99 protein-coding genes, 1 pseudogene and 1 riboswitch (1 of these 101 running past the window's edge) are annotated in these 115343 nt (G+C 43.9%); of the genes and pseudogenes, 46 read left to right on the top strand and 54 right to left on the bottom strand.

What is annotated here, in order from left to right; all coding sequences use genetic code 11:
- The 5 genes from OCV11_RS17135 to OCV11_RS17115 all read left to right on the top strand — a co-directional run.
- Positions 1 to 506 carry the 3' portion of a 2'-5' RNA ligase family protein gene (locus OCV11_RS17135; RefSeq protein ID WP_261897242.1) on the top strand. It extends 208 nt beyond the left edge of the window, so the window shows 506 of its 714 coding nt (coding positions 209-714); its start codon lies beyond the left edge, outside the window; its stop codon occupies positions 504 to 506.
- Positions 507 to 609: 103 nt separating this feature from the next.
- Positions 610 to 1197, top strand: coding sequence for a TetR/AcrR family transcriptional regulator (locus OCV11_RS17130; RefSeq protein ID WP_261897241.1), 588 nt, complete (start codon positions 610 to 612; stop codon positions 1195 to 1197).
- 73 nt (positions 1198 to 1270) lie between these two features.
- Positions 1271 to 2308: an NADP-dependent oxidoreductase gene (locus tag OCV11_RS17125; RefSeq protein WP_261897240.1), complete on the top strand. Its 1038-nt coding sequence runs from the start codon at positions 1271 to 1273 to the stop codon at positions 2306 to 2308.
- A gap of 3 nt (positions 2309 to 2311) precedes the next feature.
- Positions 2312 to 2941: a glutathione S-transferase family protein gene (locus OCV11_RS17120; RefSeq protein WP_261897239.1), complete on the top strand. Its 630-nt coding sequence runs from the start codon at positions 2312 to 2314 to the stop codon at positions 2939 to 2941.
- Between the two features lie 109 nt (positions 2942 to 3050).
- Positions 3051 to 3722, top strand: coding sequence for an HAD family hydrolase (locus OCV11_RS17115; RefSeq protein ID WP_261897238.1), 672 nt, complete (start codon positions 3051 to 3053; stop codon positions 3720 to 3722).
- Here OCV11_RS17115 and OCV11_RS17110 read toward each other — a convergent pair whose 3' ends face one another.
- A complete protein-coding gene (locus OCV11_RS17110; RefSeq protein ID WP_373332838.1) occupies positions 3723 to 4445 on the bottom strand; it encodes a UTRA domain-containing protein in 723 nt (240 codons plus the stop codon).
- A 218-nt stretch (positions 4446 to 4663) separates the two neighbouring features.
- On the opposite strand from OCV11_RS17110, the gene OCV11_RS17105 reads away from it, so the two are divergent.
- From OCV11_RS17105 to OCV11_RS17080, 6 genes are read left to right on the top strand one after another with little or no spacing between them, the layout of a single operon-like run.
- Positions 4664 to 5713, top strand: a complete 1050-nt coding sequence (locus tag OCV11_RS17105; RefSeq protein ID WP_261897236.1) for an ABC transporter substrate-binding protein — start codon at positions 4664 to 4666, stop codon at positions 5711 to 5713.
- A 10-nt stretch (positions 5714 to 5723) separates the two neighbouring features.
- Positions 5724 to 6527: an alkaline phosphatase family protein gene (locus tag OCV11_RS17100; RefSeq protein WP_261897235.1), complete on the top strand. Its 804-nt coding sequence runs from the start codon at positions 5724 to 5726 to the stop codon at positions 6525 to 6527.
- Positions 6527 to 7423 carry an ABC transporter permease gene (locus OCV11_RS17095; protein ID WP_373332841.1) on the top strand — a complete coding sequence of 299 codons (897 nt, stop codon included), beginning with the start codon at positions 6527 to 6529 and terminating at the stop codon, positions 7421 to 7423. Before OCV11_RS17100 ends, OCV11_RS17095 begins: the two co-directional genes overlap by 1 nt.
- Positions 7410 to 8192, top strand: a complete 783-nt coding sequence (locus tag OCV11_RS17090; protein ID WP_261897233.1) for an ABC transporter permease — start codon at positions 7410 to 7412, stop codon at positions 8190 to 8192. Before OCV11_RS17095 ends, OCV11_RS17090 begins: the two co-directional genes overlap by 14 nt.
- Entirely contained in the window at positions 8189 to 9208 is a 1020-nt protein-coding gene (locus tag OCV11_RS17085) for an ABC transporter ATP-binding protein (RefSeq protein WP_261897232.1), read from the top strand. Before OCV11_RS17090 ends, OCV11_RS17085 begins: the two co-directional genes overlap by 4 nt.
- Before the next feature lie 5 nt (positions 9209 to 9213).
- Positions 9214 to 9891, top strand: coding sequence for an HAD family hydrolase (locus OCV11_RS17080; protein ID WP_261897231.1), 678 nt, complete (start codon positions 9214 to 9216; stop codon positions 9889 to 9891).
- A gap of 47 nt (positions 9892 to 9938) precedes the next feature.
- Here OCV11_RS17080 and OCV11_RS17075 read toward each other — a convergent pair whose 3' ends face one another.
- A complete protein-coding gene (locus OCV11_RS17075) occupies positions 9939 to 11096 on the bottom strand; it encodes an amidohydrolase (RefSeq protein WP_261897230.1) in 1158 nt (385 codons plus the stop codon).
- 302 nt (positions 11097 to 11398) lie between these two features.
- Here OCV11_RS17075 and OCV11_RS25000 point away from each other — a divergent pair, with 302 nt between their 5' ends.
- Positions 11399 to 12487 carry a methyl-accepting chemotaxis protein gene (locus OCV11_RS25000; RefSeq protein WP_315972759.1) on the top strand — a complete coding sequence of 363 codons (1089 nt, stop codon included), beginning with the start codon at positions 11399 to 11401 and terminating at the stop codon, positions 12485 to 12487.
- 73 nt (positions 12488 to 12560) lie between these two features.
- Here the strand turns inward: OCV11_RS25000 and pncB are convergent, their stop codons facing one another.
- The gene (pncB, locus tag OCV11_RS17060) at positions 12561 to 13868 is read right to left on the bottom strand and encodes a nicotinate phosphoribosyltransferase (protein WP_261897229.1); all 1308 of its coding nucleotides are present in this window, start codon (positions 13866 to 13868) and stop codon (positions 12561 to 12563) included.
- Between the two features lie 294 nt (positions 13869 to 14162).
- Here pncB and OCV11_RS17055 point away from each other — a divergent pair, with 294 nt between their 5' ends.
- Positions 14163 to 14879 carry an NUDIX hydrolase gene (locus OCV11_RS17055; RefSeq protein WP_261897228.1) on the top strand — a complete coding sequence of 239 codons (717 nt, stop codon included), beginning with the start codon at positions 14163 to 14165 and terminating at the stop codon, positions 14877 to 14879.
- Between the two features lie 131 nt (positions 14880 to 15010).
- On the top strand, positions 15011 to 16297 hold the full coding sequence (locus OCV11_RS17050; protein ID WP_261897227.1) for a hypothetical protein: 1287 nt from the start codon (positions 15011 to 15013) through the stop codon (positions 16295 to 16297).
- Positions 16298 to 16349: 52 nt separating this feature from the next.
- Here the strand turns inward: OCV11_RS17050 and fecE are convergent, their stop codons facing one another.
- The 6 genes from fecE to OCV11_RS17020 form a co-directional block, all read right to left on the bottom strand.
- Positions 16350 to 17117 carry a Fe(3+) dicitrate ABC transporter ATP-binding protein FecE gene (gene fecE / locus OCV11_RS17045; protein WP_261897226.1) on the bottom strand — a complete coding sequence of 256 codons (768 nt, stop codon included), beginning with the start codon at positions 17115 to 17117 and terminating at the stop codon, positions 16350 to 16352.
- 3 nt (positions 17118 to 17120) lie between these two features.
- Positions 17121 to 18083, bottom strand: a complete 963-nt coding sequence (gene fecD / locus OCV11_RS17040; RefSeq protein WP_261897225.1) for a Fe(3+) dicitrate ABC transporter permease subunit FecD — start codon at positions 18081 to 18083, stop codon at positions 17121 to 17123.
- Positions 18080 to 19084: an iron chelate uptake ABC transporter family permease subunit gene (locus tag OCV11_RS17035; RefSeq protein ID WP_261897224.1), complete on the bottom strand. Its 1005-nt coding sequence runs from the start codon at positions 19082 to 19084 to the stop codon at positions 18080 to 18082. Before OCV11_RS17035 ends, fecD begins: the two co-directional genes overlap by 4 nt.
- Positions 19084 to 19992 carry a Fe(3+) dicitrate ABC transporter substrate-binding protein gene (locus OCV11_RS17030; protein ID WP_261897223.1) on the bottom strand — a complete coding sequence of 303 codons (909 nt, stop codon included), beginning with the start codon at positions 19990 to 19992 and terminating at the stop codon, positions 19084 to 19086. The genes OCV11_RS17035 and OCV11_RS17030 overlap by 1 nt, the downstream gene beginning before the upstream one ends.
- 76 nt (positions 19993 to 20068) lie before the next feature.
- Entirely contained in the window at positions 20069 to 20971 is a 903-nt protein-coding gene (locus tag OCV11_RS17025; protein ID WP_261897222.1) for a Fe(3+) dicitrate ABC transporter substrate-binding protein, read from the bottom strand.
- Positions 20972 to 21568: 597 nt separating this feature from the next.
- Entirely contained in the window at positions 21569 to 21694 is a 126-nt protein-coding gene (locus tag OCV11_RS17020) for a hypothetical protein (RefSeq protein ID WP_261897221.1), read from the bottom strand.
- A gap of 566 nt (positions 21695 to 22260) precedes the next feature.
- Between OCV11_RS17020 and OCV11_RS17015 the strand changes: the two genes are divergently transcribed.
- From OCV11_RS17015 to OCV11_RS17005, 3 genes are all read left to right on the top strand, one after another.
- On the top strand, positions 22261 to 22590 hold the full coding sequence (locus OCV11_RS17015) for a hypothetical protein (protein ID WP_261897220.1): 330 nt from the start codon (positions 22261 to 22263) through the stop codon (positions 22588 to 22590).
- 64 nt (positions 22591 to 22654) lie between these two features.
- Positions 22655 to 22984 (top strand): DUF4198 domain-containing protein, encoded by a 330-nt coding sequence (locus tag OCV11_RS17010; protein ID WP_261897219.1) that lies wholly within the window; start codon positions 22655 to 22657, stop codon positions 22982 to 22984.
- Between the two features lie 39 nt (positions 22985 to 23023).
- The gene (locus OCV11_RS17005) at positions 23024 to 23353 is read left to right on the top strand and encodes a DUF4198 domain-containing protein (RefSeq protein ID WP_261897218.1); all 330 of its coding nucleotides are present in this window, start codon (positions 23024 to 23026) and stop codon (positions 23351 to 23353) included.
- 86 nt (positions 23354 to 23439) lie between these two features.
- On the opposite strand, the gene OCV11_RS17000 is transcribed toward OCV11_RS17005, so the two are convergent.
- The 5 genes from OCV11_RS17000 to OCV11_RS16980 form a co-directional block, all read right to left on the bottom strand.
- Positions 23440 to 24762, bottom strand: a complete 1323-nt coding sequence (locus OCV11_RS17000; protein WP_261897217.1) for an alpha/beta hydrolase — start codon at positions 24760 to 24762, stop codon at positions 23440 to 23442.
- A gap of 226 nt (positions 24763 to 24988) precedes the next feature.
- Complete coding sequence (locus OCV11_RS16995) at positions 24989 to 25831, bottom strand: sugar phosphate isomerase/epimerase family protein (RefSeq protein ID WP_261897216.1); 843 nt, start codon at positions 25829 to 25831, stop codon at positions 24989 to 24991.
- Between the two features lie 11 nt (positions 25832 to 25842).
- Positions 25843 to 26898: a sugar phosphate isomerase/epimerase family protein gene (locus OCV11_RS16990; protein WP_261897215.1), complete on the bottom strand. Its 1056-nt coding sequence runs from the start codon at positions 26896 to 26898 to the stop codon at positions 25843 to 25845.
- Between the two features lie 57 nt (positions 26899 to 26955).
- The gene (locus OCV11_RS16985) at positions 26956 to 28200 is read right to left on the bottom strand and encodes an MFS transporter (RefSeq protein ID WP_261897214.1); all 1245 of its coding nucleotides are present in this window, start codon (positions 28198 to 28200) and stop codon (positions 26956 to 26958) included.
- Positions 28201 to 28257: 57 nt separating this feature from the next.
- Positions 28258 to 29394, bottom strand: a complete 1137-nt coding sequence (locus OCV11_RS16980) for a Gfo/Idh/MocA family protein (RefSeq protein ID WP_261897213.1) — start codon at positions 29392 to 29394, stop codon at positions 28258 to 28260.
- Positions 29395 to 29638: 244 nt separating this feature from the next.
- Here OCV11_RS16980 and OCV11_RS16975 point away from each other — a divergent pair, with 244 nt between their 5' ends.
- Both OCV11_RS16975 and glk read left to right on the top strand, forming a co-directional pair.
- Positions 29639 to 30628, top strand: a complete 990-nt coding sequence (locus tag OCV11_RS16975; protein ID WP_261897212.1) for a LacI family DNA-binding transcriptional regulator — start codon at positions 29639 to 29641, stop codon at positions 30626 to 30628.
- A 121-nt stretch (positions 30629 to 30749) separates the two neighbouring features.
- A complete protein-coding gene (gene glk, locus OCV11_RS16970; protein WP_261897211.1) occupies positions 30750 to 31724 on the top strand; it encodes a glucokinase in 975 nt (324 codons plus the stop codon).
- Between the two features lie 119 nt (positions 31725 to 31843).
- Here glk and OCV11_RS16965 read toward each other — a convergent pair whose 3' ends face one another.
- From OCV11_RS16965 to poxB, 6 genes are all read right to left on the bottom strand, one after another.
- Positions 31844 to 32878: a DUF2955 domain-containing protein gene (locus OCV11_RS16965; protein WP_261897210.1), complete on the bottom strand. Its 1035-nt coding sequence runs from the start codon at positions 32876 to 32878 to the stop codon at positions 31844 to 31846.
- 12 nt (positions 32879 to 32890) lie between these two features.
- Positions 32891 to 33952, bottom strand: a complete 1062-nt coding sequence (locus OCV11_RS16960; protein ID WP_261897209.1) for an HlyD family secretion protein — start codon at positions 33950 to 33952, stop codon at positions 32891 to 32893.
- Between the two features lie 34 nt (positions 33953 to 33986).
- Positions 33987 to 34442: a transcriptional regulator SlyA gene (gene slyA, locus OCV11_RS16955; RefSeq protein WP_261897208.1), complete on the bottom strand. Its 456-nt coding sequence runs from the start codon at positions 34440 to 34442 to the stop codon at positions 33987 to 33989.
- 124 nt (positions 34443 to 34566) lie between these two features.
- Complete coding sequence (locus OCV11_RS16950; RefSeq protein WP_261897207.1) at positions 34567 to 36072, bottom strand: EAL domain-containing protein; 1506 nt, start codon at positions 36070 to 36072, stop codon at positions 34567 to 34569.
- Positions 36073 to 36521: 449 nt separating this feature from the next.
- Positions 36522 to 37148: an alpha/beta fold hydrolase gene (locus tag OCV11_RS16945; protein ID WP_261897206.1), complete on the bottom strand. Its 627-nt coding sequence runs from the start codon at positions 37146 to 37148 to the stop codon at positions 36522 to 36524.
- A gap of 102 nt (positions 37149 to 37250) precedes the next feature.
- A complete protein-coding gene (gene poxB / locus OCV11_RS16940; protein WP_261897205.1) occupies positions 37251 to 38978 on the bottom strand; it encodes a ubiquinone-dependent pyruvate dehydrogenase in 1728 nt (575 codons plus the stop codon).
- An 840-nt stretch (positions 38979 to 39818) separates the two neighbouring features.
- Between poxB and OCV11_RS16935 the strand changes: the two genes are divergently transcribed.
- From OCV11_RS16935 to OCV11_RS16925, 3 genes are all read left to right on the top strand, one after another.
- Positions 39819 to 41120: a dicarboxylate/amino acid:cation symporter gene (locus OCV11_RS16935; protein ID WP_261897204.1), complete on the top strand. Its 1302-nt coding sequence runs from the start codon at positions 39819 to 39821 to the stop codon at positions 41118 to 41120.
- Between the two features lie 191 nt (positions 41121 to 41311).
- The gene (gene nhaD, locus OCV11_RS16930; protein ID WP_261897203.1) at positions 41312 to 42751 is read left to right on the top strand and encodes a sodium:proton antiporter NhaD; all 1440 of its coding nucleotides are present in this window, start codon (positions 41312 to 41314) and stop codon (positions 42749 to 42751) included.
- Between the two features lie 167 nt (positions 42752 to 42918).
- Complete coding sequence (locus tag OCV11_RS16925) at positions 42919 to 44076, top strand: 5-methyltetrahydropteroyltriglutamate--homocysteine S-methyltransferase (protein WP_261897202.1); 1158 nt, start codon at positions 42919 to 42921, stop codon at positions 44074 to 44076.
- Positions 44077 to 44203: 127 nt separating this feature from the next.
- Here OCV11_RS16925 and OCV11_RS16920 read toward each other — a convergent pair whose 3' ends face one another.
- Positions 44204 to 44689 (bottom strand): methylated-DNA--[protein]-cysteine S-methyltransferase, encoded by a 486-nt coding sequence (locus OCV11_RS16920; protein WP_261897201.1) that lies wholly within the window; start codon positions 44687 to 44689, stop codon positions 44204 to 44206.
- Positions 44686 to 46056 (bottom strand): DNA-3-methyladenine glycosylase 2 family protein, encoded by a 1371-nt coding sequence (locus tag OCV11_RS16915; protein WP_261897200.1) that lies wholly within the window; start codon positions 46054 to 46056, stop codon positions 44686 to 44688. Before OCV11_RS16915 ends, OCV11_RS16920 begins: the two co-directional genes overlap by 4 nt.
- 227 nt (positions 46057 to 46283) lie before the next feature.
- Here OCV11_RS16915 and OCV11_RS16910 point away from each other — a divergent pair, with 227 nt between their 5' ends.
- Positions 46284 to 46727, top strand: coding sequence for a DoxX family protein (locus OCV11_RS16910; RefSeq protein ID WP_261897199.1), 444 nt, complete (start codon positions 46284 to 46286; stop codon positions 46725 to 46727).
- A 101-nt stretch (positions 46728 to 46828) separates the two neighbouring features.
- On the opposite strand, the gene OCV11_RS16905 is transcribed toward OCV11_RS16910, so the two are convergent.
- Complete coding sequence (locus tag OCV11_RS16905) at positions 46829 to 47713, bottom strand: LysR family transcriptional regulator (RefSeq protein ID WP_261897198.1); 885 nt, start codon at positions 47711 to 47713, stop codon at positions 46829 to 46831.
- A gap of 150 nt (positions 47714 to 47863) precedes the next feature.
- On the opposite strand from OCV11_RS16905, the gene OCV11_RS16900 reads away from it, so the two are divergent.
- Entirely contained in the window at positions 47864 to 48223 is a 360-nt protein-coding gene (locus OCV11_RS16900; RefSeq protein WP_261897197.1) for a DUF413 domain-containing protein, read from the top strand.
- Between the two features lie 229 nt (positions 48224 to 48452).
- On the opposite strand, the gene OCV11_RS16895 is transcribed toward OCV11_RS16900, so the two are convergent.
- A complete protein-coding gene (locus tag OCV11_RS16895; protein WP_261897196.1) occupies positions 48453 to 48704 on the bottom strand; it encodes a DUF3081 domain-containing protein in 252 nt (83 codons plus the stop codon).
- 385 nt (positions 48705 to 49089) lie between these two features.
- Here OCV11_RS16895 and nagB point away from each other — a divergent pair, with 385 nt between their 5' ends.
- On the top strand, positions 49090 to 49890 hold the full coding sequence (gene nagB, locus OCV11_RS16890; protein ID WP_261897195.1) for a glucosamine-6-phosphate deaminase: 801 nt from the start codon (positions 49090 to 49092) through the stop codon (positions 49888 to 49890).
- A 79-nt stretch (positions 49891 to 49969) separates the two neighbouring features.
- Here nagB and OCV11_RS16885 read toward each other — a convergent pair whose 3' ends face one another.
- A complete protein-coding gene (locus tag OCV11_RS16885; protein WP_261897194.1) occupies positions 49970 to 50308 on the bottom strand; it encodes a bactofilin family protein in 339 nt (112 codons plus the stop codon).
- An 8-nt stretch (positions 50309 to 50316) separates the two neighbouring features.
- Positions 50317 to 51270: a M23 family metallopeptidase gene (locus OCV11_RS16880; RefSeq protein ID WP_261897193.1), complete on the bottom strand. Its 954-nt coding sequence runs from the start codon at positions 51268 to 51270 to the stop codon at positions 50317 to 50319.
- A 618-nt stretch (positions 51271 to 51888) separates the two neighbouring features.
- On the opposite strand from OCV11_RS16880, the gene OCV11_RS16875 reads away from it, so the two are divergent.
- The 4 genes from OCV11_RS16875 (at position 51889) to OCV11_RS16860 (ending at position 56532) form a co-directional block, all read left to right on the top strand.
- Complete coding sequence (locus tag OCV11_RS16875) at positions 51889 to 53787, top strand: PTS mannitol transporter subunit IICBA (protein ID WP_261897192.1); 1899 nt, start codon at positions 51889 to 51891, stop codon at positions 53785 to 53787.
- Positions 53788 to 53884: 97 nt separating this feature from the next.
- A complete protein-coding gene (locus OCV11_RS16870) occupies positions 53885 to 55030 on the top strand; it encodes a mannitol-1-phosphate 5-dehydrogenase (protein ID WP_261897191.1) in 1146 nt (381 codons plus the stop codon).
- A gap of 60 nt (positions 55031 to 55090) precedes the next feature.
- Complete coding sequence (locus OCV11_RS16865) at positions 55091 to 55621, top strand: MltR family transcriptional regulator (RefSeq protein WP_261897190.1); 531 nt, start codon at positions 55091 to 55093, stop codon at positions 55619 to 55621.
- 161 nt (positions 55622 to 55782) lie between these two features.
- Positions 55783 to 56532: a GntR family transcriptional regulator gene (locus OCV11_RS16860; RefSeq protein ID WP_261897189.1), complete on the top strand. Its 750-nt coding sequence runs from the start codon at positions 55783 to 55785 to the stop codon at positions 56530 to 56532.
- A 220-nt stretch (positions 56533 to 56752) separates the two neighbouring features.
- Here OCV11_RS16860 and OCV11_RS16855 read toward each other — a convergent pair whose 3' ends face one another.
- The gene (locus OCV11_RS16855; RefSeq protein WP_315972758.1) at positions 56753 to 58240 is read right to left on the bottom strand and encodes a UxaA family hydrolase; all 1488 of its coding nucleotides are present in this window, start codon (positions 58238 to 58240) and stop codon (positions 56753 to 56755) included.
- A gap of 83 nt (positions 58241 to 58323) precedes the next feature.
- Entirely contained in the window at positions 58324 to 59727 is a 1404-nt protein-coding gene (uxaC, locus tag OCV11_RS16850) for a glucuronate isomerase (protein ID WP_261897188.1), read from the bottom strand.
- Positions 59728 to 60106: 379 nt separating this feature from the next.
- Between uxaC and OCV11_RS16845 the strand changes: the two genes are divergently transcribed.
- The 5 genes from OCV11_RS16845 (at position 60107) to uxuA (ending at position 65650) form a co-directional block, all read left to right on the top strand.
- The gene (locus OCV11_RS16845; protein WP_261897187.1) at positions 60107 to 60640 is read left to right on the top strand and encodes a TRAP transporter small permease; all 534 of its coding nucleotides are present in this window, start codon (positions 60107 to 60109) and stop codon (positions 60638 to 60640) included.
- Positions 60640 to 61998, top strand: a complete 1359-nt coding sequence (locus tag OCV11_RS16840; protein WP_444546127.1) for a TRAP transporter large permease — start codon at positions 60640 to 60642, stop codon at positions 61996 to 61998. The genes OCV11_RS16845 and OCV11_RS16840 overlap by 1 nt, the downstream gene beginning before the upstream one ends.
- Before the next feature lie 21 nt (positions 61999 to 62019).
- Positions 62020 to 62982 (top strand): TRAP transporter substrate-binding protein, encoded by a 963-nt coding sequence (locus tag OCV11_RS16835; RefSeq protein ID WP_261897186.1) that lies wholly within the window; start codon positions 62020 to 62022, stop codon positions 62980 to 62982.
- A gap of 102 nt (positions 62983 to 63084) precedes the next feature.
- Positions 63085 to 64581, top strand: coding sequence for a mannitol dehydrogenase family protein (locus tag OCV11_RS16830; RefSeq protein ID WP_261897185.1), 1497 nt, complete (start codon positions 63085 to 63087; stop codon positions 64579 to 64581).
- Positions 64582 to 64594: 13 nt separating this feature from the next.
- Entirely contained in the window at positions 64595 to 65650 is a 1056-nt protein-coding gene (uxuA, locus tag OCV11_RS16825) for a mannonate dehydratase (RefSeq protein ID WP_261897184.1), read from the top strand.
- 146 nt (positions 65651 to 65796) lie between these two features.
- Here uxuA and OCV11_RS16820 read toward each other — a convergent pair whose 3' ends face one another.
- Positions 65797 to 66519 carry a sulfite exporter TauE/SafE family protein gene (locus OCV11_RS16820; RefSeq protein WP_261897183.1) on the bottom strand — a complete coding sequence of 241 codons (723 nt, stop codon included), beginning with the start codon at positions 66517 to 66519 and terminating at the stop codon, positions 65797 to 65799.
- A 1178-nt stretch (positions 66520 to 67697) separates the two neighbouring features.
- On the opposite strand from OCV11_RS16820, the gene OCV11_RS16815 reads away from it, so the two are divergent.
- The 5 genes from OCV11_RS16815 (at position 67698) to OCV11_RS16795 (ending at position 73827) form a co-directional block, all read left to right on the top strand.
- On the top strand, positions 67698 to 68438 hold the full coding sequence (locus OCV11_RS16815) for an SDR family oxidoreductase (RefSeq protein ID WP_261897182.1): 741 nt from the start codon (positions 67698 to 67700) through the stop codon (positions 68436 to 68438).
- 11 nt (positions 68439 to 68449) lie between these two features.
- Positions 68450 to 69661 (top strand): acetyl-CoA C-acetyltransferase, encoded by a 1212-nt coding sequence (locus OCV11_RS16810; RefSeq protein WP_261897181.1) that lies wholly within the window; start codon positions 68450 to 68452, stop codon positions 69659 to 69661.
- A gap of 33 nt (positions 69662 to 69694) precedes the next feature.
- Positions 69695 to 70048, top strand: a complete 354-nt coding sequence (locus OCV11_RS16805) for a phasin family protein (RefSeq protein ID WP_261897180.1) — start codon at positions 69695 to 69697, stop codon at positions 70046 to 70048.
- 63 nt (positions 70049 to 70111) lie between these two features.
- A complete protein-coding gene (gene phaC, locus OCV11_RS16800) occupies positions 70112 to 71893 on the top strand; it encodes a class I poly(R)-hydroxyalkanoic acid synthase (protein ID WP_261897179.1) in 1782 nt (593 codons plus the stop codon).
- 260 nt (positions 71894 to 72153) lie between these two features.
- Positions 72154 to 73827: a carboxylesterase family protein gene (locus OCV11_RS16795; RefSeq protein WP_261897178.1), complete on the top strand. Its 1674-nt coding sequence runs from the start codon at positions 72154 to 72156 to the stop codon at positions 73825 to 73827.
- A gap of 222 nt (positions 73828 to 74049) precedes the next feature.
- Here OCV11_RS16795 and ade read toward each other — a convergent pair whose 3' ends face one another.
- From ade to OCV11_RS16770, 5 genes are all read right to left on the bottom strand, one after another.
- Positions 74050 to 75837, bottom strand: coding sequence for an adenine deaminase (ade, locus tag OCV11_RS16790; protein WP_261897177.1), 1788 nt, complete (start codon positions 75835 to 75837; stop codon positions 74050 to 74052).
- Between the two features lie 5 nt (positions 75838 to 75842).
- Positions 75843 to 77174: an NCS2 family permease gene (locus OCV11_RS16785; protein ID WP_261897176.1), complete on the bottom strand. Its 1332-nt coding sequence runs from the start codon at positions 77172 to 77174 to the stop codon at positions 75843 to 75845.
- Between the two features lie 8 nt (positions 77175 to 77182).
- Positions 77183 to 78421: a M20 family metallo-hydrolase gene (locus OCV11_RS16780; RefSeq protein WP_261897175.1), complete on the bottom strand. Its 1239-nt coding sequence runs from the start codon at positions 78419 to 78421 to the stop codon at positions 77183 to 77185.
- 704 nt (positions 78422 to 79125) lie between these two features.
- Positions 79126 to 79806, bottom strand: a complete 681-nt coding sequence (locus OCV11_RS16775) for an SIR2 family NAD-dependent protein deacylase (RefSeq protein ID WP_261897174.1) — start codon at positions 79804 to 79806, stop codon at positions 79126 to 79128.
- A 2-nt stretch (positions 79807 to 79808) separates the two neighbouring features.
- Positions 79809 to 80252, bottom strand: coding sequence for a hypothetical protein (locus OCV11_RS16770; RefSeq protein ID WP_261897173.1), 444 nt, complete (start codon positions 80250 to 80252; stop codon positions 79809 to 79811).
- A gap of 617 nt (positions 80253 to 80869) precedes the next feature.
- Here OCV11_RS16770 and OCV11_RS16765 point away from each other — a divergent pair.
- On the top strand, positions 80870 to 81853 hold the full coding sequence (locus OCV11_RS16765; protein WP_261897172.1) for a helix-turn-helix transcriptional regulator: 984 nt from the start codon (positions 80870 to 80872) through the stop codon (positions 81851 to 81853).
- Positions 81854 to 81857: 4 nt separating this feature from the next.
- Positions 81858 to 82478 (top strand): hypothetical protein, encoded by a 621-nt coding sequence (locus tag OCV11_RS16760; protein WP_261897171.1) that lies wholly within the window; start codon positions 81858 to 81860, stop codon positions 82476 to 82478.
- Between the two features lie 87 nt (positions 82479 to 82565).
- Here OCV11_RS16760 and OCV11_RS16755 read toward each other — a convergent pair.
- Positions 82566 to 83677, bottom strand: a protein-coding gene (locus OCV11_RS16755; protein WP_373332800.1) for an IS3 family transposase whose coding sequence is annotated in 2 segments (ribosomal slippage) — positions 82566 to 83416 and positions 83416 to 83677 — 1113 coding nt in all. Because the reading frame shifts where the segments join, the coding sequence is not laid out codon by codon here.
- Between the two features lie 458 nt (positions 83678 to 84135).
- Between OCV11_RS16755 and OCV11_RS24995 the strand changes: the two genes are divergently transcribed.
- Together OCV11_RS24995 and OCV11_RS16750 are read left to right on the top strand one after the other, a co-directional pair.
- A complete protein-coding gene (locus OCV11_RS24995) occupies positions 84136 to 84510 on the top strand; it encodes a cyclic-phosphate processing receiver domain-containing protein (protein ID WP_315972768.1) in 375 nt (124 codons plus the stop codon).
- A gap of 9 nt (positions 84511 to 84519) precedes the next feature.
- The gene (locus OCV11_RS16750; RefSeq protein ID WP_261897170.1) at positions 84520 to 84801 is read left to right on the top strand and encodes a hypothetical protein; all 282 of its coding nucleotides are present in this window, start codon (positions 84520 to 84522) and stop codon (positions 84799 to 84801) included.
- A gap of 317 nt (positions 84802 to 85118) precedes the next feature.
- Here the strand turns inward: OCV11_RS16750 and OCV11_RS16745 are convergent, their stop codons facing one another.
- From OCV11_RS16745 to OCV11_RS16685, 13 genes are all read right to left on the bottom strand, one after another.
- Positions 85119 to 85880, bottom strand: a complete 762-nt coding sequence (locus OCV11_RS16745; RefSeq protein WP_261897169.1) for an ABC transporter ATP-binding protein — start codon at positions 85878 to 85880, stop codon at positions 85119 to 85121.
- A complete protein-coding gene (locus OCV11_RS16740; RefSeq protein WP_261897168.1) occupies positions 85877 to 86905 on the bottom strand; it encodes a FecCD family ABC transporter permease in 1029 nt (342 codons plus the stop codon). Before OCV11_RS16740 ends, OCV11_RS16745 begins: the two co-directional genes overlap by 4 nt.
- Before the next feature lie 9 nt (positions 86906 to 86914).
- Positions 86915 to 87934 (bottom strand): ABC transporter substrate-binding protein, encoded by a 1020-nt coding sequence (locus OCV11_RS16735; RefSeq protein ID WP_261897167.1) that lies wholly within the window; start codon positions 87932 to 87934, stop codon positions 86915 to 86917.
- A gap of 295 nt (positions 87935 to 88229) precedes the next feature.
- On the bottom strand, positions 88230 to 88976 hold the full coding sequence (locus OCV11_RS16730; protein ID WP_261897166.1) for a substrate-binding periplasmic protein: 747 nt from the start codon (positions 88974 to 88976) through the stop codon (positions 88230 to 88232).
- Positions 88977 to 89210: 234 nt separating this feature from the next.
- Positions 89211 to 90542: a D-serine ammonia-lyase gene (locus tag OCV11_RS16725; RefSeq protein WP_261897165.1), complete on the bottom strand. Its 1332-nt coding sequence runs from the start codon at positions 90540 to 90542 to the stop codon at positions 89211 to 89213.
- A gap of 202 nt (positions 90543 to 90744) precedes the next feature.
- Positions 90745 to 91401 carry a 3,4-dihydroxy-2-butanone-4-phosphate synthase gene (ribB, locus tag OCV11_RS16720; RefSeq protein WP_261897164.1) on the bottom strand — a complete coding sequence of 219 codons (657 nt, stop codon included), beginning with the start codon at positions 91399 to 91401 and terminating at the stop codon, positions 90745 to 90747.
- A gap of 111 nt (positions 91402 to 91512) precedes the next feature.
- Positions 91513 to 91654, bottom strand: a riboswitch (FMN riboswitch).
- 124 nt (positions 91655 to 91778) lie between these two features.
- Positions 91779 to 93221: a coniferyl aldehyde dehydrogenase gene (locus tag OCV11_RS16715; protein ID WP_261897163.1), complete on the bottom strand. Its 1443-nt coding sequence runs from the start codon at positions 93219 to 93221 to the stop codon at positions 91779 to 91781.
- Between the two features lie 304 nt (positions 93222 to 93525).
- On the bottom strand, positions 93526 to 95415 hold the full coding sequence (locus OCV11_RS16710) for a methyl-accepting chemotaxis protein (RefSeq protein WP_261897162.1): 1890 nt from the start codon (positions 95413 to 95415) through the stop codon (positions 93526 to 93528).
- Positions 95416 to 95739: 324 nt separating this feature from the next.
- Positions 95740 to 95979, bottom strand: coding sequence for a hypothetical protein (locus OCV11_RS16705; RefSeq protein ID WP_261897161.1), 240 nt, complete (start codon positions 95977 to 95979; stop codon positions 95740 to 95742).
- Positions 95980 to 96182: 203 nt separating this feature from the next.
- Positions 96183 to 97676, bottom strand: a complete 1494-nt coding sequence (gene putP, locus OCV11_RS16700) for a sodium/proline symporter PutP (RefSeq protein WP_261897160.1) — start codon at positions 97674 to 97676, stop codon at positions 96183 to 96185.
- Positions 97677 to 97753: 77 nt separating this feature from the next.
- Complete coding sequence (locus OCV11_RS16695; RefSeq protein WP_261897159.1) at positions 97754 to 98452, bottom strand: 1-pyrroline-5-carboxylate dehydrogenase; 699 nt, start codon at positions 98450 to 98452, stop codon at positions 97754 to 97756.
- Positions 98453 to 98468: 16 nt separating this feature from the next.
- Positions 98469 to 101588 carry a bifunctional proline dehydrogenase/L-glutamate gamma-semialdehyde dehydrogenase PutA gene (gene putA / locus OCV11_RS16690; RefSeq protein WP_261897158.1) on the bottom strand — a complete coding sequence of 1040 codons (3120 nt, stop codon included), beginning with the start codon at positions 101586 to 101588 and terminating at the stop codon, positions 98469 to 98471.
- Between the two features lie 260 nt (positions 101589 to 101848).
- Positions 101849 to 102673, bottom strand: a complete 825-nt coding sequence (locus tag OCV11_RS16685) for an AraC family transcriptional regulator (protein WP_261897157.1) — start codon at positions 102671 to 102673, stop codon at positions 101849 to 101851.
- 445 nt (positions 102674 to 103118) lie between these two features.
- On the opposite strand from OCV11_RS16685, the gene OCV11_RS16680 reads away from it, so the two are divergent.
- Together OCV11_RS16680 and OCV11_RS16675 are read left to right on the top strand one after the other, a co-directional pair.
- Positions 103119 to 104219, top strand: a complete 1101-nt coding sequence (locus tag OCV11_RS16680) for a PEGA domain-containing protein (RefSeq protein ID WP_261897156.1) — start codon at positions 103119 to 103121, stop codon at positions 104217 to 104219.
- Between the two features lie 149 nt (positions 104220 to 104368).
- Positions 104369 to 106192, top strand: coding sequence for a formylglycine-generating enzyme family protein (locus OCV11_RS16675; RefSeq protein WP_261897155.1), 1824 nt, complete (start codon positions 104369 to 104371; stop codon positions 106190 to 106192).
- Positions 106193 to 106307: 115 nt separating this feature from the next.
- Here OCV11_RS16675 and pdxH read toward each other — a convergent pair whose 3' ends face one another.
- The 4 genes and pseudogenes from pdxH to OCV11_RS16655 all read right to left on the bottom strand — a co-directional run bounded on the left by pdxH (position 106308) and on the right by OCV11_RS16655 (position 111750).
- Positions 106308 to 106943: a pyridoxamine 5'-phosphate oxidase gene (gene pdxH, locus OCV11_RS16670; RefSeq protein ID WP_261897154.1), complete on the bottom strand. Its 636-nt coding sequence runs from the start codon at positions 106941 to 106943 to the stop codon at positions 106308 to 106310.
- Positions 106944 to 107192: 249 nt separating this feature from the next.
- A pseudogene (tnpA, locus tag OCV11_RS16665) lies at positions 107193 to 107654 on the bottom strand (IS200/IS605 family transposase).
- 196 nt (positions 107655 to 107850) lie between these two features.
- The gene (locus tag OCV11_RS16660) at positions 107851 to 109533 is read right to left on the bottom strand and encodes a DUF342 domain-containing protein (RefSeq protein ID WP_261897153.1); all 1683 of its coding nucleotides are present in this window, start codon (positions 109531 to 109533) and stop codon (positions 107851 to 107853) included.
- 198 nt (positions 109534 to 109731) lie between these two features.
- Entirely contained in the window at positions 109732 to 111750 is a 2019-nt protein-coding gene (locus OCV11_RS16655; RefSeq protein WP_261897152.1) for a tRNA(Met) cytidine acetyltransferase TmcA, read from the bottom strand.
- Between the two features lie 244 nt (positions 111751 to 111994).
- Here OCV11_RS16655 and OCV11_RS16650 point away from each other — a divergent pair, with 244 nt between their 5' ends.
- Positions 111995 to 113026 (top strand): ABC transporter substrate-binding protein, encoded by a 1032-nt coding sequence (locus OCV11_RS16650; protein WP_261897151.1) that lies wholly within the window; start codon positions 111995 to 111997, stop codon positions 113024 to 113026.
- 117 nt (positions 113027 to 113143) lie between these two features.
- Here OCV11_RS16650 and OCV11_RS16645 read toward each other — a convergent pair whose 3' ends face one another.
- Both OCV11_RS16645 and OCV11_RS16640 read right to left on the bottom strand, forming a co-directional pair.
- On the bottom strand, positions 113144 to 114115 hold the full coding sequence (locus OCV11_RS16645; RefSeq protein ID WP_261897150.1) for a ParB/RepB/Spo0J family partition protein: 972 nt from the start codon (positions 114113 to 114115) through the stop codon (positions 113144 to 113146).
- Positions 114116 to 114122: 7 nt separating this feature from the next.
- Entirely contained in the window at positions 114123 to 115340 is a 1218-nt protein-coding gene (locus OCV11_RS16640) for an AAA family ATPase (protein ID WP_261897149.1), read from the bottom strand.
- Between the last annotated feature and the right edge of the window lie 3 nt (positions 115341 to 115343).

Raw genomic sequence — 115343 nt, 5'->3', positions numbered from 1 at the left:
ACATTACGCTCTACCTCACTTCCTTTCCTAAACAAGCAGAAGCAGAAATAAAAAGCATCATCGAAAAACTTGCCACGACTCATCAGGCATTTCCGATTACCGCCAACGGAGCGACCGTCACCAACGATCATTGGGCTTTTATTAATGTGGACGATTCCACAGAGCTGCAACGCTTAGCAGATGAAGTGACTTTGGCCGTTGCCCCATTACGCGATACGTCTGCTGCTATACCTGATTGGGCAAAATCCTATCCTAATAAAGAACAAGCCTTTATCCGCTATGGCAGTCCCAATGTGTTCCAAAATTTTGAACCACACCTTACGCTGTTAGCACAGGAAACCAATCCCAAGCTGAGCGAATTTGCCGAGAAGCTACAACAACAACCACCTTATGCCCAAGGAAAGATAGTTGGGATTGGCATCGGTATTGCAGATCAATGGGGACAACAGAAAAAGATTTTGGCTGAATACTTGTTCCAATCTTGGTACATTCCAGCCCAGCAATAACATACGTCGCCAGATTTACCTTAAGATCTCTTTCTCAACAGGAAGAGATCTTTTGATCAAACTCGACTAGACGACTGGTCTATTTTCCACTATAGTAACCCACATGAACAGTAAAACACTCGATACTCGACAACATATCCTCGACGTAGGCTATCAACTTGTCGCTAAAAAAGGATTCACCGGGATGGGACTGGCAGAGCTATTAAAGAATGCCGATGTACCCAAGGGATCCTTTTATCATTATTTCCAATCTAAAGAACAATTTGGCGAAGCGTTGCTGGAAGATTACTTCACTCGCTATGTCGAAAAACTCGATGCCCTGTTTTACCACTCAGATGGCAATTTCTATCAACGCATCATGCGCTACTGGCATTACTGGGCTGAACACAACAGTAATCAATGTGATCAAGGGCAGTGCTTAGTCGTCAAATTGGCTGGTGAAGTCACCGATCTTTCGGAACCCATGCGGTTAGTGTTTCTTAAAGGCACTAACAAGATTATTGCAATGATCGCTGATTGTATTGAACAAGGGATAAAATCCAAAGATATCAATGTCAAAGAGAGTGTTTTGATTGCTGAACGGCTATACGATCTTTGGATTGGAGCCTGTTTAATGAATAAGATTCGCCAAGATGATTCCAGTTTACAACTGGCATTGCAAACCACTGAGCAATGGCTCAACGGTAATTAAATTTTGATCCGCTGAAAAGCGGATTTTTTACCCCACACAACTAGACGACCGGTCTAATAAAGGAGACTCATTTATGAGCAGTATTCAAAATCAACGCATCGTTTTAGCATCTCGCCCTGTTGGTGCACCAACGCAAGCCAACTTTCGTCTCGAATCCACTCCCGTTCGAGATATCAATGAAGGCGAAGTTCTGCTTAGAACGATCTACTTATCTCTTGACCCGTACATGCGTGGTCGCATGAGTGATGCTGAATCATACGCAGAAGGCGTTGCTCTAAACGAAACCATGGTGGGTGGTACCGTTTGTCAGGTTGAGCAATCAAAAAATGATGATTTTTCTGTCGGTGAATGGGTGTTGTCTTATTCAGGTTGGCAAGGTTATTCCATTTCAAATGGTGAAGGATTATTAAAATTAGGTCATCACCCAGAACTGCCGTCTTATGCATTAGGAATTCTTGGTATGCCAGGCTTCACAGCCTATATGGGACTGCTAGACATTGGCGCCCCACAAGAAGGTGAAACGATTGTAGTTGCAGCAGCAACTGGACCTGTGGGTGCAACCGTGGGGCAAATAGGCAAGCTCAAAGGTTGTCGCGTGGTTGGCATCGCAGGTGGTGAAGAGAAGTGCCGTTACGCGACAGAAGTGTTAGGTTTTGATGCGTGTATTGACCACAAGTCTCCTACTTTCGCGCAAGATTTAGCGGCTGCATGTACTCAAGGCATTGATGTTTACTTCGAGAACGTCGGCGGAAAAGTCTTTGATGCAGTGATGCCTTTACTTAATGCTAAAGCACGTATTCCTCTTTGTGGCTTAGTGTCTCAATACAACGCCACTAGCCTACCTGAAGGCCCAGATCGCCTATCAAAACTCATGGGCTTGCTGCTCATCAAACGCGTAAAAGTACAAGGCTTCATCATTTTTGATGATTACGGCCATCGTTACCCAGAGTTTGCCCAAGAAATGGGACAATGGGTTGCACAGGGAAAAATCCAATATAAAGAGCAAATGGTTGAGGGCCTAGCTGCCGCTCCAGAAGCTTTTATGGGCTTATTGGAAGGGAAAAACTTTGGCAAACTGGTCGTTAAAATTAATCAACCTATCGAGGCTTAATTCATGATAACCCTACATCACCTTAATAAATCTCGCTCTAAACGTATCATTTGGTTACTTGAAGAGTTAGGGCTTGATTACTCAATTAAAGCCTACCAACGCGATAGCCAGACCCAGTTTGCCCCTGCAGAACTGCGTGCGATTCACCCATTGGGAAAATCTCCGGTGATTGACGAAGATGGTTTTGTTTTAGCAGAGTCTGGGGCGATTACTGAGTATCTCATCGACCAGTATGCTGGCGATAAACTTGCTCCATCGCGCGGCACACAAGATTACGCGATTTATTTACAATGGATGCACTTCGCAGAGAGCTCGGCTATGCTGCCGCTACTGTTAAAAATCTTTTTGGCGAAAGATGGTTCTCCAACTCAATTTCTCGACAAGTACTCACAAATCGAATTAGAAAAAGTGGTTGGCTACTTAAACCAAGAGCTTCAAGACAAAACCTACCTTGTCGCTAACAAGTTAACTGGGGCTGATATAATGATGTCCTTCATTCCTGAAGTATTATCGCAGCTTGGACAGCTCGATAACTACCCTAACTTGAAACGTTACTATGTGAATCTAGCGGCATTGCCGTTGTTCCAAAAAGCGAACCAACTGGAAGCCCAATACGACCAAAGCGTGGCTTAACATTGAGATTATCTCCTACATCAAGACACCTTCCGGGGTGTCTTGTCGTTTCTTTAACGAGCACTTTATGTGACAATGTTCACCAAATTCTTCTATCTATACTGGTGTTATGAAATTCCAAGCAGCAATTTTCGATATGGATGGTTTGCTACTCGATACTGAACGTGTATGTATGCGCGTCTTTGAGCAAGCCTGCAATGCGATTAACGTACCTTTTTTATCCGATGTGTATCTTAATATCATCGGTCGAAACGCGGCCGGTATCGAACAGGTGCTACGCGATGGTTATGGTCCAGAACTTGATTACCCAGTACTGCATGAAGCATGGCGTTCTCGTTATGATGCCGTCGTGACCACTCAAGCGATTCCAGTAAAAGATGGGGTTATCGACTTGTTGAAATGGTTGAGATCGAACAGCATTCCGACCGCAGTCGCCACCTCAACGCGTAAAGAGATCGCCGAAATAAAATTGAAACTGGCAGGATTAGATCGATACTTCGATTCTTACAGCACAGGTTGTGAAGTCAAACGCGGTAAACCGGATCCAGAAATCTACCTACTCGCAGCTAAGCGCCTCAATGTCGAACCAAGCCAGTGTTTAGCGTTTGAAGACTCCAATAATGGTGTGTTAGCGGCCGTCGCAGCGAACATGATCACCTACCAGATTCCTGATCTTGTTGCACCGACTGAAGAGATAAAACAGCTAGGTCATACCGTATTGCCATCCCTCACTGCGGTTCTTGAATCTCTAAAACAACCACAGTTAGCCACCGCTGAGTAATCAGTAGATATCGCCCTGACTGTCGATGGTGATCATCACCGCATCAGGGCGCCAATATTCAAACTCACAATCCATAATCTGCCCATCACTTTTATAGTTAACTCGACAAATTTTGAGTACAGGCTGACCTGCTGCCAAATTGAGCGCCTTGGCAACATGAGCAGGAGCTGCGGTTGGAATCACTTGAAAACGAGATCGCTGAGTCTCATAGCCGTAGTGACGAGAGTAGAGCTCGGTCAATGAAGCAGCGATATTTTGCTGCAATATGCCTGGAAATAAGGTTTCAATCAGACAGTTTTCAACAAACAGTACTGCCCGACCATCGATATAACGTAAGCGTTCAATGATGTGTACCGGCGTAAAGGTTCGCAGTTCTAACGCTTGAGCGATTTCGCCATGGGCAATATCTGTTCTTACCGAAATAATTTTTGTCTCAGCGATTCTTTGCTGCTCTTGAATCATTTTGTGAAAGTGGCTTCGCGACAAAGGGTTATAGCGAATACGCGGCGGTGAAATGTACCAACCACGTCGCTCTTCACGATAAATCAAACCTTCTGTTTCTAACGCCACTAAGGCATCTTTTAAGGTGACGCGCGTGGTGGAGAACAGCTCCGTCATCTCACGCTCTGAGGGCAGTTTCTGACCTGATGTCATACCGCCTGAAATAATTCGCTCACGTATTACATCTCTAATTTTGGCTGGCGCGCCTGTTGATAACACCATCTCCATCCTGACCTAGTCCAGACTCATGTTCTAATAATATAGATAATTTATAATTCTTATATGACTTTCTTGTATAAGTTATATGAAACGCTAGATTAGAATGAATTTTAATCAGTTCATCTTCATTTTCGCTTAATAAAAACGCACTAATCCTGTCACAATCGTTCTATAGTGTAAAAAAGGAACAAACTGAACTAGTCCAATGGAAGGCGACTATCATGAAAAACACACTGTTTACGGCCAGTTTACTGGCTTTTAGCCTGATATCTTCCGCTCACGCTGAAGATAATGTCACAACGTTAATCCAAAAAGCTCAGCAAGAAGGCACAGTCAACAGCGTTGGCATGCCAGATTCTTGGGCGAACTGGAAAGGTACCTGGCAAGATCTCAACACCAAATACGGTTTAAAACACCAAGATACGGATATGAGCTCGGCCCAAGAAATTGCTAAGTTTGCTGCTGAAAAGAAAAATGCGACGGCGGATATCGGTGACGTTGGTTTCGCTTTTGCCAAAGTTGCGGTAAGCAAAGGTGTCGTACAACCCTACAAACCCAGCACTTGGGATGACATTCCTGATTGGGCTAAAGACAAAGAGGGTTACTGGGCACTTGGCTATACAGGCACGATCGCTTTTATCTCGAACAATAAACTGGTTAAGAATGCTCCAAAATCTTGGCAAGATGTGCTCGATGGCGACTACAAAGTAGCAGTCGGTGACGTGGGTGTTGCAGCGCAAGCCAACAACGCCATTCTCGCGGCAGCAATGGCATTTGGTGGGAGTGAAAAGAACCTAAAACCGGGTATGGATTTCTTCGCCAAACTGGCAAAACAAGGTCGTTTATCACTTGCCGATCCTTCGGTAGCTAACCTAGAAAAAGGGGAAATTGAAGTCGCTATCATGTGGGATTTCAACGCACTAAACTACCGTGACCAAATTGATCACGACCGTTTTAGCGTGAGCATTCCTAAAGAAGGTTCAATCATTTCTGGCTACGCAACGCTTATCAATAAATACGCTCAACATCCTAATGCGGCTAAATTGGCTCGCGAATACATCTTTAGTGATGCTGGCCAAATCAACTTGGCTGAAGGCTACGCCCGCCCTATTCGCACTAATGTAAAATTACCTGAATCGATTCAAGCGAAATTGCTACCAAACGAACAATACAAAAATGTTCACCCTATTAAAGACTTTACTGCTTGGGAAAAATCGTCTCGCCAGTTGGCGCGTCAATGGCAAGAACAAGTAATGATGTACCAACAATAGAGGTAGCACTATGAGCAATAAGGTTATCCTTGTTGTTCTTGATGGACTCAATTATCAAGTAGCCCATGACTGCATGGGCTACTTGCAAGGGTTAATAGAACAACAGCAAGCAACGTTACACCAAGTTCAAAGTGAACTTCCGTCGTTATCACGTCCTTTGTATGAGTGTTTGCTTACGGGCGTTCCTCCGGTGCTCAGCGGCATAACCAATAACAATGTTGTGCGCTTATCGCATTTCGAGTCGATTTTCAGTCTCGCCAAAAACCAGCACAAAATCACGGCAGCTGCGGCCTATCACTGGGTCAGTGAGCTTTATAACCGAGCCCCCTACGACGCCATTCGCGATCGCGTCACTCACGATGAAACCCTTAATATTCAACATGGCTGCTTTTATCATTGGGATCACTATCCTGATGAGGCTTTGTTTCTAGACGCCGAATATCTACGACGCCAATATCAACCTGACTTTTTGCTGATTCACCCAATGAACATCGATGATGCAGGGCATAAATTCGGCCTTGATTCACCACAGTATCGAAATACGGCTCGAATGGCGGATGTGATTTTATCTCACCTAATGCCAGCGTGGTTAGAAGAGGGTTATCAAATACTGGTCACCAGTGATCATGGGATGAACAATGACCGCAGTCATGGCGGAGTGTTGGCTTGTGAACGTGAAGTACCACTCTTTTTGATTGGCTCGGCATTTGCCCACATACCAGCCGATATCAAGCAAACCGAGATTTGTGGTCTGGTGTGCAACGCACTCGGACTGGAACATGATAAACCCGCCCCGCGCGAGGTACTTTTATGATGAAATGGCCATCCCTGTCTTCACCCTCAGAGTTAGATGAAGTCAAAGCAGAGTCGAACAAACCCAAATTTTCTCGCTTCAAGCCAGCGCTTTGTCTCTCTCCGTTTGCCATCTTCTTTTATCTGTTTCAAATCGCTCCGATGCTGTGGGTGATCGTCAACAGCTTTAAAGTCGACGATGAGTGGTCACTAGACAACTATGGCCAAATCATCGACTCACCCTTTATTCAACAAGGATTTAGCCACAGTGCGTCTATCTCATTTTGGTCGAGTTTAGTCGGTTTAGTGATTGCCACTTTGCTGGTCAACTCACTAAGACGCATCCCCGGCCGTCTGCGCAGCGCTGTGGTGGCCTTCACCAATATGACCAGCAATTTTGCCGGTGTGCCGCTGGCGTTTGCTTTTATCATCATCTTAGGTGCTAACGGTGCCGTCACTTTGCTCCTAAAACAGTGGGGCGTAATCGATGATTTCAATATCTACAGCCAATGGGGCTTGTTACTGATTTACATCTATTTCCAAATTCCCCTCGCTGCGCTACTGCTTTATCCCGCATTTGATGCCTTAGATGATGACTGGCAATCTGCCGCAGCCTTGCTCGGCGCATCGCATTGGCAATATTGGCGCAACGTCGCAATCCCTGTTCTGGCTCCAGCCTTGTTAGGAACCTTTATTATCTTGATTGCTAACGCGATGGGAGCGTATGCCAGCGTCTATGCGTTAACGGGTGGCAACTACAACATGATCACGATTCGTATCGCGAGCCTTGTTGCTGGGGATCTGTTCCTCGAGCCAAACTTAGCCGCGGCAATTTCCGTGGTTTTGATTGTATTGCTAGCGTGTATCACCGCCATCAACCAATGGTTAATCGCAAGGAGTTATCATGGGAAACACTAGTCTTGCTGTGCATAAAGCCATTGTGTTCACCATTATCGGTGTACTACTGATTCCGATTTTGGCCACGTTAGCCTACTCCCTCTCTACCCATTGGGGCGCGACCATTTTACCCGAAGGTTTTACCTTAGAATGGTTTCACAAATTACTGAGCACCCCACGATTTCTCTGGGCGTTTGGACGTTCACTGCTGATCTGCTTTAGTGCGTTGATCTTAAGTACCTTACTGATATTGCCGGCTATTTTTGTTGTGTTCTATTACTTTCCTAAATTGGATAAGTTAATGAACTTGCTGATCCTGCTGCCCTTTTCGGTGCCGCCAGTCGTCTCCTCGGTAGGGATGCTACAAATCTATGCCGACAGCGATATCTCACTCATTGGCACGCCATGGATTTTAATTGGCACCTATTTCACTATCGCGCTGCCTTTTATGTATCGCGCGATTGCCAACTCCTTCTCTGCCATCAATCTGCGTGATCTGATGGACGCGGCCCATCTGTTAGGAGCCAGTACGCCTAAAGCCTTTTTCCTGGTCGTCCTGCCGAACATTAAAAAGGGACTCATGGCATCGCTGTTTTTGTCGTTCTCTTTCTTACTCGGGGAGTTCGTCTTCGCCAACATATTGGTCGGCACGCGCTTTGAAACACTGCAAATCTATCTTTATAGCGTTCGTCAAGAAAGCGGCCACTACACATCGGCATTAGTAATGACGTACTTCTTCTTCATTTTTCTATCTACCTGGCTTGCCGGCCGTATAGGAGCAAAATCATGAGTTACGTTTGCGCGCAGCAGCTCGCCAAACAATTTGGCGAACATACGGTGTTTTCCCATATCGATTTTCAAATTGAGCAAGGTGAATTCATCACCCTACTGGGACCAAGTGGTTGTGGTAAATCAACTTTGCTGCGAAGCCTAGCCGGTCTTCATCCTGTGGATTCCGGAAAAATCATCGTAGATGGTCAAGACATCACTCATCTTGCACCGCAAAAACGTGGCATTGGCATGGTGTTTCAGTCTTACGCTCTTTTTCCCAATATGACGGTTGAGCAGAACATTGCCTTTGGCCTGAAAATGCAGAAAGTGCCAGCCGCCGAACGCACTGCTGCCGTACAGCGTGTTATCGAACTGGTGGAACTCAACGGAAAAGAACTAGACTATCCAGCCCAATTATCCGGTGGACAAAGACAGCGGGTAGCGTTAGCACGAGCTCTCGTTGTCCAGCCAAGAATTTTGCTGCTTGATGAACCGCTATCCGCTCTTGACGCCAAAATCCGTCGTCATCTGCGTGAGCAAATTCGCACGATTCAAAAAGAACTCAATCTCACCACCATATTTGTTACCCATGACCAAGAAGAAGCGATGACCATGTCTGATCGGATCTTTTTAATGGATAGTGGCAAAATCGTGCAGCAAGGTCGTCCAGAACAGATCTATAATCAGCCAGCCAATGAGTTTGTGGCAGGATTTATGGGCAACTACAATTTGATAGATGCGCCGCTGGCCAATCGCATGTTTGCCTTAAATACCCAAATGATGGTTGCAGTGAGACCAGAATCTATCTATGTAAAAGAGGCGGGCAGAAACTATGGCCCCCATATTTCATCGCCTCATGCAGCAACCGTATTGGATCATCAACTGCTCGGCAACGTCATTCGTTATCGAGTATCCCTTGCAGAATGCGAACTGACGGTTGATTTGCTTAACCGCTCATCAGAGCGACTCATGCAACGTGGTACCCCACTAGAATTGCTGTTCAATTTAAATGAAATTCAACCTGTGAGAGCCTAATCTGTATGTCTCAACCGCTGTATATTTTCGACATGGACGATACCCTAATCGATGGTGATACCTCCATGCTGTGGAATGAATTTTTATTTGCCAAGGGGTTAATCGCTGACCCTGATTTTCTCCGTCGCGATAAAGAGCTGATGGGACTGTATGCTATCGGCAAGATGGATATGGAACAGTATCTTCAGTTTGCTATGACCCCCATCCTTGAGCTTTCTACCCAAGAGGTTGATCGACTGGTTGATGAGTATGTCGAGACCGACATCATGCGGCGCGTTTTTCCACAAGCGCACACTCTGATTGATGAACTCACGCACAATCAAATACCTATGCTGATCATTTCTGCCACAGTCAGTTTTATCGTCAAGGCGGTGGCGAAACGTTTGGGTATTGAACACGCACTGGGTATCGACATGAAAGTCGAACATGGCCGCTATACAGCAAAAATTGAAGGAATCCCTTCTTATCGTGAAGGCAAAGTTCTGCGGTTGCAAAACTGGTTAAAGGAACATTCGGCGTCGGTCAGTGCCACCCATTTTTATACCGATTCTATTAATGACCTACCTCTTTGTCAGCAAAGTGATTATGCCTACCTCATTAATCCCGACCCTTTGCTGGCGGAATACGCCCACACTCCGAATTGGCATGTTCTGTCTTGGTCACACGAACCCTATTCAGCTTAATCTCTGTGATGCCAGCTAAGCTGGCATCTTTTCTCTAAATAAATTATCTAGACAATGCTGCCCGACTCTGCCACATCTAATTGATGAATCTCTCTTAACAGTTGAATAAACAGCGAACTTCCAACCGGCAATAAGGCATCTGAGAAATCGTAATGCTCGTTGTGCAATTGGGGAGAGTGCTCACCACTGCCCAACACAAACATCGCGCCCTCTTTGGCAATACGAGTAAACTCACCAAAATCTTCAGACCACCGCATCGGCTCCGCTAGCGTATGGCATGGAATATTAAGCGCCTTACACGCTTGCTCAACGGCAAGAACACCTTGCGCAGAATTCACGCTGGCTTGGAATACATCTTGATAATCGATACGCCAACCTAACTGATGATCAGTACAAACACTTTTTACCCACTGTTCAGCCTGCTGTTTCAAAGCTGCCATTCCTTGGTTACTTTCACTACGCAAAGTGACCATCAGTACCGCATGCCCCGGAGACGTTCCAAAAGCAATTTCTCCCAAGTTTGCATGAATCACGGTTACCCAGCTTCGCTCCGCAACTTTAGCGGGCAATTGAGGAAATTCTTTGAGTAACTCGCTTAGCGCCAAGGTGGGGCTAATACCGTTTTCTGGATGCGCTGCATGAGAGGTTTTGCCATCTAAATGAACAATCATCCCAGCGGAGGCACAATTAAACGTTCCAGCCTTGATCGCCACCTCGCCTAACGCCAATCCGGGATAATTATGTAACGCAAAAGCGTAGTCTGGTTGAAGTTCGGCAAATTGAGGATCATTGGCTACGGCAATCGCCCCTTCCCCCGTCTCTTCTGCCGGTTGAAACAGCAACACGACTTTGCCCTTTTGAGGACGATGAGCAGAGAGATGAGCACCCACCGCACAGACCATCGCCATATGGCCATCATGGCCACAGAGATGTGCCACTCCGGGAATAGAAGAGCGGTAAACTGCGCTTCCTTTCTCTTGAATGGGTAGCGCATCAAGCTCGCAGCGAATCAAGGTCACAGGCCCATCTTCTACACCGTGATAGATCATCGCCATTCCTGATCCACCGAGGTTTTCTAGTATTTCATCAGGAGCATACGCGCTGAACCACTGTTTAATCCGCGCTGCGGTTTGCACCTCTTGGCACGATAGCTCTGGGTGCTGATGTAAATGATGCCGCCACTCTTGCCAATCCATATCCTGCATAACCTATCCTTGTTTCTATTCTTACCATCTAACTAAACAATACGTTATCGCGTATTTGTAACGAACACTAGCATCCTATTTACAGTGTAAAGCTGATTTTATTCGTATTTTCCACCACACATTCCATCTGAACATCGTTAACCATCACCAATATTTATCTAACCTTCAGATTAATATCACAAATCAAATGCAACTAGACATTAAGGGTATATCGAACCACTTCAATAAATGTTAGTTTGCTTCCGTAAACACCCAGAACAGCAATCCAAAGCGGTGTTCAGTACTCATATTAAGGAAGCACTATGTTTAGCCGCCACTGGAAACAAAAAGCCGAGCAATTAGAAGCAGCTCTAAACCAAGAAAGGCTCGCTCATCAAGACGAACTGGCCGGGTTAAAAGCTCTGCTTAGTGAAAAAGAGTCTGCCATTGCGCAATTAAACAGTCGCGAGCATACCGAGTCCGATCTCATTCGCTGCCAATTACGCGGTGGAGCGTTGCTTGATACTATTCGTAATGCATTAGCCAGCAGTGCCACCAGCTTGGTCGAAAAAAATGCCGAATTGGCAGAGCTAGACCAGATGTTCATTCAAACTCGTGAGGCACTGATTCGTCTCTCAGAACGGGCAGAGAGAATTAATAGCCAAGCCAATATCAATATGGATGCAGCCAATGTTTTGGACACCACTGCCTCATCGATTGGACAACTGATTCGCTCTATTCAAGAAATCTCTGAACAGACCAACTTGCTTGCACTTAATGCGGCGATCGAAGCGGCTCGAGCTGGCGAAGCAGGACGAGGCTTTGCCGTAGTAGCAGATGAAGTACGTTCTCTCGCCAGCAAAGCTTCTCAGGCCAGTGATAAAATAGAGACACTCATCGGTCAGGTCATCACCCAAACTGCGAGCATCAAAGATTCCATTAAAAAGACGCAGGATTATTCTTTAGAAGTCGCCACTTCAAGTGACCAAATCGAAAGCACAGTCAATGAGGTACTCGATACATCAACCTCAATGCAACAGGTCATCAAAGCTGCCACCGCACAGTCATTTTTGAACACCGTAAAACTTGACCATGCCGTTTGGAAAAACACAATTTACAGTCATATTGAGAAGCAGCGCTTCGAATCTCAAGTGAACAAACACACTGAGTGCCGTCTTGGAAAATGGTATTTTGAAGGCAATGGTGCAAAACAGTTTAGTCATTTACGTCATTTCGCAGCTCTTGATGCACCACACAAAACGGTACATGACTCTGGTCATGAAGCATTGGTCGCAGGTCAAAACCATCAAATGGATAAAATGGTTCAGCATTTGAATAAGATGGAAACAGCAAGTGAAGAGGTCGTCAAAGTCATTGACCAACTGCTTATCGATATGATGCAGAGCCAATAAACGTTCAAACAGATAAAAAAGAAAGCCGCGTTGACTTAGTCAACGCGGCCTTTTATCAATCATTACCTAGCGACTATGCCGCAGCGATGTATTGGCGTTTGGTTCTTTTTTGACGCTTCAATTCAGCGATTAGCTCATCGACATCAAGGTCGATATTAAAACGACGTTTGAGGTTAGCGAGGAAAATCGGATCTTCACACATCGCCTTTTCTGGCTCATCACTGATTTTCGCCACTGGACGACCATTACACTCGGTCAATTTAATCACGATGGATAGAGGCTTGTAAGCCACACCTTGCGAATTTTTCCAACCGGCTAAATCATTGGTTAGGAACGTACCAATACCAAATGAAATGCGCACGCGACCAGCAAAGTATTCGCACAGCTCTAAAGCTTCATCGAAGTTAAGGCCATTTGAGAAAATGAACACTTTCGATTTTGGATCAATCCCCATGCTTTCGTAATGTTCAATCATGCGGTCACCCCAAACAAATGGGTTACCTGAGTCATGACGAATACCATCATAGGCTTTGGCCAAATGCATGTTGAAATCTTCTAAGAAGGCATCAATGGTCAAAGTATCGGTTGGTGCAATAGAAAGCTGTCCATCAAATGCTTTCAACCATTGATCTAAAGCCACACGTTGTGAGTCTTTCACGTTCACTAATGCTTGATGCCCCATAAACCATTCATGAGCAATGGTTCCAATCGGCTTTAGATTAAATTCACGGGCAAAGTGGTAGTTACTCGTACCAAGAAGCAGTTCTGGAATTTCCTGTTTCAAGTATGCCATCACATCACGCTGTACTTGACCAGAGAAGCGACGACGAGTCCCCATCTCAGTGAGAGAGAAGTTAGTGATACCACGGCGTTTGATTTCCGCTTTTAGCTTCTGAATTTTCTCATCGAGAATATCGATTGGCAGTGACTGAGGCACTTCCGCCCAACGGCGACGGCTACGCACTTCCGATAGAATCGACATCACAATCGTTTCATAAAGAATGGTATCGCGCCACGCACCTTCAATACCAATGCGCAGTTGCTCTTTACCATCGTGCTTGATCACACCAAAATGCACTTGGCGATCAGGCTGAAAATGAAAATAACGTAATGATTGAAGGAACGTATGCTTCAAGTGAGGTGAACTTTGTTCCAAGTACACGATATCTGCATCAGAAAATCTCAGAGAAGATAACTGACTAATTTCGCTACGAACTTCTTCAAGCAGTTCACTAACATCTTCATCGCTACGAACAATCAATTCATAACGTACCTGTACATCTGGATATAACGAATGGATCGCTTGCATCATATTGATCTTGTAAGCGTCCAAATCCAGCAGGCTACGAATAATGTGTGGAGAAAACAGGCGAGAGTTCATTTTGCCGTCCTTCAATTCACTGTGTCATCACGTTAGTAACATTATGTTGCTAACTTTTGAGCGACAATAAAAGAGTTTGCGAGGTTTGTCAACTTATGTGACAAACCAAGATAGCAAAAATCCGGGTAAATGTTCTGTTTTTGTTACAGCTAAATGTAATTATTGCAATAACTTACTCGTTCTGACTCAGAAAGTGACAAAATGTAAAAATCAGTTTGTCACAAATCGTTATTTACATTTGACCGCACAGACCAGCTTGCCTAGAATGATGCCATCAATAATTAGGAATTTTATATGATTGTTTCGATTGATTTGGTCTGTCTACGTCTCACCACGAATGGAATCAAAGTGCTATTGGTTAAACGTCAGAATCCAAATCGCCCTGACTGTGGTAAATGGGCACTGCCTGGTGGGTTAGTTTATGATGAAGATTGGGCAGAAAAAGGGGGAGAACCGGCAGATGATGATTTCGACTCCGCAAGACGACGCATTTGTCGTCAAAAGATCCACACTTATCCTAATTATATTAGCGACCCTATTGTAAACGGTAACCCCAAACGTGACCCTGATGGCTGGAGCGTTAGCATTTCTCACTATGCTTTGCTCAATCCATCTAATGTTCTGCAAATCGAAAACTCGGGGATGGATAGAGAGCGAGCAGATTGGTTCGATCTGGATCATTTGCTGCGTGGTGAGCTAAACCTCGCATTTGACCACAGTTCTCAAGTGCAACACGCTTGGAGCAAACTGCGCGCTGCTGTGGAATACACATCGGTGGTACTGTTCTCTTTAGAAAAAGAGTTTTTGGTCGCGGACATTATTGATGCTTACGCTAAATTCGGAGTAGATGTGAACCGCATGACGGTAAAACGCCGCCTAATCGATACTGGCGTGATCGTAAGTGCAAATAAATTGGCCTCTTCCAATAAAGGTCGAGGTGGTAAACCTGCCACCGTATATCGCTTAAACAATAAGGAAGTCAGTTACTTCCAAACCTGTTTACGAGGTTAGTAAAGCGTAAATCGGGTGTAACAAAATCCTTGAATTGGGTAGATTCTGTTCAATAAGCGTGTGATACTAATCACACACTTCTGGGTCGGAACATTTCCGACCACATACCTGATACTCAATCAACGGATACCATGAACCCGAAAATCGCTGCACTTTGCGGTTGGCTTTTATTACTCAGTCTTGCCATCTCGCTTTACTCAGAATTGCTCGTGCCCATTCCCTCCTATTGGGCTGGTGTACCTATTTGGATTGCCTCATTTTTTTTCTTCCCTTTCTTAAGAGGCGCACAAAAAAAGCAGATCATCATTCTGGTTATCTGTGGTTTATTCGGTCTGCTCTACGGAACGATGCATCATCTCGACAGCCGCTATTTTTTAAAAACCCTAGAAGCAAACCAGAACGTGGTCACGATGTTGATTGGGGTTGGTTTTCTCCGCATTTTTGCCACCCACAGTGTGCAAACCAATGAATCTTTACCCAGTGGTACTCGACCGCTAATAAAAACCTTACTTGGCGTACATCTCTTTGGCGCAGTGTTAAATATGTCTTCCGTCATCATTGTTGGCGATAAGTTAGCAATGAAAAAGCCGCTGCAACCGACTCAGGGCATTATTCTTCTGCGCGGCTTTGCGATTTGTGCTTTCTGGTCGCCTTTTTTCGCTGCGATGGGGATGACGCTGACCAGCGCTCCAGGCTCTCATCTAAGCACCTTGATTATTTATGGTATTCCCGTCAGTTTAGCCGCTTTGGCACTGACCGCTTGGGAGATCAAACGCACACCGTTGGCTGATACGATCGAAGGTTACCCTATGGGTATCAAATCATTGTGGATGCCATGTTTACTCGCCATTATTGTCATCAGTGAGCATCAAATTTGGCCAAATGCGAGTGTGCTCTCACTGGTGGCACTCACCTCAGTCACTTTCATCGCTTTGTGGCTTATCACGGTCAAGGGCAAATCTGGCGTTGTGATGGCAAAACGTCATATTGAGGTTGGCGTAGCCAGTTCTGCGGGTGAGGTAGTGCTATTTGCGGCTGCGGCCATGCTTGCTTCAGGGGTAGCCTCTATCTTAGCTTCGCTTAATGTTCAACTGGCACCGGATCACTTTGGTGCTCTTGCCGCTTTTATTACTTTGGTGATTTTGGTTGGCTTAGCCATGACGGGCATGCACCCGGTGACGAGCGTAGTATTGGCCGGTAGCGTGTTGGCCCCTTCGGTAACCAATCCTAACTTATTAGGTTTAACGCTTTTGATGGGCTGGTCTTTGGGGATTACCTTCTCGCCTTTTTCAGGCGTACAACTAAGCATACAGTCACGTTACAACTTGAAAGCTAAAACCCTGTTAGCGCATAACTGGCGCTACATCAGTGCTATGTTAGTGGTGTGTGCGGCAACGTTGTGGATTTATACTTTATAGATAAAAATGAAGCTGCGTTTTGGCGCAGCTTCATTTTTGTATCGAACTTGTTTTAGCGAACCACACACATCGGCGAGCCTGCGATAGGATCGCGATGAATTTCAGCTTCTAAATCAAAAACATCTGCCAGAAATTTGGCGGTTAACACCTCTTCAGGACAACCTTCGGTGACCACCTCACCCGCTTTCATTACGATTAAATAATCACAGTAACGGCAGGCTTGGTTAATATCATGCAATACCGTGATGACGGTTTTGCCTTGTTGATTGAGCTTACGCAGCAGCTTCATTAACTCGACTTGATGGTTAAGATCCAGATAGGTGGTCGGTTCATCAAGCAGAATATAATCCGTGTCTTGCGCAAGCGTCATCGCTAACCAAACTCGCTGGCGTTGACCACCAGACAAGTCAGTGACCAGGTTAGACGCCAAATCCATTACACCGGTTGCGATCATGGCTTGCTCCACAATTGCATTATCTTGCTCTGAAAGTTGCCCCCAAAAACCGGTATAAGGACTGCGACCATACCCAACCGCTTCTCTTACGGTAATCCCCTCGGGTGTTTCTTGTGCTTGCGGCAACAGTGCCAAATGCTGTGCTAGGGTTTTAGACGCAACCTCATGAATCGGCGTTTCATCCCAAAAGACTTCGCCTGCATCAGGAAGGAGTATTCTTGACAAGCCTTTGAGTAGGGTTGATTTTCCACAACCATTTGGCCCTAAGAGAGCAATGATTTTGCCCTGAGGAATGGCCACATCAACACCTTTGACAATCGGCGTTTTTCCGTAACTCAGTACTAATTTTTCTGTGGATAGCCGCATCGTTTATCTCATTTTCACTAATAGGTATAAAAAGTAAGGCGCACCAATGATGGCCGTCATAATGCCTGCTGGAAGCTCAAGCGGTGGATGGATGACACGCGCAACTAAATCCGCCATCAACAATAAGAAAGCGCCAACTAACATAGCGGCAGGTAACAATACTTGATGCTTTCCGCCCACCATTTGACGAGCCAAATGCGGAGCTACCAAACCTAAGAAACTTAAAGGTCCACACACCGAAACCGCAGCAGACGTCCACATCACCGCAAGCAATAAAGCACCAGCACGAACAAGATAAACCGAGACACCTAGACTGGTCGCTCTTTCATCCCCTAAGGTCAACAAGTTCAACTGATGGCTTAACCACAGCACTAAAGGAGCCAGCAGCCACCACGGCAAAATCATCCATAGCTGATCCCAACTTCGGCCCCATAAGCTGCCCGTTAACCAAAGTAGAGCATTGTTGATTTCTAATGGCTGAGTGAGCATCAAAAAATCAATCGCACTACCAAACAGCGCCGAAAGAGCAACACCAGTAATTGCCAGTTTTACTGGTTTGGTTTTGGAGCCGACCACCAAAAACAAAATAATTGCTGCGCCAATACCACCAGCCAATGCAGCACTAGGCAGCCAATAAATCGATACCGTTGGGAAAAGTGTCATTAGCGCTACCGCTGCCAGCCCTGCACCATGACTCACGCCGAGAATATCGGGTGACGCTAGCGGGTTACGGATAACACCTTGAATCAAAGTACCAGAACTGGCGAGCATTGCTCCAACCAAAATGGCTAAGAATATGCGCGGCAGGCGATACTCATGAATCGTAAAGTAGTGCTCACTATGAGAGGTTAAACCTTGCCAAATTTCACTTAACGAGAGGTTTACCGCACCAAAACAAAGGTTAGCAATCGCGGCGATAACAACCGCTCCGACCAACCCACTCAAAATCCGTAAAGGTTGGTTCATCGCGTTTTCCTCACAAGATAAATAAAGATAGGCGCACCAATGATCGCCAATACCGCTCCTGCAGGTGTTTCCGTTGGGTAAATGACTGCTCGACTTACAATGTCGGCAGCAACAGTCAATAAGGCACCAAGCAACATGGTGACTGGCATTAAACGGCGGTAATCATACCCAACAAGTAAACGACCTAAATGAGGGACAATTAAACCGACAAATGACAGTGCCCCCACAGTGCTCACACTGATCCCAACTAGGACCAAAACCGTGCCAGCAATCACCAAACGCATCGCCGTTAGGTTGATGCCTAAACTTTTGACTCGCTCATCACCCATGGCTAATAGGTTCACTTTAGGAGCCAGCAGCAAACTCACAACTAATCCAACCGCAAGTCCCGGCCAACTCCATTGCCAATTGTGCCACTGTACGTTGGCAAACGAGCCAGCCAGCCATGCCATAACACTTGCCGCTTGGTCTTCCACCAAAATAATACTGGCTTTGGTTAAAGCACTGCATAAGGCGGAAATCGCTATACCCGCCAGTACCAGTTGCCCCCGCTCTGTGCCCGCACGCCATGCTCCGCCTAAAATCATCACGAGAACCCAAGTGGTTAACCCACCTAAAATGGCAGCAAGCGGCACACCGATTGGCGATGAAACAGCAAACACCGTACTCACCAGAGCCATCCCCAATGCAGCGCCTGCATTCACACCAAACAGACTCGGAGAGGCCAACGGGTTACGAGTTAACCCTTGCATTAAAGCGCCAGCCGCCGCTATTGAGGCTCCAACTAACATCGCTTCAAGCACCCGCGGCAAACGCACATCATGCACGACAATATGAGCAATGACCGTAGGGTCGCGATGCCAAATCGCGGCAAATGCATCGTAACCAGAAATAGGAATAGCGGAATAGGCAAACAGCCCTATCCACCCAAAGATAAGCAACACCACCAGCAGTAGCACTACTGTCCCGATGTAGGTGAAAAAACGACGACTAATTAGCATTAAGCTTTAACCAACTTGAGTAAATCTTGAGCCATAAATTCAGCCGCAAGCATTCCACGACATTCAACCCAGATACGACTATTAACCAAAAGAATATGATTGTGCTGCACCGCTTTAAGCAGAGACCAGAGCGGCTTTGTTTTCCATTTCCCTACCATTTCCAAAGAGACATCACCACCCAAAACCAGATAATCAGGATTGAGTGCCAATAGCTGTTCTACTCTGATTTGACGTGAACCGTGTTCATTGTTCAACCCTTGTGGAGACTCTAACCCCAAGCGACTAAACACACCGCCATCATAAGAATCAGGAGAGTGGGCATAAAAACCATTGGGGCGGACAACCGCAAACTGTAACGTGCTACCAGAGAGGCTCCTAAGTTGGCTTTTATATTGGTCCATACGCTGCTGATGTAACTCGATTCGCTGGTCCATTTGTTTTGAACGGCCAACCGCTTCACCAATCAACTTAGCGGAAAGAAGATTACGTTGATAGGTTTCACGGCGAGAAGGCAGCAACAGCACTGGGGCAATTTTTGCCAGTTCGTTATACACAGCAGCGTGACGGTCTGCATCAGCAATAATTAAATCGGGCTTGAGCGACGCTATCACCTCTAAACTAGGTTGAGAACGGGTACCAACCGATGTCCAAGGTGATAACTGTTGGCGAATAGCCGGCATGATTCGGCTTGGGTCATTATCATCCGCAATACCCACTGGACTTACGCCCACGGCAGCAAGCGCATCAACAAATGAATATTCTAAGGCAATGATTCTTTTCGGTTGGTAATTGAGAGTAAATAAACCATGACTATCGCGCAGTGTAACGGCTTGTACCGCAACACTGCTCATCAACCATGCAATCAAGCAAAGTAGTGCACTAAGGTAATGACGTGACCGAAAAGGCATAAATAATTTTCCGAAGAAGCAAACAAAACGAGCGTGAAGATCACGCTCGCCTATCATAGATTTCACACCCAAGTTTTTAAGCTTTTACCAATTTAAGTAAGTCTTGAGCCATAAACTCAGCAGCAAGGATACCACGGCATCTTGCCCACATATTGCCATCAACATGATAAATATGGTGATTTTGTACCGCTTGCAGAGCTTGCCACAAAGGCTGCTTTTGCCATTGGTCGACAATACTATCGTCAACATAGTCACCAACAACTAAATAATCTGGATTCAAACCCAGTAACTGCTCAAGGCTAATCTGGCGAGACGCTTGCTCATTATGTAAGCCAGCTGGTGAAACTAGGCCTAAACGTTGAATTACACCACCATCGTAAGAATCAGCAGAGTGGGCATAAAAACCATTTGCACGCGCTACACCAAAGAGCACAGGCTTACCTTTCAAACTTGCTAATTGCTTCGCGTATTCATTCATACGCTCTTCGTGCTGTTTGAGGCGCGCTTGCATTTGTGCGTCTCGGCCAATCACTTTACCAATGATCGCGGCCGATTTTAGGTTATCTTGGTACGTTTCACGACGTGATGGCAACAACAAGGTTGGAGCGATCTTTGACAACTCCTTATAAACCGCAGAATGGCGATCCGTATCCGCGATAATCAAATCGGGTTTTAGACCCGCAATCACTTCTAAGCTAGGTTGTGAGCGAGTACCAACAGAGCGCCAATCCGCTTTAAGCTCTTTTTGTACCGCAGGTAATAAACGACTTGGATCGTTGTCATCTGCAATGCCCACCGGGCTAACCCCGACAGAGACCAAAGCATCAACAAAAGAGAACTCTAATGCCACGATGCGTTTGGGCGTGGAATCGATTGTAAATTGCCCATGACTATCGGTTACCGTCACTGCACTAACAGAAAAACTTAACACACACACCACAGCTGCTGTGACTCTAACTAATCCAGAAAACCACTTCATCCTTTACACCTATATTTCAATAACCCGACTTACACCACCAGATAAAGTAGAGACCTTTACCCTTTGGGTAGTGGAAGTACCTATGTTGTGAGTCATACCAATGACCATGAGTGCGCCATCATTATTGTGAACATCAATTGCAGTGATAATTATTTATATTTACATAGGCAGGTCAACCTTTTGTACATAAATTAACATGGTGTAATGACCGAGTTAGATAGCAAATCAGTAACACAATCCAGATTAAGGTGACTTATTTAGATACGTTTCAAACACCCAGCGCACAGCTGGTGCAGCCAGAGCAAAAACACAATGCATTTGTGAATCAAATCACTTTATGGTGCAATAAAAATGTAAATCACCTTTTTAGACTAATGCATCATTTTAGTGCCACAACTTCGAGACACTTATATAACCTATTAAATTTTAAAGATTTATCTCCAAAAAATTCATCTGCTGATATCGCGATAGATATAAAAATAAAAATTTATCTAAATTTTAGGACGTGATGCAGATCACAGTGATAGAGTGCATGCATCGATTCAACCAAGCAAACGTCGTCATTGAATTTGTTTGGTCAAGCTTAACGGCAGGTGATTACTGATTCGCCAACAGGCGAAACCGCGATAGCTTTAATGAAACGGTAATGCAGCAAATTTCTTTCTTATCTTTCGCTAAGCGAGTCGGTAGGCAGTGCACTTTAGTAGCGTAGTGATGGTTCATGTATTGCCATCTTGTACTGATTTCTACGTACTGACATACGATTCACGTCACCAAATTTATCAGCGAATAGAAACCAATTTCAGCCCCGTTACCAAGATGATTATTCATCGCGTCTGAGGATCAGCGCGTATCGCAATAAGAACATCATGGAAGATGACGATGGACAGGTATGAGTATGCCTTAGAGCAATACCTTGGCTCGTTATTACTCATTAGCTTCTATACCTAGCCTCACTTCACTGCGAGTTAATCAAAATATTTCAACTTGAAATTCGAAATATTTGAACTAACTTACTTTTGTCAAAAATAATCGACAAAAACAACAACATAAAGTTCATAAAAACAAATTAGGCATACTTTATTTCTTTATAATAAATATAAAAATAAATACAAAACAATAAGTTAAATATAAATTACTAGATTTTTATTGTGGAAAATCATTATTCGAATTTTTCGAATGTATCATTTAAAAATAACCTATTTAACAACCATAAATATCGAACTAATATACAACCATGAACTGAAACACAGAGAAAGTTCAAATAAACTGATTATTTAGGAGATACCATGAAACGTTTAACTACTGCCCTCGTACTTACTGCCCTAACTGCTGGTTTTGCTGCTTCTGCATCAGCTGCAGACATCAAAGTTCAGGTCTTCAGCGTAGACAACAAAGCAACGCTAACAGTGACTAAAGATGGCCAACCATTAGCTAATTACCCTGTTGAAATTCAAGGTATTAATGCCATGACTAATACCGGTAGCAATGTGACTTCTGAAAATGGTTCTATCACTGTCACTAACTACAGCAACCAACCTGAAAACGTGAAATTCATCGTTAATGATGAAAACGGTCAACCTATTGTTGCTCGTCGCTTCCTTGGCCGTGATAGCTAATTAACAATCACTTACTAACAGTCACTTACTAATTGATACATAAGAATTTAATTTGGAGAACATCATGAAAAAACTAGCTGCGTTCGTTGCAATCACTGCTCTATCTTCCGCTTTTGCTGCTTCAGCATCTGCTGCCGACCTTAAGGTTCAAGTTTTCAGCGTAGGCAACAAAGCAACGCTAACAGTCACTAAAGATGGTCAACCATTGGCTAATTACCCTGTTGAAATTCAAGGCATTAATGCCATGACCAATACTGGCAACACTGTGACTTCAGAAAATGGTTCTATTACTGTCACTAACTACAGTAACCAACCTGAAAACGTGAAATTCATCGTCAATGATGAAAATGGTCAACCTATTGTTGCTCGCCGCTTCCTTGGCCGCGACAGCTAATAACAACAATTTAATCACCTGATCTATTTGGAGAATATTATGAAAAAATTAGCCACTCTATTTGCTCTAACCGCACTTTCATCGGCTTTCGCTGTATCAGCTTCAGCAGCAGACCTACAAGTACATGTATTTAGCCATGCAAACAAAGCAACGTTGACTGTCACTAAAGATGGACAACCTTTGGCAAACTATCCTGTTGAAATTCAAGGTTTGAACACCGCAGAAAACACCGGAAGCAACGTCACAGCAGCGAATGGTTCAGTTACCGTAACAAACTACGACAACCAAGCACAGCAAGTGAAATTCATCGTGAATGATGAAAATGGTCAACCTATCGTTGCACAACGCTTCCTTGGTCGTGATAGCTAATACATTGCCAAGATAGGAAGTAGTAATGGAATTGGAATCCAAATAGACTGCAGCTTAATGTGTTATTAAGCTGCAGTTGAAACAGCCTAGGAGAGTAGCTCAAGTCCTAGTTCTGCTGCAGTCTGTTCACCCATGGTGATTAGACGATCAAGGATATGCTCACCGTCAGCTCTTAACCCATTGTGTTCATACTCGTTGGTGATCCACGCCTTCGCATTAGGCATGATAGCGAGTGTTTCACGGCTCAAATCCAAATCAACAAACATATCATCCGCATAAACAGCACAGTTTACCGGTACAGTATTCTTCGCCAATACTTGCTCGCTGTATAAAGGCGTCCAATCTTCTTTATTTGCCAATAGCTCAGCCGCTTGACGCAGTGGCTTTAAACATTCCATCTGATCAAACATCCATGGATAGACCATTTCCCCAGTAAATAAGAATGGCTTACCGCTCTCGTAATTGAATTCGGTGTAGTGATTACGAATACGATGGGCAGCCCAACGAGAGGCATCCTCATGACCCTGACAATAGATAGATTCATGCAAAATCGCATAAATTGGATTGGTTTGGTAGGCCTGATCCATCAACATCGCATTGAGAAACTCATAACGCAGCTCACGACGTCCATTGACCTCTACAAAGGCATTTTCCAGCGTAAAGTACGTAGCAAGGAAAGAGTCACTCATACCGAAATGAATCCCAATCTGCTGGAACTGTTCAACGGTAAAGCGTTGTCCATTAGGTAAACGAACATCATTATCTTGCAGATAATCTGCTATGTCACAACACATCTGCTGCGCTTGCGGGAACTGATGGAAAAATGCTTGGTTTTTCTTACGCGTATTTTTATAGGTGGCTAAGTAAACATCATCCGCTTTACGGAAAATCGAAGGAATACCGCCAGTGATATAGCTGCGCAATAGGCTTTGCGGGAAAAGCGAAAGATAGGTGAGTGAACAAAAGCCACCATAGCTTTGACCGATGATTGCCCACTTATCTACGCCCCACTGCTGACGAATGCTCTCTGCATCTCGCACGATATTATCTGCGCGAAAATGGCTCAAATACTCCGCTTGTTGTGCACTGTTCATGACTGACAAGGTTTGATGAGTGATTGGCGAGCTTTGTCCAGTGCCACGTTGGTCAAGCAATAACACACGAAACTGCTTTAATGCACGCTTCATCCAACCACTATTTGCACTGGCTCGTGGCGATGGGAAGCCTGGACCACCTTGGAAATAGACCAGCCATGGTTTACTTTCATTGTTGCTGGCAGCGACTTCTACGCTACGTGCAAACACTTCAATCTGTGTGCCTTGCGGTTGGGTATAATCAAGAGGAAGAGTAAATCGGTGTGGTGTGTAACGCACTCCCGCGTCAACGAAACTTTGCGTCATCTGTGTCATTAAATAATCCTTGGCTAACTAGCCGAATAACAAAAGCAAAGTCGTAATGTATCACAAGAGTCAGGCGCAAAAGAACAGAGGAAGAAACACTCTATCGTTCGGCAATCGTGATGACCTCATCAACCAAGTGGTATCCCCTGTTCTGAGAATGAGTGACTTAATGCAAAAGGATGCCGAGGCATCCTTTACTTGTTTTCTATTCGTTGGAATGTGGTCCATTCTCAACTTACAGATTCTCTTGAAGAAATTGATTCGCTTGAGTAATCACCGAACGAGGGTCTTTAGGTAAATCATGCTCAACCACAAACCACTTCACTCCAACCGCTTTAGCTGAGAGTAGAATATCATTCCAGCTTAGCAAGCCTTGACCAGCAACAGTAAAGTTACGCTCGTCGTCATGTGTGCCGATACCAGAGTTATCTTTTACGTGAATAGTAATGACATGACCAGCTAAACGGTGCAACATCGCTACAGGATCTTGACCACCGCGAGAAACCCAAGCCGCATCCATTTCCAGTTTCACATTGCCGTTTTTCGCAGCATCCAGCATCACTTCAAGAGCTGTTTTACCATCGAATTTCTTCATTTCGAAATCGTGGTTGTGGTATGCCAGTGTCATATTGTGCTTTTTCAGTTTGGCACCAATTCTATCTAACTCTTTACCGAGAGCTTGCCAACCTTGCTTATTGGTTGGACGAATTGAACTGTCTAACCAAGGCATAATGATGATTCGGTTATGAATTGCTTTATTGAACGCAACCACTTGATCAAGATTGTTCTGCAATTCAGTTAGTTGAACGTGAGCCGCCATAACGTTGAGATCATAGAGTTTAAGCAGGCGATTCATTTCATGACTGCTGAGATCTTGAGTACCGACTAATTCCACAGATTTGAAACCTGCGTCATGAGCCATAGCAAATTGCTCATTAACAGTACCAACGTCACGCAATGTATACATCTGTACTGCAATATTTTTGGTGGGTTGAGCCGATGCAAATGCGCCTGTTGAGACAGCGGCAACACCAAGTAATATGGAGATGGATTTTAAGATACGACCTATTGAATGCATGTTATTTTTTCCTATTTGAGACCAAGTAGTTGTTGATTTAAATCTGCAGATTGAACGCCTGATGCAAAATCATCGAACGCTTTTTCTGTCTTAGGAATGATGTGATCAGCAATGAATGGTGCGCCTTCAGTAGCGCCGACGTCGGCATCTTTCAAGCAACACTCCCACTCTAACACTGCCCATCCCTCATAGTTGTATTGAGCTAACTTACTGAAAATTTGTTTAAAATCGACTTGTCCATCGCCAAGAGAACGAAAACGCCCCGCACGTTCAACCCATGAAGCATACCCACCGTACACACCTTGAGACGCACTTGGACGAAACTCAGCATCTTTGACATGAAACGCTTTAATGCGTGTGTGGTAACGGTCAATAAATCCCAAATAATCCATGCCTTGTAATAATAAGTGACTTGGGTCATACAAGATATTGGCACGAGGGTGCTGATTCACTGCCGCAAGAAAACGTTCGAAAGTACAACCATCAAACAGATCTTCACCAGGATGAAGTTCATAACAGACATCCACACCCGCTTGCTCAAACGCATCTAAAATCGGCAACCAACGTGCGGCTAATTCACTAAAACCATCCTCAACTAAACCAGCTGGGCGTTGTGGCCATGGGTACACATATGGCCATAACAGAGAACCTGAAAATGTGGCATGCGCTTTTAAACCCAAATTTTTTGATGCTTGTGCCGCTAAAAGCAGCTGGTTGGTCGCCCAATCAGTGCGAGCCTGAGCATTACCTTGCACCTCAGGCGGAGCAAATTGATCCATCAAGGTGGCATAAGCAGGATGTACCGCTACCAACTGACCTTGAATATGTGTTGATAACTCACTGATCTGCAATCCGTATTTCGCCAATGTTGCGATCACTTCATCACAATAATCTTGACTCGTCGCCGCTTTTTCCAGATCAAAGATTTCTGGATTTTGCGTCGGTACTTGAATCGCTTTGTAGCCTTTTTCACTCGCCCACTGCGCAATACCCTTTAAAGAGTTGAAAGGCGCTTGGTCGGAAATGAATTGAGCGAGAAAAATCGCAGGGCCTTGAATATTCGCCATAATAGAATCCTTATAAAGCGCAGCGATGGTTCATGACAAACCATCGCTGATAGAAAATTATTGAGTGACTGTGCGCTGTGCTCGTTCTGCTTTGTGGTGGAAGAACAAGATAAAGAACAGTGCTACGCCTGCGGCAAACATGGCTGGTAACCACCAGAAGCTGCCCCAGTTTTCAGGTGTCAATTGAGCTGAGCCTGCGAGGAATGAGTTGTACACTTCACCGGCAACCTGTGCGCCCACCAGCATGCCGACACCGTAAGTCACCAGGACCAACAGACCTTGAGCTTGACCACGGTTAGAGTCGTTACATTGCTTGTCGATGTAAATTTGTCCGGTCACAAAGAAGAAATCGTAACAAATACCATGCAGTGCAATCCCTGCCATGATCATCCACATCACTGAATCTGGTGCGCTCATGGCAAACAGTGCGTAACGCACAACCCATGCGCCCATCCCTGCAACCAACATCCATTTCACGCCAAGGCGACGAAAGAACCACGGCATCAATAGCATGAAGCCAAATTCCGAAACCTGACCGATAGTTTGAATCCCCGCAACGTTAGCAATATCCATGGTGCTCAAGAACAGCTGGGTAAAGTTGTAGTAAGCAGCTAACGGAATACAAATAAGGAATGATGCCAGCATGAAGACAAAGAATTGTGGGCTAGCGAGATCTTTCACCACGCTGACACCTGAGATTTCGCTCAGCGAAGTTTTTTGACCTCGATTCGCCGGCGCTGTTTTCGGCAACGTAAAGCTATAGAAACCTAAGATCAAACTCGCGATGGCTGAGGTGTAAAGTGGCATTGCGGTTTTTTCTGCGGTCACGCCAAATGCTGAGCTCAAAATAAAGCTGATGAATAGACCTGCAATGATCCAACCGATGGTGCCGAAGACACGAATGGTCGGGAATTGCTTCTCTTGATCATCAATATTGCGGAACGCAATGGAGTTCGACAGACCCAAAGTCGGCATATATGCCAAGTTGTAAGCTAAGAGAATGACAATAAACAAGGTTGGGTTGTCAATGGTGCTTGGTGCCAAGAATAGGAACACCGCACCCAGTAAGTGCAAGATACCTAAGACTTTTTGTGTATCAAAGTACTTATCAGCAATCAAACCAATAAAGAATGGGGCAATCACAGCTGCGATTGGGTTTACTGTGTAAGGCCAGTGAGTCAGGTCACTCATACCGACTTGTGACATGTAAACGGCAATCGATGTATACCATGCGCCCCAAACAAAGAATTGCAGGAACATCATTACCCGTAGCCGGGGCATTATTAAGTGGTCGTTTTTCATAGACTTATCCATTCTTATTTTTTATATGTAGGGTGGTTTCACGGTAGAAGGTCAGTTCTACTCGATGTTAATCCATTGTTTGCTATGTACAGATTTCAACGTGGTATCAATCAATTTCGCAGCACGAACGCCATCTTTGAAAGAAGGTAAACCGACTGGGTTTGCGCCTTGTAATGATGCGTAGAAATCGCGCATAAAAGCTTCGAAGCAGTGGCTATAACCTTGCGCATGCCCCGCTGGAGTGATCGACAAACGACGTTGTTCATCAGAACCTTGAGTAGGATCGCGCACGATAAGAGAACGAGAATCGCGACGACTCACCCATAACTGCTCTGGTTTTTCTTGGTCAAATTCCAGGCTGCTTTCGCTACCATCAATTTCAAACCACAAACGGTTTTTACGCCCAGCAGAGACTTGGCTGATGGTGAGCGATACCGGAGTGTTGCGATCCGTCATCATCATCACAGTCGCGATGTCTTCTGTGGTTACAGAGGTGGTTTTGCCTGCGGCTTTTTGCTCTTCAGTCCGAGCGGTAAAAGTTTCAGCGGCATCAGCACTGCGCTCTTTTTGCGCGGTATGGAAATTAGCAACAAGCTGCACGAAACGTTCGCCTGTCACCCATTCAATCAAATCACACCAATGGCTACCGATATCGGCAAAAGCACGAGATTGTCCGCCTTGTTTCGGATCCACACGCCAGTTGTTATCGCTTTGCTCTAACAGCCAGTCTTGCAAGTAACTGCCATGAACCAAATGCAGTTTGCCCAGTTCACCATTTTCAATACGAGCTTTCGCTTCGCGAACCATCGGGTGGTAACGGTAAACAAAAGGTACCGCGGTTTGAACACCATGTTGATTAGCCAGCTGCTCTAATTCTTCTGCTTGCTCAAGCGTCACAGCCAGTGGTTTTTCACACACCACATGTTTGCCAGCAGCTACCGCTTCTTTTGCCATCGGATAATGGAACGCATTTGGAGTACAGATGTGGACAACATCCACTTCAGCACAATTCAATGCAGCGTGCAGATCAGCAAACACTTCCACTTGCCACTTTGCAGCAATACGCTGTGCTTGTTCAGGGTTTGCGTCCACAAGGCCGATGACATTCACACCAGCCACTTTTAATGCACGAAAGTGGACATGTGCAATCATACCTGTGCCGATGATAACGGCATTGAGTGGGGACTTGTTCATTCGCTACTCCATCTTTGAATCAAATGTAACGTTACATTTTTCGTTACAAAAATACTAATCCAAAAGAGTGGCGTAGCGGTATGAATATCGGTTTAACCTTATTGTTTTTTTGCGTGCAATCACAATAGAATAAGGTTTTGAGAGATGGATCACTGGCATGGGATATTCTCATGAAATGAAATGTAGTACGACATTTTAATACATGATAAAGTCCATGCTATGTATCGTAGTGACCTAGAGTTTCATGAGACCTTCCATTTCTGATGTAGCAAAACACGCTGGCGTTTCAACCGCTACAGTCTCTCGCGTATTAAATGGCAGTAACGCCATACGTCCACACACGCGAGATAAAGTACAACAAGCCATTGATGAGCTCGGTTATACCTTGCCGGAAAACAATAACGCTCCCAAACTGTTCGGTAATAAACTGGTTATGGTGCTGGTTCCCAATATTGATAACCCGTTTTACAGCGGGATCGTGAAAGGTATCGAAAGCACTGCAAAAGAGAATGGGTATGCTGTCATCCTCACCAATACCCAAGGTGAAAGTTCGTTAGAGAAGCATTACTTGGATTTGCTTAAGCAAAAACAAGTAAGTGGGGTAATCAGTCTCACGCCTATGATGACGCAGCAAACGCTACCCGATGAAATTCAAAAATTACCTTGGATTTCTTGTTCTGAGTACAACCCAGAATCACCTGTACCTTATGTCAGCATTAACCATAAACAAGCAGCCAAAGATGCAGTGCTTTATTTGGTATCAAAAGGTCATGAACGCGTTGCTTTGGTCACTTCTGATTCAAACTATTTATACGCCCAACAACGTGAAGAGGGTTATCGCTCTGCTTTACAAGATGCTGGCATACCAATCAATGAGGATTACATCCAGGCGATGGGTGACATTGATTTTCCATTAGGTGAGCTTGCTGCGCGCCGTTTATTGACTCAGCCGGAACCACCAACCGCTATTTTCGCGGTCGCAGATATGCTCGCCATTGGCGTAATGAAAGCGGTATATCAAATGGGGAAAGAGATACCCAGAGACATAGCAGTGATAGGCTTTGATGATTTGCCCTTAGCAAGCATGTTTATTCCATCTCTCACCACCATTCGCCAACCGACATTAGATATGGGTAAAACAGCCATGAAGATGTTGATGAAAAAAATGGCGGGAGAAGATGTCACTTCGCAAATCATTCATCACACATTAATGGTAAGAAGTTCAGCAAAATAATAATGAAATTTTGGCCTCTTGGTTGCGCAGACTGAATTGATTGAGTTGGCGATTTCCTATCTCCGAGGCGATTTGTATTGTTACATTAAAACTTACATTTATTACCAATACTGGAGTCTTTATGCCCATCCAATATGCGTTAGTCGGTGACATCGGTGGAACCAATGCACGCTTAGCTTTATGTGATTTAAATACAGGTCAACTGGTCAGTGCATTAACCTACTCTGGCGCAGAGTATCCAAGTTTAGAAGTCGTGATTAAGCAATACCTAAATGATGTCGACCAAATTGTACAAACTGCGTGTTTAGCGATTGCTTGCCCTATCAATGGTGATTGGATATCTATGACCAATCATAGTTGGGCATTCTCTATCAAAGAGTTAAAGGAACAACTGCACTTAGAACACCTCGAAGTCATCAATGATTTCACTGCGGTGTCTATGGCCATTCCAGTGATAAGCACTCAAGATCGCATTCAATTGGGTGGGACTAATGCACAAGCGGATAAGCCAATTGCCATTTTCGGCGCAGGCACTGGTCTTGGGGTGGCCCATCTAATCCAGGTGAATAACACTTGGATCACTTTGCCAGGTGAAGGTGGACACGTAGATTTTGCTCCATGTACTCCAGAAGAAGATTCATTATTAAAATGGTTACGTAAACAGTTTGGTCGCGTTTCTGCGGAACGCTGCCTGTCAGGACAGGGCCTCGTACAGATTTATCATCATCACGTTATTTCAGACGGCCGTGAACCGAGCATCTTAGAGCCTAAAGATATCACTACCCTTGCTTTAGAAAATGGCAACCCTGATTGTGTGGCTGCTTTGAAGCTATTCTGCATCTTAATGGGCCGTTTTGCTGGGAACCTAGCACTTAACATGGGTACATTTGGTGGAGTCTATATCGCAGGAGGTATCGCTCCTCGTTTTAAAGACTTTCTTGCCGCATCAGACTTTCGTCAAGCGTTTGAGGATAAAGGGCGTTTCAATGAATATCTCCAAGATATTCCTGTCTACCTTATCACCCACCAAGAACCAGGTTTACTCGGCGCTGGTAGCTATTTACGCCAAGCGTTAGGACTCCCCTTAAATGGCTAATTAGCGTTACGAGGAAGAGAAAAACCGAATCTGCTGTTTTCTTTGCATAAAAACGGCCCCAGTGACTTTAATCACTGGGGCCGTTTACTTAATGACTAGCGCGAAAATGCTATTGAATGCTATTGGCTGAATCGCGTCGATTCAAATCGGTTCAAAATGATGTGAACCAAATAGGTCACGAGCAGAGTTGCCACGATAGCAAACAAAATGCTGCTGACACGATATAAAGCGCTGAACACGAGATCCCCACCAGGCGTCAGGTATTGACCAAATAAAATACCTAATGTGGTTAAGCCACCAAATCCAGCGCCAGAACCACTCGACTCTTTCACGTGCATATAGCCAAAGAGCATCGCTCCAATCCAGAGTAGCGGAACAACAAACAGCAACACATCCGACCAATCGTACAAAATGATTTGGCAGAACATGCCAAACGATACGCCCATCAAGGTGCCCATCGCCCTCTTACGAGCGTAGCCCATAGCGCCATTCCAATGCATTGGAAACATCAACAAAATGGTTGTTGCTTGTGCCGACATAGAATCTTGTAGGTCAGCCACCTGAAACACAATAAACGACAGGGTCGCTATTGTCGCTCCCATCAGAGCTTCATGTCTCATGCGGTGGGACTTTTTCGGCTCTGTTGGTCTCGGCGGAGGATCGCGCGGTTCCACATCGGGGAACACATACATCATCAAATAAGCAATCGCCACTGAAAGCACACTGGCCATCAAACTCACTTGAATAAAGTCGTTCATATCGGTGCTAGAAAAACTGCCGAAATGCAACATAATGCTGAGGTTTAAAACACCATTAGCGCCAAACAGGAACAGGCTGCCTTTTGACATACAAGCAAAATAAGCGAGAAACATCGCAAACGCCAGTATGGTCATTAACCCCGGATGGCCACCAAACAGACCGCCGATGATCCCCATTTCCAGACCAACCACCACTGAAGAAGCGATCAACTGACGAGCGGCATGCATGCTCATGACTGGAATCATACCCAGCAGCAAAACCGGTGTAACGGTGAAAAACACCCCGTTACTCCAGCCAAATATCTTACAGATTGTGAAACCGAGGGCTGAGCCTGTTGCTATCCGTAAACACTGTCTAAAATCGTTTTTAGACATTGGGTGATCCCATAACTTCATGGCATCACCTTATTAGTAGATGTAGTGCAAGCTACTGATAAAGTAGATTTGCAGCTTGGCAAATAAGGCACCAAAACCATTATCAGGAACGAGCTGTACGGTTGCCTGAGCACCCGCAGGTAATTGGCTCTCCATCTCATCTTGCAGCTGCACATGCAAACGCATACGTTGCGCGTCACGTACCCAGCGGTTAGACGAGGTTGGCGCAGCTAAGCGACCATCAGCATCAAATTGTCCAGCACTTACCCCTGCGTCCACAGACGAAATAGCGCCATCGAACATTTTTCCTGGGTAACGGTCAAAGGCAACGTAGACGCGCGCCTTATTGGTAAAGTGACGTAAGCTTTTTTCACGAAAATCGGCAATGATATCCATTGAATCATCAACCAACGCCACCAGTGGGCTACCAGCAGAGGCGAACGTACCCGCTTCCAACTGTAGGTTGGTCACAATACCGTCATGCTCTGCTACAACAGTGGTGTATTCCAAATTCAATTCTGCTTGATTTAATTGGTTGCGCGCCGCTTGGATGTTGACGTTTTTCTCATCATCAATCGAACCACGGCTCACAATCAGGCCTTGCAAACGTGCCTTAGCTGCATCCCAATTGGCTTTTGCCGCAATCGCTGAGCTTTGTGAATCATCATATTGTTGTTGCGAGGTGCCGCTACGTTGAAGCAGCTGTTTCAAACGGTTAGCTTCACGCTCTTTTTGCTCGGTTACGATACGACTAGCTTCAACACTTGCGCGAGACGCCAAAATATCAGCATCAAGTTGAGCGTTATTTTGCTTCACTTTATCTAAAGCGATCTTGGCTTGTTCAACCGCGAGTTTGTATGGCTCAGGGTCGATTTGAAATAACACATCGCCCGTGTGCACGGCTTGGTTATTTTTTACTTCAATCGACATAATTTGCCCGCTGACGCGAGGGGCAACTTTGGTCACGACTCGGGTAACAAGCGCCTGAGGAGTCAAAGGCAAAAACATATCTGCCACGACAAAATAGGCAAAAATAATCACAAACGCGAAACAGGAGATCTTAATCCAGCGCGCAAATTTCTGATCTGGGGTCATGAATAGGTACTTCTCTTAACAATGGGGGGTAAAACTAGTTATCAAGGATGTTTAGCGTGTTTTCAGCGATCTTTTCTAACAAGGTCGATAGCAACTCTAACTCTTGAGGAGCGACATCTTTTAAAACTTGATTACGAACTTCAAAAATGCGTTTTTCCATTTGAGCAAGGAGTAGCTTGCCCTGCTCGGTTAAACTCACAATCCGAGTACGTTTGTCATTTTCACAAGAGTGACGAGTGATCAACGCTTGTTCTTCTAATTGGCTCAATGTGCGCATTAATGAGGGCAACTCAAGTTCTAACGCACAGGCAAGTTGCTTTTGGCTGATGTGATCGCCTAAACGTTGCAACTTCCACAATGCAGTCCACCGCGGATGGGTAAGACCCAGTGGAGCCAATTCACGATCAGCCGCCATTTTCCAAAGACGAGAAACTCGAGCTAATCGCTCAGCCAGAGAGAGTTGACGAAAAATATCGGAATCGTGAAACATAAGGTTACCAATAAAACTTAGCGTGCTAACTAATATAGTTTAGTTAGCACGCTAAGTAAATAGTTTGTGATATAAATCACATAACCATACAAACCAAATGGTTTATTTGTAACCAAAGATAACGCTAGGAAAGATAAAGACGAATGAACTCGTCAATGGAGACTGGACGACCATAATAATAGCCTTGGAAAAACTGCGTGTTGTGATTCAGCAAGTAGAGCTCTTGATACTGGTTTTCAATACCTTCTGCCACCACTGGCACCCCAATTCGCTCCGCCAGATCAAGCACATTGGCGACAATGTGATCTTTAAATTCCTCTTCACCAATCATGTCGGTAAAACTTTTGTCCATCTTTAAGTAATCGATCTTAATGTTCTTCAAATAGGAAAGAGATGAATGACCAGTACCAAAATCGTCTAACGCAATTCGTATTCCTTGCTTCTTAAGGCTAATGATTCCCTGGATATGCAGTTCATCTTGAGGAATTTGTACCCGTTCTGTGAGTTCGAGTACCAGTTGAAAATGGCAACGATTCAAGCCGTAGATGAGATGTTTACAATCACGTAAGAGATGAAAATGCGTGAGCTGTGGCGACGCCACATTAAAAGCCAAATGGAACTCGTTAAGGCTATCAATGCGTGATTGAAACGGTTTCAAGCCAGCCACAACTTTATCAACGAGCTGAGAAAATATCTGATTGATTTGCCCGCTATGCTCGGCATTGGGAATAAATTGATCCGGTGCAATCAAACCATATTTAGGATGTAACCACCGAGCCAGAACCTCAGCCCCAACCATGCGGCGATCTTTATCAAACACAGGTTGAAGATACGGCACAAATTGCTTTCGTTTTAACCCCTTTGCGATCGCAAAGACAGTCCAGTCTCTGCGCATTAAAAATACGTACAAGACCACACCACATATGAACGAAAGCACGGTGATGATGAAGTAGAAATAAGCGTAATTGATAAGCCCGAAGTTGAGGTAATTTTGTCTATCAATCTGATAGAAAAGACGTATGTAGGCATTCTCGACGAGATGATGCTCATCCACCTTAAACGACGGAGATAACGTCGTACCATTTTTTGAGACGAGGTAGTTATCTATGTAAAGTAACGGCGTGAAATAGTTCATATCGACATTGAGTAAATTAGTAAATATAAAACTATCGATACCGAAGTTTACGTAAACATCTTCCGACGTGACGACCAAAAGAAATACGTCGCTTTTTTTCACCAATGGACTGGATGCGATATAACGCAGACTGACCCCTTGGGCCACATTCTGAACAACATATTTTTGTTTGGCATTTAGCGTAATCGTACTGCAGTAGATGAAGTCACGATTGGCCAGTGTAATCGAACGAGTATAGGGACTAGCTAAACTCACTTGTTTCGCTAATGGCAGGAACTGATCACATTGATGTTTGTACTGATCCAGTTCGGTATAGTAAGACGTAATCGTCGACTCCAGCATACTATTAATACGCTGCGAGATTTGCTCGGTGTGTTCGTACGCATACTGATTCAATGCGATATAGACTCGACAGGATATCAATACATAACCTATCAAGTTAATCAGTAAAATCAGTAACACAACTGAACTTAGGATCGCCGACTTTTTTGTCATAATCTTGGTAGCGTAACCTCTTATTCCCTATTCAAGAGGATGAATAGTACTGCCATCTTGAGGCGCAATTGACTATTCCCACTGCATGCAACTGTAAGATAAAAGCACTTATTTTCACTAGAACTTTTATCTCATCCCACCTCAATTCTTTGAACTTCAACCAGATATCTACGTTTTTATTCGTTAATTACTCATAATCTCAAGGTAACGGTAAACCTTAAGGTCATTACTTAAGATCACTAGATGTGGGATGTATGTATCAATAAGTATCGATTCTACCTATCAAATCAATAGAAAGAACAAGCCAGACATGTCCGACATTAGCGCTTATGCTCTCTCCTGTCATCGGTAGAGCCACTACTACTTTTGCTTTACCGGTTTACATCGACAACTCTTTGACCCATCTAGTCACCTGGTTCTCCGGATAAGACGAGTAACGCTCACCGTACTTATCCGGCTTTTTTTATCTCAAATTTATCATTCGCTAAGAAGAAATGGATTTGTTCCGCAACTTCGTCGCTATACAGCAAAGTTAAGTGGGTATTACTCGTTTCAATATGATCAGTCATTCCTGGAATCTGGGTTTCCGCGACAGATACAGTGCCGTCAGATGAGATATCAAATCCAAGTAATAGAGGCATGACACCCCAAGCCATATTGCCAGCAATACAGCCTAATTTTTGCGGAAAATGCCAGTGATTATCATGTGGCTCAAGGCCGAACTCTTTCGCATCACCTAATATGCCACTCATGCCCATTTCATCAATAGCTCGAACAATAGCCGCGCCTTGCATAGGCGATCCTATAGTGACCACATGGGAGATGATTTCCGCGGAGGGATGCCGAGCAGCCAAGTATTTTTGAATAATCAAACCACCTAAACTGTGCCCCACCAAAGCATTTGGCTGATCTGAGCTCAAAGCGGCATCAATACTATTAAAGAGATGTTCCGTATCGATAGTGACGGTGCTGAAATTGAGAACATGGGTTGAATAGCCCATTTTTTCTAACCGATATTTGAGCGGCTGCATTACCAGCGCGTTCATGTATAACCCATGCAGAAGAACAATATTCATCTATTTCCCCAATAAAAACAACTTACTACTAGGAGGGAAAAAATACCCCCACCATACGGCAGGGGCGATGACTATCGTCTTGGAGGAGAAAAATCGCTGAGACTAACGTAACCAGTTGGTTTTACTTAGTTCAATGATTTCATCACCACGGCCGTTGATTATGGCTTTCATCATATAAATGCTAAAGCCTTTAGCGTGTTCCAATTTAATTTGTGGTGGCATAGCAAGTTCTTGTTTTGCGGTATCCACTTCCAAAACCACTGCACCTGGGTAATTAAGCGTTTCACTCAACGCACCAGCTAGAGCATCAGGATCAGACACATGTATGCCTTTTATTCCACACGCTTCTGCAATTTTAGCAAAGCTTGGGTTTTGTAGATCAGTATCGTTCGACAAATAGCCACTTGCTTTCATTTCCATAGCAACAAAGCCAAGGGAACGGTTATTAAAGACGATGATCTTGATGGGCAAATTCAATTGTTTTAGTGACAACAAATCCCCCATTAACATAGAGAAACCACCATCACCACACATGGCGATGACTTGACGCTGGCGATCAAACGCTTGAGCACCCATCGCTTGTGACATCGCATTCGCCATCGAGCCATGGTTAAATGACCCAATCAGACGGCGTTTGCCATTCATCTCTAAATAACGAGCCGCCCAAACGGTTGGCGTGCCTACATCACAAGTAAATACCGCATCTTCCGCAGCTTGTTCACTGATTAAGCGAGCAAGATACTGAGGGTGAATCAGCCCATGACTGGTTTTACCATTGGCTAAATCATCCAAACCTTTACGCGCTTCTTTATAGTTAGCTAAGCAGCTGGTTAAGTGTTTTTCAGAACGGTCTTCTTTGATAAGCGGTAGCAATGAGCTAATCGTACTGCGGGAATCCCCAAGGACACCAAACTCAATTTGGGTATGACGCCCCAAAGATGCAGGATTGCTATCAATCTGGACAATTTTGGCTTTATCAGGATAGAAAGCTCGATAAGGGAAACTGGTGCCAATCAGTAGCAGTGTGTCAGCTTCACGCATCGCATGATAGCCTGAAGCAAAACCAATCAACCCTGTCATACCAACATCATACGGATTTTCATATTCGATATATTCTTTACCGCGTAAAGCATGAACGATAGGCGCTTTAAGCTTAGCAGCCAGAGCAACCACTTCTTTATGAGCACCTTTTACCCCAGCCCCCACCATGATGGTCACTTTACGACTGTCATTTAAATAAGCAGCTAACTGTTCAAGATCCGCTTGTTGTGGCGCATAAAACGCAGGTTTAGGCAAACTCCACTTGGCTTCAACACCTTCAGGCATGGCTTTAAGAGCCACATCACCTGGCAAAACAAGCACCGCCACATCATTGTGTAAGATGGCTTGACGCATCGCCGTTTCTAGCAAGTAAGGCATTTGCTCTGGGTTTGAAACTAACTCGCAGAAAACACTACATTCTTTAAATAGTTCCTGGGGGTGAGTCTCTTGGAAATAATTGGTCCCAATTTCAGATGAAGGGATATGGGCAGCAATCGCAAGTACGGGAACTCGGTTGCGGTGACAATCATATAACCCGTTGATCAAATGCATGTTGCCAGGTCCACAAGAACCCGCACATACAGACAATTGACCAGATAAATGCGCTTCAGCGCCTGCAGCAAAGGCAGCGACTTCTTCATGACGAGTACCTAACCACTCGATTTCACCTATTTTACGTAGGCTATCACTTAAGCCATTTAGAGAATCGCCAGTTACCCCCCAAATACGTTGCACACCAGCTTGACGCAGGGTATCGGCAATAAAATAGGCAATAGTAGAATTACTCATACAATAACTCCCCACTTGATTGGATGGATGATGTGAAAACGACACTGAAGCAATTGTTAAAAATTTGTGCTCCATGTCTCGTTTTTATCTTCTACCCTCAGCAGAACTTGTTCAAGATCAATTTATTTGAATCTTTGCAATATTTTTTTATAAATGGTCTTTTTTTATACTCAAATAGAATAAAAAAGCATCTTTATTGGGGTTTTCTCGTTTAAGCGACAGAAAATGTGGTCGTTTATCACCACTAAGACAACCTATCACTTACCTAAGCTGGTTAGTTATGCCGAAAATCTGTGATAGCTAACACAAAAGAAGCACGCTTTTGTTGCTCTAGCAAAAATGTGTGGGTAACTATTCTGTAGTGTAATAAGGGAATAAGGCAGGATAGTTGATTAGGATTTATCACCTACATGCCTATAACTATCTAGAAACAAAGCAATATTAGAGGATGATTAACCAATAATTTGCCGCAAGAAATGGATGTACTTAGACAACATCCAAACCCATACGCAATAGCTAATTATTCATAAAAAATGAATAAATAATTAATTGATGGCAAAAATGTAATCTTGCAATAAGCTCATTCTAATAAATTTTCATCGGATGAGAATAACATTAAATGTCGCATTTCCAGCTCAAAATGTTATTAAGTTAAAAAATCAACTAAAAATAGTCGAATAATATGTTACTAGAATATTAACAGATGGCATATTATGGTGACATAGATCACATCTATCAATTATAGATTGCATTTTGTTTTTTGATTTCACCACTTGCCTGCTAACCTGCCGCACGCTTTGAAATGACGTCGAAGTGAATAAATAATAAGGAGTGTTCAGAATGAATACCAAAAAACCAATGTCTTTAACCGCTCGCGTTATCCTTGGTATGGTTGCCGGCATCTTGACTGGGTTCGCTATTCGTGCCCTTTTTGCTCAGTACAGCTTCGTTGATACTTACATCGTCAATGGGCTATTTGAAGTCGGTGGCAAAATTTTCATCGCCAGCTTAAAAATGCTTGTTGTCCCTCTAGTGTTTGTTTCTTTAGTGTGTGGCACTAGCTCACTAAAAGATCTTTCAACTTTGGGTCGTATGGGCGGCAAAACGCTGGGTCTTTATGTCATTACGACTGCCGTTGCTATTAGTTTAGCACTGATCATGGGTAACGTATTCCACCCAGGAGCAGGTGCTGATTTAACCGCTGCAAGTACTTTTAAATCTGCTGAAGCACCTTCACTAGTAAAAGTGATCATTGATATGTTCCCAACGAACCCTATCAGTGCAATGGCCGAAGGTAACACTCTGCAAGTGATCGTTTTCGCCCTGCTATTTGGTGTAGCAATTAGCGTAGCGGGTGAAGCAGGTGAACGCATCACTGGCTTCTTTAATGACCTTAACGAAGTGCTAATGAAGCTGGTAACGCTATTGATGCAAGTTGCGCCTTACGGTGTCTTCTTCCTGATGGCAAAACTATTTACTGGTTTGGGTCTTGGCGCCATCTTGAACCTAGCGGCTTACTTTGCCGTACTCGTTGGTACTTTGCTAATCCATGCATTTGTGACTTACAGCGTGATGCTAAAAGGCCTAGCAGGTCTAAATCCGCTCACGTTCTTCCGTAAAATGGAAGATGCTGTGATGTTTGCATTCTCAACTGCATCATCTAATGCGACACTGCCTGTCACAATGGAAACAGCCACTAAACGTCTTGGTGCACAAAACAAGATCGCCTCTTTCACTATTCCACTTGGTGCAACAGTGAATATGGATGGCACAGCGATCATGCAAGGCGTTGCAACTGCCTTCATCGCTCAAGCATTCAATATCGATTTAACAATGACTGACTACTTGATGGTTATTGTTACCGCGACACTCGCTTCTATCGGTACTGCAGGTGTTCCTGGTGTAGGTTTGATCATGCTGGCCATGGTGCTAAACCAAGTTGGTTTGCCACTAGAAGGTGTTGCTCTCATTATGGGTGTTGACCGTCTGCTAGATATGATTCGTACTGCAGTAAACATCACTGGCGATGCTTGTGTCACTTGTATCGTAGCGAAGTCAGAAAATGCTTTTGATGAAAAAGTGTTTAATACCGATGTAGAAACTCTAGAGAAGAAACAAAAAGTTGCAATTAGCAATGATTAGTTGCATCTAATCATGGTTAATTAACAATCAAAAAACATCCTTGTCACTAATGGCAAGGATGTTTTTTATTATTCAACTAATTTCATCGTTCCCGCGCCTAAAAATCAAACTAAATTGATTTAGTTCACAAATGCTCCAGCAAAGAGTCCTTAATATTTCTTTGTATTTAAATTTTCCTGGAGCTAAAAGCAATGAAGCGAACACTATATGGAGTGGTAGTTTTTCTCCTATATTTAATACCAGCGGTCAGTCTCGCCTCTTCTAATTCGGATTCCGTACCTTCACTGACACACTCTTTTATTGGCTACGCTGCTATCGCTATTTTTGTGATTGCTTATGCTGCTGTCATGTTAGAAGAATATCTTAAACTTCATAAATCCAAGCCAGTACTGCTTGCAGCGGGCTTGATATGGGCTCTCATTGGTTGGGTTTACCAGCAATACGGTCAATCAGAGCTGGTTGAGCATGCTATTGAACACAACCTGTTAGAATATGCTGAGCTACTTTTGTTCTTGCTTGTTGCGATGACATATATAAACGCAATGGACGAGCGTGGTGTATTTGACGGACTTCAGTCATGGATGTTGAAAAAGGGTTTCAATTTTCGCACGTTATTTTGGGTCACTGGCTTTCTTGCCTTCTTTATATCTCCAGTAGCCGATAACTTAACGACTGGTTTATTAATGTGTGCGGTTGTAATGAAGCTAGGCGGCGATAATAAACGCTTTGTCAACCTTTCCTGTATAAATATTGTGGTTGCCGCAAACGCTGGCGGTGCTTTTAGCCCATTTGGTGATATAACCACGTTGATGGTTTGGCAAGCAGGCAATGTTGAATTTGGTCAGTTCTTCGACCTTTTCATCCCTGCCGCAGTGAACTATCTGGTTCCAGCGATCATCATGTCGATGTTTCTACCTAAACAGAAACCCGCCAGCGTATCGATCGCAACAGAGGTAAAACGGGGTGGATTAGTTATTGTCGCCCTGTTTATTTTCACTATTCTAACCTCAGTCACCTTCCACTCTTTGTTCGATTTTCCTCCCGTCATCGGCATGATGTTGGGTCTCGCCTACTTACAATTCTTTGGTTTCTATCTAAGGGTCACCTTCAATCGCGCCGTGGAAAAGCGCAAAGCCAAAGCAGAGTTGGAACGCGACGAACAGATGCTGCAAAAAATGGGATCGTTTGTTCCTTTTGATGTTTTCCAACGGATTGCTCGCGCTGAATGGGACACTTTATTGTTCTTCTATGGCGTGGTGATGTGTGTCGGTGGTTTGAGCTTACTAGGTTACTTGTCGATGGCATCCGAAGTGATGTATTCACAATGGAACCCAATTACCGCCAACGTCATCATTGGTATTCTTTCTTCCATCGTTGATAACATTCCAGTGATGTACGCCGTTCTGACTATGGATCCTGTGATGTCGACGGGTAACTGGTTATTAGTCACGCTCACCGCCGGGGTTGGGGGCAGCTTGCTCTCTATCGGTTCTGCTGCAGGCGTTGCGTTAATGGGCGCAACTAAAGGGCTATATACCTTTGGTAGCCATTTAAAATGGACTCCAGTGATTTTATGTGGCTATGCGGCCAGTGTCGTTGTACACGTGATGCTTAACCACGCACTGTTCTAAACTTAGTGATGGCTTATTGTTAAGCACTTTGGCGAACCTTCGCCAAAGTGCTTTTTATGCAACATGAATTTTTCTCATACTCCTCATGCAGATCTCTCACTTCTTTTTCTTGGCATAACCCTCTAATTTGGCAGCATTATCTTTCTGTTTTAGAGGCGCTTTCCCCTATGTCAATCAAACCTCCATTTCGCGCTGATGTCGTTGGCAGTTACCTACGTCCAGACTATCTTCACACTGCTCGCAAGGCATTCGCGCAAGGCAATTTGTCCCAGCAAGAGTTAACTGCTGTAGAAGACAAAGCCATTACTGAGTTGGTGCAACTTCAAAAAGAAGCTGGACTGAACGTCATTACCGACGGAGAGTTTCGTCGCAGTTGGTGGCATTTAGATTTCATGTGGGGGCTGAACGGCGTAGCGAAGAAGGCAATTGATAACGGATATTCTTTTTCAGCGATGCAAACACGTGCCGAAAGCGTGCAGCTAACCGGGAAAATAAGTGGTGATAACCACCCATTTATTGAGCATTTCAACTTCCTAAAACAGTTTGCTGAAGAAGGGATTGTGCCTCGCTTAACCATTCCAGCGCCAGCGCAATTTCTCAAAGAGTTGGAACGGGAAGGTAATCGCGAACAAACTCGTGCTATCTATCCAGATGAAGATGAATTGCTTCAAGACATCGCTGCAGCTTATCGTACTGTGATTCAACAAGTTTATGCAGCTGGCTGTCGCAGCTTACAACTTGATGACTGTACATGGGGAATGTTAACCGACCCTAAAGTTCAGCGCGCAGCAGAACAAGTTCAAGTACCCACTTGCAGTTGCGGCCATGATCATCAACCGGTAGCCACTTCTGCTCTGGATAATTTGTTAAATAAATTACTTAAAGTAAATAACTTAGCGCTTGAAGGTGTACCGGAGGATTTGGTTATTGGCACACACGTGTGCCGTGGTAACTACCGTTCAACTTGGGCAGCAAGTGGCGGTTATGCTCCTGTTGCTGAGGTCCTTTTTGCCAAAGAACACGTCGATGCGTTCTATTTAGAGTTTGATACCGAACGCGCTGGCGATTTCTCTCCTTTAGCGCATGTGGCAGAGGGTAAAAAAGTGGTATTGGGATTGATCTCCTCCAAAGTGGGCGAGCTAGAAAATGCCGATGATGTGGTGGCCCGCATCCAAGAAGCGAGCCAATACGTTCCACTAGAAAACCTTTACTTAAGTACTCAATGTGGTTTTGCTTCAACCGAAGAAGGCAACAACTTAACCCAAGCACAGCAATGGGCAAAAATCGCCTTAGTGCGTGAAGTGGCTAAACGAGTATGGGAATAAGCTCCTGAGGGAATAAACCGACATCCCCCGCTCAACACAAAGAGTCCTTACTGAAGGACTCTTTGGTTAATGACGAAAACAAGTATGAACGACCAAGACAAACCTAACGTCACCTGCCTCAAACACGCTATTTTACTAAATGCGTAATCCCCTCAAGCTCCAGCAAGGCTTGCTTGCGTTCGATCCCACCCGCATATCCCGACAAGTGACCATTTTTCCCGACCACACGATGACATGGGATAAAAACCGATATCGGATTTCGCCCATTAGCGGTTCCTACCGCTCTCACTGCTTTGGGATTCCCCACTTGCTCAGCCAGTTCTTGATACGACCGTGTTTCACCAAAAGGAATCGCGATTAACGCTTGCCACACTTGCCGCTGAAACTCGGTCCCATGCAAACTAAGAGCGACAGTGAACTCTCGTCGTTGTCCAACAAAATATTCCCCGAGTTGAAGAGCTGCCTGCTGCAATAACGGCAAATCTGGATGTTCTGTGCCCAAATCGTTGGGGCGCGTTGTGTGAGTTTCAAACCACACACCAGTAATGCCTATCTCATCACATTGGATGGTGACTAAACCTAATGGGCTGTTATATTGACCAAAGTATCTCATGATAACCAATTCCAACAGTGAAACGTTGCGTAACTCCCCCATGGAGATACACGTTGAGCGGTAACTTGAGGCAATTGATTCATCGCCTTTTTCACGATCAAATCGCCTTCGAGAAAACAATCCACCTGCCCATCACCACGCAGCTGCGCATATTGCACAGTCCATGGACCAATGCCTTTGACATCCAGCCATTGCTGGGCAGGAGCATCGGGATTTTCAACCATAAATTGAGCAAACCGCTTAAGTGTCTCTTTACGCGAATTGGGCATGCGTAAGAAACTCAAATCCATCGCTAGGACCTGCTCCGGTGCAGGGAAATACCAAGGTTTAGGCTGTCCCTGATAACAGGTTTGAACCAACAAGTTAAGTTGACCAATAGCGCCTTTGATTGTGACCTGCTGACCTAAAATTGCGCGCACTCCAGCTTCCCATGTATTCCAAACACCAGGTAAACGAATGCCGGGCAGCTTAACCAATCCGGGCTGACACTGCTCTAGATGCTGTTCAATAACATCGGTGTCGGCATCGAGATCAAATTGGCGGCGAACTTGGCTGATCAGGTAGCGTAGTTGGCGTATATCCTCCAATTCAAATGTCAGTTCCATATTTGAATTTTCTGAAGGAGAGACACAAAACCTAATTTTCTGACCTTGATGTAAAAGATGGCGAGAATAGCTATCGTCACTGACCTCTTCAACGCCCTCAATAGCACGAAGCGCATAAAAATCACGCATATGTTGCCACGCCAGTTTGCCCTTATATGGAAGCAACAACTTGTACTCACTGGATATAACTTGATGTTGACGTCTGAGCTGAGTCGGCGCCATAAGGAAATGCTTAGCAAAGGCATCGTTGAAACGGCGCAGGCTATTAAATCCACAGGCATAAGCGATATCCACGACACTCATAGCGCTACGATGCAGCAGTTGTTTGGCTAAAAGTAGCTGTTGATACAAAGCGTAGCGCTTAGGCGAGAGCCCCAAATACTGGTCGAATAGCTGGCGTAAATAGCGTTCACTGATACCCAATCTATCCGCCAAATCAACCACCGAACCATTGGTTAGTATGCCTTGATCAATCAGTTTTATCGCGCGTTCAAATGTTGTCGCAGTACCCATCCACCGATATGACTTAGGTGCACTATCAGGATGACAACGCAAACAGGGTCGATAACCCGCTTCAATCGCTTGTGCCGCAGTATGGTAATAATCGACGTTTTCCTCTTTAGGCAGATTGGCTGGGCAGATTGGTCGACAAAATATTTTGGTTGTTTTGACTGCAACAAAAAATACTCCGTCAAATCGAGCATCACGACTTAAACGAGCTTGCCTATAGGCGTCTCTATCTATGGTTAGAATGGTGGACATAATTCATCCTTTTCCCTTTTGATGCCTTATCTTACGTCATTACAGCTCGCGTACTCGCCATTTTCGGTACTCTATTAGATATGCATCAGAAAGTTCCATAAAACAAGTTCAACATTTTCGAACATCAATATCAGATACGACGGATTATCAACACAATGAATGTCACCTAGACTGAGCGCAACTTAGTGATAACACTTACGAACCGTATTTGATTTGAGGAACTCCACATGGGCGCATTTTTGAAAAAACTGTTAACTTCTAACGCTGGTCTCGCTCCACTAGCACTACGTATCCCTGTCGGCATCATTTATATGGCACATGGTAGCCAAAAATTGTTTGGTTGGAACGGTGGTTATGGCCTACAAGGTACTGGCCAATGGATGGATTCTATCGGCATTCACCCAGGTGTCTTAATGGCTGGCCTTGCAGGTAGCGGCGAGTTCTTCGGTGGTCTTCTGCTTCTTGTTGGTCTGTTAACTCGTCCAGCAGCAGCTGTCACTGCATTTACTATGCTAGTTGCCATTTTCAGCGTGCACATTTCTCACGGTCTATTCCTGAGCAATGGCGGTTACGAATATGGTCTAGCCCTGTTTGCAGCAAGCCTATCTTTACTCTTCTCTGGTCAAGGTAAGTTCGCTATCGATAACGCATTAGTGAAAAAATTCAACTAATTCAGAACTCTGAGATAATCAAAAAGGGCGAAGTGTTCACTTCGCCCTTTTTCAATTCTGCTGATTTTTTATGCTGATAATGTGCCGTCGACACATCTCGTCTACATTGCCTCGCCAGCTCGCGTTAAGCTGTATCCCGTTAGCGGATCGATATGTTTCACCAAATCCTCAACCTGAATAATTGCATCAATCGACGAACTGTTTTTACGATAGCTCAGATAAACAGGACGATACCAGTCATCAACACCCTGCACTCGATATAACTGTTTTGCCTTGATAAATGGCTCTACAACCGATGCGGGCAGATAAGCACTACCACCCTTCTCCAAAATGAAATCAAGCGCTATACGTGCCGTTGAAGTGCGCAGAAATGGGGCTGGCGCTTTAGGGTGACGTTCACCATGTTCTGAAGCAAATCTTGCCCCCCAATCTACATAGACATAGCGACGATCAAATACGTTATCTACCGTATCGGCATGGGTGGATACCAACACCAACACCATGTCAGCCACTTTCTTACATTGCAGCTCTTCCGCTTTGATGGGGTCAAACGCAAATGCCATATCTAGCGTTCTTTCCAATAGCTGACGGTTCAGTTGTTCTCGTCCCATGACTTCTGCCATAAAACCATAGCCATCAAACGCATCTGTAACTACGCTAAGACAATTCTGTAAATAGGCATCCCATATATTAGGTGTACCACCTAACGTCAACTGGAGTGCTTTACCGCCATCCAGAGAGAGGTCATATTTGGCCTGCTGTAACGTAGCCACCATGATTTCCGCATAGTTGACTAAACGTTCGCCCGCAGACGTCAGTTTGATGTTATTTCGATCACGAGTAAAAAGCTGAGCGTCAAAATAATTTTCTAATTGTTTAATCCGTGCGCTTACCGCTGCTTGGGTAAGATAAAGATTCTCAGCCGCACGTCCAAAATGCCGGACTTTGGCCAACTCAAGAAACGTACGAAATACTTTTACGTCCATAGTGAACCCTCAAAAATTACCCTTATATATTAATAGCTAGTATTAATTGTTACGACAAAAAAGTTTTGTTTTTCTTTTGATAAATTTACGCCTAACTTTCGCCGTAATCAATGGCTACACGGTGGTAGCACGTACTTACACGAGGTTGACATGTCTGAGACTGAATTTCGTCAAGGAAAAAAGCGTTTTTACGATAATAAAAAATTCCCACGCGGGTTTGCGAAATCTGGTGACTTTACCCTAGCAGAAGAAAATCTCCTAATGCTTTATGGGGACACACTAGTTGGTCTAGAGTCTGGTGAATTGACACCAGAAAACTCAGAAGAACAACACTTTATGCAAGTGGTAGACAACCCAGATTTAGCTGAAACTAAGATCGAGAAAGTGTGGATGAAATACGTTCGCCTTGCTCGCGGTCGTAAGCGTTTTCATACTCTTAATGGTCGTAGTCGTCCAGATGCATCAGAAGATTATTCAGAAGACGAACCAACGCTTACTGAAGAAGACTAATGCTCTAATGGTTTATCAGGGCATTCCCGAAGGAATGCCCAAAGATACTGGTTTTCTGCCAGTATCTTGTTAGGTGATTGAATCGCGTAATAGGAAACACCGCTTCGTTCTTGTTACAAAATGGCAGAGTGTCACTCTTCTGCCCTCTAAACCTATCTTTCTCCTAAAGCCCCGCTTCAGTGAAACACTGCCGGGGCTTTGTTTTTATCCGTTATTTTTACCGCCCATCTCACTTCGCTAGATGCTCCAATTTCTTTAAAAAGCTATCTCTCAGATGCTCTTGGTCGTAATCAAGATGGTAGGTGTTGTGAAATCCCATCCGCAGCTCTACCCCGTTACCACGCATATAAACGTTATAGCCATCGTAATCAGCGTACGCTTCAATGCCTTGATACATTTTGCCATTTTCCGTTGGCTCACCATGTTGCATGACATTCTCATAAGCGTGCAGCACTTTGCTGGAGTCCAATTCATTTTTCATAACCGATGCTCCTTTTAACGAATATTCTTAAACAAAACTGGTGTCGAACTGGAGCGATTTCAACCATCGCTGCCATAACAAGGTTCAATAACCACCTTGGTTTGGCTCCTATGCGTTATCAAAAAATCGTCACAATTCCCTCACTACCACTAGTCATAAGTATGTGAACAAAGTTTTAACAGAATCGCGGAGTCGGTCAAAATTACTTTTTTCTCGAATAAAATTAAACCATCATAAAAATGTTTAAATCGCACTACTTCTAGACAAATAACAAATAACAAATGCAGTGCTCGACTGATAAACGGATAAAAACATAGCTAACACTCCGCACTTATTTTATAATGCGAATTAATGAAATTTTGAACCTTACTTGGTGGTAACTTACATGAGACTGATTCCTTTAAAAACAGCAGAGCAAGTTGGACAATGGGCAGCAGACCACATTGTGAAACGAATCAATGCATTTCAACCGACGGCAGAGCGACCATTTATTCTTGGTCTACCAACAGGTGGCACGCCACTCACTACCTACAAAGCACTGATTGAACGCTTCAACGCTGGCAAGGTTAGTTTTAAACACGTCGTGACATTCAATATGGATGAATACGTGGGTCTACCAGCAGAACATCCAGAATCGTATCGCTCCTTCATGTATCAAAACTTTTTTGATCATGTTGATATTCAAGAACAAAACATCAACTTGCTTAATGGCAACACAGAAGATCACGACCAAGAGTGTGCTCGTTACGAAGCGAAGATTAAATCTTACGGCAAAATTAATCTGTTTATGGGTGGCGTGGGTACCGATGGTCATATCGCGTTCAATGAGCCAGCTTCCTCTCTTGCTTCTCGTACTCGCATTAAGACACTCACCGAAGATACACGGATTGCCAACTCACGTTTCTTTGGTGGCGATGTTAATCAGGTACCGAAATACGCACTGACTATCGGTGTGGGCACGTTACTCGATGCAGAAGAAGTGCTAACTCTTGTGATCGGCCATAATAAAGCATTAGCTTTGCAGGCTGCGGTTGAAGGCGCTGTGAATCATTTATGGACAGTATCAGCGCTACAACTTCACCCTAAGGCCGTTATTGTGTGTGATGCACCAGCAACTCAAGAGCTGAAAGTGAAGACCGTTAAATATTTCACTGAACTTGAATCAGTGAATATGCAAGGTTACTAGTGAAAACTAATGCCAAATAGGCGATTAGCGAACAACAAAAAGGGTCGTATCAACGACCCTTTTCACTTATTCGTACTGATCAATTTTCAGTGGATGCCGCTTTCTTTTCAGTCGGCGCTGCCTTTTTCTCAACGCTCTCTTTCACGTCTTTGAAATCGACAACTTGCTGCTCTGGCGCGGGATAGGTAATACCGTTAAAACGCCCGCCTTGTTCAATACTTAAATCATCACTGTAAATCGTACCGTTCACACGACCTTTGCTAAGAATTTCAATCTTGGCCGCATAACAAGTCCCTTCAAAAGAACCATTTACAATGATGTGTTCAGCGTAGAGTTCACCGTTAGCAGAACCACTTTCACTAATGACAAGAGTTTTATCAACGTGCAATTGGCCTTCGACATCGCCATCGACCTGCATGTTGTTTTCTACTTTAAATTGTCCACTAATTGAGCACCCTTCTGCGATGAGAGTTGTAACTGAGCGCTGACTCGTTGCTCGACTTTGCTTACTAAAGATTCCCATCGGACACCTCTTATCTTAGTAAAAATTGTATCAAAATCATTCAGACCCCAGTCAACAAACGTTTTAGGATCTAACGATCGCCCGACAAAGCGGATTTCATAATGCAAATGGGGACCAGATGTCAGACCAGTATTTCCAGAATACCCAATTAAGTCGCCCTTCTGGACGAAATCTCCCATTTGAACTTCAAATTTGCTCATGTGTGAATATGAGCTGGTAAATCCAAACGAATGCTGCAAGCGCATGTAGTTACCCGAACCTTGATTACTAGGACGAGTCACTTCAACCACACCATCTGCAGGCGCATAGATTGCTGTACCGACATTCACTGCGAAATCTTGTCCACGGTGAAATTTTACATCGCCAGTCACTGGGTGAACCCGCTTACCATACCCAGAAGAGATACGCCCCTCCTTTACCGGAGCGCCATTAGGGATACGATTAAGCATCACCACCCGAACTGAAGAGGTGATAGCGGCGGTGTCTAGACGCGATTCTATCTTGGCATCCGCATCATCTTCCTCAACCCCAAGAACTTTTTCCAGATCTCCAAGGCGGTCAGATACGGTTTGCATCTTCTCTTCTCGTTCTAACAAATCACTTTGCAGAGAATCTCTAAGCTCTTTCAATGAAGAAACTTCCTCATTGAGAGACATCGATCGGTTTTCCAGCTCTCTTTGTTTCAACTTGGCGAAATCGACTTCATTGACTAGGTAGTAAATCACGCCAGCTGTGGTCAAAACCCCCGCCAGAATAAAATAACCAAATCCTTTTAAGCAATGTCGATACCATTTTCCAAGTTGAAAATGCCGAGTTCCGCTTATGGATGAAACCGATATCACAACGCTTTCTTTCATCTATACATCAGCATTTATTTGCAACTTTGTCAGAATTTTATCAGGGTTCTGTCAACAACAAAACTTTTTACTGTGATCTTGTCACAGTTATCAAAATTTAAATTAAGCAACTCATCAATTGGTCTAATAAGAAAAACATCAAGAGAAAAAAGGTAGGAATAATGGTGGGTTACAACGGAATATTTGCTTACAATTCCGTATCAAAATTACAAATATCGGGTTAGAGTAATTACTTAATTATTTCATTTACTGAAATAATTCATCTGTAGTGATAGTGATCACTTATATAAATTTTCATTAAAATTTACCCGATAAAAATGTGATTTAAATCACTAAAGGTTAGCAGATCAATTTATTTATTTTGTGACATCAAGCATTACAAACTATTTGCAAAAAAATAAATAACTAATTTGTAGCAAAATTACATGCAAAAATAATGATGTAGATCACTTATAAATTATTTTCAGGCTGGAATTTGTTGACGGTAATCACAAAAAACCCGTTCGAGATCCAATGTGTAAATGATGTGGTAAATTGACTGGGTACTAAGCAATCAACGGTTTTCTCAGGACCGTTACTACAACAATTATTCATCGGAATATCGAACGGGGAAATCTTATGATATCACCAGATGCTAAGGTCAAGGTACAGAATTTTGGCCGCTTCTTATCGAACATGGTAATGCCGAATATTGGCGCGTTTATCGCCTGGGGTATTATTACTGCGCTTTTTATTCCAACAGGTTGGATACCAAATGACAAATTGGCTTCCCTTGTTGGCCCAATGATCACTTACTTGTTACCTCTCTTGATTGGTTACACTGGTGGTAAATTGGTTGGTGGTGAACGTGGTGCCGTTGTTGGTGCTATCACTACTATGGGTGTTATCGTTGGTTCTGACATCCCAATGTTCTTGGGTGCCATGATCGTAGGTCCTTTTGGTGGCTGGGCGATCAAATCTTTTGACAAACGCGTTGATGGTAAAATCAAAAGCGGTTTTGAAATGCTGGTTAACAACTTTTCAGCAGGCATTATCGGCATGATCTGTGCGCTGATTGCCTTTATGCTGATCGGCCCATTTGTAAAAACCCTTTCAACTGCATTAGCATCAGGTGTTGATTTCCTAGTAAGTGCTAACTTACTGCCTTTGACTTCTATCTTCGTTGAACCTGCAAAAGTGTTGTTCCTAAACAACGCGATTAACCACGGTATCTTCACTCCACTAGGTATTCAACAATCTAAAGAAGTGGGCGAATCTATCTTCTTCTTGATTGAAGCAAACCCAGGTCCTGGTCTAGGTATTTTGTTGGCTTACATGGTGTTTGGTAAAGGTACTGCACGTCAAACAGCGGGTGGTGCGTCGATCATCCACTTCTTTGGCGGTATCCACGAAATCTATTTCCCATACATCCTAATGAACCCACGCCTAATCCTTGCTGCGATGGCTGGCGGTATCACAGGTGTATTCACACTAACTATGTTCCACGCGGGTCTTGTTTCTCCAGCATCACCAGGCTCAATTTTTGCCGTATTGCTGATGACTCCAAAAGATTCTGTGGTCGGTGTTCTTTCTGCGGTTGTCGGTGCCACTGTCGTATCGTTTGTCGTTGCATCTATCCTGATGAAAACGTCAAAACAGACATCAGAAGATGACGGTTTGGAAAAAGCCAGTGCGCAAATGAAAGACATGAAAGCGTCTTCAAAAGGCCAAGCTGCTGCAACTCAAAGCCTTGCTGAACTAGGCAAAGTAAGCAAAATCATTGTTGCTTGTGATGCTGGTATGGGTTCAAGCGCTATGGGTGCCAGCATGCTGCGTAAAAAGGTGCAAGCTGCCAACCTCGATATCAGCGTGACCAACTTAGCTATCAACAACTTACCAGGTGATGTTGATATCGTTATTACCCACAAAGATTTGACCGCTCGTGCTCGCAATCATGCGCCTAACGCACTGCACATCTCTTTGACCAACTTCTTAGACGGAGAGCTCTACAACAACCTAGTGAAAGAGCTAACTGAAAAGAGTGCTCCAGCAGCAACGCCAAGTGCAGCGCCAGCTAAAGCACAACAAGCTCCAGTATTTCAAATCGAACCGAAAAACGTGTTCCTCGGCCTATCTGCAGATTCAAAAGAAGATGCGATTCGTTTTGCAGGTAACAAGTTAGTTGAGCTCGGTTATGTCCAACCTTCCTATGTTGACGCCATGTTTGAACGTGAAAAGATGGTTTCAACTTATCTAGGTGAATCGATTGCCGTACCTCACGGCACCATTGAAGCGAAAGAAAGCGTTATCAAAACCGGGATTGTTATCTGCCAATATCCAGCAGGCGTGCAATTTACCGAAGATGAAGATGACGTTGCCAAACTCGTGATCGGTATTGCGGCTAAGAATGATGAACACATTCAAGTCATTACCATGATCACTAATGCCCTCGATGACGAAGAAGCCGTACGTAAACTGACTTCAACTGCAAACGTCAACGATGTGCTAGAGATTTTGGCAGGCAACCAAGCCGCTTAATTTCTCCACTCGCTCCTGAGTCGTTATTTCTAGGGTCAGTCTTCCCCCATGACTGACCCCACCCAGATTTTATTTAAATTTTAGGTAGGTATTAGCTATGAGTAATGCAATTCATTTTGGTGCAGGTAACATCGGTCGTGGTTTCATTGGTAAATTACTTGCTGACGCAGGCATTCACGTTACTTTTGCCGATGTTAACCAAGAAGTAGTGAGCAAATTACGTGAAGACAACCAATACCAAGTGAAAGTGGTTGGCGAAAGCTGTGATATTCAAACCGTAACGAATGTGACTGCGATTAGCTCAATTGGCGACGATATTATTGCTGAGATTGCCCGCACGGATCTTATTACAACGGCAGTTGGTCCAAACGTTTTGGATATTATTGCCAAAACCATCGCGAAAGGTCTTGAAACACGTTTTGCTAATGGAAATACACAATGTCTAAATATCATCGCTTGTGAAAATATGGTGCGCGGTACTTCTCACCTAAAAGAAGAAGTATTCAAATACTTAGATGCCGCAACTCAACAAAAAGCCAATGAACTCGTTGGTTTTGTTGATTCAGCAGTAGACCGTATTGTGCCTCCAGCAGAGCCATCAAATAATATTCTTGATGTGACCGTAGAAAGTTTTAGTGAATGGATTGTCGACCAAACTCAATTTAAAGGTGAGATCCCTGAAATTGCTGGTATGGAAAAAACCGATAATCTAATGGCGTTCGTAGAACGTAAACTATTTACTCTGAATACAGGCCACTGTGTTACTGCTTATCTCGGCTGCTTAAACGGATTTAAAACTATCCGTGAAGCTATTGAAAATGATACTATTCGCGCAGAAGTTAAACGTACAATGCAAGAAAGTGGCGAAGTATTGATTCGTCGTTATCAGTTTGACCGTAACGCTCACGCAGCCTATATCGAGAAAATCTTAGGCCGTTTTGCAAACCCATATTTAGTCGATGAAGTTGACCGCGTTGGCCGTCAACCACTACGTAAATTGGGAGCAAATGACCGACTCATCAAACCATTACTCGGTACAATTGAATACGGTACTGAAAACGATGCGTTACTTTCAGGTGTTGCAGCAGCCTTAAAATACACCAATGCAGGTGACCCTCAAGCAGTTGAACTGCAAGAGTCTATTCAATCTGTAGGTATTGCTCAAACACTTGCAAAATATACAGGACTGGACGTCAACAGTACTGAAGTAAAAACGATTGAAACAAAATACAATCAGCTTTAATTTGCTTGGCTTAAGAGGGCACAAAGTGCCCTCTCTATATAACGATAACTAGATCCGTAAATGGTAGAACAAATTAACGAATCAGAAATTCTTGAAAAACTTAACCTTGCACCGTCAGTCAGGGGCTTTTTTATTACTGCTGTCGATGTATTGACTGATGCGGTTGATGCGCTCATGCAGCGTATTTTTCTTAAAGATAACTTTGCCGTTCAATCGGTAGTTGGCCCATTACTGCATGACTCAGGTCCTCTTGGCGACGTTCAAGTACGTTTAAAACTGCTTTTTGGCTTAGGCGTTGTTTCAGATAAAGTCTTTCAAGATATAGAAAAAATCATAAAACTGAAAAACTCATTGAATGCGGATTGTTCAGAACATGAATTTACTGACACCAAAGTCATGAACGCGATTCAATCATTCCATTCGATTAAAAAACTAGGCTTACCTACGTTTGAACTTATCGAAAGTGATATCGAAATGGATGTCGAGTTTTACCAGCTGCAACTTCAACGTCGTCAGCAAATGATCAAATCGAGCCTTTCGTTAGCCGTGATTGAAATTTGCAACGCTTTGAACATCGATAGCCCCTTCTAAACAGAATGTCATTCCATTTCAGCAACCAAACTCATTGAGTTTGTTGCTGTTTTTTGCATCTCTTTGCGAATACCCCACCATTTTCTCAATTTTCTCCTTTACCTCGCAGCAATTCGTTTTAATATGAAAACCATTGGTATAACAGATTTGGTGCAATACCTATGGAATCGACCGTAAAACTCTATCAACGCATCGCAACACGTTTTAAGCAAGAGATCCGAGCGGGACGCTATAAGGTCAACGATATGTTACCGGCGGAACGCATTTTGGCTGAGCAGTTGGACGTCAGCCGCACCGTGGTACGTGAAGCCATGATCATGCTGGAAGTGGAAGGTTTTATTGAAGTGCGCAAAGGTTCTGGCATTCGGGTAATCAGTACTGAGGGCAACCATTCTGAAGTGGAACTCAACGACAATAGTGACGCCATCGATATCCGCAACTATGGGCCTTTTGAACTGCTGCAAGCAAGGCAATTATTTGAAAGCAATATCGCTGAATTCGCCGCATTACAAGCTTCCAAGCAAGACCTTGTGGCATTAATGAAAATTCAAGAACAAGCCAAGCAAGACGACTACAGTCGTGACTCCTACTGGGATAGTGAATTTCATATTCAATTGGCTCGCTGTACCCAAAACTCTGCGATTGTGGATGTGGCTGAAATGCTCTGTCGTCACCGTGAAGACAACCCTTACTGGAAAAAACTGCATGAGCATATCAAAGACGATCAAATTCGTAGTTGGTATCAAGACCATGAAGACATCGTCGAAGCGCTGATAAAGCGCGATGCAAAAGCAGCCAAACAAGCGGTATGGCAGCATATTGAGAACACCAAACAAATGTTGTTCGATGCTTCTAGTGATGATTATGACCGTTTTCTGTTTGCCGAAAGCCCTCAGGTACAATTCTCCTAACCTTGAACTTGCAACTCATCTCTTCTCAACTTAGGTGGTCTAGCTTAACCATATAGGCTTAACCACCTAACCTAAGTTATCCACCAATAACGACCTAAGATATGTAACGCTTGCTTAGATTGGCTAACGCAGTGACTTCGACTGCCACCTCAATAACGGGAAAGGCCCGCAAAGCGAGCCTCTCCTGCAATACAAACCTCATTGTCACCAATCAGTGGCACTATAAAGTCACGCCACTTTTGAACACGGCAATCTCACGAAAATCATTACGCTCATTGCACGTTTGCTCACCATTAACAATAGCTGCAACACGGTCGATAAACGCAGTAAGCACTGACTCCATAGCCTCTCCAGTGGCCAGTTGACCCGCATTAAAATCAATCCAATGCGGTTTACGTTCAGCTAACCCACTATTAGTGGCAATCTTCATGGTGGGAACAGGTCCACCGTAAGGTGTGCCACGACCTGTAGAAAACAGCACGATATGGCATCCTGCACTGGCAAGTGCCGATGTAGCGACCGCATCGTTGCCTGGCGCGCTGAGTAAACTCAGTCCTGGCCTGATTAACCGCTCACCGTAGGTCAATACATTCATGACCGGGCTACGTCCTGCTTTTTGCGTACAACCTAGCGATTTTTCTTCTAAAGTAGAAATCCCACCCGCTTTATTTCCTGGTGACGGATTCTCGTAAATAGGTTGATTGTGATCGATAAAGTAGCGCTTGAAGTCGTTGATCATGATGACGGTTTTATCAAAGGTCGCCTCATCTTGACAACGTTGCATCAAAAGATGCTCGGCGCCGAACATTTCCGGCACTTCAGTAAGAACCGACGTGCCGTCATGGGCGATCACATAATCAGAAAACCGACCCAACAATGGATTGGCAGTAATGCCAGAAAAACCATCGGAACCGCCGCATTCGAGGCCAAACCGAACCTCACTTAGCCAACCGGGTTGGCGCTTATCTTTCTGCATCTCAGTGGCAATAGCACGCAGCAATTGCACGCCATATTCCACTTCATCGTCGTGATGCTGACACACCATGAACTTGACTCGGCTTTCATCGATATCACCGAGAGTCTCTTTAAACACTGAGATTTGGTTATTTTCACAGCCGAGTCCGACCACCAAAACCCCACCTGCGTTAGGGTGTCTGACCAAGTTCTGCAACAAGGTACGCGTATTGATGTGGTCTTCCCCCAATTGCGAACAACCAAATTGATGAGTAAAGACGTGTACGCCATCAATCGCACCCTCAGGAAGCTCTCGCTCTATATCCCGTTTCATCTTGTTTGCCATAGCATTAACACACCCAACGGTGGGAATGATCCACAGCTCATTACGAATCCCTACATCACCATTGTGGCGGCGATAGAGTTGTACAGCTCGGTTTTCCATCGCAGCGCCAAGTGACGCAAACTCGGGCTGGTATTCATAGTCGCTGGTACTGCTGAGATTGGTTTTAATGTTGTGATGATCAACATGTCCACCAGCTGCAATCGGTTCAATAACATGACCAATAGGTGCACCATACTTACGGACGATATCGCCGACATTCAGCGGATATAGCGCCACTTTATGTGCTTGAGGAATATCCTCAGTGATGTGAAAAGAGTGTTGTGAAAAAGTCACTACTTCTCCGGCCTGAAGCGGACTGAGAGTGACCAAGACATTGTCTTCAGGATGGATTTGCATCAAGCGATTCACCGCCGTCTCCTTAGATTAAAGGATAGAAGAGAGCCTTGCCCAAAACGCCTATGCTCGCTTTGGGCAATGGTTAACAAAGCGTGCTATACGCCAAAATAATGTTTGGCGTTTTGATAACAAATGCCGCGCACCATCTGGCTGAGTAACGCAAAGTCGTTAGGTGCTTCACCTTGTTCAACCCAGGTGGCAATCATCTGACACAAAATGCGGCGGAAGTATTCGTGGCGGGTATAAGACATAAAGCTGCGGCTGTCCGTCAACATACCAACAAAGCGACTGAGTAAGCCCAATTGAGCGAGTTGAGTCATTTGGCGAACCATGCCATCTTTCTGGTCATTGAACCACCAGCCAGAACCAAACTGGATTTTCCCAGGTACACCACCACCTTGGAAGTTACCACACATAGTACCGATCACTTCGTTATCTCTTGGGTTCAAGCAGTACAGAATAGTTTTAGGCAAGGCGTTATCTTTATCTAACGCATCCAACAACTTAGCTAATGGTGCAGCGACCAAATCGTCATTAATGGAATCAAACCCAGTATCAGGACCAAGGATCTTAAACATACGAGAATTGTTATTACGCAGTGCCCCGATATGGTATTGCTGTACCCATTCGCGTTTAGCGTATTCACGGCCCAGATAAACCAGCACTGCGGTTTTAAATTGGGCTGCTTGATGTGAACTAACGTCACCACCAGCTAAGCGCTGCTGCAAAATGGCATCAAGCTCTTGGTCAGTCGCCTCAGCGTAAACCACCGTATCCAACGCATGGTCAGAAACGCAGCAACCGTGAGCTTGGAAATGGTCGAGTCGATTTTTCAGCGCTTGGCACAAATCCGCAAAACGGCTAATGGAGACATCCGCAGCCGCTTCTAAACGATGCACATACTCAACAAATCCCGCAAGATGAATATTGAACGCTTTATCTGGACGCCAGCTTGGTAGCATCTGGATCGTAAAAGAAGGATCATCAGCAACACGCTTATGTGCTGCCAAGTCATCGATCGGATCATCGGTCGTTCCCACCATTTCAACATTCATTTTTTCCATGATCCGGCGAGCTCTAAAGTCATCAGTTGCCAACATCTCATTACACTGATTCCAAATCTGCTCTGCACTGGATTCATTCACAATGATGTTGCTCAAGCCAAAGGGACGACGCAATTCTAGATGGCTCCAATGGTAAATAGGATTACCAATGGTATGAGGAACCGTTGCGGCAAACGCCATAAATTTTTCTTTGTCGGTTGCATCACCAGTACAAAAACGTTCATCCACCCCGTTACTGCGCATCGCACGCCATTTGTAGTGATCGCCTCGTAACCAGATGTCAGTCAAGTTAGTGAACTGGTAGTTATCGGCAACCTGTTGTGGAGGCAAGTGACAGTGAAAATCGATGATAGGTAAATCAGCTGCCACATCATGATAGAGACGACGAGCCAGCTCAGAGTGCAATAAGAAATCTTCAGAAAGAAAAGTGGCCATAGTTAAAATCCAACCTGTTATACCAATAATGGTGTAAATGTCATATTGGTACAGTAAATCCACCACGGTTTATTTCTGAGATCACCATTACAATTTGCGAAATTGCACTAATTTTGCCCGTTTGTAGCCGGTTATATTTGTTAAGTTGTTATATGTGTCAAATTTTAAAACACCTTTTCATTTAATGGTTCATTTTTTGATCATCAACGCATTTCTAATGTTATACCAAATATAATCTAACACACCAAAAGGTATACCAATTATAACAACCTACCTAATTCCGTACCTTTGACAGCAGAGAAACACTTGCGCTTGATAGATTCACTGAGCGACGTCAAAGGATAACCACTGAATTTGATTACACGAAGAGATGAAAGAAATGTTTATCCGAACAATGAACGATTTAATAAGTCGCGTGTTACAACTGGTGTTAACCCTCTTTATGATCGTAATGATCGTGGCGGTTGTTTGGCAGGTGTTTACTCGTTATGTAATGCAAGATCCTTCCGGCTTTACTGATGAGTTGTCGCGTTATCTCCTGATCTGGATCGGGATTTTAGGCGGCGCATACACCTTCGTTATCAAACGCCACTTAGCACTGGAACTTCTTTCCGCCAAATTGGCATCTCGCGGAAAACTGACATTAAGCATAGTGATCAACCTGATCATCATTGCTTTTTCATCCATCGCCTTTATTTACGGCGGCTCTGATTTGGTCTCTAGCACTCTCGAACATGGACAGATTTCTCCCGGGATCGTACTCGGTGGTCATCATCTATTGATCGGCTATGTGTACCTAGTCGTGCCGATTGCTGGATGTCTTATCGACTATTTTGGAGTGGTTGATATCGTCCAAGCCGTGCATGAACTGACTCAAAAATCTCATCCAATTTCATTAGAGGGGCAACTATAATGACGCTTCTTGATTTGCTGTTTTCTCAGCACTTTCTGCTCAATATGCCCGACGCATTTTTTGACTTGATGCCTGTCGTAGTGTTGTTTTGTACCTTAGCCGTCTTGCTACTTGTCGGTGTGCCAATTGCCTTTTCAATTGGTATTGCTGCGCTCTTAACCGTATTCATCGATTTCCCTATCGATAAAGCGACCTTATTGGTCTCACAAAAGTTAGCCAACGGCTTAGATAACTTTGGCCTACTCGCACTGCCATTTTTTATCGTAGCGGGTAACTTGATGAACCGTGGTGGTCTTGCAACGCGTCTAATCAACTTCGCTATGCTGTTTGGTGGTCGTCTTCCTGGCTCTCTTGCCCATGTCAACGTAATAGCGAACATGCTATTTGGCTCCCTATCGGGTTCAGCAACCGCATCTGCTGCTGCGGTAGGTGGAATAATGAAACCACTGCAAGAGAAACAAAAATACCCGATTGATTTTTCAACCGCGGTCAACATTGCCTCTTGCCCATCAGGCCTACTCATTCCACCTTCTAACATTCTGATCTTATTTGCGTTAGTCAGTAGTACATCAGTGCAGTATCTGTTTATTGCTGGTTATATCCCAGGGATCTTAATGGGTCTTGGTGTGATGCTTGGGATCTTTTTACTGGGCAAGCGTTATCACATTCCGCAAGAAAAAATCGTTGTGACCGAAAGAACCGGCAAAGTGGTTTGGGATGCAATTCCAAGTCTTACCCTAGTGATCATCATTATGGGCGGTATTTTAGCTGGGATCTTTACTGCGACCGAAGCCTCTGCAATCGCCGTTGTGTACGCCTTAATCTTGGGTGTGTTCTACCGCGAACTAAAACTCAAAGATATGTTCCCAGTGTTAGTCGAAAGTGTGGTCACCACCTCCATTGTACTGCTGATGGTTGCCACCTCCTCTGCTATGTCTTGGGCGATGGCCAATGCGGATATTCCTACCTTCATTGCTGATTTCGTATTGCAAACTTCGACTAACCCAATTGTGGTCATTCTGCTCATGAACGTCATTCTGCTCGTGGTCGGCACCTTTATGGACATGACCCCAGCAGTACTGATTTTTACCCCGATCTTTTTACCTATTGCCACCCAACTCGGCATCGACCCGATTCACTTTGGCATTATTCTCGTATTCAACCTGTGTATTGGTATCTGCACGCCACCCGTTGGTACAGCGCTGTTTGTTGGCTGTAGCGTGTCTGACTCCAAACTGGGCCAAGTTGTCCCTAAATTGGTCCCTCTGTTTGCCATCATGATCGTCACCCTCGGGATTATTACCCTATTCCCATCACTATCTCTATGGCTACCAACCCTAGCCGGATACCAACACTAACAACGATAACAGGACCCTACTATGAAACGACTGAATCAATTCCTTCTTACCTGTGCAGCCTCTGCGGTCATGACCATGAATGTCCAAGCCGCGACATTGAAACTCGCTCATGAGCTGCCTACAGAACACCCTGTGCATGCCTCTCTGACTTGGTTTGCTGAGCAAGTGTCACAACGTGCACATGTGCGAGTCAAAGTCTATCCGAACGGCACATTGGGTAACGAAACCGGCCTTCTGCAAATGGTACAAAACGGCACTATCGCCTTTACTAAAGTCAGTGCCGCTCCGCTGACCTCATTTGCACCAGACTACAAACTGCTTTCGCTACCTTATCTGTACAAAAGTGATACCCAATACCATCAAGTACTTGACGGTCCAATTGGTGAAAAAATTCTCGCATCATCAAAAGATTCGGGCTTTATTGGTCTCGCATTTTTGGATGCCGGTTCGCGTAGCTTTTACACCTCAAAACCGATTCGTACTCCGGATGATCTAAAAGGTCTAAAAATTCGCGTACAAAACTCTTCCGTCTCTATCGATACCATCAAAGCGCTCGGTGGAACCCCCGTGCCGCTACCTTATGGTGAACTCTACTCAGCAATGCAACAAGGTGTGGTTGATGGCGCAGAAAATAACATCCCTTCTTATTACTCTTCTCGCCACTACGAAGTAGAGAAAGTGTACTCCTACGATAAACACACTATGGTGCCAGACGTACTTGTTGTATCCACCAGCGTGTGGGATTCCTTGACCGATGAACAACGTAAAATCATTCGTGAAGTGGCCAAAGAAACCGTGAAACAGCAGGAAACCAACTGGAACAACTACGTTGAAAAATCCAAAAAAGCGCTGACAGAAAACCACATTACCTTTGTGCAAAGCGATATCAGTAAATTTCAAGCAGCAGTGAAACCGGTCTACGACAAGTTCCGCCAAGAAAACCCTGATCTCGTCGGTATGCTTGATGATATTCAAGCCCAATAAATGAAGTGAGTGGGCACTTACTGTAAGTATCTGCCCACTTTAAATTACTCTCGATGCTGCCAACAATCAGCACCATCACCTTAAATGATTGAGCATTTTATTATGAAATTATCTTTATCTTCTCTCTCTCATGCTAATGCAGCACACCGTCCCACTCCTTCTGAGCTCTCTGCTAAAGTAGGTATCGTCCATTTAGGCTATGGCGCATTTCATCGTGCTCACCAAGCTTTGATCACCGATACCTACATGAAAGAAAAAGGGGGAAACTGGAAGATTGTTGGGGTTACTTGGGGCAACAGCGAATTACAAGACAATATGGCAGAGCAAGACAACCTCTACTCTGTTGGTGTGGGATATAATGATCAGCTCGACATTCACGTTGTTGGCGCAGTAGAAACCATTCTGACTAGCCGCGAAATCGATAAGATTTTTGCCTATCTTCGCGATCCAGCAGTAAAAATTGTGTCACTAACCGTGACGGAAAAAGGCTATTGCCACCATCCAGCCACAGGGGATTTAGACCTAGAACACCCCTTTATCAAACACGATTTAGAAGACCCATCTCATCCAAAATCTGCGATTGGATTTTTGGTAGAAGGGTTAAACTACCGTCGCCTGCATGGTATTCGTCCTTTTACTCCGCTGACTTGCGACAACTTACCTGAGAATGGCCATGTACTCGAAAAAGTAGTTTTGCAGTTTGCCAAAGCCCGTGATGCAGAGCTTTATCAATGGATCAAAGACAACATCCAATTTCCTTGCACTATGGTTGACCGCATTGTGCCACGCACCACTGCGCAAGACATTGATCGTGTCTCTGAAGCACTTGGTGTACGCGATGACGCCTGTGTCGTAACCGAACCCTTCCTACAATGGGTCGTTGAGGACAAGTTCGTTAATGAACGACCTTTGTGGGAAACCACCTCGATTGCCAATATTCAAGTCACTGATGACGTTCTACCTTTCGAAGAGATGAAACTGAGACTGCTTAATGGTACTCACTCATCAATGGCGTATTTGGGTTACCTCTCTGGTTATCGTACCATCGCCGAAACCATTGCTGACCCGCAATTTAAGACCTTTATCCGCAGCATGATGGACAACGAAATCACCCCATCGGTCCACATTCAAGGTGTTGATCTCAATGACTACAAAAATCAATTAATTGAACGTTACGAAAACCGCGCCCTAAAACACCTAACATGGCAAATTGCGATGGATGGTTCACAAAAAGTACCGCAACGTTTTCTGCAAACCATGCGTTATGGATTAGAGCACAATATCGAACTTTCAGGTCTGTATTTGGCTCTAGCAGGCTGGATTCGTTATGTCAGCGGGATTGATGAACAGAACCAAGCCATTGATGTGCAAGACCCATTGAAAGAAACCTTCGCTCAAGTCTGGGAACAGCACCAAGCCAACCCAGAACAATTGGTTACCGCTTTTGTGGCCATCAACAAAGTGTTCGACCCATTCTTTACTCAGCATCCTGAATTCACTCAAAAGCTCACTGCAGCACTAAAACAGATCCTGAGCATAGGCGCAAAACAATCTGTCTATCAGTGGGTTAAACAACACCAATCGCTTGCAACTCACTAACGAGGAGCTGAATATGCATATGACATTTCGCTGGTATGGCGAAGGAAATGACAAAGTCACTCTAGGACACATTAAACAGATCCCAGGAGTTGAGGGCATCGTTTGGTCTCTGCACGATATGCCCGCAGGTGAGTTATGGAGTGAAGAGCGTATCAGCAAAGAAAAAGCGCTTATCGAAGCGGCCGGATTTAACATCGATGTGGTTGAAAGCGTTAACGTGCATGAAGACATCAAGCTGGGTCTACCCAGCCGAGATATGTACATCGATAACTACAAAGAGACGTTGCGTCGCTTAGCCAAAGCTGGGGTTAAGGTCGTCTGCTATAACTTCATGCCAGTCTTTGACTGGACACGCACCGAGTTGTTTCACCCATTACCAGATGGTTCCAATGCGCTGTTTTTTGAAAAAAGCCGTATTGAGAATATCGACCCGTTAGAGCTGATTGATACGTTATCACATAATGTCGATGTCACTATGCCGGGCTGGGAACCAGAGCGTTTAGCCAAGCTCAAACAGACCTTTAAGCAATACGAAAACTTTACTGCGGAAGATCTGTGGTCCAACCTTCGCTACTTCCTTGAACAAGTGATTCCGGTGTGTGAAGAGGTGGGGATCAAAATGGGCATTCACCCTGACGATCCGGCTTTCCCGATCTTTGGTTTGCCGCGCATCATCACAAATAAAGAAAACATCGGCCGCTTTTTAAAACTGGTCGACAGTCCATTTAACGGCTTAAGCCTTTGTACTGGATCATTAGGCTCAGCCAATAACGATCTGCCTGACATCATCGATACCTTTGCTGATCGAATTCACTTTATCCACATTCGTAATGTGAAACGATTTGAAAATGGCGACTTTATCGAAACCTCACATCGCGCCTGCGATGGCTCAGTCGATACCGTGCAAGTGATCAAAACACTGCATAAACATCACTTTCAAGGCTATGTTCGTCCAGACCACGGCCGGCATATTTGGGGAGAAGAGCAATGGGCAAGGCCAGGTTATGGTCTCTATGATAGAGCCTTAGGCATCATGTATATCTTAGGGGTATGGGACAGCCTACAGTAAATACCGAGTTACTCTTTATGCCCCGATATAATAATTTAGCTTACCTCGAAACCCTTAGGGGCAAAGCCAGTCGTGATGACTGGCTTTTTTTATGATTTGGTTTTTTGGTTTCACTCTAATGGCGTTCGATTAAACCAAGATGGTTGCTACATCAATCCTTTAACTAAAGCCGTAAACCCACTTAGAAAGCACAGAAACAACGCATAACGGCGAATGGTTTCTTTAGGCCACTTTTGCGTGAACTTGATTGCCAAGAAATAGCCGAGCAGTACCGCAGGCATCAAAGGCAAAGAGATCACAATATGATGCCAAGTGAAAAAGCCAGCAACTCCCTGCACTATCAATGACATGATCGAACTGAACACAAAGAAAGCCGCTAAATTGCCGCGCAAGTTATTCGCCTCTTGATGTTGCAGTAACAGCGCCATCGGTGGCCCACCAATCGCGCTGCTGGTACCGAAAAAGCCGGAAAAGAACCCCGCAATCGCCATACGTCGAGGTGTCGGTTCAAGACGAAAAGGTAATAAGCTCACTAACACTGCAAGCAATACCAATAAACCCAACCACAGTTCTAACACCTTTACCGAGACCCAAGTGAGTAGCACCCCACCCGCCATAGAGCCAGGAACGCGGCCCAGAAGTGCCATCTTGAGTCCACCAATCGATATACTGCTGCGCAGCTTAAGCGCATTTAAGATCGATAACACCAAAGCGCTTAATGTGACGGGGGCAGGCACGTAGTCCGGTGATAACGTAAACAACAATGGTGCAGCAACCACCGCAAGACCAAACCCAATGGCCGTTTGAACAAACGAGCCGATAAAAATGAGCAGCACAGAGAGCAAAGTGGAACTACTGAGATAATCCATATCATTAGCCTTGAAACATTAGAGACATTGTCACGTAAGAGAAGCAATATCACATTTGAGTATATAAGATTTGGCATTAGCAGAAGCGTCATCCCTTGCCAGATAAGGACTTCTATCAAATCAAACACTTAATAATTAAATTAAAAAAAGTGTTTTTTAACACTTTCAGCATGATGAAATCGTATTCATAGGAACGAATTTTATCATGTTTTTCTCGGATAACTCACTGCTTTTGTTTACTTTTTATCCACACAGTCAAATTACTTCATCGTATACGTCATTAATTAAAACTAGTTGCATATTTAAGCACTGCCTTGCTTGCACCTTTTTACCTTTATTGTTGCGCATATGTTAATTAATTTAGTTATTATTCCAAATTCAACTAACACAAATCATAACTCTCTAATATAAAGGTATATAAATAAAGCGGGTAGCTTATATTTAATATTATGCAAGGTAAATTAATGAAAAAAATTTTCGACTATTAATATAAAATAACCTGCTATTTATTTAAATAAAACTCATCACTCTTTAACGAATGAAATTCGCAATAATTACAAATTAATATTTCTATAAATAATTATCTCATAAATAAGACAAGCATCAAACTAGGTAATAGTGTTTTTATTCTATTTTGATATATCATTTGTTAAATAAATGTATACAATTTCGATATACTCCCACATCTAATGATAAATCACATATTATTACCAAATGAAATATCGATTTATTTACCATAAGAATTAAGTCTAATGAAAATACCACCCCGTTTATCACACATAGAAAAAAACCAAAAAAAACAAAGTAAAAACAACCAATTAAAAAATCAATTCTATTTTTAACTGATATTTTTTTTTTGGCGAAATTCCTAGTATTTTTTTTTGGCAAAACTTGAAAAAGTAGGAAATCCCTTTCATAGTTCTTTGAGTGCGATCAAGATTTAAAACTAAAAACAATTTTTGGTATTAAACTTTTCACATGTGTGTTTTAGCTTAAAAACGCAAAAAAATAAGATGACTTTAAAAGAGTCAACTGTCTTAAATATGTAAATAAGTTGAATGTAAGATATTAAGAGCGTTATCCTAGTTTCTTAAATTGATGGGCAAAGGGTTTTGACCATTGAGTCGATGTCGAACTGGGATAATAGCGAATACCGTGCACTTTGAATGGAGTCTTTTATGAAAAAGGTCGCTTTGATTACAGGGGCAACTGGCGGAATTGGATCTGCCATTACAAAAAAATTGATCAATGACGGTTACAAAGTTGTTGCTACATATATCCAGCAAATGTACGACCACTCTGTCGAATGGGTAAAAGAAAACGGTTTTTCCGACGATCAGATTCGTCTACTTGAACTTGATGTTACCAAGGGTGACGAATGTCAGGAAAAACTCACCAAACTTCTTGCTGAAGAGGGTGGCATTGAAGTGTTAGTCAACACGGCGGGTATCACCCGTGATGCGGTATTTAAAAAAATGACCGCTGATGATTGGCATGCTGTTATTGATACCAACTTGAATAGCGTATTTAACGTTACTCACCCTATTTTCCCAGCCATGCTTGAACAAGGTCATGGTCGTATCGTCAACATTACCTCTGTAAACGGCATCAAAGGTCAATTTGGTCAAACTAACTACTCTGCAGCCAAAGCAGGGATGATTGGTTTCACCAAGGCTCTAGCTCTAGAAGGTGCAAAAGCAGGCGTAACTGTGAACGCAGTGGCACCTGGATACACGGCAACTCCAATGGTTGCCAAAATGCGTGAAGAGGTTCTTGAGTCAATCAAAGCTCAAATTCCAATGAGACGCCTTGCTACTCCTGAAGACATTGCAAACGCAGTTGCTTACTTGGTTAGTGATTCTGGTTCATACATCACTGGTGAAACCTTGTCGGTTAACGGCGGCTTATACATGCACTAGAGGGATGTTGGATGGAAAAAGTATTTATTGTCGCAGCTAAACGTACTGCCCTAGGTTCTTTTGGTGGCTCACTAAAAGATGTGCCTGCTGGTGAATTGGGTGCAGTCGCGATCAAAGCTGCAGTAGAAGCTGCTGGAATCGACGTTAATCATATTGATGAAGTCATTATGGGTAACGTTGTTGGTGCAGGCCAAGGTATGAACGTTGGTCGTCAAGCTTCGATTAAAGCTGGTATTCCATTTTCAGTCCCAGCCTACAGCATCAATATGGTCTGTGGCAGTGGTATGAAAGCTGTGATGGATGGTATGTCTCACATCCGCAGTGGTGATGCAAAGGTTATTGTCGCTGGCGGTGTTGAAGTGATGTCTGCTATTCCTTATGCCATTTCAGGAAGTATTCGTAACGGTCATAAGATGGGTCATACCCAAATGACTGATTTGATGATTAATGATGGTCTTACCGATGTGTTTAACCAATATCACATGGGCGTGACCGCAGAGAATGTAGCGAAAGAAGTCGGTATTTCTCGCGAAGAACAAGATCAGTTTGCTGCTGCAAGTCAAAACAAAGCAGTAGCCGCAGTTGAATCTGGACGTTTTAAAGATGAAATCGTCCCAGTAGAAATCAAAGTGCGTCGTGAAACTGTCTTGTTTGATACAGACGAATACCCAAAAGCCAATACCACTTCCGAAACATTGGCTCGTCTTCGTCCTGCATTCGATAAAGAAGGTACAGTTACCGCTGGTAATGCTTCAGGAATCAACGATGGCGCTAGCGTCGTCATCCTGGCTTCTGAACAAGCCGTTAAAGATTACCACTTAACTCCTCTGGTTGAGGTGGTTGCCTATGCTCAGGCGGGTGTTGACCCTAAAGTAATGGGGTTAGGTCCCGTTGGTGCAGTCACCAAAGCACTAGAAAAAGCTCAATTGAAGATTACAGATATTGATCTGTTCGAACTCAACGAAGCTTTTGCTGCTCAGGCGTTAGGTGTGGTGAAACAGCTCGCACAGATCCACAAAGTTCAACCTGGTGCCATCTTAGACAAAGCCAATGTCAACGGTGGTGCTATTGCTCTAGGTCACCCACTTGGGGCTTCCGGTAACCGTATTTTGGTGAGTTTGATTTATGAGATGCAAAAGCGCTCAGATCAATATGGTGTGGCTTCGCTCTGTGTCGGAGGAGGAATGGGCACAGCAGTAGTAGTCAAAGCAATTAAAAGTTAACGGACTATATCATTCACTATCAGGAGAATATCCATGTACACCGAATTTTTTAAAACTTTTACTGATCAAGCAGAAAAAGGCTTCGAACCATTTGTTAAATTCAACAAATTGATGGCTAAAAACGTTGAAACTCTTACTGAGATGCAACTAAACGCTATCAAAACTTATAGCGAAATGGGCCTAAGCCAAGTGAAAGCAGCCAGCGAAATCAAAGACGTTACTTCTCTGACTAAATTCAACAGCGAACAACTTGCTGTGTTCTCTGAACTGTCAAAACAGTTGATCGAAGACAGCAACAAGATCCAAGCTATCGCTAAAGAGTTCAAAGACGATTTTGATAAACTAACTACTGAAAATATCAAAACAGTAACTCCTGCTACTAAATAACAGTTCTCGACAGCACGCCGCCTCGGAAGAGGCGGCGTATTTTCCGATCACAGGAGTCTCACAATGTATCAAAACTTCTTTTCGGACTATCTTGTAAAACTTCAAGAAGCCAATGTGCATTGGTGGAGAAACTTCGAAGCGAACAAGGAAGTCCTCAGCTCACCAGTGAATAAAGCGCTGCGTGATGTGAATTTCGATGATACAACGAAACTGTTAGAACAAGCAGCGAATCAACCCCAAGCAATGCTCAAACTGCAAACCCAATGGTGGGAAAAACAGTTAGACATCTGGCAAAACGTCTTTCTCAATCCAACTCAAAAAGGTATGGTTGAAGCAGAAAAAGGCGACAAACGTTTTTCAGACGAAGCTTGGAATGCTGATGTTGTGTCTAGCTTTATTAAACAATCTTATCTGCTGTTTAGTAAGACTTATCTCGACACTATTGAATCAATTGACGGTCTTGATGACAAAACGAAAGAACGTTTGATGTTCTTTTCTCGTCAAACCATTAATGCCCTTTCTCCATCGAACTTCATCGCCACTAACCCTGAACTACGTAAGCTCACCATTGAACAAAATGGTGCCAACTTGCTCGCTGGGCTAGAACAGCTTAAAGAAGATGTGGAATCCAGTGCTGAAATCCTAAAAATTCGTATGACGAACAAAAAGGCTTTCCGTGTTGGTGAAGACATCGCAACCACGGCGGGTGATGTGGTATTTCGTAATGAATTGTTTGAACTGATTCAGTACAAACCTTTGACTGAAAAAGTCAATGCAACACCATTATTGATTGTTCCCCCTTACATCAATAAATTCTATATCCTTGATTTGAGAGCCAAAAACTCAATGGTGAAATGGCTTCTTGAACAAGGACACAGTGTTTTCATGATGTCTTGGCGCAACCCGGGTTATGCTCAACGCAATGTTGAGTTCGGTGATTACATCACTGAAGGTGTTGTAAAAGCGATTAGCGCAATTGAAGACATCACTGGTCAAGAAGAGATCAATGCAGCGGGCTATTGCATTGGTGGTACTGTACTTGCTTGTACTGTGGCCTATTTCGCTGCTAAACGCATGAAAAAACGCATCAAATCAGCAACGTTCTTCACGACATTATTGGACTTTGCTCAACCTGGTGATATTGGTGTTTACATCAATGATCCGATCATCAGTGCAGTTGAAATCCAAAACAATATGCGTGGTTATATGGACGGCAGGATGATGAACGTTACCTTCAGTCTGTTGCGTGAAAATTCCTTGTACTGGAACTACTACGTTGAACACTACCTGAAAGGTAACAACCCTGTTGATTTCGATCTGCTCTACTGGAACAGTGACGGAACTAACCTAAGCGCGCCAACCAGTAACTTTATGTTACGTGAGTTCTACTTGAACAATAAATTGGTTCAAGACAAAGGCGTGAAAGTCGGTGGTGTATGGATTGATTTGAGTAAAATCACCATCCCTACTTACTTCATATCAGCAAAAGAAGACCACATTGCACTTTGGGAAGGCACCTATAAAGGAACACTTAAAGTAGGTGGTAAACCAACCTTTATCCTAGGCGAGTCAGGTCATATTGCAGGTATTGTTAACCATCCAGACAAACATAAATATGGTTACTGGATAAATGATGAATTAACTGAAGATCCCCATGAATGGCTATCCAAAGCGTCACGCAGTGAAGGCTCTTGGTGGACACACTGGAATCAATGGTTAACTCAATTTAATCCAGCAGAAAAAATTGCTCCATATTCACAAGGGTCTGAGCAAAACCCTGTCATCACCGCCGCACCTGGTGACTATGTGAAAATTGTGCTTCCAGTCGATCAGTCAGAAGCATAACTCCGTATTGAGCGGCTCCTAGAGTCGCTCTCTTTTTTCACCGTCATTAGCTATCCCTGTGTGAGATCACATATTTTTCATCTCGTGATGTTTTGCAACTCGACCTTCTGTAAAAACATGAAGTGATTAACAGAAGCAGCCTTCAGCTCGCGGCACACTCTGCTCCACTAGTTTGGATTGTTACTTTAGAGTGTACTCTTTAGGCAAGACCCGTGGCGATTTCGATCGCCACGGGTTTTTTATTCCTTGAAGGTGAAAAAATGACGTGTTCTTCCTTAACTTCTACTTGGCTAAAAGCCGTTGCGACAGCGTCTCTATTGTGCGCTTCCAGTGCGGCTTTGGCAGTCAATTCACAAGTGCATTTAAATCAAGGCACGGTTATTGGCAAAGTCGATCATTCAGTTCAAAGCTGGTTGGGCGTGCCTTATGCGCAGGCGCCAATTGGCCATTTACGCTGGCAAATTGCCAAGCCATTACCGAGTGCGACAACCACCTTTCAAGCCGTAAAACAGGGTGCGATTTGCCCTCAAATGCAAAAAGATCAGGTCGTTGGTGATGAAGATTGTCTTAACTTAAACATCTACCGCCCCAACACAGATGAAACCTTACCAGTTCTGCTTTATATCCATGGCGGTAATAACCAAACGGGTAAAGCTGATGAGTTCAATCCAACCCAGCTCGCCTTGGCAACCAAATCCGTGGTGGTGACCGTCAATTATCGCCTTGGTGTTCTGGGCTTTAACCCTCTAAAAGCCATTAAAACGGCAGAACCACTGCAAGCGTCAGGTAACTTTGGCTTACTTGACCAAAGTGCCGCATTAGATTGGATCAAGCACAACATTCACCAGTTTGGCGGCGACAGTAACAACATCACGGTTTCAGGATTTTCAGCCGGTGGGCGCGATGTCATGGCAATGCTAATCTCACCTGTATTTAAAGACAAATTCCAACATGCGATTGTCTTTAGTGGTGGCATGACGACCGCACCGGTAAAAGAAAGTCAGACGGTATTTGCAAAAGCCTTCGCACCACTGGCAGTTGAAGATGGTCGCCAACCCGATTTAGCTGCTGCAGAAAAATGGCTCAAACAAGGGGATAGTGAAGTTAAAGCCTACCTGCAGTCGCTTAGCCCAACCAGACTCGCCAAGCTGATGCAAAACGCAGGGATTCGTATGAGCGTCTTCCCTCATCTGTATACCGATGGTACGGTTCTACCTAGTCAGGGCTTTGACAAAGCCACTTATAATCAAGTGCCTACCATGATGCTCACTGGAGCGAATGAGTTTTCCTTCTTTGCTCTGGGCGATCCAGAATTTGCCGCCACTGACTGGAATAATCAGCCACATAAAGCGATCGAATATGATTTTGTCTTTCGTTACGGTGGTCTACTTTATAGTGCGTTTAACGTGGAAGAGTCCGTCGATACCATGCTTAAGGCGAAATTTTCTGCCCCCATTTATGCTGGCAAAATCAACTACGGCTCAGCTCCAATCATTACTGGACCTGCCATGACGCGCATCGGGTCATTCCACGGCGTTTTCATTCCGTTATTAGACTCCAGCGTCAATATGCCCATGTTTGGCAATGCGTTTAAAACGGAAGGTGCGCAGCAGCTCGCTCACGATTTGGAAACACACATTGCTGCGTTTATTCGTCAGGGTAAACCGTCAAATGCGATTGATGTGGAATGGAAACCGTGGAATAAAACCACTGCCACCAACGGTGAGTCACTGTATGTTTTCGATGCGAATACGAAAAACAGCGTGCTGTATCGCACTGACCAAGCCTATCAAACGAAAGATATTATTGAGTTGATGGATCAGGATTATCGCCTGAGCGAGGAAGATAAGAGTAAGTTAATCCATTCCGTGTTAAACGGACGCTGGTTCAGTCAGCAACTTGATGAGCATTACCACTCACCTTCGCTTTGGTAAAAGGCATTCTTGTTAAATAACAACCGAGCAACCTGCCAGCGCTCTCTCTTTTCCCATCGTTTCATGGGAATCGATTGAGCGCTGGTATCTCCTTTACACTGTAAATCTGTCCATAGGTCAATTTCCAACTCGCTGTTTTCAAATCGGAATGTTCAAATAAGAATGTCCAACTCGAAGAAGTGACCTAGCATGGCAATTTAAAGAACCTCTACAGTTGCCGATTTAATCGATGAACAGCGGCACAAAACAGTGATTAGCGACATCAATTAGCCCTTTGTCAGACAGTTTCGCCTTCGGTATCACTGGCAGTGCCATGGTGGATATCCGCATCGTCGGGTTTGGCGCTTGAGTCAATCCTTGTTCACGCAGCACCGCTTTCATGTTTTCACTTTGCTCAGCCACTACATCACATGATTCCAAAGACATCAGTCCAGCAACAGGCAATGGAATATTGGCCGTGACTTGCTCTTTAGCACTACTTGCAATCCCGCCGTGCTGCTCAATCACTTGATGAATAGCGACTAACGCATTCGCTGGTGTATCAAAAATCGCCGTCAAGTTATGGCTATCGTGCGATACCGTAGAGGCTATCGCTCCTTCACGTAATCCAAACCCACTCACTACCGCTAAAGTGCGTTGCTCACTTAATCCATATCGATTTTGCACCACAGCAAACATGTGTCCTACTGGTAGCTGAAGCTGACCATCGATAACTTCAATATCCGTTGGCCGCCACTCAGTGAGCGAACCATTGGGTTTTAAGTAATGCATCACATTCACTTTCACCGTGCCATTGTGAATCGGAGCAACAATCGTCAGATCCGATTCACTCAACAGCGGTATCTTATCCACCGTATTGCATTGTTCCACTGGGCTAACTTTTGCGGCGAAAGAAGCGACGAGCTGATTGTGCTTCGCCACAATCTGTCCCTGACTGATCACCAGCGAAGGTTTAGGATCGGTCAGCGATTCCAGTAATTGCAAATCCGCTACATAACCGGGAGCAACCGCGCCCAGATTACGCACACCCAAATCGCGAGCCGTATGCAGCGTGGCACAGCGAATCGCTGTGATAGGGTCTAATCCTGCCTCAATAGCGGTTTTCACCACATAGTTCATATGACCGCTTTCAAGGATGTCGGACGCTTCACGGTCATCCGTACAAAGGCATAACAGGTCGTGATAGCGAAACTCTTTTACCGCCTCAACAATATCGCGCACGTTCTGGGAAGCCGAGCTTTCACGAGCATCAACATACATACCAAGACGCATTTTGTCTTTGGCCTCTTGACCACTACGGCTTTCATGATCGTTCGTCGGGCCACTGCATAAATAGGCATTGAGACGGCGACCAAACATGCCCGGTGCATGTCCTTGAATGTATTGATGCTGTTGGTTGGCCTGATTGAGGATGTCCACCATGCGCTGGTCGTTATTGAGCACACCATGAAAATCCATCACTTCACCAATACCAAAGATCCCCTCAGAGTGAGTAAGCTGCTGAATGTCTGTGGCATAGAAATCTGCGCCAGAGGACTCCATGCCCGGCAAAGCCGGCACACACGAAGGCGCTAACACATAGTAACGAATCGGCAGATCACTCACCGACTGCGCCATGTATTGCACCCCTTCAGCGCCCAGTACATTACCGATTTCATGTGGGTCAATAACCACAGTTGTCGTCCCCCATGGCAACACCGCCGCAGAGAAATGCCGTGGTGTCATCATGGTGCTTTCAATGTGCAAATGCGCGTCGATAAAACCGGGAATCAAATATTGGCCTTCTCCATCGATGATTTGTTTTGCCTGATACGTCAGCGTTTCTCGATGTAAATTTTCTGGATCGAAATCCACAAAGGCTATCATGCCATCGAAAATGCCCACCGCCCCAGGCGCAATTTCGCCAGTAAACAGATTCACGATACGGACATTCTCTACCAATAAATCGACTGCGATTTGCCCTTGTGCGGCTTGAATCAAAGCTTGAGGATGGTTTGGATTAATTCTCATCGGACTCACTTAATAGCAAAGAAATAGACCAGCGGAATCGCCAGCAAGTACAAACCAGGGTGAATATCTTTATAGCGACCAGACAACAGCTTCACGACGATATAAGACAAAATACCAAAGCTAATCCCGTTCGCGATGCTAGAGGTGTAAGCACAAAAAACAATCGTCGAGAACGCGGGCATTAATTCGGTTGGATCAGAAAAATCCAAGCGTTGCACACTGGTTAACATCATCAAGCCAATCATGATAAGGACAGGAGCCGTGGCAAAGCCGGGAATCATGGTGGCAATCGGCGTTAGAAACAGACAAATCAAGAAACAAAAACCGGTCACAATCGCCGTTAAACCAGTACGACCACCCGCTTCTACACCCGCAGCAGACTCAATGTACGACGTCAGCGTGGTTAAACCAAACAGCGAACCAACAACAGTGGCAACGGAATCCACCCAAAATGGTTTGTGAATATTGGGGAGGTTGCCATCTTTATCCAATAATCCAGCTTTATCGGAAACACCCAATAAAGTGCCTAACGTAGAGAAGAAGTCCCCTACAAAGAAGGTAAAGATAAAGGAGATATAACCAAACTGCAGTGCAGCACCGATATCAAGCTTTAGCGCAATAGGTGCAATTGATGGCGGCAGAGAAACAAAGTGGTCAGGTACATGAGTTAAGCCTAGCGGGATACCAATCGCAGTGATGATCACCATGGAATACAGCAAAGCGCCAGTCACCTTACGCGCCGTTAACCCCATCGTGATGGCAAGACCTACAACCGTGAGCAGCACTTTATAGTCGCTCATGCTACCCAAGGTAATCGAATGACCACTAAAGGCCATCAAACCACCACTTTTAAACCCCAACTGCGCGATATAGAGACCAATTGCCGCACCAATCGCAATCTTGACGTTAGTTGGCATCATGCGCACCACCAGCTCTCTTAGCCCCAGCAAAGTGAGCAGAACAAAGGTAATCCCGGAGACAAACACCATTCCCATGCCCGTCTGCCAATTCACAACACCATCAGCCACCAGCGTAAAAGCAAAGAAAGCGTTGCCACCCATTGCTGGAGCTAATGCAAACGGAAGATTAGTGAAATAGCCCATGGCAAAACAGGCAAGCGCGGAAAAAAGCGCAACGGCGGCGGTGACCGCCCCCACATCCATGCCAGCGGCTTTCATAAACATCGGATGAACAATCAAAATGTACGCCATCGCCATAAAAGTGGTGATGCCGGCGACAATTTCTGTTCTCACATTGGTTTTATTTTTGCCTAATTGAAAACGCTGATCCAAGCGTTCGCTTAACGTTAGCTTGCCGCTAAGTACTTGAGCAACCATAACAGTCCCTATTGGTATTGATAGTGATAAAAAAAGTCCAAGAGAACGGATGCCCCTTGTTCTAGAAAATGAAGTGGTGTGAATTCTTTAGGATTGTGACTGTAACCATCGATACTGGGCACAAACAGCATGGCCGTTGGTGCGACTTGGGCAAACACGCCCGCATCGTGGCCAGCTCCGCTATGAATATCCATGTGAGCAATATCGAGACGCCGACAGCTTTGGCGTAATTGTTCACGTAATGATTCATCCATGGTGACTGCGTCACCCATTCCCATGATGGTAAAAGAGGTTGTGATACCACTGGCGTGTTCTAACTGCTTTACGGTCTCTTTTACACCAGCAGAAAGACGTTCAATCGCCGCTTGGGACGTGTCGCGAATATCAATTTCTAATGCAGCAAAACCGGGAATCACATTGGCACGATTCGGTGAACATTCAATATGACCGCAAGTGATGGTAGCCGCCGCTGAACCATATTCAGTCAACATCGTCGGTACTTGATGAATAAATTGCGCGGCGGTCACTAACGCATCCGCCCGCTGATTCATCGGTGTTGCTCCAGCGTGATTGGCCTGCCCATGAAATTCAATGCGGATTCGTTGCAGAGCACTAATTGCGGTCACGATGCCAAGAGGAATACCTTGACGATCTAAGGTCGCAGCCTGTTCGATATGCAGTTCAATAAAACCCGCCATCGACTCAGAATGATAATAAGGCGTTTGCAGAGCATCGGGATCTAAGTGCGCCGCTTGGCACTGCTGATAGTAGTTTTGCCCTGCAGAATTGACGATATGCTTCAGCGCTTCGGGCGACAGTTGCCCAGTTAACGCCTTACTCCCGATGAGCGGGCTTTTAAATTCGCAGCCTTCTTCACCTTCTAAAGCAAGAATCTCGATCGGAAACGGCAGTAACGTCCCTTGCGCCAGCAGTTTATCAAGCGCATCCAAAGCGCAAGCAATACCTGCAACCCCATCGTATTTGCCAGCATTACGCACCGAATCAAAGTGCGAACCCAACACTAAAGGTGCAGTACATGAGGGATCACTTCCCGCTAGATAACCATGAACATTCCCTGCCCCATCCGTCCATACCGATAGGCCCATTTGTTCCATGACTTGGGTAATGTAATCACGCGCTTTTGCCGCCAATTCGGTAAGCGGAAAGCGAGTTACCCCATCTGTGGTTTCTGAAAAGCGAGCGAGATCGTCGATAAATCGCTCGATTGAAAATAGTCCGTTCGGCACAATCCCTGTCCTTGTATTTGCGATTAAGCAATCGTTTGCTTAATCGTTCGCGTAAGCACGGAATATGTTCCAACATAATAAGAGAAAACTCAAGAAACGTTTCTAAACACCGCTTGAGAAGGAGGTTCTATCAACCTCCATCTCATTGTTATTTCTTAAATAAATCAGTTCTCGAAGTGATCTTTCACCATGCGATCTAATAGGCGAACACCAAACCCTGTTGGTCCTTTGGGTTTGTGAAAGCCACTATTTCGCTAACACGATTAAGGAATAGAGTTTTATGAAACGGTTACCGAGTTAGTAGGGCGATCACCGTAACTTGTTTTTGGACAGAACCTTCTTAGAGTTTCGGTTTAATTTAGCGAACTACTGATTACTTAAAGTATGGATAAAAACTAAACATCCTAATGAAACTGTAGCAATCGAACCATATTATTAATAAACACTACACAAAAATATTTTTGATATCGTGAGTCATTGTGATTTTATTGATTGTCTTTATTTCTACTTAGTTTTAGTAACACACTCTCTACTCGTTTCTGTCTTTTTATCGCCGTTTCCCGCAGTTCATATAGGTCAATTAGACCTTTCTTTTCAGCTTCTTCAATTTTCTTTAAAAATTTATCTCTGCTTACTATAAACACCTCCGTGATATATACATTTACATACCATTAAAATATTGTTATTCCTTTTTCTTTGTTGAACTATAATATCCAGTTTTTACATATAGCGGGTACAATATTCGCTGCTTTCCCTCTGAGAAATTTGTACCCGTAAGGAATTTTTCCCTTAACATCTAGAGATACAAGAATCTTCTCAGCCTTATACGGAGCTTTTTTTAACAAACTAGCTGCTGGCAGAACTGTTAAAGAACTACCAATTGCAAGCACTTTATCAGCAGACTTAATGTGTCTTCGAGCTTCTTCTAAATGCAATACAGGCTCACCAAATAAAACAATATTAGGGCGTAGTTGACTATTTAATTCACAATGTTGACCTATGTGAATTGGCTTGTCCCACGCATACACAATAGAGCTGTCGATGCTGCTTTGGGCACGATTGAGCTGGCCATGTAAATGGATAACATTAGAACTACCGGCCCTCTCATGTAAATCATCAACATTTTGGGTCAGAATAATAACCTCATAGGTCGATTCAAGTTCTGCTAACGCAATATGAGCGAAATTGGGTTGAGCTTTCGCAGCAGCTAACCTGCGTTGATTATAAAATTTCAGGACAATTTCAGTGTTATGTTCGAGAGCGAATTTCGTCGCGACTTCTGCAACAGGATACTCATTCCACAAGCCATCATTATCTCTGAATGTTCTTATACCGCTCTCTGCGCTAATCCCTGCGCCGGTAAATACAACTATCTTTTTTTTCATAATCAGCTGTCACCTAAAGGTAGGTAATAATCCCAACCTATATCATCCAAGACACCAGAATCATTAAATTTTTCCTTATCATCCTCAGATCCAAACATCTCAACAACCTTGTATAAATCATAAGGTTCAGTGGAGGTTGCACTACTAATTTCAACTGAAGGATGTGTGTAAAAACCTTTATCAAGTTCAAAATAAAAACCATTAACTCTAAATCCATAAAGGTTTAAAGTTTGAAAAACACCATTCTTGCTAGCTTTTAAGTCATCTAGCATGTCGAAAAACTCCCAGAGCATGGTGTTAACTTCTTTTAATGAAAATGGGCCATAAGGCTTTTCATTTTGTACATATTCGGTACAACAATAATAAGTATCAAAAAAGCTACCACCATAACGATTATGCCAGGCTACTTTATTAACTACATTTTCAATCAATTCATTAACTTTCATAAACGTCAATCTCCTTAGGATTTCTGATAAAATATCATTGTGTTTTTTACTTATTAAATAATTTATGTCATTACCATAAAAAATTATGTGCCCATAATTTCTACTGTGGAAAAGAAAGAAGAATAGTGTTTATTTTCTTAACATAAATTTAGGTATTCTAATAACTCTAATGAAGTTGAAAACATATAACTATAATCGTCATTTCTTGTGAAGAATTCACCTATAGCAAATATAAAGAAAATCTCATACCAAATTTCTTCAATGTCGGCCGGAATTGCGTTTTTATTCATTCTTTGTGTAAAAACACCTTTAGATTTAAGTACTTTTAATACCCGTTGATGATCCCTATTAGAAACCATTCGATTCACAGGTTTCATCAATAATTCTAAAGCATCACGTAGTTCATCTTTATTCTCGCAAAATAGTTCTGGTTTCTTTGGATCTTGAACATAACGCCTTCCCCAATATTCTCTCCAGTGTCTCTTGTTCTTTCCTAGTCACAGTGCCTCTTTCATTTGTTTATCACCACTATGCAGTTCTATACGACATAGTCTGTCGCATACGAAATTAAAATAGCTTATAGTCACCTAACGCATTGGTATTATTGAGAATAAGAAATGGATAGCGGATTAAGAAAATTATCAATTCTGGCAAAATTACGTAGGAATACGAGAATCACCGCGACTCAGATTCAGCAAGCGTTACAGGATGAAGGTGACAACATTTCCCTGAGGACGGTGCAAAGGGATTTAATTGAACTTGCGGGTCGCTTCTCAGAGGTTTGCAGCGATGATAGTAAGCCCATTGGATGGTATATAAATAATAGTTCGCCAATTTCCTTACTTAACCTAGATTTAACGACATCGATTACTTTTGCAATGGCAGATCATCATCTTGCGGGATTGTTACCGCCAACAATGCATGATCGGTTAAAACCTTTCTTTCTAACTGCGAAACATTACTTGAAACACACAACCAATAATGTAGAGCGTTTATGGCCGAAGAAAATTGCCGTTCATGGAAAAGGCATGCCTCTGCATCCGTCACAGATTTCTGAGCATGTTATAAATACGATTTATACTGCTGTTTTAACCGAAAAGTGTGTAAAGCTGACCTACAGTTCACTAACAACCGGAAAAACTAACAACTTTATGTTCCATCCGTGCGGAATAGTCGTTAGAGGTGAACGCTCATACTTATTGGGGAAATATGATGGTTATGATGATATTAGGACATTGTATTTTAGTAGGATTGTAGATGCAGAAGCCTCAATAACACCTGCAATAATCGATCAGAATTTTTCAGTCAATACCTTTATAGATAATGGTGGTATGGGTGTTATTCGGAATGTATCTAAGTTAGAAATCAAACTTTGGATCACCGAGACGTTGAAACTGATTTTGGAAGAAACCCCATTATCCCACGACCAAAAATTCGAGCCTCTTGATGGGTATTTTAGTGTCATCGCAACCGTTGATGATTCAGATGAGTTAAGACATTGGATTTTATCTATGTGTAATCATGCAACCGTGATGGAACCTATGTCTTTAAGAGCCGAAATTAAAGCAACATTATTGGATTCAATTAGCTATTACGAGTAAGAAAATGACTAAATATGAAATAGAAAATGCAATAAAAAAATTTATTAACAGTGAGCGAGTAACAAAGGTCATCAAAACAATAAATAAAACCAATTGTAGTGGCTGGGAAGCATGGCTTCAAATTGAATTTGCTTACTTTCTTAGTAACGAAGCCAATTCTGAGAATGAATTTGAATGGTGGAGAGAATATAAAATACATACCGTCCAAGATGAAAAAAGTAACGAATCGAAATTTATCATTCCTGATTTTTGGATCTCAAACACTGACCATGGCAGCGAAGAAAATTCATATTTTCTTATTGAATTCAAACGTAGTAATAATGGAGATGTACTCAAATATATGAAGCTTGATATAGATAAATGGATAAAACACATCAAGGCAGATGATGTTCCAGAGTTAGAATGCCCTGGATATAAAACGGTTTATCATAATTCTGGCGTCTTCTTTGTCGGTATTGATTTAAATAAAAATGCAGATCCACTCAGTTATGACCATATTCATCTAGAAAAACTAGCACACAACGAAGAACTTAAAGAAAATGGACAATGTTTTACGGGTTTTTATTACAACTACTTCTTAGATCCTAAAGATATAAAAACGATGAATTATTCACCAAAAAATTAACCATAAATAAGTTAAATAGGCCACCAGTTATGCGATGCGACTAATTATGTCGCATCGCACTTTATTATCTGTGTAAACCTCCCCTAATTAGTTACACCCATAATTAGAGTTTTCAGCCTTTTCATGCTTCATTAAATATTCCCATGGTGTCAAATCATCCAGTGCACCATGAGGTCGTTCTTCGTTGTATTCTCTGAGCCAGTCCTCTGTTAACTCTCGAACTTCCGTTAGTGTTTTGAAGACGTACATATCTAAGATTTCAGTGCGGTATGTGCGATTAAATCGTTCAACGTACGAGTTCTGAGTCGGTTTCCCTGGCTGGATAAATTCCAACTGAACATCGTGCTCTTCTGCCCACGTTGCCAATGTTGTAGAGATAAATTCAGGGCCGTTATCCATTCGGAGTTTCTCTGGGTATCCTCGCCATGCAATGACCCGCTCAAGTACTCGAATCACTCGCTGAGCTGGTAGGCTGAGATCGACTTCGATGGCTAACGCTTCTCGATTAAAATCATCCACAATATTGAAGGTTCGGAACCGACGTCCGCATTGCAAGCTATCGCTCATAAAGTCGATAGACCAGCATTGATTCTCTGACAGCGGTACACTCAGCGGCTCAGGGTTACGGCTTGGTAGACGCTTTTTCCCTTTACGGCGTTTATTCAGTTTTAGCTCGCAGTAAATCCGATATATTCGCTTATGATTCCATGTATGACCCCACCGACGAAGGATCTTAAGTAACATACTGAAGCCATAGGCTGGATAGCGCTCAGCGGCCTTTTGTAGCTCACTAATAACCTCTTGGTCATCGTTCAATTTAGGCTGATATCGATAAACTGAGTCGCTGATGCCAACTGCGCGACAAGCAAGACGTAAACTGACTTTGTGCACTCGCCGTGCATAGTCAACAAATTCACGTCTAATCGCTGGCTTCACAGCTTTTTTTCGATGATATCTTTGAGAATACGGTGCTCTAGGCTCAGTTCTGCAAACATCGATTTAAGGCGACGGTTTTCATCTTCTAGCTCTTTTAAACGTTTGACGTCAGAGGCTTCCATACCCCCGTATTTAGACTTCCAGTTGTAGTAGGTTGCCTCTGATATGCCGTATTCACGGCAAACTTCCTTGATAAGACGACCACCTTCTACTTCTTTCAAAATCTTCACGATTTGTGTTTCGGTATAGCGTGATTTCTTCATAGCGAGTTCTCCCTGATTAAATCAGTTTATGCAGAAGAACTCTAAAATGGTATGCCACTATTTTAGGGGGTGATTACAACGCAACCTCAACCTAACTTTAATGAAATTGATGATAACTGTCACCAATTTGCAGAGGCTGTAGTCAACTATCTCTCTAAATCAAAAACGTTAAGTAACAGTGCAGCATCACTTGCTAGTGAACTCATTGAGTTTGAAGTTGATGGGTTTGTACCGACAGCCCAAGATGCAACTCCTTATGCTGAGTTTGTGGAAGCTAATCTCTTTCACAGCACAATCTTATATGCCGATGCTTCATTAGCCTTATGTAGAGTATCATCATCCGCATACCCGACATTTCGTTGTTTGTTATCGATTAAACAGACTGAATTGACTCATAGATTTATATCCTGCCCAACGGTATGGGAATCCGTTTTCCTAATTAAAGTGTTGGACCTTTTATAAAAATTTTTCTTGATGATTGCCGGCCAACTCCAAATGGTTGGGTTAGAACTTATACCCCTAAAGAAACAATCGAATTATTAAAATGCAATGAAGTAGAAGAACTAAGTCTGGATCACGATCTTGGCGATGATAATGGTATCGGTACTGGTTACGACGTCCTCCTTTGGATAGAAGAACGAGTATTGCTGCACCGATTTGTTCCACCCAGTTCGATAGTCGTGCATAGTTCCAATAGCTCGGCTGTAGAAAAAATGAATGCTGCAATTCGCAATATATATAAAATTAAAGCTGACATTGTAAATAATAAGAAAGATCTACCACATGTTGGAGTAAACCCTGATCGTGATGATATGTCGAATATTAATACGTAAAATGGCCTTATGGGGAAACTCAGTGCTGAAATTGTGTACTTATCAAAAAAAGGGAAAGACTACCATTTAAATGGGCAATTTTGGACAAAAGTTACGTGGTTAGATACGCGTTTAGGCGAGTCTTACATTAATCAAAATCAGGTTATTAAAATGTCACCACTTAAAGATGATTTCAAACCGAGATGGGTTAATGAGGACATAACTATCTCTCCTGATGCTAAAACAGCCTATTTAAATTATATCTTAAGAGCAAGAATATCTGACATTGACTCTGGAGTTACGTGGAAATAATAAGTTATTTTTACATTTACAATTAGCATCTAATAACATTCAAGATACCACTACAATCGAACGAAAACGGGTTACTTCTGTGTTGTTTATCATGAGCAAAAGTAAGTCAATAACTACCTTATTTAGTATGTAGATAGTTAAAAATCTAGGGCTAAATGGGAAAGGGGCAAAAATAGTTACCTCACATTTTGCTCCAAATGTCAGTCAGCTTGTTGATAGGCGTTTTCATGCTCAAGGCTGCTAATGAGCCTTCACACTCTCCAAAAAAATAAGGAAAGACACTGTCTTTCCTTATGAATTAAGTAAGTTACGGGCGATTATCGCCGCTGAAAGGCGATGTGCACATCGCCATCCTCTTGATGACAAATACTCGAACGCACGCCATAGACAGAGGCAATACGCTCCTCGGTTATCACCGCTAAGGGGTCACCGCTTGCCACCACTTTACCGTGATTGAGCAGCAACACATCTGAGCAATAATTGACGGCAAGGTTGAGATCATGCAGAGATACGACGACTGTCATCGGTAACGACTCAATTAACGCCATCAACTCTAATTGATATTGAATATCGAGATGGTTAGTGGGTTCATCGAGCAGCAAAATATCAGGCTGCTGCGCTAGTGCTCTGGCAATTTGGCAACGCTGCTGTAAACCACCAGACAATTGATGCCAATGGTAATGACGCAGCTGGGTTAATTGGGTTTGCTCCAAGGCCAACTCTACCGCTTGAGTATCTTGTTGCGACCAAGCAGAGAATAAGCCGCGATAGGGTGTTCGCCCCAAGCGAACTAACGCTTCAACAGTCAAATCCATATCCAACTGCGAGTGCTGCGCCACCAGCGCCACACGCGTCGCCATCTGCTGTTTCGACAGTCGATCAACGGGTTCACCACCCAATTTAAGCTGAGCATTTGCCTCTTTCTCTAGGCCAGCTAACGTACGCAGTAGTGTTGATTTGCCAGAACCATTAGGGCCAATCAAGGCTAACTTGCGCCCCGAATCCAATTGGAAGTTCACCTGATGCAAAATGGTTTTTCCCTCTCGGGAAATCGTCAGGTTTTGCCCATCAATTCTCATGCGGCTTTTCCTCGGCTGCGATACAAAATGAAAGCAAATACTGGAGAGCCCACCAATGCCGTCACCACGCCGATAGGCAACACTTGATGTGCCACTAAAGTGCGTGAAGCAATGTCAGCCAAAATCATAAACAGCGCCCCAATTAAGGCGGCAGCGGGCAGTAATTTAAGATGTTGATGACCCACCACAAAACGCGCGATATGAGGAATCACTAAACCAATGAAACCCACCGCACCTATGGTGCTGACCATCACAGCGGTAATTAATGCAGTGATCACCAGCAGTACCACTCGCAACAAAGTCACATGTGTACCTAGCGTGCGGGCAATATCTTCCCCTAAAGCTAAGGTATCGAGGCGGCGAGCGAACAGCAGAAGAAGTAAAAACGCAGGAATGACTATAATGAGAGCCATGAGAGCTTCTGGCCAACGCACACTGCTTAAGCTGCCTAGCAACCAAAACATCACGCTGCGCGACTGCTCAGCATTGGCTGACGTACTCACAAGATAAGCCGTTAATGCATTGAACAATTGCGTTCCTGCAATCCCCGCAAGGATAATTCGGCTTGGTTCAAATGAGAGTCCACGCGCGAGCAGCATGATCACCAAAAAGGAGGCACACGCGCCAATAAATGCGCCGCCGGAAACGGAGATAAGGCCGCCACCCACCCCAAGCAGCATCACTAATACTGCCCCCGTTGATGCGCCAGCGGAGATGCCCAACAGATATGGCTCGGCAAGTGAGTTACGCAGCAGCGCTTGTAAAATCACACCGCACAGAGCCAGCCCTGCCCCACTGCACGCCGCCATCAACGCACGGCTCATGCGATATTGCCAGATAATGCCCTGCTCAAGAGGAGATAAGGGATAATCAGTCAACCCTAACCCGTTGGTGATCGCCATCCAAGTATGTTCGAATGAGACAGGCACATCACCAATTCGTGCCGCTAACACCATGAGTAATAAGACACTGAGCAAGCCCAGTGTCATAAATACCGCAGTCAACGCTTTCGAGTGTACAGCCACAAACCACCCTTATTTTAATTGACCGATTTGCTGACCAATCTCTTCTACCGCTTCAACGTTACCCAGAGATGGATTAAGTGACATCGCAGGCACCACAATAATGTGGTTGTTTTTGATGGCTTTCATCTGCTTAGTGACTGGGTCGTTTTTCAAAAATTCGATTTTCTTTTCAATGTCATCAGCTGGGTATAGACGGCGATCCATCTTTGCTAACACAATGTAATCTGGATTATCGGCGGCGATCGTTTCCCAGCTCACCGCAGGCCATTCTTGGTTGGTATCCACCACATTCTTTAGACCCAACGCACTGGCTATCCAAGCTGGAGCACCAGAATTACCTGCAACCCAAGGGTCGCCTTTCAAACGAGAACTTGAGAACCAAAATACCACTTTGGCGTTTTGTGCACGCAGCGCCTTACTGTTTGCGGCAAGTTGCGCTTTTTCAATACGTTGAGCTAACTGCTGGTTAAGTTCTTTGCCGCGCTGCTCCACGTTAAAGATCTTCGCCATTTCAGTGACTTCTTGATAAATCAGATCCACGCTGTATGGCACACTGCGAGCACCATCCCCATTGGAACTGTCGGTGACACTTTTGCCGACACAATCACTTGGGGAAATCCAAGTATGCACACCGAGGTCTTCAAATTGACGACGTGTCGCCACTTCCCCTTGCGGGCCAACGTGATAGGTATATTGCGCAGCCACCAACTCTGGCATCTGTCCTACAACCGCTTCAAAACTTGGCGAGTTATCTGACAAACGTTTTAGAGTCGCTTCCTCTTTAGCATAAGCTTTTGGCAAGTGACCAAACCAAACGGAAGTTCCCACCACTTTGTCTTTCAGACCCAGTGCAAGCATCAGCTCAGTTTCATGTTGACCAATGGTCACCACGCGTTCTGGTGCATGTTGATAGGTGTTTTTCAGACCACAGTTATCAATGGTCAATGGATATTGAGTTGCCAAGGCTGAGCTGCTAAGCGCAAGACCCACCGCGGCACATAGAGTTGAGCTAAGTCGTTTATAAGTCATGATTGCCATTTTGTTATGTTATAACATTTCTAAAGTGCGCATATTTCCATTATTTGAGCGATGAGTCAATACGATACGATGAGTTATCAACCATCACGAGTGTTGGACACCATGACAAGAAATGACAAATAAGATCCTGATGAAAATCAATATTTCACCGATTAAGGGGGATTGAATGTGCTACTAAATATGTCGAATAAAAAGAGCAGCCAAAAAATAGTATGGCGCGAACAGGCTAGAGACGAAAAAGCCTTGCATACGCAAGGCTTGACTGTATTGAGCGGTAACCGATCATTTATTCGGCTGACAGACCGTATTTGCTGTAGATTTCAGTCACGCGACCGTTTTTGACCATTTCCGCGAGTTTCTGGCTAAATGCCGCAGATAAAGGGTGATTTTTTGGCATGCCATAGAAGTTACCGATCCGGTTGGGATAGAAGTAGGATGTCGCTCGATAACCGCTATAATTCATTACCTTAAACTCAGACTCTAGTGCCCCCATGTCTAACACCACAATGGCATCGATACGCTTGGCCTCAAGCATACGCGCTAAGTTAAAGTCATCATTAACGACCACTTTACGCAGCGTATTGTCTTGGTCAAATTGGTCGAAATAAGCAGTGCCACGTTTAACGCCGATGTTCATCGCTTGCAAATCACCATACGATTTAACATCTTGACCATCCGAGCGAGTCACGAACATGATGTTTTTCACCTGCTCTGAAATCGGCCCAACATATTGCACAAACTGTTCACGTTCTGCGTTACGAATAACGCGTGGAACGATGTCGGTTTCTCCGCTTTTTAAGCTATTTAGACTACGAGCAAAGGGGACAACGCTCCATTCAATCGAATGTCCTAGCTGTTGCGCCGCTTCTTCGATGATATCTTTGAGTGGGCCACTCAGTTGGTTAGTCGAACTGTCGACTAACATTTCCGGTGGACGATGACGAAAATCCGCCTTGAGCGTTTGTGCACTGATGGCGGAGCTCATCAAGGTGCCAAGTAACAAAAGAGCACAATGAACATAATGCTTAAACATGACTAATCCTCGTCTAGAGACCGAAATAAAAGTACTAGGAGTATAGTCATGCTTTAAAGAGCACAACGGTGTCCGCAAGCGATCACCGTCAAATTACGACCATAGTGGTAATGGCTCATACCACGATTGTGATGTAGGTCGCTCGAGAGCTCTTATTATCAAAGGATGGTTGCCCTTTACCGCAAATGGCACTCCGCCCACTCTAAAAAATAGCTATGTTAAACAATCAGATGGTTAAACCAAACTGGCTTTTGCTTTGCTCAAGTACTCCGTTTTTTCCACTGCAGGCACCATCCCGCCCCCTGTCGCCCACACCAAGTGAGTAATATTGGCGGGATCGACATGCAGTGCTTTCACCTGCTCGCTTGCATCGTGAAACCACGTAGGGCCACTCATTCCCGCTAATGCCGATGGTTCAAGGAAGAATCCTTCACTCTCTTTAAGCAGTGCTAACATCTGATAAAGTTCTGTATCTTCAACAGTATAAAAACCGCCGAGTAGGTGCTCCATCGCTTTCCCTACAAAACCAGATGCCCGACCAACTGCTAAACCGTCCGCTTCAGTGACATTATCTAAACCAATATCGATAACCGAGATCCCATCATGTAATCCGGTCATAACCCCTAATAACATGCATGGTGAATGCGTCGGCTCAGCGAATACGCAATGAACATGATCACCAAACGCCATTTTAAGACCAAAAGCCACTCCGCCAGGTCCACCACCGACACCACAAGGCAAATAGACAACCAGCGGATGCTCTGCATCAACGATAAGACCCTGCTCAGCGAATTGCTGTTTGAGGCGCTCACCCGCAACTGAATAACCTAGAAAGAGATGCTTGGAGTTTTCATCATCAATGAAGATACAACTAGGATCGCTCGCCGCTTGGCGGCGTCCATTTTCCACCGCGACACCGTAATCATCTTGGTACTCAATGACTTCAACACCTCGTTCTCGTAGCAGATCTTTTTTCCATTGCCGAGCGTCTGCAGACATATGAACCGTCACGGAGAACCCAAGTTTGGCACTCATGATGCCAATCGATAATCCTAAGTTGCCTGTCGAACCAACGGCGATCGTATATTGTCCCAGCAGTTGTCTAACCGCAGGAGAAAACAGTTTGCTGTAGTCCTCACCATAAGAAATGAGGCCAGCTTTTACAGCAATTCGTTCTGCGTGCACCAGCACTTCATAGATGCCACCCCGAGCTTTAATCGAGCCAGAAATCGGGAGTTGGCTATCCAATTTCACCATTAAATGACCAGAGATAGTGCATTTAAAGTGTGCTTCCAACTGATGCTTCATCTGGCTAATTTCTACCACGGGTGATTCAATAATCCCTTGAGTCACTGCCGTTTCAGGAAAGGCTTTGACAAAATAGGGCGCAAAGCGAGCCAAACGATCGCTGGCATCTTGAATATCGGCGCGGGTTAGCCCTACATAACTGATGCCTTGATCCGTTGGGCCATTTTTGGAATTGGACCAATAAAGCGGTGTTGCTGCGCGCAACTGGCGAATGAGTGGATATTGTTGATCCAGTGAAGAGAGAAGATGACTTTCCATCGCGCTAATCCTTTAAGTCGATGCAAATTAGAGTCACTCCATTAGAGCAAGAGTTAACCATTCTGACAAACAGAGTTAGGCATAAAATATAAAAAAAGGCACTATATCAAAATGATAGTGCCTTCTCTCTAGTGACTAATAAGCTATACGAAGATAGGTACTAAATATACAAAGATAGTTATTAGGTATACAAATATAAGTGTTAGGCGAGTTTTAGATCTTTTTCGATACGGTAAGCCACCATATCTTCAATGGTCAAAACAGGAAGATTGTGTTTAAGACCAAACGCAACGATTTCTGGTGTTTTCGCCATAGTGCCATCTTCATTAGTCACTTCACACAATACGCCAAATGGAGTTAAACCTGCCATTTGCATTAGGTCTACTGTACCTTCAGTGTGACCACGACGAGTCATTACGCCACCAGCACGAGCGCGCAGTGGGAAAACGTGACCAGGGTGAGCTAGGTCTTCCGCTTTCGCTTCAAAGCGACCTGCAGTTTTAATGGTAGTCACGCGGTCTTTGGCTGAAACACCAGTGGTCACGCCATGTTTTGCTTCAATTGAAATAGTAAACGCTGTTTGGTTTTTACTGTCGTTCACTTCAACCATTGGTGGCAATTTGAGTTTCGTTGCGTGAGCATCGCTCATACATAGACACACGATACCGCTGCATTCACGAATCATCAGCGCCATTTGTGCGTCAGTTAAGTGTTCAACAGAATAGATAAGATCGCCTTCATTCTCGCGACTTTCATCATCAAGTAGCAAGACACCGCGGCCTTCACGTAGAGCTTCAAGTGCGTTATCAACGCGGGTAATTGAGTCGCCAAATTCGGCAAGTAAAGATGACTGATTCATGGTTATACTCCTAACGAATACCAGAATCAGGGCTTATGAGGGATAAAGATCAAAAACCAAAAACTGCAAAGCACTGACAACAAAGCGTCAGCACTTATCAGCAAATGTGTTTATCATTCTCTCTCATCCGGACTATAACCGTCGGCCCTGGCTTCTCACCAGATCTGCTGTCCTCGATAGATAATCGAGCGCTCGTGGGCTCGCCCTAAGGCATACCACCGGTGGGGAATTGCGCCCCGCCCTGAGAATAAAAAAGACTGTTGCTATTAAATAAATTGCACCGCCAATGGTATTCCTTTCAGCAACAATTGCAACGGAAAAAAGCAAATACCCACTCATCTAGAGTGGGTATTATAAGTGCAGTAAACTATGACTAACTAACGCATAATCCAGCGTTTTAGTAAATGAACAATCGTTTTACGATACCGTAACATCACGGATGCTCTCGGCCAACGATGCCAACTATTGAGTACGGTTTTCCCATGTGAAAACGCTTTAAAGCCCTCAATGCCATGATAGGCTCCCACACCCGATTCACGGAAACCACCAAACGGTGCATCTTCCGCCACAGATTGAAAGACCGTGTCATTGATCGCTACGCCACCGCTATGTGTGCCTTTAACGACATACTCATGAATGTCTTTATCTTGCGTCATGAGATACAACGCCAGCGGGCATGCCTGATCGTTCACTCGTTGAATCGCATCTTCGATGGTGCGATAACCGATTACTGGCAAAATCGGGCCAAAGATTTCGTTTTGCATCAGCAACATGGAGTCTTTCAGCCCAGTCACGACCACAGGGGCCATCTGCCTTGCTTCTAAATGCAATTCACACTGTAAAGTGTGCAGTGTTGCGCCTTGCTCTTTCGCGTTTTCCAACATCGCTTGTAGACGTTGATATTGACGCTCATTGATGATCGAAGAGCTATCTAATTGCCCTTTTCTGCTGACAAAACATTTCTTAAAGCGCTTGAGATACAATTCAACAAATCTGTCGACTTGTCCCTGCGGTAGCATGACGTAATCAGGTGCTACGCACACTTGTCCAGAATTCAATGTCTTACCAAACAAAATATCATCGACCGCTTTTTCTATGTCGGCGTCCGAAGCGATGATCACTGGTGATTTGCCACCAAGCTCTAACGTTACTTGGGTTAGATTCGCCGCAGCAGCTTGTGCCACCAACTTGCCAACCGCGGTCGAACCAGTAAAGAGTAAATGGTCGAATGACAAACGGCTAAACTCAGCTGACAGAGCTAGCGAGCCTTCAATACAGACGGCCACTTCACCAATCGATGCCACAATACGTTTAATCACCGCGTTGGTTTTAGGCGTCTCTTCGCTCAGTTTCAACATCACCTGGTTACCGGCTGCAATCGCCGTAATCAAGGGAGCCAAACTCAAGTAAAGAGGAAAATTCCATGGCACCATAATGCCGACCACGCCAACAGGCTGATAGAACACAGACACTCGTGATGGGAACAGCAGTTTCCCACTGGCACGGCGCTTTGGCTTCATCCACTTTTTCACTCGCGCTAACGTATAGTTGAGGTGATTAAGCGTAGGGACTAAATCACCAACCACATTATCAAAGCGGCTGCGATAACCAAAATCTGCGTTCATCGCCAATATCAAGGCACTTTGCTGCTCAAGCAAAGCCTGTTTAAGTTTCACTAAACGTTGCTCACGTTTTTCTAAGCTAGGATAACGATCGTTAGCAAATTGAAGTGATAAACGACCGAATTGTGCCTGCATGACTTCAAGATCTGATGCATCTGGCACTTGCCAAGCCGCATCAGGAGCCGCGATATGGGCCATAGTTAATACCTACTAAAAACTGAATTTCTGATTTGGGTTCTATCCAAAACTGATGTTGAGCTCTTTAATCATACACTTGCTATGTAACTGAATACCCTCAGTCACGCACCAAGTGAGTTCGATATGACGATTGGATAAGCTACTCTAGCGCCACCTACTGATGTAATTTGAACGTCGACCACTGACCTTCCAAAGTAACGACTCGCAGTAAAAAGCGTTAAAACAGCATAAAAAAAGGGCATCCGAAGATACCCTTAGTCTAACTGTGTTTTATGCGCTTGTCTGCTGACAAGCAGCGTAACCACTACAATTTAAATCGCGAAATTTCTTTTTCGAGTTGGCTCGCTAAACTGTGCAACTCTTTGGCTTGTTGAACTGCATCTTGAGCGTCTGATGCGAGTTGATCACTCACTTCACGTACCGCTTCCGTGTTGGTATTGATGTCAGCCGTTACGAGCGATTGTTCTTCCGCGGCAGACGCTATTTGTGTCGCCATGTCACTGATTAACTGAATAGCAGAACTGATCGCATGTAGACTTTCTCCGGTCTCATTGACGTCCGTCACACTGGTTTCCACCAGCTTGTGACTTTCTGTCATCACAGATACCGCATTGGTCGTTACTTTCTGCAAGCCTGCAATCTTGGTTTGAATCTCTTCAGTGGATGCATGTGTACGTTGTGATAGCACACGCACTTCATCTGCTACGACGGCGAAACCACGACCTTGTTCACCCGCACGTGCCGCTTCAATCGCCGCGTTAAGAGCCAACAAGTTGGTTTGTTCTGCAATACCACGGATTGTCGAAAGAATCGTAGAAATCTCATTAGCATTCACTTCCAACTCACCAATGATGGTCACCGCACTTGTGAGCTCTTTCGCTAATTGGTCAATCGATTGTTTGCTTTGCTGCATCTGTTTGAAGCCTTGTGCACCCAATTCAACTGACTGATTCGAGTTTTTCGCTGTGCTTTCCGCATTACCTGCGATTTCAGCAGTCGCAGACGCCATTTCGGTTACTGCTGTAGCCACCATGGTAATTTCATCTTGCTGACGTTGAATGCGCTCACTGCGCTGCGCTGCGGAGTCGGCCGCTTGGTTAGCGCCCTCATTCAACTTACCGGTAACAATCTTAACTTGCTTAACCATCTCATGAAGGCGGTCCACGAACTTATTGAATTTGTCGGCAAGGATTCCCACTTCATCCTGACTTTTCACTTCAAGGCGGCGAGTCAAATCCCCATCCCCTTCAGCGATATCGGTCAAGGCGTTAGTAATATTGGTCAATCCACGTAACTGAGTAGCAACAAACCAAGAAGTCATCAGCGCCATGATAATCAAGATAACCGCACCAATGATCATTTGAGTGATCAACATCTGGTGAAGAGGCTGCTCTAGTACGCCTTTATCCATGACCATCACCAACAACCAGTTGGTGTTATCGATACTCTGAGCCATCAGAATCTGTGGCTTACCATCGATCGTTGCTGGTAATTGGCTACTGTTATTGGCTGCTTGCAACAACGATTGCGTACTCAAGTCTGAAGAAATAGCACTGATTTTTTTCATAATCAGGTCTTTGTTACGATGAGCAACAATAGTGCCTTCTTGGTTGACCAGAATAGCGTAACCATTACCAGGAACTTGAATGGCTAACACGTCACGAATAATTTTATCTAGGGCTAAGTTAGACGCCGCAACCCCAGTGAATTTGCCATTAACGAATACAGGATCAGCAAGAGTCACCACTAGCGTTTTCATGGTCACACTAACATAAGGAGGCGTAGTGACTGCCGCACCTTTTTCTTTTGCCAAAATATACCAGTCGCGAACACGAGGGTCATAACCGGCCTTATTCAGAGCGGGATCTTGACGGTACATATCGCCTTGTTCATTACCGTAGTAAGTAAGACCAAAGGAACCAGATACAAAAGCTTGACGAAGATGGGGAACAATATCTAATTCAGGATTGGCAGTAATTTCATCCTTGAGAGCAGTAATGGTGGCTTGTTTAGTAAACATCCAATCGCCAATTCCTTTGGCATTGGCCTTTAATGTGTTGATACTTTCACTTTCGATCGATCGCCAACTTTCCTGTTTAAATGCCTGATAACCAGCCACCAATAGTGCGGCGGCGGTCAGCGCAATTGCGACAATCACAGAGAAAACCATTTTCCTCTTTAAACTCAACTGCATGGAATGTGCTCCCTAATAATTGCTCTGATAGCTTAAGCGGCTAACTGTTGATATTAGACTAGCTTAATAAATCGCTAATGTACGCTTAGTATCGGCAAGCCGAGCTGTTTTTTTAGCAATTTGCACTAAATTTGTGATTCGAGCCGAATAGTCTGAGAAAAAGCGAAATGGAGTAGCAAATAATGGAGCAAACCCTTTATTTTATAAGGGGTTTTAAATATGAAACTAAGTCCATACTTGCATCATTTAACAAGGGAAATATCTCATGGCAGAAGCATGCTCAACTGAGTGAAGGGACAAAGCTATCGATAAATGGTAGGCAATCTAGACAATGCTAACGTCGTGAAATTCTTTTTTATGTGGGATCGCTGTTTGGTTACAACGCTGGTTACACACACGGCAATAATATTGTGGTTCCAACTTATAGTAATGTTTGCCTTTTAAAAGCAGAGCAACAAATTCCTGCACACCTTGCCAGCCAGACTCATTAGTGGGTTTACAACGACCCATCACGACTTTATGAGCTGTGATTTTTCCACAGCAACGGCAATATGCCTCAGGCATAACATAACTCCCAAACAAATATTGACAAATGGCGAACGAACAACCAGCGCGCGACATTTTCTCAAACTAACAATTTATTATTGTGATTAGTATCTCAAAATTAATGGTTAATTTAGTATCAATCAAATATAACCAGTTGATACGCAAGTAGACACAAAAAAAGCCCCGCGTTTGCGGGGCTGAGGTCTTATTTTTGTCAGGAATCAGTCAAGTTCGACAAGCTGATTTTGGTAAGTTTTGTGCTGTGCTTTCACAGCTTCTTCAGGCTCACCACTCAACCAGCTAACAACAACGATGGCGATAGTTGAGAAAATGAATCCAGGTACGAGTTCATACAAATCAAAAATACCACCAGACAGTTGTTTCCAAACAACAATCGTAACACCACCGACAATGATACCGGCTAATGCGCCGTTACGATGCATACGAGACCAGTACAAGCTAAGTAATAGAGCTGGACCAAACGCTGCACCAAAACCACCCCATGCATAAGAAACCAAGCCTAACACTGAGCTATCCGGTTTCATTGCCAATAGTAGCGCGATGATAGAAATGGTGATCACACCAATACGACCCATACGTACCACTTGGTCAGATGTCGCGTCTTTATTAAACAGCTGTTTATACAAATCTTCTGCAAGTGCTGATGATGACACCAACAGCTGAGAATCGGCAGTACTCATAATGGCGGCCAAAATAGCAGCCAATAAAATACCCGCCATCACCGGATGGAACATCACGTTCACCAGTAACATGAAGATCTTTTCGCCATCATCAATCGTCACTGATGGGGTATTGGTGACATAAACCAAACCAACTAAGCCAATGAGCAGCGCGCCAACCATTGAAATAGCGGTCCAAATGACGGCAATACGACGTGCAGTGGTAATGTCTTTATTTGAACGTGATGCTTTGAATCGAGCCAAAATATGTGGCTGACCAAAGTAACCTAAACCCCAAGCCACTAGCGAGATAATCGCAATAGCAGAAAGTGGTTTACCGTCCATGCCATTCCACATGTCTAATAGCTCAGGGTTGATGTTGTAAAGCTGAGTTGGAAGGTCGCTAAAATTGCCTTCCAATGCAGCAATCGGAACAATCATCAACGCCGCAGCCATCAACAGACCTTGTACCAAGTCTGTCCAAGCCACCGCTAAGAAGCCACCAAATAGCGTGTACGAAACCACACATAAGGTACCGATAATCACCGCTGTTGTGTAATCAAGACCAAAAACAGTCTCAAATAACTTACCGCCAGCCACTAAACCTGAACTGGTATAGAAGAGGAAAAACAGCAAGATAAAGAATGCTGAAATGGTTTGAATCAGCTTTGACTTATCATTAAAACGACGTGACAGGTAATCAGGCAGAGTCAATGAATCTGTCGTAATACTGTATGTACGTAAACGTTTAGCAGCCAGTAGCCAGTTTAGCCATGTCCCTACGAGCAGACCTCCAGCAAGCCAAAACGCTTCAAAACCTGCGGCATAAGCATACCCAGGCAAACCCAATAATAACCAGCCACTCATGTCTGATGCACCCGCAGACAACGCTGCAGGCCAAGGACCGAGTGAGCGACCACCGAGGAAGTAATCCGCGGAGTTCTTGGTTCGCTGATATGCATAAACACCAATTGCCAACATCAACACAAGATAGACAAAAAAGGTGGTCGTAATAGCAAAGCTATTCGTAGCCATAAATTATTCCTCTTATTTTTGAAATCGCCTTCCCTGTCCCCTCTTCTAGTGAAGAGGGGCTAACGCAATACTCAAATTTAGTGGGCTTCGTGACCAAGCTCGAGCAAGGTCGCATTACCACCCACTGCAGTTATATTTATTGTACGAGTTCTCTCAGTAATGAAACGCAAAGATAAGTGAGGATCATGAGCCACGGGTAAAGTGCTCAAATTGGTTTCAGAAACTAAGCTAACAATCGCGCCTTTTCGCTCAGAAAGTTGACGATTTAACGTTTGTTCAATCGCCGTTCCACCGACTAATCCCACGCTTCTCACATCCGAATCCAACAAGGAGTGATAGGCATCTAACGGCAAAGTTAGTAAGAGATTGGCTGGTAATAGAGACTGTTCGTAAGCCGAACAGAGTAACGACACCCACTCTTTGTCATCGCTGCAAAGAATGACACTATTGCCTGCAATTAATGCAGCAGACAGTAGTGCAACTGTCGCCAGTTGAGCTTTCACTCCGCCTTCTTGTTGAACGAGAAGAGCGACGCCTCGTCCAGCGGTGTAAAGCTCATTTGTTTCTCCGGTAGGGCCGACAAGCTCATAAGGTTTAGAGAGCAGGCTCGACGCCTGGTGAAGATGGTATGACACCACGTTCGCAAGATCGGAACGCGCTGAAGTCATATTGGTCATCAGAGAGAGGACACACTCTCTTTTGTAATCAAATCCGGTCAAAGACCAATTATCCCAAGCCACTTGGGAATCAGAAAAATGAGTAGCGTAATGCAACATATCGAGTCTCCCTTGCTTAGGCATAATGAACTTGAGTAAAACGGTATAAATAGTGCGGACCACCGGCTTTTGGACCAGTGCCAGAAAGCCCTTGTCCACCAAATGGTTGTACACCGACTACCGCACCTACTTGATCGCGGTTAATATAACAGTTGCCAACTCGGGCATGTTTCTCAATCCAGCGGTAGGTGGTTTCATTACGACTATGGATGCCCATAGTAAGACCAAAGCCAGTGGCATTAATGCTATTGACTACATCAGCTAACTGTTGCGCTTTAAAGCGAACAATATGCAGAATCGGCCCAAAATGCTCCTCGGTTAAACAGCTAATGCTTGGGATCTCAAACGCACATGGTGCGACGAAATCTCCAAATTCACACTCTTTAGGTAACTCGATTTCAGCAACCAGCTTGTGGTTTTTCTTCAAGAAATCCACATGATCTAACAGGCGGGTCTTCGCTGTTTTATCAATAACAGGACCGACATCGGTGTTATGTAAATAAGGCAAGCCAATCTTGAGCTCCTGCATAGCGCCTTTGATCAACTCAATAATGCGATCTGCGATATCGTGTTGAACATAAAGGACACGTAATGCCGAGCAGCGCTGACCTGCAGAAGCAAACGCCGAGCGAATCGCATCTCTTACCACCTGTTCAGGAAGCGCTGTACTATCGACAATCATGGCGTTTTGTCCGCCAGTCTCAGCGATAAATGGCACAGGTTTGGCGTCGCGTTGAGCTAACGTCTGGTTGATGCGTTGTGCGGTTAATGTAGAGCCAGTAAACGCCACCCCAGCAATCGCAGGATGCGCAGTGAGCGCATTACCCACTTCACCACCAAGTCCCGGTAGCAGTTGAATCACACCCGCAGGGAATCCCGCTTCCAACATCAACTCAACGGCACGATAAGCAATCAGCGAAGTTTGTTCTGCAGGTTTCGCAATCACCGTATTGCCACACATTAAGGCTGCAGAAATCTGTCCAAGGAAAATCGCCAGTGGGAAGTTCCATGGGCTAATACAAACAAACACACCGCAACCTTGTCGGGTTAACTGTACCGTTTGTCCATCAAACCCTTCGATCATTTGCCCATTAAACAGCGCAGTTTGTGATGCGTAATAGCGACAAAAATCGACCGCTTCACGCACCTCATCAATGCTATCGTGAATTGTTTTACCGGCCTCTTTGTGACATAAGGCAACCAATTCAGCTAGATTCTCTTCTAAGAGATCAGCCAAATTCAATAGCTTAGCGCTGCGATCTACGGAAGGAACGGCATTCCAAGCAGCAAATGCACTCTGCCCTGCTTCGATCGCTGCGGAAACATGATCAAGAGACGAGAAATAGACATCACCAACACTCTCACGACGATCGTAAGGCGCGGTTACAGCTACGGAAGCATGATCAACCTTGATCATGCTTTCGAGTAAAGACGAACCGTTGATCACGGGAGCCGCTTGCCATTGATGATCCATCCACTTAGCCACTTGCGCTTCAAACGGTTTCGCTTCACTGATGATGTCAATATTAACGCCATAAGAGTTAGTACGTTCCGCATAGATATCTTGAGGAAGTGGAATTTTGCGATTGTTCAGTGTCTTATGAGCCAGCAACATGTCAACTGGGTGCTGAGTTAAGGTTTCAATCGGACAACGAGCATCGACCAAACGGTGGACAAACGAACTGTTTGCGCCATTTTCTAATAAACGACGCACTAGATATGGCAGCAAGTCTTTGTGGCTACCAACAGGTGCGTAAATACGAACTGGCTGTTTGTAATGCTTAATCGCGTAGTTAAATAACGCATCTCCCATTCCGTGCAAGCGCTGGAATTCAAAGTCTTTGTGCTGTGCCATCACGGAAATAGAAGTGATAGTTTGCGCATTATGGCTTGCAAACTGAGGGAACAGGTGACCACGTACGCCTTCGCTGAGCAGAAAACGAGCGCAAGCTAGGTACGAAACATCGGTCGCTTCTTTACGGGTATAAACAGGGTAACCAGTATAACCTTTTTGTTGAGACCACTTTACTTCGCTATCCCAATACGCGCCTTTTACTAAACGAACAGGGATTAAATCACCTTGCTCTTTCGCCAAAGCGTTTAGCCATACCAAAGATGGCAAAGCACGTTTGGAATAGGCTTGAATAACTAAGCCAAATTTACCCCAACCTTTCGCGACATCACTGCGATACACTTTTTCAAACAGCTTCAACGAAAGCTCTAAGCGGTCAGCTTCTTCAGCATCAATGGTAATCGCCACATCGTAGCGAATCGCTTGTTCTAACAGCGATACTAAACTGCGGTATAACTCATCCATTACGCGCTCAGTATTTGCCACTTCATAGCGTGGATGAATAGCAGAAAGCTTGATAGAAACAGAAGCAGCAGGGCTGGTGGATAGACCGTATTTATCTTCGCCAACCGCTTTAATTGCGGTTAGGTAATCCTGAAAATATTTGTTTGCATCAGCCGTAGTGAGCGCTGCTTCACCCAACATATCAAATGAATAAGTGTAGCCTTTATCGCGCATAGGACGGCCATTCTTTTGCGCTTCGCTTAATGTGCGGCCCAAAACAAATTGGTGGCCCATGATTTTCATGGCTTGATGCATTGCCTTACGAATCACAGGTTCAGTCAGTTTGTTAACCAAACGATTAACGGCCTGAACAGGGCTAGTGCTGTTAGGATCGTTCAACCCAATCACTTTGCCTGTCAACATTAAGCCCCAGGTGGATGCATTAACAAATACGGAATCGGATCGTTTTAGATGGGATTTCCAATCCGCGACGCTCAATCGATCCTTAATAAAAGCATCTGCGGTTTCGGTATCAGGAATGCGCATTAACGCTTCCGCCAAACACATCAGAAGGATCCCTTCTTGGGTATCTAAACTGTACTCTAGCAACAACGCATCGATCAGTTGAATGGATCGCTTATCAGCGCGGATCGCTTGGATCAACGTTGTCGTATTCGATGCCATTTTTTCCTTTTCGTCGTCATTGGGTGTTGCTAGTGGAAGAAGTTGTTCTAGCCATTGCGATTCATCCACCATGTAAAGTGGAGAGATCTCTGCCCAAAGTGCATCAAGCGAACGCTCGATATACTCGGGTTTCAACACATCAGTTGCAGTAAACATGCGTTTTCCTCAATCTCAATATCCGGGTTCCCTTGCCGGATTTCATACAACAGCTAGCAGTGTATTTTGAGCTGGAGGAGAATACTTGTCAAAAACTCCGAGCTTTTTGCTGATTTCTCGGTTTTTTAACAAAACAAAAACAGAATCACAGCATTTATTACCAAATAAAATGCTTAATTTTTACCAAATTTAACGATAAAAACACTAAACAAAAGATGAAATTCAGTTGATTAGAATGATTCTCATTAATAATTTGTCATTTAATGACCAGAATGTTTCTTAAATTGAGATGGTGAACAGCCTTCAATTCGGGCAAATGCATGGGTAAACGCACTCTGATTTGCAAAACCGGTCAACTCAGCCACTTGACCCAAACTAAATTGTCCTTGGCAGATTAACTCTTTGGCGCAATTCACCCGTTTTTGTAACACATACTGATGAGGGGTAATTCCCATGCGCTCTTTAAACAACATGTGAAATTGGCTTTCACCCAGATACACACTGCCTGCGAGCTGTAGGACGGAGATTTTGTTAGCTAGATGTCTCTCGATATAACGATCAATCGTGTCGAGATCGAATCGCGAGTCTTTTCGATGCAATTCAAAAGAAGAGATATGACGCTGCAAAAGTGAAATTAACGTATCGTTGCAAGCACGGCTTAATAAGAGATCGTCAGGATGAGCACGCATCTCTAACACCAACATCTGGATTAACTGTTGGATCTGTCCATCCAACTGAAAATAGATATCTTTGTTAGCAAGATCATTGATTTTCTGCAGCAATAGAGGATCGTCACCTTTGGGCATGGGCATGTTGAGCACCAAAATATCTGATTGCTCTATCACACCACCAAAAGCATGACCAGAACCGCATGTCACTACGCAGCCTTGACCTGGAGAGACAATATTGCCCAACCCATTCACTTCAAAGTCTACCTGACCTTTTAAACCGATGACTATTTGGGTGTAATCATGGTCATGTCGATTCATTTGCGAGGGCAAAGTGACTAACTCGGCAGGCTTAGGCGACAAAACTTTGGCATTTTGCTCAGGTACAATTGAAAAATCGGCGTGCAATAGGCTCATAGTGACATACATAACTAATGACAGATCTGCATGGTATAACAAAAATCAATGACCACAAAATTCTCTCATTAACTCTGTTCGCTTCCTCAACATTGATCAACTTGTGTCATATAGTCGAGTGCTATATTGAGTAAATAACCATCAAGGATAGAATCGGAACAATGATCAAGTGCACATAAATTACGGTCAATGAGTGTTCAATTAACAAATGACTAGGTAGATTAGCAATAGATGCTTGCATATTTTATTTAACAGCCCAAAATGGAAGGTGCACACTTATAAAATTTACAAAATCAGTTACCTAACTTGTCTATTTCAGTAAATAATAAGTTGCCAAAGGAATAAAATTTGCATTTTAAAGAGTCAGCGTCATTACATATGCTGTCAAAAGATTGTCTTTCCCACTGATTACCAGTGGTTAAACGTAAAATTGTTGCAGGGACCTATGATCAAACATCGCATCCCAGCGCTACTGCTTGCGCTAACCCCAATTTGGGTATCTGCGTCGGTGTACGCAAACGACGTCAAACCTGTTGACCCGGTTGCCGCTATCGATGAGAAATTAACAACCAAACAGAGTGAAATTGACGCGATCTCTTCTGACTACGATAAAGAAGCATCAACGCTTCAGCAGCTCCAGAATGAAGAAGCGAACCTTAAACGTGAAAGCGACGAATTAGTCGCCAAACAAAACCGTGCTAAATCAGCTCTAGACAAACAATATAGTCACCTTTTAGATGATCCTGAGACTGATTTAGCTAGCTTCCAAAAGACGTATCAAGAGTCTTGGGCTGCTGTTAAGCAAAATCAATCTGATATGCTTAATAAACAGCAGGCTGTGACTGAAAGTGAAATGCGTTTAGGTCAACTCAAGCAAAAAAGTGCTCGTTTAAAAACCGAGTATTCGAATTTGCAAGAGAGCCGTATTGAAGCTCGTGTGAATCGTCTTGAAGCAGAGTTGCGCGAAACTAGTGCAATTGAAACGAGCTATAAGACAACATGTTCAACCACGATGACGTTAGGCGAATGTGCTAGCCAAGGTGTTCATCTCACAAAACAAAAAGCAGTGAAAACGTTTCGTGAGCAGCTATTAAATGGACTAACCGAATCTGCACTTGCTAAACAGAATGTGAAAGACGTTGAACTGAACATCACAGTGCAAGATAGCCAAGTGATTAAAAGCGGTTTCGAAGGAAATAGCGATTACTTCACATCGATTCAGGCACAAATGCAAGCCAAGCCAGAGCCAGTTGCAGCATGTAAACTGCTCAACGTACCAACTCGTTACTGTTTACAAGGTTCACAAACCACGCAGAAACGTACTGATAAGCAATGGTCTACAGTGACAGTTCGCTCAGACCAATTTAATGATTCTGTGACTATTAACGGTATCAATTACGGAAGTACTCCAGTAGAAATAGTACTTCCAGCTGGCCGACACCAAGTGACCGTATCTAAAGATGGATACGAAACTTACAACCGTGTCATCACGATTAACGGTAACGACACTGTTTGGGTAAAACTCCGCCCAAATAAAGAGAGCTAAACTTTCATAAGTGGTGGAAACTTCATCACACTTTCAGCTCGCTAAAACGTCATTTTGTTACTAAGTTATTGAAAGATGACTTCTGACAAAGTGGCGTTTTCGTTTACAATAGCGAGAACATTTTCATTAGCTAACTGAAGTAGATAATAATGCGACAAGGTTTACCCGCTCTGTTATTGGCACTCTCTCCTTGCTTAATGGTTTCATCAACGTTGGCAGAAGAAGCTCCGTCTTCAGTCAGCGCCATTGATGATGCACTGTCTAGCCAAAGTACAGATTTGCAGGATGCAAAGAAGACGACTCAGACTCAGCAAGCCGCTTATCAAAAACAATCAGATGAGTTGGTACGACTAGAAACTCAAGCAAAAGCGCTTGACGCAACGCTGCAGTCAGCTAAAGCATCGCTACAAAAAGCCTATACAAAAATGATTAACGACCCTAAGGTCGATATCTCTCCTATCAAGGCAAGTTATCAAGCAGCTTGGTCTGATGTAAAACAGAACCAAAAAGCCCGCCTAGATGCCACACAGAAGCTTCAAGACATGGAAGCACAACTAGCTCAACAGAAAGCCAAAGAAAATGCCATCCAACAGAAAATAGTGGCGCTTGGTCAGGATAAATTGCGCGCTCGAGCTGAAAGGCTTAAGAGCGAGTTAAAACAGACTGGAGAACAAAAGGTCAGTTTCACCAATAAATGTGATATCAAAATGACCTTAGCTCAATGTGCAGACCAAACGAAAGAATTGGCGTTGCAGAAAGCAGTCAACCAATACCAAGATTGGCTAATCGACAGTGCTAGTGAAACCTCTGTCATTAAACAGAACCTCAACAAAGTTTCCCTCAATATTCATCTCATTAAATACGATATGAATAAGGCTGGCTTTGTAGACAATAATCGTTATCAAACGGTACTTACAGCCCAACTTGAATCTCGCGCTGCTGAAACCTCTGCATGTACTTTGCTTGGTATCGACAATAGTTATTGCTACGCAGTCGACCAAAACGGTCAACCACAGCAAAAGCAGAAAGAAGTCGCTTGGGTTAGTCTGAATGTACGTTCTAACCAATACAACGACAACGTTGTGATTGACGACGTAAACTACGGAAGTACGCCAGTAGAAATCATGCTTCCGGTGGGTAACCATTTGATAACTGTAGAAAAAGAAGGATATGACTCTTTTTCTCAATTAATGGGTATTAATAGCGATCAAACGCTAAGAGCGGTTTTACGCGAACAAGCTAATCTTCTAAAACCAGGACATAAATTCGCTGACTCATTGAAAGGTAACATAAAAGCGCCAGAGATGATCACGATGATACGCGGTGAGTACCTTGTTGGCGAGAATGCATCACGTAAAATTTACCTTGATCATGCTTTCGCAATGAGTGCCGCACCGATTACTGTCGGTGAGTTTGAGACTTTTGTGAACCAAACTGGCTATCAAACAGATGCTGAATTAAAACATCTTTGTATTTCGGTAAACAATTCAGAAGTGACGCCTGTTTCTGATAGCTACTGGCGTAACCCAGGTTTTAAACAGACAGCGTCAAATCCGGTTGTGTGCGTTAGCAAAAACGATGCGAAAGCTTATACGCAATGGCTCAGCAAACAAACGGGCTCTGTTTATCGTTTACCAACCGAAGATGAATGGGAAATCGCAGCGCGTTCAGGTAGTCAAAGTGATTACTGGTGGGGTGACGATTTCGGTGCTGATAAAGCAAATACTGGTTGGGGGGGTAGCACTTGGTCAAATAAGAGCACCTCTCCTGTTGGCTCTTTCGCACCCAATAATCTAGGTTTCGTTGATGTGGTAGGCAACGTATGGGAATGGACTCAAGATCCGCGTGGAATGGCTAAGGGTGGCGCTTGGAGCTTTTCGCCAGATATGGCTAAGGCATCTAGCGAACTCTTCATTGATCCAACTTCTGCAGCCAACTACCTCGGTTTCCGAGTATTACGTGAATTAAAATAGCCGCGGCTACACAGCAAAGAACGAAAAAAGGGAGTATTTACTCCCTTTTTCTTTGGATTTTATTTCAATCATCAACGGAATTATCACAAAAATCCCATCCATTGAACCCAAACGATTATGGCGCTAAGCGATCAATAACCCAATTTTGTTCACTTAAGCTATACAAGAATCGGTCATGCAAGCGGTGCTCACCACCTTGCCAAAATTCAATGCTGCTAGGCACAACTCTAAATCCACCCCAGAAACTTGGGACAGGCACTTCGCCATTAGCAAACTTTTGTTTAAGTTCTAGAAACTTCCCTTCCAAAATACCACGCGCAGAAATACGACTACTTTGATGACTTGCGATTGCTGCAATCTGGCTATCTTTAGGACGCGAAGTAAAGTACTTCATGTTTTCGAATGCAGAGAGCTTTTCTACAGTACCAGTGATATGAACTTGACGCTCTAACGGATGCCAAGGGAAATGCAAACTGATTTTGGCATTGTGTTCTAAGTGTTTAGCTTTACGACTGCCTAAGTTGGTGTAGAAAACAAAGCCGTTCTTATCGATATTTTTCAGCAATACGATACGTTGAAACGGCTGGCCCGTTTCATCTACTGTCGCAACAGTCATCGCGGTTGGGTCAGACAACTTCGCATCAATCGCCTGTTGAAGCCATAAATTGAATTGTTCAATAGGGTCTTCCTTTAAGTCTTTTCTTCTTAAGCCGCCCTGAATGTATTCGCGACGAATATCTGCAAGATCCATTTCTACTCCTTATCATTTTTTATGGATTTTGCGCTGATATAGCTTGGAACTCAAGTCTTGCTCGCACAGATAATCAACAAACAAACTGATACATTGAATTTTTCTAGAAAAATGCGCTTTTGTTTTAGCTCATAAGTCCAATAAAAAAAATATCCTCCGGCATAGCCGGAGGTTTTTCATATGCGCCTATAAGGCTCTCCTACCAGCAGCGCCCTAGCAGGCGCATCGTGATCTGACATTTGCATATGACTATTTCTTGCGACCCGTAAACGGGTTACCTGAATATGGGATCGACAGTTGCTCTCCCATTTTGTCTTGATCTAATTAATGCTTGATGTAATTTTGGATCTGGCTTGTATTTTTACCGACTGTATCAACGTAATAACCCCGGCACCAAAATTCTCGATTTCGGTATTTGAACTTCAAATCCCCAAATCGCTCATAGAGCATCAAACTACTTTTACCTTTTAAATATCCCATAAAACCTGAAACACTCAACTTCGGTGGGATTTCTAAAAGCATATGAACATGATCTTTACAGCATTCAGCCTCGAGTATATTCACGTCTTTCCATTCACATAGCTTTCGCAAGATTTCTCCAACTGCTCGACGTTTTTCACCGTAGAACACCTGCCTTCTATATTTGGGTGCGAATACTATATGATATTTACAGTTCCATCTTGTGTGAGCTAAGCTCTTCTCGTCCCCCATATTGGGACCCCCTTTCAATTTCTGATTAACTCTTGTAGTTGCCAGACCACAAGGTATTTCTAACAAATTGAAAGGGGTTTTATAACTGACTTATAGCTATAAGCTTAACGGAACCCCCAGCCAAGCTGGGGGTTTTCTCTGTACAAAAAAGGGAAAGCATCCGTGCTTTCCCTTTTGCTAAATCGATAACAGAGACTTAGATATCGTCATCCTCGCCAATAGCACCATCAGCTAATTTAGCCGCACATAAGATTTTGTACTGATTGAAATGAAACACAGAAGGACCGTGGGCACGCTTAGTTGTCACCCTTTCATCGGCGAACATCACGGTGACATGCGTAAAGACTTGCCCTCGTGCCTCAACGGTTTTAGTGAGTAACAACTGTTCGAAATCTTGCGTTACTAGCTCGACCGCATGTCTAGCTTTTTCCATTCGGGCATTAGCGACTTTCTTTCGATGCTCTACTCTATCGATATCTTCTTGCGTGCGTTTTGATTTGTCGCGCTTCTTAACAACCAATTCACGGCGCACCGCATCCATCGTCGCTTCTTGAGCTTGCTTGTAGATGGCTTTTTGTTTAGCAATTCGTTCTTTTTGATTTGGGTATTTCGCAAATGCTTCAACGTAAGTCGCCGTATCGCCTTCAACACCAAGATTAAAACATAGGACACGACCGCCAACTTTGGCATGACCGCCACTCAATGTCCCTTGAGTCTCTTTTTCATCTAAGACAACTAAGTCACCGCCACAACGTAAGTCGTTACTCATTGAGTGTACTGCAAGGTGAATATCGCCCGTAGCTTGCAGTTCAGAGAACTGTGCGTAGTTCGCTTTAATATTACCACCCGATTTAACGACACAACTCTTAGGTTCAGATTCAGAGACGGTGTGACCTATAATGCCCTTCCCTACATCAATATCGCCTTGAGCTTGTACGTCAGCCGATTCAATAAAGCCGCCAACCGTCACACTGCCTGTCGCGCGGATAATCATTCCAGGTTCCACATCACCGGCGACGACAACAGAACCTTTAAATTTAACGTGGCCAGTTGCAACACTCACACTGTTAAGACAAAGTGCAGTTTCTACATCAACTGTGCTTTGACGGATGATAGGCATACCTGATTGGCTAGCTAAGAGTAGATTCGCATCGTTAGGAGAGATGTAAGTACCTTTACCTTCCTTCATCGATGCATCAGCACCAGGTTTAGGTTTGATAGGCTCACCTAACACCGTAAAACCCATTTTGCCTTTGGTCGCAGGTTCACGGCGCATGACAGGATCATTCTCACCAACCGTAATGGTTTGACCAAAATCGCGCATATCAATTTTATGAGCTTCGTTATCTTGGGGAGCCAAGATTCGCTTCATTACATCTTCAACTAAAGGGACAAGACGAGCACTATTACCATTTTGAGCAGGTGTTCCCTGCGCAACGATATGACTAAACGTTTCACCAGGAGCAAGTGACTGACTAGCGACCAATACCTTTTTTAACGCTACCTTATTGATGCCTTTTTTCACATGAGCTTCGGCTAGGTGGCGGACGATATCAGGTGCTGCGATATTTCTACCACCAAAAGCCCCTGTGACGGTCATAGTCGCCGTCATATCTTTATCCGATAAAGATATGACAATTTGTGCATCCGCTTTTTCAGCGATGACAATTCCAAGTCGCGCATCTGGATGATTTTGTTTTGCCTTAGCAATGAAGCGTTCAACTTCACTGTCCAGCACTTTAAATTTTCCTGCACCGATTTCCAATAAAGCATCACCCAGTGACGAATTATCAAATTTACCGTCAGCCGTTTGACTTGCATCCATTTTTGCTACGACGCGAACCTGCTCATCGTCTAGTGCAACAAAGTCCTTCCACATACTACTTAACCTAAGGATTATTTACTGTCGCGAGTGTATCGAACATTCGCCACGGACCAAATATTTCTGGTTTTAAAATCAGGGTCATATCACCCTCATAAGCTTAGAAATACATTTTATGTAGTTTACAGTGTAAATTGCATCTGTCCGGATTAAGAGCAAAATCAATTTACACTGTAAATCAAATTTATCATCGGGTTAGTTAATCACTTTACAGTGTAAATTGTCCAACACCCTTTTAAGTTCTTCTCGCAATTTATTCTCTACTTGTTTTCGGCCGGAAAGAGAAAAACTTGAAGCGCACTCTTGCCAGCTCCACTTCTGTAGCACTTTTGCTATCAGCAAATTGGAGATGCTTGCCCATTGCTCAGACGGTAAACCTAACAACCATTCCGCCATGATGAATGCGCAACTTTCATAGTTGCCACCACCTTGTACGTAGTAGCCAATTAATCGTTCGTGAATCTTGTTTGCTTTGCCATAATGTATTCGCTGCATCAAACACCATCGAATCAAGCTACCATCGAGCTGTTTGAAGTTATCATCGAGTTCAAACAATAGGTGCTGATAAAAAAGCGCATTCGCTTGTTGAAGCCAATCAACCTTATCACTCTTGACCATTAACAGGGAGTAACAACCGCTGGCTTGATCTCGCTTAGAACCAAGACGCACGGGTTCAAATCCGTTGCGATGCCAAAATTCGACGAGAGAATCAGTAGCACCAAAACTTGTAGAAAAGAAATCTGCTTTTTCGTTTAGGCAAAATTGGTTCAGCAGCGAAGAACCAATAGACATTCGTTGGGCATCAGGATGAACTGCTATACGCATTACACGATAACTTATCTGCTCAGCAGCAGCAGTAATGCCCATCTGATTCGCAATGGATATTGCAGCAAGATGTCCTTTAGGACGTCTTTTCCCTTGGCATATTTGCTCAACCATTTCGGGGTTAAGCCCGCCCTCTTTCACCGCGAGTAAACAACCGACGATGGAATGGGAATCTTGAGCAACCCAAATTACCATATCAGGATCAGTAAGCAGCTGGAACAAATCATTAGGAGATGTTTGATAGTGAGCATTGACCAAAATCGAGAAGATGCTCTGTAGTAACTCAGGCTTAGCGACCAAATTCTGTTTATCGATAAGGTGATATTGGACTTGGTGTTGCTCAATGGATAGTGGAGCAAGTTCGTAGTCCAATAAGAAGGCATCTCTTTGCCATTGTTCTAGCGGATCGTTAATCGCCCAACGAATAGGTTGGTCCATATGAAAAGTATTGTACCCAGGTCTTTCTTTCGTTAACCAAGCCTGAAATTTCAAAGTAAAACCACGTCCACATCCTTCATATCCGTTAATCGTGGATGAGAACACCATTCGATGATAATGCTCAACTAATGCCTGTAACATCGGAATAGGCAGTGCCGCTGCTTCATCAACAATCAGCAGGTCGCACTCAGGCTTATCGCGCAAAATCAAATCTGGAGCCATAAAGACCAAAGACGATTGGTGAAACGTCACTTGATCTTTAACACGCTGAGCCTCTGTTAGTTGCGTGGTCAAGTGCTGATAAAGTGGTTGCACCGCTTTGGCTGCAGGAGCTGTAACAACAATTTTAATCCGTCGCTCTTGCATTAACTGCGCACTCGCTATTCCTAGGGCACTGGTTTTCCCCCTCCCCCGGTCGGCAGTTAAAACCAATGGACGTTTGCGATGCCCAGTCACCACCTTTTTAATGAGTTCTACTGCTTGTTGTTGTTGGATTAAAGATGGTCGTTCAGAAAGAGGCTCGACTTTAGGTAACGGCGTTTGCTGATACGGCCCCAGTTGAAACAGATCACTCAAATGAGCATTGAGCCAAGTTTGAGCAAGATCGCAAGAGTGTGTTCGTGCGACAAACAAAACGAGCCCGCCACCACGTAACGTACCTAACGCAGAACTAAAGCTGTTTGCGTCCCAAGGTGCTGCCAAATTCCAAATAAGGATTTGGCACTCTCGACCAAGAAACTGATGCCCTTGATGTGATTCTACCTGCACGACCGAAACGCTGTTTAGTTGAGTGCCTAAAGCAAATACGTGCTGTATACCTGCTGACTCAATAAACTGCAGACAAAGCTCGTATGCGCTCTCAGTGTCCTGTTCTAGAACAACGCCGAAACGGCAATTTTGCTCAACTGCAACGTCTCGCAATTTAAGTAAATAAGATAAAGAACTGTTCATGTAACTCAATCATAATTCGAATTAAGTGAATGTTATCACAGCAGTGAAAGCACTCCCTACTACCTCTTTGGTGCTAAACTGAGATAAGGTAACCCATCTCAGAAATGATTTCTGATACCGCAGTAAAGGAAGAAAAAGTTTTGTCCAACACGACAAATTTATTTTGCTTTATTGAACATAGAAGTTGCCTAATCATTTGATGGATAACCAGTATTGGACTGGACACTTAAGGATAAAAAATGCAATGAAAACTTTTCTTAAAGGATGCCTGATCACCAGCGTTTTAGTAATGAGTACCTCTGCTTTAGCGAAAGAAACACTGAACGTATATGCATGGGGTGGTTATCTACCTGAAAAATCGCTCGCACAATTTGAGAAGCAAGAAAATGTCACCATTAACTACACTACTTTCGAAAACAACGAGGGTATGTACACTAAGCTGAAACTGCTTAAAGGAACTGGTTACGACGTTGTATTCGCATCAGCATACTTTATAGATAAGATGGGACGTGAAGGTCTGCTTGCTGAGATAGACCACTCAAAAGTACCAAACATGAAAGATACCATGCCTGGTTTACTTGGTTTACCTCATGACCCACAAAACAAATATTCGTTGCCTTATATTTGGGGTATTACTGGTCTTTACTACAACAAAAATCTCATTCCAGAAGGTATCTCTTCTTGGTCTGATTTGTGGAAACCACAGTACGCTCAACAAGTGATGCTTATCGATGACATGCGTGATGTTTTCGGTATGGCACTAAAAATGAACGGTCATAGCATTAACAGCACTAACCCAGCTGAAATCAAACAGGCCTACGAGTCATTAGTTAAACTGAAAAATAACGTATTGCTGTACAACTCAGATGCACCGCACGTACCTTATATTTCCGGTGAAGTATCTCTAGGTATGCAATGGAATGGTAATGGATTCCAAGGTCAACAAGAGATGCCTGAGCTCACCTTCGTAATGCCAAAAGAAGGGGCTGTAATGTGGATGGATAACTTTATTATCCCTGCAGGTACAGAGCACAAAGAGCTAGCAGAGAAGTTCATCAACTTTATGTATGAACCGAAAAACCAAGCAGAAATCGTAAATACTCTTGGTTATTCATCTGCAACCAAAGCCGGACGCGCGCTACTACCAGAGTCAATTCGTAACAACCCTACGATTTTCCCTAGTGATGCAGACATGAAGAAAGGCGAATTTACTAACGACGTTGGTCCAGAAGCGTTAGCGATTTACGACGAATACTGGCAAAAACTACGTAACTGATTTTTTAAACCGCTCAAATAACAAAGGCCCGCATAACAATGCGGGCCTTTTTGTTAATCACTCTCCTCAATATTGAACGACGCAATGTCCATTTGAGGGAGCACGAAAATGAACTGGCTATTGAAGTTTTCCAGCAACGAAATCTAGGATTTCTTGCATCAAAACATCATCGACCTTTTTAAGGTTCAGAGACAAATTAGTGCCCTTACGAGAGTAATTTGCTCGGCCTTTCACTAGTTCAATTTTAGGATTTTCTGTTCTTTTTGGCGGAACAAGATCTGAAATCCAACTTTCTAATGTTTCAGTCACTTCTTTCGTTATGCGCGTTACGCCTTGAGCTTCACAACACTGCCATACATATCTACCATCTTGATGGCATTTTTCAATCAGGGCTTGCTGCTGAACATCACTCAGCTCGTTAAATTGTTTATGCAATTTAACAATCGTTGGGCGACCTAATTCAACGACGTTAGGGTATGCTTTTAGCAGCTCTAGCGGCAATGCTGCTGCTTTTAATGCACCACTCACCAACGCTTCACTGCATTGGAACATGCGTGCTAACGCTTTCTGGTCTTCCGCTTCGCCACTGTCGAGCTTAGCTTGCATCTCACGTCCCTTTTCGTACAGAGACAGAGGCTTGTGCGCATTTGCTACGTCAGAGAGGAATTTGGCGTGTTCTGCATTTATGTCATTGGCAACGTAAACCAAAAACTCTTTATTGGCCAAGATACAAGACATTCGACGACGACTACCATCGAGTACTTCGATTTTGCCATCTGCAGTACGACGACCCACAGCGGGAAATTGTTGACCACGCTCTTTTAATGTCACCAAAACATCAGACAAAGCATGTTCATTAAGGAACGCTTGCTCACGCGCATTTTCTGCAAAAACAACAGTATCTGTCGCGACTCGCTCTGCTGGAACGCGTACCAACTCAAACGTCACCATCTCTTCACCGGCAATGGCTAGTTCGATAATTTGAGCTTGAGCCTTAGCTGCAGATTGCGCTTCTTGAGGGGTAGTCGCACGACGTTTATCCGCTTTACCAAATAGTTTTGCGTTCAATTCAGACGTTTTTAATGCCATTGTTCAATTACCCCTGATTCAAAGAAGACCAATTTGTATGAAGGACACGCTCTAGCTCCAGCGCACTTTTTTGTACTGCATCTTGAGCGGTAGCCAATGTTTTCTTACCACCTTCAAAATCACTGACCGTAAGATCAAAAACGGTACTATACGTGTCTGCACAAGTTTCAAAAGCGCGGCTACGAGGAATCGTTGCCATCATCACTTGATCACCAAGTAGATAGTTCATTTCAGTTAACACAGCGACTTGTTTCTTGTTGTCATCTTCGAACATAGTTGGCATCAAACGCACGAATTCCAGCCCTTTCCAGTCCTCTGGGAACATTTCATACACCGTAGGTAGGTGCTGGAAGAAGTTCACTGTAGAAGCCCAGTCTAAACGCTTAGCAGCGCAAGGAATTAACAACGCGTTAGAGGCAAACATTGCGTTCCAAACAAGAGGATCAACGTGTGGGCCTGTATCAATCATGATGATATCGAATTCATCGGCAATCTTGTCGATAAGCTTTTCTTTTAGCAGGCGAACAATATCTAGCGACTGATTTTGAGATAAATATTGCCAAGCTTCTGCGTTAAACATGGCATCTTCAGGAAACGCTGAAATGGTTTTTAAGTTTGGATATTGCGTTGGTAGCAGTACATTTTTAGTCAAAAATGCTTTATCTACTTCGACACCATCAGGCACGTTATCCAACATAATATCAACTGCCGAATAGATATTCGTGTTTTCGCCTAAGCTAATTTGTGGGTTCAAGAAAAGACGCAATGAACCTTGAGGGTCTAAGTCGATAAGACAGATGCGGTAACGTTTATCGAGGTTCAGCGCCAAACAAGCAGCAAGATGAACTGCTGTCATTGACTTACCAGTACCACCCTTCTGGTTTTGAACGTTGATGATCCACGGTTTGCTTTCTGAATTCTTCTTACGCTCATAAAATTTAGGTACGCCAGCAGCGTCCATCAACATATGGGCTTCAGACAAAGAAATAGAATAATGGTTAGCATTATTCTTAGTAAAGTTATGACCTTCCTCTTCCATCTTCGCAATAGCTTCATCGAGCTTACGGCGTGTTAAACCAGATCGCGTTTCCATCAACGCTTTAGACATAGGAGGGAAATGTTCTTCACGACGCTCTTCCAACACGATTTCAATACGATCAGCTTGAACTTGCTGAGTCTGTTCCGCGAGTTGGTAGAGATTCTGTATTGTTTGTTCTCTTTTCATTGC

Source organism: Vibrio porteresiae DSM 19223 (genome assembly GCF_024347055.1).
GTDB classification, from domain to species: Bacteria; Pseudomonadota; Gammaproteobacteria; order Enterobacterales; family Vibrionaceae; genus Vibrio; species Vibrio porteresiae.
Note: the sequence above shows the minus strand (reverse complement) of the source record. Positions and strands in the feature narration are given on the sequence as shown.

Excerpts from the sequence above, each read along its gene's own strand:
- OCV11_RS16865 (WP_261897190.1), top strand. The coding sequence starts at position 55,091 with ATGGTAGAACAAATTAACGAATCAGAAATTCTTGAAAAACTTAACCTT.
- OCV11_RS17035 (WP_261897224.1), bottom strand. The coding sequence starts at position 19,084 with ATGCTAATTAGTCGTCGTTTTTTCACCTACATCGGGACAGTAGTGCTA.
- OCV11_RS16660 (WP_261897153.1), bottom strand. The coding sequence starts at position 109,533 with ATGTGGAAGGACTTTGTTGCACTAGACGATGAGCAGGTTCGCGTCGTA.
- glk (WP_261897211.1), top strand. The coding sequence starts at position 30,750 with ATGCCCATCCAATATGCGTTAGTCGGTGACATCGGTGGAACCAATGCA.
- OCV11_RS16785 (WP_261897176.1), bottom strand. The coding sequence starts at position 77,174 with ATGGTTGCTCAAGTACTTAGCGGCAAGCTAACGTTAAGCGAACGCTTG.
- OCV11_RS16980 (WP_261897213.1), bottom strand. The coding sequence starts at position 29,394 with ATGAACAAGTCCCCACTCAATGCCGTTATCATCGGCACAGGTATGATT.
- nhaD (WP_261897203.1), top strand. The coding sequence starts at position 41,312 with ATGAAGCGAACACTATATGGAGTGGTAGTTTTTCTCCTATATTTAATA.
- OCV11_RS16870 (WP_261897191.1), top strand. The coding sequence starts at position 53,885 with ATGAGTAATGCAATTCATTTTGGTGCAGGTAACATCGGTCGTGGTTTC.
- OCV11_RS17010 (WP_261897219.1), top strand. The coding sequence starts at position 22,655 with ATGAAAAAACTAGCTGCGTTCGTTGCAATCACTGCTCTATCTTCCGCT.
- uxuA (WP_261897184.1), top strand. The coding sequence starts at position 64,595 with ATGCATATGACATTTCGCTGGTATGGCGAAGGAAATGACAAAGTCACT.
- OCV11_RS17120 (WP_261897239.1), top strand. The coding sequence starts at position 2,312 with ATGATAACCCTACATCACCTTAATAAATCTCGCTCTAAACGTATCATT.
- OCV11_RS16945 (WP_261897206.1), bottom strand. The coding sequence starts at position 37,148 with ATGAATATTGTTCTTCTGCATGGGTTATACATGAACGCGCTGGTAATG.
- OCV11_RS16830 (WP_261897185.1), top strand. The coding sequence starts at position 63,085 with ATGAAATTATCTTTATCTTCTCTCTCTCATGCTAATGCAGCACACCGT.
- OCV11_RS16920 (WP_261897201.1), bottom strand. The coding sequence starts at position 44,689 with ATGAGATACTTTGGTCAATATAACAGCCCATTAGGTTTAGTCACCATC.
- OCV11_RS16765 (WP_261897172.1), top strand. The coding sequence starts at position 80,870 with ATGGATAGCGGATTAAGAAAATTATCAATTCTGGCAAAATTACGTAGG.
- pncB (WP_261897229.1), bottom strand. The coding sequence starts at position 13,868 with ATGAACTCTCGCCTGTTTTCTCCACACATTATTCGTAGCCTGCTGGAT.
- OCV11_RS17115 (WP_261897238.1), top strand. The coding sequence starts at position 3,051 with ATGAAATTCCAAGCAGCAATTTTCGATATGGATGGTTTGCTACTCGAT.
- OCV11_RS16735 (WP_261897167.1), bottom strand. The coding sequence starts at position 87,934 with ATGACTTATAAACGACTTAGCTCAACTCTATGTGCCGCGGTGGGTCTT.
- OCV11_RS17015 (WP_261897220.1), top strand. The coding sequence starts at position 22,261 with ATGAAACGTTTAACTACTGCCCTCGTACTTACTGCCCTAACTGCTGGT.
- OCV11_RS17080 (WP_261897231.1), top strand. The coding sequence starts at position 9,214 with ATGTCTCAACCGCTGTATATTTTCGACATGGACGATACCCTAATCGAT.
- OCV11_RS16860 (WP_261897189.1), top strand. The coding sequence starts at position 55,783 with ATGGAATCGACCGTAAAACTCTATCAACGCATCGCAACACGTTTTAAG.
- ade (WP_261897177.1), bottom strand. The coding sequence starts at position 75,837 with ATGAGAATTAATCCAAACCATCCTCAAGCTTTGATTCAAGCCGCACAA.
- phaC (WP_261897179.1), top strand. The coding sequence starts at position 70,112 with ATGTATCAAAACTTCTTTTCGGACTATCTTGTAAAACTTCAAGAAGCC.
- OCV11_RS16640 (WP_261897149.1), bottom strand. The coding sequence starts at position 115,340 with ATGAAAAGAGAACAAACAATACAGAATCTCTACCAACTCGCGGAACAG.
- OCV11_RS17090 (WP_261897233.1), top strand. The coding sequence starts at position 7,410 with ATGGGAAACACTAGTCTTGCTGTGCATAAAGCCATTGTGTTCACCATT.
- OCV11_RS16950 (WP_261897207.1), bottom strand. The coding sequence starts at position 36,072 with ATGACAAAAAAGTCGGCGATCCTAAGTTCAGTTGTGTTACTGATTTTA.
- OCV11_RS16730 (WP_261897166.1), bottom strand. The coding sequence starts at position 88,976 with ATGTTTAAGCATTATGTTCATTGTGCTCTTTTGTTACTTGGCACCTTG.
- OCV11_RS16750 (WP_261897170.1), top strand. The coding sequence starts at position 84,520 with ATGGGGAAACTCAGTGCTGAAATTGTGTACTTATCAAAAAAAGGGAAA.
- OCV11_RS17005 (WP_261897218.1), top strand. The coding sequence starts at position 23,024 with ATGAAAAAATTAGCCACTCTATTTGCTCTAACCGCACTTTCATCGGCT.
- OCV11_RS17025 (WP_261897222.1), bottom strand. The coding sequence starts at position 20,971 with ATGAAGTGGTTTTCTGGATTAGTTAGAGTCACAGCAGCTGTGGTGTGT.
- OCV11_RS16835 (WP_261897186.1), top strand. The coding sequence starts at position 62,020 with ATGAAACGACTGAATCAATTCCTTCTTACCTGTGCAGCCTCTGCGGTC.
- OCV11_RS16655 (WP_261897152.1), bottom strand. The coding sequence starts at position 111,750 with ATGAACAGTTCTTTATCTTATTTACTTAAATTGCGAGACGTTGCAGTT.
- OCV11_RS17000 (WP_261897217.1), bottom strand. The coding sequence starts at position 24,762 with ATGACACAGATGACGCAAAGTTTCGTTGACGCGGGAGTGCGTTACACA.
- OCV11_RS16965 (WP_261897210.1), bottom strand. The coding sequence starts at position 32,878 with ATGAAGTTATGGGATCACCCAATGTCTAAAAACGATTTTAGACAGTGT.
- OCV11_RS17100 (WP_261897235.1), top strand. The coding sequence starts at position 5,724 with ATGAGCAATAAGGTTATCCTTGTTGTTCTTGATGGACTCAATTATCAA.
- OCV11_RS25000 (WP_315972759.1), top strand. The coding sequence starts at position 11,399 with ATGTTTAGCCGCCACTGGAAACAAAAAGCCGAGCAATTAGAAGCAGCT.
- OCV11_RS16760 (WP_261897171.1), top strand. The coding sequence starts at position 81,858 with ATGACTAAATATGAAATAGAAAATGCAATAAAAAAATTTATTAACAGT.
- OCV11_RS16685 (WP_261897157.1), bottom strand. The coding sequence starts at position 102,673 with ATGAGCCTATTGCACGCCGATTTTTCAATTGTACCTGAGCAAAATGCC.
- nagB (WP_261897195.1), top strand. The coding sequence starts at position 49,090 with ATGAGACTGATTCCTTTAAAAACAGCAGAGCAAGTTGGACAATGGGCA.
- OCV11_RS16710 (WP_261897162.1), bottom strand. The coding sequence starts at position 95,415 with ATGCAGTTGAGTTTAAAGAGGAAAATGGTTTTCTCTGTGATTGTCGCA.
- OCV11_RS16770 (WP_261897173.1), bottom strand. The coding sequence starts at position 80,252 with ATGAAAGTTAATGAATTGATTGAAAATGTAGTTAATAAAGTAGCCTGG.
- OCV11_RS17105 (WP_261897236.1), top strand. The coding sequence starts at position 4,664 with ATGAAAAACACACTGTTTACGGCCAGTTTACTGGCTTTTAGCCTGATA.
- slyA (WP_261897208.1), bottom strand. The coding sequence starts at position 34,442 with ATGTTTCACGATTCCGATATTTTTCGTCAACTCTCTCTGGCTGAGCGA.
- OCV11_RS16715 (WP_261897163.1), bottom strand. The coding sequence starts at position 93,221 with ATGGCCCATATCGCGGCTCCTGATGCGGCTTGGCAAGTGCCAGATGCA.
- OCV11_RS16815 (WP_261897182.1), top strand. The coding sequence starts at position 67,698 with ATGAAAAAGGTCGCTTTGATTACAGGGGCAACTGGCGGAATTGGATCT.
- OCV11_RS17055 (WP_261897228.1), top strand. The coding sequence starts at position 14,163 with ATGATTGTTTCGATTGATTTGGTCTGTCTACGTCTCACCACGAATGGA.
- OCV11_RS16675 (WP_261897155.1), top strand. The coding sequence starts at position 104,369 with ATGCGACAAGGTTTACCCGCTCTGTTATTGGCACTCTCTCCTTGCTTA.
- OCV11_RS16805 (WP_261897180.1), top strand. The coding sequence starts at position 69,695 with ATGTACACCGAATTTTTTAAAACTTTTACTGATCAAGCAGAAAAAGGC.
- OCV11_RS16695 (WP_261897159.1), bottom strand. The coding sequence starts at position 98,452 with ATGTTGCATTACGCTACTCATTTTTCTGATTCCCAAGTGGCTTGGGAT.
- OCV11_RS16905 (WP_261897198.1), bottom strand. The coding sequence starts at position 47,713 with ATGGACGTAAAAGTATTTCGTACGTTTCTTGAGTTGGCCAAAGTCCGG.
- uxaC (WP_261897188.1), bottom strand. The coding sequence starts at position 59,727 with ATGGCCACTTTTCTTTCTGAAGATTTCTTATTGCACTCTGAGCTGGCT.
- OCV11_RS17050 (WP_261897227.1), top strand. The coding sequence starts at position 15,011 with ATGAACCCGAAAATCGCTGCACTTTGCGGTTGGCTTTTATTACTCAGT.
- OCV11_RS17030 (WP_261897223.1), bottom strand. The coding sequence starts at position 19,992 with ATGCCTTTTCGGTCACGTCATTACCTTAGTGCACTACTTTGCTTGATT.
- OCV11_RS16985 (WP_261897214.1), bottom strand. The coding sequence starts at position 28,200 with ATGAAAAACGACCACTTAATAATGCCCCGGCTACGGGTAATGATGTTC.
- OCV11_RS17110 (WP_373332838.1), bottom strand. The coding sequence starts at position 4,445 with ATGGTGTTATCAACAGGCGCGCCAGCCAAAATTAGAGATGTAATACGT.
- OCV11_RS16915 (WP_261897200.1), bottom strand. The coding sequence starts at position 46,056 with ATGTCCACCATTCTAACCATAGATAGAGACGCCTATAGGCAAGCTCGT.
- OCV11_RS16705 (WP_261897161.1), bottom strand. The coding sequence starts at position 95,979 with ATGCCTGAGGCATATTGCCGTTGCTGTGGAAAAATCACAGCTCATAAA.
- OCV11_RS17020 (WP_261897221.1), bottom strand. The coding sequence starts at position 21,694 with ATGAACCATCACTACGCTACTAAAGTGCACTGCCTACCGACTCGCTTA.
- OCV11_RS16960 (WP_261897209.1), bottom strand. The coding sequence starts at position 33,952 with ATGACCCCAGATCAGAAATTTGCGCGCTGGATTAAGATCTCCTGTTTC.
- OCV11_RS17125 (WP_261897240.1), top strand. The coding sequence starts at position 1,271 with ATGAGCAGTATTCAAAATCAACGCATCGTTTTAGCATCTCGCCCTGTT.
- OCV11_RS16725 (WP_261897165.1), bottom strand. The coding sequence starts at position 90,542 with ATGGAAAGTCATCTTCTCTCTTCACTGGATCAACAATATCCACTCATT.
- fecD (WP_261897225.1), bottom strand. The coding sequence starts at position 18,083 with ATGAACCAACCTTTACGGATTTTGAGTGGGTTGGTCGGAGCGGTTGTT.
- OCV11_RS16935 (WP_261897204.1), top strand. The coding sequence starts at position 39,819 with ATGAATACCAAAAAACCAATGTCTTTAACCGCTCGCGTTATCCTTGGT.
- pdxH (WP_261897154.1), bottom strand. The coding sequence starts at position 106,943 with ATGGATCTTGCAGATATTCGTCGCGAATACATTCAGGGCGGCTTAAGA.
- OCV11_RS16895 (WP_261897196.1), bottom strand. The coding sequence starts at position 48,704 with ATGAAAAATGAATTGGACTCCAGCAAAGTGCTGCACGCTTATGAGAAT.
- OCV11_RS16910 (WP_261897199.1), top strand. The coding sequence starts at position 46,284 with ATGGGCGCATTTTTGAAAAAACTGTTAACTTCTAACGCTGGTCTCGCT.
- OCV11_RS16810 (WP_261897181.1), top strand. The coding sequence starts at position 68,450 with ATGGAAAAAGTATTTATTGTCGCAGCTAAACGTACTGCCCTAGGTTCT.
- OCV11_RS17075 (WP_261897230.1), bottom strand. The coding sequence starts at position 11,096 with ATGCAGGATATGGATTGGCAAGAGTGGCGGCATCATTTACATCAGCAC.
- putP (WP_261897160.1), bottom strand. The coding sequence starts at position 97,676 with ATGGCTACGAATAGCTTTGCTATTACGACCACCTTTTTTGTCTATCTT.
- OCV11_RS16820 (WP_261897183.1), bottom strand. The coding sequence starts at position 66,519 with ATGGATTATCTCAGTAGTTCCACTTTGCTCTCTGTGCTGCTCATTTTT.
- OCV11_RS16745 (WP_261897169.1), bottom strand. The coding sequence starts at position 85,880 with ATGAGAATTGATGGGCAAAACCTGACGATTTCCCGAGAGGGAAAAACC.
- poxB (WP_261897205.1), bottom strand. The coding sequence starts at position 38,978 with ATGAGTAATTCTACTATTGCCTATTTTATTGCCGATACCCTGCGTCAA.
- OCV11_RS17085 (WP_261897232.1), top strand. The coding sequence starts at position 8,189 with ATGAGTTACGTTTGCGCGCAGCAGCTCGCCAAACAATTTGGCGAACAT.
- OCV11_RS16775 (WP_261897174.1), bottom strand. The coding sequence starts at position 79,806 with ATGAAAAAAAAGATAGTTGTATTTACCGGCGCAGGGATTAGCGCAGAG.
- OCV11_RS16990 (WP_261897215.1), bottom strand. The coding sequence starts at position 26,898 with ATGGCGAATATTCAAGGCCCTGCGATTTTTCTCGCTCAATTCATTTCC.
- OCV11_RS16645 (WP_261897150.1), bottom strand. The coding sequence starts at position 114,115 with ATGGCATTAAAAACGTCTGAATTGAACGCAAAACTATTTGGTAAAGCG.
- OCV11_RS16880 (WP_261897193.1), bottom strand. The coding sequence starts at position 51,270 with ATGAAAGAAAGCGTTGTGATATCGGTTTCATCCATAAGCGGAACTCGG.
- OCV11_RS16845 (WP_261897187.1), top strand. The coding sequence starts at position 60,107 with ATGTTTATCCGAACAATGAACGATTTAATAAGTCGCGTGTTACAACTG.
- OCV11_RS16680 (WP_261897156.1), top strand. The coding sequence starts at position 103,119 with ATGATCAAACATCGCATCCCAGCGCTACTGCTTGCGCTAACCCCAATT.
- OCV11_RS17130 (WP_261897241.1), top strand. The coding sequence starts at position 610 with ATGAACAGTAAAACACTCGATACTCGACAACATATCCTCGACGTAGGC.
- OCV11_RS16975 (WP_261897212.1), top strand. The coding sequence starts at position 29,639 with ATGAGACCTTCCATTTCTGATGTAGCAAAACACGCTGGCGTTTCAACC.
- fecE (WP_261897226.1), bottom strand. The coding sequence starts at position 17,117 with ATGCGGCTATCCACAGAAAAATTAGTACTGAGTTACGGAAAAACGCCG.
- ribB (WP_261897164.1), bottom strand. The coding sequence starts at position 91,401 with ATGAATCAGTCATCTTTACTTGCCGAATTTGGCGACTCAATTACCCGC.
- putA (WP_261897158.1), bottom strand. The coding sequence starts at position 101,588 with ATGTTTACTGCAACTGATGTGTTGAAACCCGAGTATATCGAGCGTTCG.
- OCV11_RS16650 (WP_261897151.1), top strand. The coding sequence starts at position 111,995 with ATGAAAACTTTTCTTAAAGGATGCCTGATCACCAGCGTTTTAGTAATG.
- OCV11_RS16840 (WP_444546127.1), top strand. The coding sequence starts at position 60,640 with ATGACGCTTCTTGATTTGCTGTTTTCTCAGCACTTTCTGCTCAATATG.
- OCV11_RS16925 (WP_261897202.1), top strand. The coding sequence starts at position 42,919 with ATGTCAATCAAACCTCCATTTCGCGCTGATGTCGTTGGCAGTTACCTA.
- OCV11_RS16875 (WP_261897192.1), top strand. The coding sequence starts at position 51,889 with ATGATATCACCAGATGCTAAGGTCAAGGTACAGAATTTTGGCCGCTTC.
- OCV11_RS16885 (WP_261897194.1), bottom strand. The coding sequence starts at position 50,308 with ATGCAGGTCGATGGCGATGTCGAAGGCCAATTGCACGTTGATAAAACT.
- OCV11_RS16900 (WP_261897197.1), top strand. The coding sequence starts at position 47,864 with ATGTCTGAGACTGAATTTCGTCAAGGAAAAAAGCGTTTTTACGATAAT.
- OCV11_RS16795 (WP_261897178.1), top strand. The coding sequence starts at position 72,154 with ATGACGTGTTCTTCCTTAACTTCTACTTGGCTAAAAGCCGTTGCGACA.
- OCV11_RS17095 (WP_373332841.1), top strand. The coding sequence starts at position 6,527 with ATGAAATGGCCATCCCTGTCTTCACCCTCAGAGTTAGATGAAGTCAAA.
- OCV11_RS16995 (WP_261897216.1), bottom strand. The coding sequence starts at position 25,831 with ATGCATTCAATAGGTCGTATCTTAAAATCCATCTCCATATTACTTGGT.